At 43.6% G+C, this 115343-nt stretch carries 90 protein-coding genes and 1 tRNA gene (1 of these 91 running past the window's edge); 50 read left to right on the top strand and 41 right to left on the bottom strand.

Translation table 11 applies throughout. The annotated features are described in order from the left end of the window. Positions 1-172, top strand: partial view of a zinc-binding dehydrogenase gene (locus IOD06_RS08360; RefSeq protein WP_194620539.1) — the end only. It extends 809 nt beyond the left edge of the window; the window shows 172 of its 981 coding nt (coding positions 810-981); its start codon lies off the left edge, out of view; the stop codon is at positions 170-172. Positions 173-238: 66 nt separating this feature from the next. Further along, the gene (locus IOD06_RS08355) at positions 239-1243 is read left to right on the top strand and encodes a YhdH/YhfP family quinone oxidoreductase (protein WP_194620538.1); all 1005 of its coding nucleotides are present in this window, start codon (positions 239-241) and stop codon (positions 1241-1243) included. A 106-nt stretch (positions 1244-1349) separates the two neighbouring features. On the opposite strand, the gene IOD06_RS08350 is transcribed toward IOD06_RS08355, so the two are convergent. Next, positions 1350-5165, bottom strand: a complete 3816-nt coding sequence (locus IOD06_RS08350) for a hypothetical protein (RefSeq protein WP_194620537.1) — start codon at positions 5163-5165, stop codon at positions 1350-1352. 241 nt (positions 5166-5406) lie between these two features. Continuing rightward, positions 5407-7011: a glutamine-hydrolyzing GMP synthase gene (guaA, locus tag IOD06_RS08345; protein ID WP_189583832.1), complete on the bottom strand. Its 1605-nt coding sequence runs from the start codon at positions 7009-7011 to the stop codon at positions 5407-5409. Between the two features lie 475 nt (positions 7012-7486). On the opposite strand from guaA, the gene IOD06_RS08340 reads away from it, so the two are divergent. From IOD06_RS08340 to IOD06_RS08330, 3 genes are all read left to right on the top strand, one after another. Further along, positions 7487-9247 carry an FAD-binding oxidoreductase gene (locus IOD06_RS08340; protein ID WP_194620536.1) on the top strand — a complete coding sequence of 587 codons (1761 nt, stop codon included), beginning with the start codon at positions 7487-7489 and terminating at the stop codon, positions 9245-9247. Between the two features lie 172 nt (positions 9248-9419). Beyond that, positions 9420-11078: a glycerol-3-phosphate dehydrogenase/oxidase gene (locus tag IOD06_RS08335; RefSeq protein WP_194620535.1), complete on the top strand. Its 1659-nt coding sequence runs from the start codon at positions 9420-9422 to the stop codon at positions 11076-11078. A gap of 154 nt (positions 11079-11232) precedes the next feature. Continuing rightward, positions 11233-12798 carry an FGGY-family carbohydrate kinase gene (locus IOD06_RS08330; protein ID WP_194620534.1) on the top strand — a complete coding sequence of 522 codons (1566 nt, stop codon included), beginning with the start codon at positions 11233-11235 and terminating at the stop codon, positions 12796-12798. A gap of 68 nt (positions 12799-12866) precedes the next feature. Here IOD06_RS08330 and IOD06_RS08325 read toward each other — a convergent pair whose 3' ends face one another. Continuing rightward, positions 12867-14033, bottom strand: a complete 1167-nt coding sequence (locus IOD06_RS08325) for a MalY/PatB family protein (protein ID WP_194620533.1) — start codon at positions 14031-14033, stop codon at positions 12867-12869. Positions 14034-14522: 489 nt separating this feature from the next. Here IOD06_RS08325 and IOD06_RS08320 point away from each other — a divergent pair, with 489 nt between their 5' ends. The 3 genes from IOD06_RS08320 (at position 14523) to IOD06_RS08310 (ending at position 21144) form a co-directional block, all read left to right on the top strand. After that, the gene (locus tag IOD06_RS08320; RefSeq protein WP_194620532.1) at positions 14523-16649 is read left to right on the top strand and encodes a YadA-like family protein; all 2127 of its coding nucleotides are present in this window, start codon (positions 14523-14525) and stop codon (positions 16647-16649) included. 153 nt (positions 16650-16802) lie between these two features. Beyond that, positions 16803-17642 (top strand): hypothetical protein, encoded by an 840-nt coding sequence (locus IOD06_RS08315; protein ID WP_194620531.1) that lies wholly within the window; start codon positions 16803-16805, stop codon positions 17640-17642. 508 nt (positions 17643-18150) lie between these two features. Beyond that, entirely contained in the window at positions 18151-21144 is a 2994-nt protein-coding gene (locus tag IOD06_RS08310) for a DEAD/DEAH box helicase family protein (protein ID WP_320157430.1), read from the top strand. Positions 21145-21193: 49 nt separating this feature from the next. Here the strand turns inward: IOD06_RS08310 and IOD06_RS08305 are convergent, their stop codons facing one another. Beyond that, entirely contained in the window at positions 21194-21997 is an 804-nt protein-coding gene (locus IOD06_RS08305; RefSeq protein WP_194620530.1) for a crotonase/enoyl-CoA hydratase family protein, read from the bottom strand. Between the two features lie 215 nt (positions 21998-22212). On the opposite strand from IOD06_RS08305, the gene IOD06_RS08300 reads away from it, so the two are divergent. Both IOD06_RS08300 and rlmF read left to right on the top strand, forming a co-directional pair. Next, on the top strand, positions 22213-22911 hold the full coding sequence (locus IOD06_RS08300) for a LysE family translocator (RefSeq protein WP_194620529.1): 699 nt from the start codon (positions 22213-22215) through the stop codon (positions 22909-22911). 65 nt (positions 22912-22976) lie between these two features. After that, entirely contained in the window at positions 22977-24014 is a 1038-nt protein-coding gene (rlmF, locus tag IOD06_RS08295) for a 23S rRNA (adenine(1618)-N(6))-methyltransferase RlmF (protein WP_194620528.1), read from the top strand. 129 nt (positions 24015-24143) lie between these two features. Here rlmF and IOD06_RS08290 read toward each other — a convergent pair whose 3' ends face one another. The 5 genes from IOD06_RS08290 to dnaA all read right to left on the bottom strand — a co-directional run bounded on the left by IOD06_RS08290 (position 24144) and on the right by dnaA (position 32418). Then, positions 24144-24770 (bottom strand): manganese efflux pump, encoded by a 627-nt coding sequence (locus IOD06_RS08290; RefSeq protein WP_194620527.1) that lies wholly within the window; start codon positions 24768-24770, stop codon positions 24144-24146. A gap of 264 nt (positions 24771-25034) precedes the next feature. Then, positions 25035-27680, bottom strand: a complete 2646-nt coding sequence (gene gyrB / locus IOD06_RS08285; RefSeq protein WP_227669968.1) for a DNA topoisomerase (ATP-hydrolyzing) subunit B — start codon at positions 27678-27680, stop codon at positions 25035-25037. A gap of 500 nt (positions 27681-28180) precedes the next feature. Continuing rightward, the gene (locus IOD06_RS08280; RefSeq protein ID WP_194620526.1) at positions 28181-29395 is read right to left on the bottom strand and encodes a DNA replication/repair protein RecF; all 1215 of its coding nucleotides are present in this window, start codon (positions 29393-29395) and stop codon (positions 28181-28183) included. A gap of 196 nt (positions 29396-29591) precedes the next feature. Beyond that, positions 29592-30767, bottom strand: coding sequence for a DNA polymerase III subunit beta (gene dnaN / locus IOD06_RS08275; protein ID WP_010197155.1), 1176 nt, complete (start codon positions 30765-30767; stop codon positions 29592-29594). Between the two features lie 205 nt (positions 30768-30972). Further along, a complete protein-coding gene (dnaA, locus tag IOD06_RS08270; RefSeq protein WP_194620525.1) occupies positions 30973-32418 on the bottom strand; it encodes a chromosomal replication initiator protein DnaA in 1446 nt (481 codons plus the stop codon). A gap of 578 nt (positions 32419-32996) precedes the next feature. Here dnaA and rpmH point away from each other — a divergent pair. The 8 genes from rpmH to IOD06_RS08230 all read left to right on the top strand — a co-directional run bounded on the left by rpmH (position 32997) and on the right by IOD06_RS08230 (position 40698). After that, positions 32997-33131, top strand: a complete 135-nt coding sequence (rpmH, locus tag IOD06_RS08265) for a 50S ribosomal protein L34 (RefSeq protein ID WP_007394757.1) — start codon at positions 32997-32999, stop codon at positions 33129-33131. A gap of 186 nt (positions 33132-33317) precedes the next feature. Further along, positions 33318-33689, top strand: coding sequence for a ribonuclease P protein component (gene rnpA / locus IOD06_RS08260; RefSeq protein ID WP_194620524.1), 372 nt, complete (start codon positions 33318-33320; stop codon positions 33687-33689). A 1-nt stretch (position 33690) separates the two neighbouring features. After that, positions 33691-34065, top strand: a complete 375-nt coding sequence (yidD, locus tag IOD06_RS08255) for a membrane protein insertion efficiency factor YidD (protein ID WP_194620523.1) — start codon at positions 33691-33693, stop codon at positions 34063-34065. A gap of 219 nt (positions 34066-34284) precedes the next feature. Next, positions 34285-35982 (top strand): membrane protein insertase YidC, encoded by a 1698-nt coding sequence (gene yidC, locus IOD06_RS08250; protein WP_194620522.1) that lies wholly within the window; start codon positions 34285-34287, stop codon positions 35980-35982. A gap of 211 nt (positions 35983-36193) precedes the next feature. Beyond that, positions 36194-37633 carry a tRNA uridine-5-carboxymethylaminomethyl(34) synthesis GTPase MnmE gene (gene mnmE, locus IOD06_RS08245; protein ID WP_194620850.1) on the top strand — a complete coding sequence of 480 codons (1440 nt, stop codon included), beginning with the start codon at positions 36194-36196 and terminating at the stop codon, positions 37631-37633. A gap of 92 nt (positions 37634-37725) precedes the next feature. Then, positions 37726-38202 (top strand): transcriptional regulator NrdR, encoded by a 477-nt coding sequence (gene nrdR / locus IOD06_RS08240; protein WP_010197173.1) that lies wholly within the window; start codon positions 37726-37728, stop codon positions 38200-38202. Between the two features lie 305 nt (positions 38203-38507). Continuing rightward, positions 38508-39578 carry a bifunctional diaminohydroxyphosphoribosylaminopyrimidine deaminase/5-amino-6-(5-phosphoribosylamino)uracil reductase RibD gene (ribD, locus tag IOD06_RS08235; protein ID WP_194620521.1) on the top strand — a complete coding sequence of 357 codons (1071 nt, stop codon included), beginning with the start codon at positions 38508-38510 and terminating at the stop codon, positions 39576-39578. Between the two features lie 445 nt (positions 39579-40023). Beyond that, a complete protein-coding gene (locus IOD06_RS08230; protein WP_194620520.1) occupies positions 40024-40698 on the top strand; it encodes a riboflavin synthase in 675 nt (224 codons plus the stop codon). Between the two features lie 47 nt (positions 40699-40745). Here the strand turns inward: IOD06_RS08230 and IOD06_RS08225 are convergent, their stop codons facing one another. Further along, on the bottom strand, positions 40746-43592 hold the full coding sequence (locus IOD06_RS08225; RefSeq protein WP_194620519.1) for a response regulator: 2847 nt from the start codon (positions 43590-43592) through the stop codon (positions 40746-40748). Between the two features lie 417 nt (positions 43593-44009). Between IOD06_RS08225 and fmt the strand changes: the two genes are divergently transcribed. From fmt to IOD06_RS08150, 15 genes are all read left to right on the top strand, one after another. Further along, the gene (gene fmt, locus IOD06_RS08220; protein ID WP_194620518.1) at positions 44010-45101 is read left to right on the top strand and encodes a methionyl-tRNA formyltransferase; all 1092 of its coding nucleotides are present in this window, start codon (positions 44010-44012) and stop codon (positions 45099-45101) included. A 66-nt stretch (positions 45102-45167) separates the two neighbouring features. Then, complete coding sequence (locus tag IOD06_RS08215) at positions 45168-46757, top strand: transcription antitermination factor NusB (protein WP_194620517.1); 1590 nt, start codon at positions 45168-45170, stop codon at positions 46755-46757. Between the two features lie 46 nt (positions 46758-46803). Beyond that, positions 46804-48225: a threonine synthase gene (thrC, locus tag IOD06_RS08210; RefSeq protein WP_194620516.1), complete on the top strand. Its 1422-nt coding sequence runs from the start codon at positions 46804-46806 to the stop codon at positions 48223-48225. Positions 48226-48573: 348 nt separating this feature from the next. After that, the gene (locus IOD06_RS08205) at positions 48574-49671 is read left to right on the top strand and encodes a LysM peptidoglycan-binding domain-containing protein (protein WP_227669967.1); all 1098 of its coding nucleotides are present in this window, start codon (positions 48574-48576) and stop codon (positions 49669-49671) included. 48 nt (positions 49672-49719) lie between these two features. Continuing rightward, complete coding sequence (gene dprA / locus IOD06_RS08200) at positions 49720-50967, top strand: DNA-processing protein DprA (RefSeq protein ID WP_194620513.1); 1248 nt, start codon at positions 49720-49722, stop codon at positions 50965-50967. Positions 50968-51261: 294 nt separating this feature from the next. Then, entirely contained in the window at positions 51262-51891 is a 630-nt protein-coding gene (locus IOD06_RS08195; RefSeq protein ID WP_194620511.1) for an L-threonylcarbamoyladenylate synthase, read from the top strand. A gap of 116 nt (positions 51892-52007) precedes the next feature. Beyond that, a complete protein-coding gene (locus IOD06_RS08190; protein ID WP_194620509.1) occupies positions 52008-52526 on the top strand; it encodes a GbsR/MarR family transcriptional regulator in 519 nt (172 codons plus the stop codon). Positions 52527-52683: 157 nt separating this feature from the next. After that, the gene (locus IOD06_RS08185) at positions 52684-53637 is read left to right on the top strand and encodes a fatty acid desaturase (RefSeq protein ID WP_194620507.1); all 954 of its coding nucleotides are present in this window, start codon (positions 52684-52686) and stop codon (positions 53635-53637) included. 117 nt (positions 53638-53754) lie between these two features. Then, positions 53755-54255 (top strand): hypothetical protein, encoded by a 501-nt coding sequence (locus IOD06_RS08180; RefSeq protein WP_194620505.1) that lies wholly within the window; start codon positions 53755-53757, stop codon positions 54253-54255. Positions 54256-54278: 23 nt separating this feature from the next. Continuing rightward, positions 54279-55244: a TIGR01777 family oxidoreductase gene (locus IOD06_RS08175; RefSeq protein ID WP_194620503.1), complete on the top strand. Its 966-nt coding sequence runs from the start codon at positions 54279-54281 to the stop codon at positions 55242-55244. An 83-nt stretch (positions 55245-55327) separates the two neighbouring features. Then, a complete protein-coding gene (locus tag IOD06_RS08170) occupies positions 55328-55771 on the top strand; it encodes a hypothetical protein (RefSeq protein WP_194620501.1) in 444 nt (147 codons plus the stop codon). Positions 55772-55886: 115 nt separating this feature from the next. Then, positions 55887-56756 (top strand): fatty acid desaturase, encoded by an 870-nt coding sequence (locus tag IOD06_RS08165; RefSeq protein ID WP_194620500.1) that lies wholly within the window; start codon positions 55887-55889, stop codon positions 56754-56756. Position 56757: 1 nt separating this feature from the next. Then, positions 56758-57219 (top strand): thiol-disulfide oxidoreductase DCC family protein, encoded by a 462-nt coding sequence (locus IOD06_RS08160; protein WP_194620498.1) that lies wholly within the window; start codon positions 56758-56760, stop codon positions 57217-57219. A 187-nt stretch (positions 57220-57406) separates the two neighbouring features. After that, positions 57407-58441, top strand: a complete 1035-nt coding sequence (locus IOD06_RS08155; RefSeq protein ID WP_227669966.1) for a metallophosphoesterase — start codon at positions 57407-57409, stop codon at positions 58439-58441. Between the two features lie 157 nt (positions 58442-58598). Next, positions 58599-59726, top strand: a complete 1128-nt coding sequence (locus IOD06_RS08150) for a metallophosphoesterase (RefSeq protein ID WP_194620496.1) — start codon at positions 58599-58601, stop codon at positions 59724-59726. Here the strand turns inward: IOD06_RS08150 and IOD06_RS08145 are convergent. Next, positions 59691-60506: an alpha/beta hydrolase gene (locus tag IOD06_RS08145; RefSeq protein ID WP_194620495.1), complete on the bottom strand. Its 816-nt coding sequence runs from the start codon at positions 60504-60506 to the stop codon at positions 59691-59693. The genes IOD06_RS08150 and IOD06_RS08145 overlap by 36 nt on opposite strands. 28 nt (positions 60507-60534) lie before the next feature. Continuing rightward, positions 60535-60987, bottom strand: a complete 453-nt coding sequence (locus tag IOD06_RS08140) for a hypothetical protein (protein ID WP_194620494.1) — start codon at positions 60985-60987, stop codon at positions 60535-60537. Positions 60988-61690: 703 nt separating this feature from the next. Between IOD06_RS08140 and grpE the strand changes: the two genes are divergently transcribed. Next, the gene (gene grpE / locus IOD06_RS08135; protein WP_194620493.1) at positions 61691-62290 is read left to right on the top strand and encodes a nucleotide exchange factor GrpE; all 600 of its coding nucleotides are present in this window, start codon (positions 61691-61693) and stop codon (positions 62288-62290) included. Positions 62291-62546: 256 nt separating this feature from the next. Then, complete coding sequence (dnaK, locus tag IOD06_RS08130) at positions 62547-64487, top strand: molecular chaperone DnaK (RefSeq protein WP_194620492.1); 1941 nt, start codon at positions 62547-62549, stop codon at positions 64485-64487. A gap of 260 nt (positions 64488-64747) precedes the next feature. Here dnaK and IOD06_RS08125 read toward each other — a convergent pair whose 3' ends face one another. Together IOD06_RS08125 and IOD06_RS08120 are read right to left on the bottom strand one after the other, a co-directional pair. Continuing rightward, positions 64748-65557, bottom strand: coding sequence for a methyltransferase domain-containing protein (locus IOD06_RS08125; RefSeq protein WP_194620490.1), 810 nt, complete (start codon positions 65555-65557; stop codon positions 64748-64750). Positions 65558-65733: 176 nt separating this feature from the next. Next, a complete protein-coding gene (locus tag IOD06_RS08120; RefSeq protein ID WP_194620488.1) occupies positions 65734-66966 on the bottom strand; it encodes an 8-amino-7-oxononanoate synthase in 1233 nt (410 codons plus the stop codon). A 288-nt stretch (positions 66967-67254) separates the two neighbouring features. Between IOD06_RS08120 and IOD06_RS08115 the strand changes: the two genes are divergently transcribed. The 6 genes from IOD06_RS08115 (at position 67255) to IOD06_RS08090 (ending at position 72429) form a co-directional block, all read left to right on the top strand. Then, positions 67255-67800, top strand: coding sequence for a porin family protein (locus tag IOD06_RS08115; protein ID WP_010197225.1), 546 nt, complete (start codon positions 67255-67257; stop codon positions 67798-67800). Positions 67801-67910: 110 nt separating this feature from the next. Next, a complete protein-coding gene (locus IOD06_RS08110; protein WP_189583977.1) occupies positions 67911-68465 on the top strand; it encodes a porin family protein in 555 nt (184 codons plus the stop codon). Between the two features lie 207 nt (positions 68466-68672). Next, positions 68673-69233, top strand: coding sequence for a porin family protein (locus IOD06_RS08105; RefSeq protein ID WP_194620486.1), 561 nt, complete (start codon positions 68673-68675; stop codon positions 69231-69233). A 199-nt stretch (positions 69234-69432) separates the two neighbouring features. Continuing rightward, on the top strand, positions 69433-69930 hold the full coding sequence (locus tag IOD06_RS08100; RefSeq protein ID WP_189583980.1) for an NfeD family protein: 498 nt from the start codon (positions 69433-69435) through the stop codon (positions 69928-69930). 12 nt (positions 69931-69942) lie between these two features. After that, positions 69943-70803 (top strand): SPFH domain-containing protein, encoded by an 861-nt coding sequence (locus IOD06_RS08095; protein ID WP_189583983.1) that lies wholly within the window; start codon positions 69943-69945, stop codon positions 70801-70803. 210 nt (positions 70804-71013) lie between these two features. Beyond that, positions 71014-72429: an esterase-like activity of phytase family protein gene (locus IOD06_RS08090; RefSeq protein ID WP_194620485.1), complete on the top strand. Its 1416-nt coding sequence runs from the start codon at positions 71014-71016 to the stop codon at positions 72427-72429. Positions 72430-72663: 234 nt separating this feature from the next. Here the strand turns inward: IOD06_RS08090 and hemN are convergent, their stop codons facing one another. Both hemN and IOD06_RS08080 read right to left on the bottom strand, forming a co-directional pair. After that, entirely contained in the window at positions 72664-74205 is a 1542-nt protein-coding gene (gene hemN, locus IOD06_RS08085; RefSeq protein WP_194620483.1) for an oxygen-independent coproporphyrinogen III oxidase, read from the bottom strand. A 248-nt stretch (positions 74206-74453) separates the two neighbouring features. Then, positions 74454-76907 (bottom strand): penicillin acylase family protein, encoded by a 2454-nt coding sequence (locus IOD06_RS08080; RefSeq protein WP_194620481.1) that lies wholly within the window; start codon positions 76905-76907, stop codon positions 74454-74456. A gap of 374 nt (positions 76908-77281) precedes the next feature. On the opposite strand from IOD06_RS08080, the gene IOD06_RS08075 reads away from it, so the two are divergent. Next, complete coding sequence (locus IOD06_RS08075) at positions 77282-78859, top strand: YifB family Mg chelatase-like AAA ATPase (RefSeq protein ID WP_194620479.1); 1578 nt, start codon at positions 77282-77284, stop codon at positions 78857-78859. 27 nt (positions 78860-78886) lie between these two features. Here the strand turns inward: IOD06_RS08075 and IOD06_RS08070 are convergent, their stop codons facing one another. Both IOD06_RS08070 and IOD06_RS08065 read right to left on the bottom strand, forming a co-directional pair. Continuing rightward, positions 78887-79564 carry a phosphoglycolate phosphatase gene (locus IOD06_RS08070; RefSeq protein ID WP_194620477.1) on the bottom strand — a complete coding sequence of 226 codons (678 nt, stop codon included), beginning with the start codon at positions 79562-79564 and terminating at the stop codon, positions 78887-78889. Between the two features lie 127 nt (positions 79565-79691). Beyond that, the gene (locus IOD06_RS08065) at positions 79692-80192 is read right to left on the bottom strand and encodes a DUF4385 domain-containing protein (protein ID WP_194620475.1); all 501 of its coding nucleotides are present in this window, start codon (positions 80190-80192) and stop codon (positions 79692-79694) included. Positions 80193-80371: 179 nt separating this feature from the next. Between IOD06_RS08065 and IOD06_RS08060 the strand changes: the two genes are divergently transcribed. After that, positions 80372-80737, top strand: a complete 366-nt coding sequence (locus IOD06_RS08060; RefSeq protein ID WP_194620474.1) for a hypothetical protein — start codon at positions 80372-80374, stop codon at positions 80735-80737. A gap of 99 nt (positions 80738-80836) precedes the next feature. Here the strand turns inward: IOD06_RS08060 and IOD06_RS08055 are convergent. After that, a tRNA-Phe gene (locus IOD06_RS08055) sits at positions 80837-80912 on the bottom strand. Between the two features lie 122 nt (positions 80913-81034). Beyond that, positions 81035-81457 carry a hypothetical protein gene (locus IOD06_RS08050; protein ID WP_194620473.1) on the bottom strand — a complete coding sequence of 141 codons (423 nt, stop codon included), beginning with the start codon at positions 81455-81457 and terminating at the stop codon, positions 81035-81037. Positions 81458-81843: 386 nt separating this feature from the next. Here IOD06_RS08050 and hisB point away from each other — a divergent pair, with 386 nt between their 5' ends. From hisB to hchA, 4 genes are all read left to right on the top strand, one after another. Next, positions 81844-82509, top strand: coding sequence for an imidazoleglycerol-phosphate dehydratase HisB (hisB, locus tag IOD06_RS08045; RefSeq protein ID WP_227669965.1), 666 nt, complete (start codon positions 81844-81846; stop codon positions 82507-82509). Continuing rightward, positions 82509-83153, top strand: coding sequence for an imidazole glycerol phosphate synthase subunit HisH (gene hisH / locus IOD06_RS08040; protein WP_194620472.1), 645 nt, complete (start codon positions 82509-82511; stop codon positions 83151-83153). The genes hisB and hisH overlap by 1 nt, the downstream gene beginning before the upstream one ends. 201 nt (positions 83154-83354) lie before the next feature. Further along, the gene (locus tag IOD06_RS08035; RefSeq protein ID WP_194620471.1) at positions 83355-83744 is read left to right on the top strand and encodes a hypothetical protein; all 390 of its coding nucleotides are present in this window, start codon (positions 83355-83357) and stop codon (positions 83742-83744) included. A 374-nt stretch (positions 83745-84118) separates the two neighbouring features. Then, complete coding sequence (hchA, locus tag IOD06_RS08030) at positions 84119-85021, top strand: glyoxalase III HchA (RefSeq protein WP_194620470.1); 903 nt, start codon at positions 84119-84121, stop codon at positions 85019-85021. Between the two features lie 103 nt (positions 85022-85124). On the opposite strand, the gene IOD06_RS08025 is transcribed toward hchA, so the two are convergent. The 17 genes from IOD06_RS08025 to IOD06_RS07945 form a co-directional block, all read right to left on the bottom strand. Next, complete coding sequence (locus IOD06_RS08025; protein ID WP_194620469.1) at positions 85125-86453, bottom strand: valine--pyruvate transaminase; 1329 nt, start codon at positions 86451-86453, stop codon at positions 85125-85127. Positions 86454-86714: 261 nt separating this feature from the next. Further along, a complete protein-coding gene (locus IOD06_RS08020; protein WP_194620467.1) occupies positions 86715-87668 on the bottom strand; it encodes a hypothetical protein in 954 nt (317 codons plus the stop codon). 26 nt (positions 87669-87694) lie between these two features. Beyond that, positions 87695-87913, bottom strand: coding sequence for a hypothetical protein (locus IOD06_RS08015; protein WP_194620465.1), 219 nt, complete (start codon positions 87911-87913; stop codon positions 87695-87697). A 755-nt stretch (positions 87914-88668) separates the two neighbouring features. Then, positions 88669-91311: an ABC transporter permease gene (locus IOD06_RS08010; RefSeq protein ID WP_194620462.1), complete on the bottom strand. Its 2643-nt coding sequence runs from the start codon at positions 91309-91311 to the stop codon at positions 88669-88671. Between the two features lie 19 nt (positions 91312-91330). Then, positions 91331-92032 (bottom strand): ABC transporter ATP-binding protein, encoded by a 702-nt coding sequence (locus tag IOD06_RS08005; RefSeq protein ID WP_194620848.1) that lies wholly within the window; start codon positions 92030-92032, stop codon positions 91331-91333. Positions 92033-92213: 181 nt separating this feature from the next. Beyond that, a complete protein-coding gene (locus tag IOD06_RS08000) occupies positions 92214-93062 on the bottom strand; it encodes an arylesterase (protein ID WP_194620847.1) in 849 nt (282 codons plus the stop codon). A gap of 200 nt (positions 93063-93262) precedes the next feature. Next, on the bottom strand, positions 93263-94495 hold the full coding sequence (locus IOD06_RS07995; RefSeq protein ID WP_194620460.1) for a CynX/NimT family MFS transporter: 1233 nt from the start codon (positions 94493-94495) through the stop codon (positions 93263-93265). A 565-nt stretch (positions 94496-95060) separates the two neighbouring features. Continuing rightward, a complete protein-coding gene (gene nqrM, locus IOD06_RS07990; protein ID WP_010197291.1) occupies positions 95061-95306 on the bottom strand; it encodes a (Na+)-NQR maturation NqrM in 246 nt (81 codons plus the stop codon). Positions 95307-95464: 158 nt separating this feature from the next. After that, positions 95465-96595 (bottom strand): FAD:protein FMN transferase, encoded by a 1131-nt coding sequence (locus IOD06_RS07985; protein WP_194620458.1) that lies wholly within the window; start codon positions 96593-96595, stop codon positions 95465-95467. Between the two features lie 123 nt (positions 96596-96718). After that, positions 96719-97519 carry an SDR family NAD(P)-dependent oxidoreductase gene (locus IOD06_RS07980; protein ID WP_194620456.1) on the bottom strand — a complete coding sequence of 267 codons (801 nt, stop codon included), beginning with the start codon at positions 97517-97519 and terminating at the stop codon, positions 96719-96721. A 192-nt stretch (positions 97520-97711) separates the two neighbouring features. After that, the gene (locus tag IOD06_RS07975) at positions 97712-97951 is read right to left on the bottom strand and encodes a hypothetical protein (protein WP_194620454.1); all 240 of its coding nucleotides are present in this window, start codon (positions 97949-97951) and stop codon (positions 97712-97714) included. A 187-nt stretch (positions 97952-98138) separates the two neighbouring features. Next, positions 98139-99374 (bottom strand): NADH:ubiquinone reductase (Na(+)-transporting) subunit F, encoded by a 1236-nt coding sequence (gene nqrF / locus IOD06_RS07970; RefSeq protein WP_010197298.1) that lies wholly within the window; start codon positions 99372-99374, stop codon positions 98139-98141. Positions 99375-99497: 123 nt separating this feature from the next. After that, a complete protein-coding gene (nqrE, locus tag IOD06_RS07965) occupies positions 99498-100106 on the bottom strand; it encodes an NADH:ubiquinone reductase (Na(+)-transporting) subunit E (protein ID WP_010197300.1) in 609 nt (202 codons plus the stop codon). Then, positions 100106-100777, bottom strand: coding sequence for an NADH:ubiquinone reductase (Na(+)-transporting) subunit D (locus tag IOD06_RS07960; RefSeq protein WP_010197301.1), 672 nt, complete (start codon positions 100775-100777; stop codon positions 100106-100108). The genes nqrE and IOD06_RS07960 overlap by 1 nt, the downstream gene beginning before the upstream one ends. 1 nt (position 100778) lies before the next feature. Further along, positions 100779-101693: a Na(+)-translocating NADH-quinone reductase subunit C gene (locus IOD06_RS07955; protein ID WP_010197302.1), complete on the bottom strand. Its 915-nt coding sequence runs from the start codon at positions 101691-101693 to the stop codon at positions 100779-100781. Beyond that, complete coding sequence (locus IOD06_RS07950; protein ID WP_010197303.1) at positions 101674-102909, bottom strand: NADH:ubiquinone reductase (Na(+)-transporting) subunit B; 1236 nt, start codon at positions 102907-102909, stop codon at positions 101674-101676. The genes IOD06_RS07955 and IOD06_RS07950 overlap by 20 nt, the downstream gene beginning before the upstream one ends. A 5-nt stretch (positions 102910-102914) precedes the next feature. Then, positions 102915-104267: a Na(+)-translocating NADH-quinone reductase subunit A gene (locus IOD06_RS07945; protein WP_010197304.1), complete on the bottom strand. Its 1353-nt coding sequence runs from the start codon at positions 104265-104267 to the stop codon at positions 102915-102917. A 938-nt stretch (positions 104268-105205) separates the two neighbouring features. Here IOD06_RS07945 and hisA point away from each other — a divergent pair. The 3 genes from hisA to IOD06_RS07930 all read left to right on the top strand — a co-directional run bounded on the left by hisA (position 105206) and on the right by IOD06_RS07930 (position 108127). After that, the gene (gene hisA, locus IOD06_RS07940; protein WP_194620452.1) at positions 105206-105943 is read left to right on the top strand and encodes a 1-(5-phosphoribosyl)-5-[(5-phosphoribosylamino)methylideneamino]imidazole-4-carboxamide isomerase; all 738 of its coding nucleotides are present in this window, start codon (positions 105206-105208) and stop codon (positions 105941-105943) included. A gap of 143 nt (positions 105944-106086) precedes the next feature. Next, on the top strand, positions 106087-107733 hold the full coding sequence (locus IOD06_RS07935; protein ID WP_194620450.1) for a mechanosensitive ion channel family protein: 1647 nt from the start codon (positions 106087-106089) through the stop codon (positions 107731-107733). Between the two features lie 85 nt (positions 107734-107818). Beyond that, a complete protein-coding gene (locus IOD06_RS07930) occupies positions 107819-108127 on the top strand; it encodes a hypothetical protein (RefSeq protein WP_194620448.1) in 309 nt (102 codons plus the stop codon). An 89-nt stretch (positions 108128-108216) separates the two neighbouring features. Here the strand turns inward: IOD06_RS07930 and rnr are convergent, their stop codons facing one another. From rnr to thrS, 4 genes are all read right to left on the bottom strand, one after another. Further along, a complete protein-coding gene (gene rnr, locus IOD06_RS07925) occupies positions 108217-110484 on the bottom strand; it encodes a ribonuclease R (RefSeq protein WP_194620446.1) in 2268 nt (755 codons plus the stop codon). Between the two features lie 139 nt (positions 110485-110623). Then, positions 110624-111868, bottom strand: coding sequence for a toxic anion resistance protein (locus tag IOD06_RS07920; protein WP_010197321.1), 1245 nt, complete (start codon positions 111866-111868; stop codon positions 110624-110626). A 363-nt stretch (positions 111869-112231) separates the two neighbouring features. Continuing rightward, positions 112232-112735, bottom strand: a complete 504-nt coding sequence (infC, locus tag IOD06_RS07915; protein ID WP_010197324.1) for a translation initiation factor IF-3 — start codon at positions 112733-112735, stop codon at positions 112232-112234. Between the two features lie 23 nt (positions 112736-112758). Next, entirely contained in the window at positions 112759-114693 is a 1935-nt protein-coding gene (gene thrS, locus IOD06_RS07910) for a threonine--tRNA ligase (protein WP_194620444.1), read from the bottom strand. Positions 114694-115343: the final 650 nt, after the last annotated feature.

Below are 115343 nucleotides of genomic sequence, written 5' to 3'. Positions count from 1 at the left end.
AAAGATGGATGCAGATAATAAGAGCCGTTTAATAAAAGAGCTTATCGAGCGCGCCGCTAGCGGTAAGTTAAAGCTACCAACAGGCGGAATTTATACGCTGGACAATATTAACGAAGCGGTATCTGGTAAGGTACAATCTGGCAAAAAAGGCAAAGTATTGATTAAGCCTTAAGCTACTCGCTTAAGAGATTCGTTTAAAGTACATTTAATATAAAAGCAATAAAATAGGAATAATATAATGTCTAATAATAAAACCTTTAAAGCCTTAGTCGTCGAAGAAACCAGCGATGGCAAATTCGATAAAAGCATTCAAACTCGTAACGTCAGCGATTTACCTGAGAACGATCTGTTGATCGAAGTCCATTACTCATCGTTAAATTTTAAAGATGCGATGTCAGCATCAGGTAATAAGAGAATCACTAAAAACTATCCGCACACACCTGGTATCGATGCGGCAGGCGTCGTGGTCAGTGATAAGTCTGGCACATTTAAAGAGGGGCAAGAAGTCGTGGTCTTTGGCTATGATCTCGGCATGAATACCGATGGTGGCTTGGGGCAGATGATTTCTATCCCTGCCGATTGGGCGCTTCCCTGCCCGTCGTCGCTGACATTAAAAGAAGCGATGATTTACGGTACGGGCGGCCTAACCGCAGCATTAAGTGTGCAAAAGTTAGAAAGAATGGGTGCAAAACCAAGCGATGGCCCAGTCGCTGTCACAGGCGCAACGGGCGGCGTGGGCAGCATCAGTATCGCGATATTAAAGCAGCTCGGCTATGACGTGATTGCATTCTCAGGTAAGCCAGAGCAAAGCGAGCACTTAAAGGCATTGGGCGCAAGCGAAGTACGTCATCGTGATACCATCAATGAAATCGGTAACAAGCCTGTCGGCCGTGAGCTATGGGCAAATGCTATCGATACAATTGGTGGTGATTATCTATCTAACTTGCTCAAGCAAACCAAAGCGGGCGGCGCGGTGACTAGCTGTGGTTTGGCGGGTGGCGCTGAGTTTTCGATGACGGTCATGCCGTTTATCACTCGTGCAGTATCCCTACTCGGTATCGATTCGGTCTATATTCCACTGGCGGATAAAAAGGCTATTTGGGAGCGTGTTTCATCCGATATGAAACTGCCTGATCTCGAAAAGTATGCTGAAGAGATTACGCTTGAGCAAACACCTGAATACTTAGATCGCTTTATGGCGAGCAAGACGGTTGGGCGTTATGTGGTGAATGTGAAGGGCTAAGTCTTTAAGAATTAGTGTTATAAATAAAAGGCAGCATCTCTTTTGAGGTGCTGCCTTTTTCTTAGCCAATTAATACTCTAGTATATATTGAGTTAAAAAAACTATATTATTCAAAGCGTTGTTCACGTTGGTTATGCTCTTGTGCTTCTCTTTCTCTTTCTTTCTGTATCCATTGATTAACTAAGGCTAATTTCTCTTCAATCAATTTCTGTATCTCTACAGAAGCATGGTTGCTTAATTCGGAAAAAGCTCTGGCTCTCGATTCCAAAACGTCTGCGAGAGAATTTGACCAGCCATTTGGCATTATCTTGTCATATATGATTTCAACTATTTTGTCTTTGTCCTTAGCTGTGTAAAAAAAAGCTTTTATATGACCGCTTAATTCGACAGGTCTTTTATCCACTGTTGGGAAAAGTGGTTCTTCTATTGGAGTATATATATCAAGTAAGTTTGCCACTTGTTGAACTTTAGCTTGATCGTTATTACACCAGTCTAAAAGTCGTTGAGCAGGTACTATATTGAGTGAAACTTCATTACAGTATTTAAAAAACTGCTGATAAATCGAGTTATGTTCTAAAAACTGATCACTGTCAGATAGTATGGTTTCAAGCACTAGCTCTGGAAAATTTTTGAGTAGTACAATCATAAGTGGTTCAATATCTGTTCTAGATATACGATACTCTTCGATACCCTCTTTGATCAAATCTAATATATCGCTTATTTCATTCTGAGGTACTGATGAATCTAAGCAATAACTAGCTGTATTTTCTAAACTGTACGTATGTAAATTTCTTAAACCACCTATAGCAACCGCTTTCCTGATAACCTTACGTCCTACTGAAAAAATAGCAGCAGTTGATTGATAGGTGCTTTTCTTATCTCTAAAAAAACGCATACTAAGAATTTCTATAGCTGCATATATACCTTGTTCCATACTTATTATTCTATCTAATAACTCAGATAACTCATTGTCGCTTATTGCTTCATGAGTGCGACCATAGGCGATCATCTTGAACTGAAATGCATTAATCTCCTGCTTAGTCGCTAAATCGATAAGCTTTTGGATACTCCATTCTTCCAGTGGCGTACTACAAAGCAAGAAGACAAAATGTTCTTTTAGGTTACTTATCTCAAGAGTAGACTCTTGCATAATACGTGCGAGACTAGGATCATGTTCATATACCTGTTTAATAAATCCATGTAGAACAGAAGAGTTCAAACCTTCAACTGGTACATTTTGGATAATATTAATTAGATACTTAAATGTTTCTACTAAGTTAGAACTTCCTAAAGCAAGTCCCTCACCAAAAGGAATAAATGAATCAAATCTTTCTTGCCATAAATCAATCCCTAAGCCTTCAATAAGACTAATATCTTGAGCAGCTTCTTTTCCTAAAGATTTTACTTTCGCAATAATCTCTTTTCCATAGTCAGAAGTATTTTCGTTACTGTTATATACTATATGATCCCAAGTGTTAGAAAATATATAGGCATGAATCTCTGTGTCAATATCTTTTGGAGCAGAAATTTTTTCTAGCACTTCCAAACATCTAAGTGATTTACTATCGGAGTCACTTGTAAAGTTATCCTTAGTACTTTTAATTTCTTTCCATAGCTTAGGCCAAACGCCGTCTTTGCCATAGTTTTTAACAATATCCTCAAGCTTGCTACAACATCTAGAATTAATCCAAAGTCCGTTAAAATTGGAGACAATGAGTTTTTTTGCTATATCAATATGTATGCAATTATCTGACTGTAGTAACTCCTGTAAAATATCTATTAATCCAGAATACCAGTCCTTCCATTCTTCCTGAGTAGAAGGTTGCCATCCCATTCCTCTTTTGCGTGCCCCAAATTCAAATGATGCAAAAGAACTCCAAGAAGATGTTTGCAAGGCTTTATTGAGTAGCACCTTTGCAATCTCATAGTATCTGGGATTAGATGATTGAAAAAGATCTCTAATAAATGCTTGTCGTTTACTCGGTGTCGCTTCTGTCCCGGATAAATACAAAGAAAACAAGTTTTCCATCCAGTTAACAATGCTATTGTTTCTCTCACCATGTTTCTCAGTCTCAGCAAACTTAAGTAAAAGGTTGGCAGCACGATTGAAATACTCATCATCGTAAGCAAGTTGACGTAAGAGCCCAACAAACTGATTAAAGTTAGGGTTATTTCGAGAGGCAAACTCAGCGTTTTGGCAAGCTTGTTCGAGTAGAGAGAGTGCTGCCTGAGGAATAACGGGAGCAATATAGCTAAAACATTTTAGGTGAATAGGACTAAATATAGAGGGGTTATATAATGGCGCATCTTCTTGTATCCAACTTTCAGCTAGTGCTTGAGCTTCTAAGCTGTCATGCAAATAACTGACTCTATGAGCACAAGACATGAGTAAACGCTCATTTTCTTCTTTAAATAGCTCAGTGTTAATCTGAGATATGGGAAGGTTTTCGAATGCACGTCTAGCAAGTTTGTTAGAAATGGCATGAGGAAGGACGGCTCGCCAATTACCACGCTTTTGAGCAATATGCCGTCTAAGTAACTCTGCTTGGTGACGGTACAGGGTCTTACTTTCGATACCTGAAATACGACCTAACGCTAACAGTTCATTATTTTCATTTGAAATGTCAAAAGAGTAAATTAGAGAGAGTGTTTCTGCACTTTCTAAAAGACTAACATCTACTTGTTTTCTCTGGTGAAAAAGTCTCTTAAATAACTCTTCATCTGATAATTGACTTAAATTTTCGTTAATATCTACTTGATCAGCTAAAGCTAAAGCAACTCTTGCATTACCTCCAGAAAACTCTGCAATTTTATTGGAGTTCGTTTTGTTTAATTTAGGAAAGCGCCTTTGCAAAAGTAGTGATACCGTACCTTCACTAGCTGGTTCAATATGTATAACATGAGTTTCTTCTGGTTTGTCAGTAGAAATATCATATTCAATTGATAGCAGTTTGATCTGCGTGTTACTTGCCATTACTTTTTTCTGTAAGGTTCGATGAACTTCAGGAGGGCAGTTGTCAAGAATGATGTAAGTATCGCTATCGTTAGCAATAAGATAGTCAATCATTTCCGATGCTGAAGGGGCTAGATCATTACCTAAATCTGCATAAATCGTATTAGTATATGGAAGAGGCTCATTTCCAACTTCTGATTCAAATAAAGCTTGAGCAAACCGAGTTTTACCGACGCCTGAAAGGCCTGTAATACGAATAGCACTACCACTAGAGTGAAGCTTTTCTCTAACTACATTAATACCTTCAAGTACTGTTAACGAGTTTTGATTACCTGAACTACTATCGCTTATACAACGATGATCATCAGTAATAAAATCATCTTCTACAGCGATCGGTGTTGCAGCCCATCTACCAAATGATGTCCAACCAGATAAGGGTTTACCAATTATTTGGCGAACCCATAGAGTCACACTTGGGTAAATATGCAACCATGACAAGATGCGACTTCGACCATAGAAGTCGAGCTTTAAATCATCTTTGTTAGTTAGAGAGCCGACAGCTTTTTGCATACTGGCTAAGCGATCTTTCAGCATCTTATCGGAACAATCATCTTTACCACTAACAATGATATAAGCGCCTTTTTTATCAGCAATCTCTGACAAAATCGGTTTAGGATTACTCCCATCTAACATTTCTTTATGACAAGCTGCCTTCCCCATCGAATGCTTTTTGACTTGAAAGCCGGTACAGTTTCTTGGTATAAAGTTAGGTTGACTTAATCGGCTATTACTATCAACGCTCACATCAAGTCCGCCATCGGCTGCTTCCTGTGCGCCTCCCCAAGTTACATCAGCTAAGGGCAATTGCTGCTGCAAAAACTCAGCTTCGCACAAGCGTCCAATTAGTTCTCTTAAGTCGCCATCATTCAATGATGTAATGTCTTCAACAGTGAGTTCCAAGCTTTTCATCTTATGCTTCTCATTTTCCAATTATTTAATGGCATTCTTTTTTATTTATTATATATAGAATTTAACCTTCCTGAATTAAATTCTCTGTATAAAAAAACACCCAACCAAGTTGAGTGTTTTTTTATTGACGATAAGCTGTATATCAATTCAAAAAATTTGAGTAGCGAGGAAAACGAGTGATAGCACTACATCAAGTAGGCTGAACGAGTTTGACGACGCTAATCAGATTTTTAGTTTGATGTTATTCCCACTCAATCGTCGCAGGTGGCTTGCTCGAAACATCATAAGTCACACGCGATACTTCAGCGATTTCATTCATAATGCGGTTCGATACCGTCTCAATCAAATCATACGGCAGATGCGCAAAGCGAGCCGTCATAAAGTCCACGGTCTCAACTGCACGTAACGCAATCACCCACGCATAGCGGCGGCCATCACCGACCACACCGACCGATTTGATCGGTTGGAATACGGCAAATGCTTGTGCAGTCTTGTCATACCAGCCTGATTTTTCTAGCTCTGCCATGAATATCGCATCGGCTTGACGCAAGATATCCGCATACTCTTTGGTCACTTCACCAAGGATACGCACACCCAAACCCGGACCAGGGAACGGATGACGATAGACCATTTTGGCTGGTAGACCCAAAGTAACACCCAGTTTGCGGACTTCATCTTTGAACAAATCACGTAACGGCTCAATCAACTTAAACGCCAAGTCATCTGGCAAACCGCCAACGTTATGATGGCTCTTAATCACGTGGGCTTTGCCTTGATGCGACTTCGCAGATTCGATGACATCAGGATAAATCGTACCCTGCGCCAAGAACTCAACGACTTTACCATCGCTCTGCTCGCTCACTTGACGCGCGCTCTCAGCGAATACGTCGATGAACGTTTTACCAATGATTTTGCGTTTCTTCTCTGGATCAGACTCGCCTGCTAGGGCGTTTAAGAATAAATCTTCTGCATCAACACGGATGACTTTAACGCCCATGTTTTCTGCAAAGATTTGCATCACTTGGTCGCCTTCGTTCAGACGCAGCAAGCCGTTGTCTACAAATACACAGGTAAGCTGATCGCCAATAGCTTTGTGCAATAACGCTGCGACCACTGAGCTATCGACACCGCCTGATAGACCTAGCAATACTTGCTTGTCACCGATTTGCTCTTTTAACTGGGCGATACGCATATCAGCGATATTATCTGGCGTCCAGTCGCCTGCACAATCGCAGATTTGATGGACGAAACGACCAAGCAGCGCTTGACCTTGCAAGGTATGGGTCACTTCTGGATGAAACTGTAGACCATAATATTGCTTGTCGTCATTGGCCATAATCGCAATCGGACAGCTTGGCGTACTGGCGACGATATCGAAGCCTTCAGGGACTTCAATCACTTTATCGCCATGACTCATCCAAACATTAAGCGTACCAGCCGCATCTTCGATACCATCGATCAAGGTCGAGGTACCATTGATGTTGATCGTCGCTGCACCAAACTCATGGATATCACTGGCATGAACCTGCCCGCCAAAACGATCTGCCATCGCTTGCATACCGTAGCAAATACCCAGTACTGGTACGCCCAAGTCAAACACCGCATCGTTGATACGCGGGCTATTCTCTGCGTGTACGCTCTCAGGGCCGCCTGACAAGATAACGCCTTTGGCACCAAAATCAGTAATGCGCTGAGTGTCGATATCAAAGGGTAGCATCTCACAAAACACCCCAGAATCGCGCACACGGCGGGCGATAAGCTGGCTGTACTGCGAGCCAAAATCGAGGATAAGAATGCGGTCTTGCTTGATAGTCGGTATTGCAGAAGTGGCAGCGGCAGTGGTCATAAATCGATGTCCATCAATAAATAAATTGGTGGCCTATTTTAACAAGTTTACGCTCTCTATTGGCTATTAGATGCGTAATTGTTCGCGATTATTGATGGTTATCGATAATTATTAGTGAATATTGATGATTATTCGCCAAAGACGATAATTTTTTATTATACAAATGACGAGTACTTATAAAATTTTTGTTTATATTGTGATATGCTCGAATGATAAGCAATTTGGCTTTAATGCGATAGATTTAGTATCGTTAGCTCACGCTCATTACCAGACATTGAGCGGTCGCTAAATTGGCTCTAATAATTAACACCAGATCTCAATCCAAACCTAAATAAAAAGTGATAGTCGGTTCAAGATAATTTGGATACAAGGAAGACGAGTGAAGTGTCTACAGGATAGTAGACTGAGCGCGCCTGACCTCGCATCCGATTTATATAGGATTTGACTATATAATAAATCGAAAGGCTAACTCTCTATGAGCAAAATCAAATCCCTTATCCGTAAAAGTCCTAAATCTGACCAGTCTGAACCTATCACCGTAAATTCTGATAATAAAAATATCGATAACATCAGTGTAGATAGCGTCTCAAAAGATAATACCTCCTTAAATACCCCCATCGAGCAAACGCGCTGGAATGGTTGGGGCAATGTCAGTATCAATAAAAAAGTCTCGCCACATGGCGCAAAATTGATCAAATCGCACATCGGCAAAACCAATAAGCTAAAGTCTGTGAGCTTGCAACAAGTGCTCAAAACTGTGCCCAAATCGCGCTTGCCTACCGCCCTTACCGATCTTGATACGGTATCTATCGATCAAGAGGTCAGGCTCAGACATGCGCGTGGGCAAAGCTTCCCCGATTGGATCGCTATGCACGGTGGCGACTTTGAAGTCTTCCCTGATGGTGTCGCTTTCCCTGAATCGACTGATGATGTCGAGCAATTAGTTAAATTAGCCCAAGAGCATGATCTTATCGTCATTCCTTTTGGTGGCGGTACGTCAGTCGTCGGTCATATTAATCCGCAAAAGGGCTCGCGTGCCGTATTGACCGTTGCCATGAGCAAGATGGATCAGCTGATTGACTTAGATAATGAGAGTCAAATCGCAACCTTTGGTGCGGGTACGCAAGGGCCTGCGGTTGAGGCACAATTGGACGAGCACGGTTACCGTCTAGGACATTATCCACAGTCTTGGGAGCTGTCAACCCTTGGCGGTTGGATCGCCGCGCGCTCTAGTGGTCAGCAATCGTTGGGCTACGGGCGTATCGAGCAAATGTTTGCGGGCGGAACACTTGTCACGCCGCAAGGTGTGCTAAATATTGCTGATATTCCGGCGTCATCGGCAGGGCCTGATTTGCGTGAGATGATGATGGGCACCGAAGGTCGTGCTGGCATCTTTACGACAGTCAAAATGCGCGTACAGTCACAACCAGAAGAAGAGCTATTCAAAGTTGCTTTTTTACCCAATTGGGCAGCAGGTAAAGCCGTATTAAAACAAGCGGTGCAAAGTAATATCCGTCTGTCTATGCTACGTCTAAGTAATGCGGTTGAGACTGACGCTCACTTACATCTGGGCACTACGCCTAGTCAATTCTTGGCTATTAGCACTTATCTAAAAGCGCGCGGACTCAGCTCAGATAAAGTCATGCTGACTTATGGCGTTTCAGGTGACAAAGCACAGAATAAATTGGCACTTACCCAGTTCAAAAAACTACTAAAGCAGCACGGTAGTGTCACTGGTAAGCTAACCGATATCATGGGCAATATCTGGGCACATGGGCGTTTTAAGTTTCCTTATTTGCGTGGTACGTTGTGGGAAAAAGGCATCATGGTCGATACCTTTGAGACCGCGACCAACTGGATTAATATCGATGAGCAAATGGCGCAGATGCAGGATGCGGTGAAAACTTCGCTCGCAGATGAAGGCGAAGAAGTGATGGCCTTTACTCATATCTCGCATGTTTATAAGCAAGGTGCCAGTCTTTATACCACTTACTTCTTTAGAGCGGCAAAAGATCACGCTGCTACCTTAAAACGCTGGCAAAAAATCAAACATGCCGCCAGTGTTAGTTTGGCTAATGGTACAGCCACGATATCGCATCAGCATGGCGTTGGTCGTGATCACGCCCCTTATCTTGGCGCTGAAAAAGGCGCGCTTGGCCTACAAGTTACCAGTGATATGATCAAAAGCTTAGACCCTGAACAACGTATGAATCCGGGTGTTTTGCTCGAAAAGTGATTGCTTAAAAAGATAAACGATAAGTGCTATAGCAATATTTTTTACGCAACCTCTATCTGGCGAAGCGCACAGCATGCAAGAAAAAACTATTGCTGTCGCACACCGTAATCATCACGCTTTTTTGTTTAAAACTGCCTATGTCATATCAATGGATAACTAAGATGAATCATCTATGAACCAAACCAAACAACGTCAGCAAGCTTTAGCCGCTCTATCACGTTCAGAACCTTGGGATATGCTCATTATTGGCGGCGGTATTACCGGTGCTGGGATTGCCCGCGAAGCAGCGCGGCGCGGCTTGGCGGTATTACTTATCGAGCAAAAAGACTTTGCTTGGGGCACGTCCAGCCGCTCTAGTAAAATGGTACATGGTGGGCTGCGCTACATCGCATCAGGCGACTATAAAACGACTTTGCTTAGCGTGCGTGAACGTGAGCGCATGCTGAGTGAGGCTGGCGGCTTGGTCAACGAGATGCATTTCGTTATGCCGCATTATAAAGGCAAGTTTCCACCGCCATGGATATTTAATACTTTGCTTCGCGTCTACGATAAGCTGGCAGGCAAGCGCTATTTTACCTACTTTAAAAAGGACGCTTTTTTGCGTCTTAATCCTCATATCAAGCAAACGAATTTTTTAGGTGCCAGTCAGTTTAGTGATGCCGTGACCGATGACTCGCGGCTCGTGATGCGCGTGCTGGACGAAGCCATACATGACGGTGCGCAGGCGATTAACTACTTAAAAGCTGAGTCATTACTCACTAATGAGCAAGGCTTAGTAATAGGGGCAGCGCTAAAAGATACCGCTGATTCAAATTCTATAGCTAACAACGCTCAAACTTATAACGTTCATGCCAAAGTCGTGGTCAGTGCGACGGGCGCTTGGGCGGATAACTTACGGATGCAAGCCAGCCAACAAACCGAACAAACTTTTAATAAGCAAATTCGTCCGTCTCGCGGCAGTCACTTGGTGGTTAGCCAAGAGCGTTTACCGCTTACGCAAGCCTATACCTTTTTGCACCCTGTCGATAAAAGAGCAGTTTTTGTCTTCCCTTGGGAGAACTGCACCGTCCTTGGCACCACCGATTTAGATCATCCGCCGTTAGGCGATGAAGAGGTCGGCATCACCAGCGAAGAGGTGGATTATCTGTTGACCGCGACCAACGATCTTTTTGATGACGTCAACCTAAACCGAGAGGATGTGATCAGCACTTGGGCAGGCGTGCGGCCGCTGATATCAGAAGGCGGCGATGGTAAGCGCGTCAGTCCGAGCAAAGAAAAACGCGACCATAGCGTGTGGCTAGATAACAACCTAGTGACCGTCAGCGGTGGTAAGCTCACGACCTTTCGCCTCATTGCGCTTGATGTCCTTAAAAAGTGTCAAGAAGTGCTCGCCCTTGATGAGTCAGTTATTCAAAACAACAACCTAGACAGCGATCAAGTTTTTAGCAATCAAATCCCAACCAATCCTAAATTTGCGACTTTACCAAAACCTATGCAACAGCGCTTAAAAGGGTTTTACGGCAGGCAACTTGACAGCTTGCTTGAACTCGCCCATGACGATGATTTGGCTTATGTCACCGATAGTAATACCATTTGGGCGGAGATTCGATTTGCCGCGCATTATGAGCAAGTGATTCATTTAGATGACTTACTATTGCGGCGCACGCGCTTAGGTTTGATACTACCGCACGGCGCAATGACGCCATTGATTAGCGCCAGATTGAAGCCAATCTGCCAAGAGGAGCTGGGCTGGAATGAGCAAAGGTGGCAGCAAGAAGCAGAGCGTTATCAACAATTATGGCAGCGTTACTATCATCTGCCTGCGGCTTAATTTTTTTAAAGTTACGTTGATATTCAAGGTCAGTGCTACTGGGATACATTTTGCGCAGCCTCTGGAGTTTTGAGGTCGCACAGCAAGCAAGGAAAATGTATTTCAGTAGCACGTTTTGACGTTTATGATTATCACCACATAGTTAAGGACAACTATGACCACTCCTGATGACCCGATTTATTTCTTAGCTATCGATAACGGCACGCAAAGCGTCAGAGCGCTTATCTTTGATCAATTCGGCACTGAAATCGCCAAAGCCCGTGTGCCTATCGAGCCATATTTCTCTAATCAGCCCAACTATGCCGAGCAGCATGCCGACTATTATTGGCAAAAGCTCAGCGAGGCCTGCCAGCAATTATGGCAAAGCTGCGATGTCACCCCAGCACAAATCGCCGGTGTCAGTCTCGCGACCCAGCGCTATACGATGATATGCTTGGATAAGAATAAACAGCCGCTGCGCCCTGCTATCGTCTGGATGGATTTGCGCCGCGCTGAGACCAATGATATTGGTTTCCTAAGCCCATTGACCAAAATCATTGGCATGGGCGAGCTAGTCTCCGAGGCGCAGCAAAAAGCACGCTGTAATTGGCTCGCGCAAAACGAGCCTGAAATCTGGGCGAAGACTGCGCACTATGTCAATCTCTCCGCCTACCTCACCTATCAGCTCACAGGCGAACTCGCTGATTCGACAGGTCATTCGGTTGGCTACCTGCCTTACAACTTTAAAGCACAAAAGTGGCTAAAACCCACAGATCTAAAATGGCGCTTATTCAGTTGTACCCCTGATCAAATGCCCAAAATTATCTCGCCCGGTCAAAAGCTCGGTCAAATTAATGTTCAAGCCGCCGAGGCCACAGGTATTCTACAGGGTACACCAATGATTGCTGCCGCCAGCGATAAAGCTTGCGAAGCTCTAGGGGCAGCGGGTCTCGCTACCGACACAGCCTGCTTAAGCTTTGGTACCACTGCCACTATTAACACCATCTCTACCGATTACGTCGAAGTCCTCAAGCACATGCCCGCCTACACCGCCGCCGCGCCAAACTATTACAACCATGAGTATATGATCTATCGTGGCTTTTGGATGGTCAGCTGGTTTAAAGAGCAGTTTGCTCACTACGAGGAGCAGCTGGCGCAGACTCAAGGTATCGATACCGAAAAACTCCTTGATCAAGCGGTCAAAGACATTCCAGCAGGATCTATGGGTCTGATGATGCAGCCGTATTGGTCGCCCGGTGTTCGTCATCCGGGGCTTGAGGGCAAAGGCGCGCTCATTGGCTTCGGTGACGTGCACACGCGAGCGCACGTTTACCGTGCTATCTTAGAGGGACTGGCCTACGAGCTTAAGCTTGGTTTTGATACCATTGAGAAGCGCACCGGCAAGCCCATCAAACACTTGCGCGTCTCTGGCGGCGGCTCCCAAAGTGACTCAGCCATGCAGCTCACAGCAGATATTTTTGGCATGCCTGCCTATCGCCCGCATACTTATGAAGCCTCAGGCTTAGGCGCTGCCATCAACTGTGCGGTGGGTCTTGGCGTTTATCCTGACCATTTAACCGCGACACAAGCGATGACCCATTTGGGCGATGAATTCTTACCCATTGATGCCAATGTCCAGCTGTACAAGCGCTTGTATAATGAAGTCTATTTAAAGATGTACGAGCGCTTACAGCCCTTGTATCATAGTATTCAAGACATTACTGGCTACCCTGCCAAATAAGATAAAACGTCTGCGCCAGCCTAACCTTAATCTTGATCTTGATTAGGAGTGATGGCTTGCGTTGCTGTTTAACTGTCATCACTACTTAAGGCTGTATAAATACGATTCAAGCCTTCTATCAACACCGCTTGAGGACAGGCCACGTTAATGCGCATTTTAAGGTGTCCCTCATTACCATATTTGACACCAGAATTTAGCTCAACTTTAGCGTCTCGCAGTTTGTCATAAAGCACCTGATCGTCATTACCATACGCCGAGCAATCGAGCCAGATTAAATAAGACGCTTCTGGGCGCATCACCTTGATATCAGGCAGATGCCCTTCTAAAAAGTGAATCGTTAATTCGATATTGGACTCGATATAACCAAGCGCCTGCTCAAGCCACTCACCACCCTGTTCATAAGCACTACGCATAGCCGCATAAGCAAATAGATTCAGCTCATACTCGTCATTTAATTGCTGCCGTTGGCTGATTTTTTTGATTAGTGACTCATCTTTAGCAAATATCAGCGAGCCTTTGATACCGGCGATATTAAAAGTTTTGGTCATAGAGGTAAGGCTGACCACTTTATGTTCGTAGCCTTTTGCTAGCGTCAAAAAAGGCGTGAATTTGTGACCTTGTAAGGTTAAATCTTGATGAATCTCATCGCTGACAATCGCTACATTGTGCTTTTTGCAAACCGCAAGCAGTGCTGCTAGCTCCTCTCTCGTCCACACTCGCCCGCCCGGATTGTGCGGATTGCATAGCAAATACAGCTTAACCCTATACTCAACTATCTTGGCTTCGATATCCGCCAAATCAAGTTGATATTTACCCTCGATCTCTTTTAATGCAGAGGTCACCAGCTTGCGACCGTTTTGCTCCACCTTAGTCATAAAAGGGGTGTAAATGGGATCATTGACCAATACCGCATCCCCTACTTCAGTAAATACGCTCATCATCAGCGCCAAGCTTGGCACGACACCAGGTGAGAACAAAATATGCTGCTCATCCAACCACAAATCATAACGACTACCATGCCAGCCAATAATCGATTTATACAAAGCCGCAGTGGGTTTGGTATAGCCCAATATGCCATGCTGCGCAATTTGCTCAATCGCGTCTAATATCGGCTGGGCGGCCTTAAAATCCATATCCGCCACCCATAGTGGAATCGTGTCATCGGTATAGTGCCATTTGACTGACCCCGTATCACGCCTATCAATTATCTCATCAAAGTTGTATAGCACTGACATTCTCCTAACAGATAGTGGTCACTTATTATAGTCTAGATAATAGCGTTGTCTTTACTGTTTGAATGATTAGGACGCGCCCTAGCAGTCTTAGTCTCTTTCAACCGTACTTATCTATTCATCGGCTTAAACGACCTTTAAGCAAATAATGCTAACAATAGTTAGATTTCTATCAAACATTAATGTTACATTTATATTGCGAATTCTGAACAATATCTAGGGCGTATCATCAATTAACACATGGATACATTTAGTGGTCTTAAAATGGTTAAATTTTGCCAAACATCGTCAGAAATCTTGTCAATATGTTCATATTTACAGCAATTTCTTCCTTGTTTGGCTGCAATTTTCCTCATTTTAAGCCTCACAATCTAAATGATGACACGCCTTAGTCGTTTACGTCGGAGTACGCTGATATGACGAGCGTTAAGATAGACATTGACCTCTACCAACCAATTAGCCCCGAGGGCTTTTAAAAAAGGATATAGCATTATGAAAACGGATTTTCTACCATGCTCAGCACTAAAAATTAGTGCGCTTACCCTAGCCATTGCCGCTGCTTCTTTGAGTACTTCCGCTGTGATGGCGGCTGAATGTCAATTAGGCAGTGGGGACACAGGAGGCGCAACCAGCTTTGGGACAGATGCCCTAGCTTGTGGCCCGAACACCAGCGCCTTTGCCGACAACGCCACCGCAGTGGGTCAAAATGCGTTTGCGTCGGATGAAAACGCTGTGGCGATCGGTAACACCGCCTTTGCCTCTTTTGAAAATGCTACCGCTATTGGTGCAAACTCACAAGCTGACGGTGTCGATGCTGTAGCGCTTGGCGGTGGTGTATCTACAAATGGTTCGCGCGCAGGTGCGCAGGCGTTAGGTAACTCGACAACTGCCATTGGTGGCGAAAGCTTAGCGAACACCCCAGGTGCAACCGCTTTGGGTTGGCAGGCAGAAGCTTCTGGGGCTATGGCTACCGCAGTCGGTCATCAAACTACCGCATCAGGCGACCAAAGTTTTGCTGGCGCTGAAGATGCCGTGGCTTCAGGTACTAATGCGGTTGCGATAGGCAATACTGCCGTTGCTTCAGGCGCTGACGGCGTGGCGATCGGCGGTGACAGAAGTGGTGTACGTCAGACGACTGCTTCGGGTACTTCTTCTACTGCTGTCGGTGCGCAGGCGCAGGCCACTCAAGCGGGTACTACTGCGGTAGGTTGGCAATCAACCGCTAGTGCCGAGCGCGCTCAAGCATTCGGTCATTTAGCCAATGCTAGCGGCGTACGCTCTACGGCAGTCGGTGAAGCCGCCGCTGCTCAAGGCGAAGCGTCGGTAGCGTTAGGTAATAAATCCGTGGCAGGTGGCACCAACGACACGGTTGCCATAGGTAACGCGGCAAACGCAGGCATGAACTCAGCCACCGCAGTTGGTGGTCAAGCCAATGCTGCAGGATTAGGCTCCACCTCTATCGGTTGGCAGTCAAAAGCAACGGCTGAACGCGCGCAAGCATTCGGTCACTTAGCCAATGCCAGCGGTGTACGCTCTACTGCTGTCGGTGAAGCAGCTACCGCAGCTGGCACCAACGACACGGTTGCCATAGGTAACGCGGCGAACGCAGGCATGAACTCAGCCACTGCAGTCGGTGGTCAAGCCAATGCTGCAGGATTGGGTTCCACCTCTATCGGTTGGCAGTCAAAAGCCACGGCCGAACGCGCGCAAGCATTCGGTCACTTAGCCAATGCCAGCGGTGTACGCTCTACTGCGGTCGGTGAAGCGGCCAGCGCTGAGTCAGACAACGCCATCGCTATCGGTAACAACTCAGTCGCTTCGGGTCTTGATGGCGTTGCCATTGGCGGCGACAGAAGTGGAGTACGTCAGACGACTGCTTCTGGCACTTCTTCAACCGCCGTCGGTGCGCAAGCTCAGGCCACTCAAGCAGGGTCTACCGCAATAGGTTGGCAATCAACTGCAAGCGCCGAACGCGCACAAGCCTTTGGTCACTTAGCATCAGCAACAGGGGTACGCTCTACGGCAGTAGGCGAAGCGGCAGCAGCGCAAGGTGATTCTTCTGTAGCGGTAGGTAATAAATCTAGTGCTAGCGGCGCAAATGCTATCGCTATCGGTAATGGTGCAACAGCGGCAAGCGACAACCAAATCGTCTTAGGTAATGCCGGTCAATTACAGGCCAGTACAGGATCACAGTCAGGCGCAACCAACATAGTCACTACTGATGCCAATGGCACGTTAGGCGCTAGCGTCTCTGTCAACTCTTTGGCTACCGCAAACCAGCTAGCCAACACGGATGCTCAAGTCGCCAACTTAGGCACAGCCTCAGTTAGCAATGCGAGACAAATTAACGATTTGCGCAACGAGTACAACCGTCAAGAAGATCGCTTAGATGAAGCGGAAGACGGTATCGCAATGGCGCTAGCGCTCGAGACACCAGTCATTCCTTCAGGCAAACGCTACGCCATGACCATTGGCACAGGCTATTACAATAGTGGCTCAGCACTGAGTACCTCGTTTGCTGGACGCGTGAATGACAGCATGACGATCTCAGCGGGTGCAGGATTTGGTCTTGATACTGGAAAAGTCGGAGCACGTGGCGGGGTAACCTTCGCTTGGTAAATGGCGCAAAAGTATCGACTCAACCAATCGCTATTTAACTCAATAAAACCTCGCGATTGCGGGGTTTCTTGCGGTATGTCTATTTTACTTATTACCGCACCTACTCTCTAATCAAACCAACCAGCCTTTTGGGCTTTTAAAAAGGATTTACTCATGAAGATGGACTTTCTACTACAATCAACGCTGAAAATTAGTGCTCTTACTCTCGCCATTGCTGCCACCTCTGCATGCACTGCTATGGCAACAGGCGCTGAGGCTCAGCCCGTTACTGCAAACGCTCAAATGATGGCAAACGCTAACTCTACTGCCATTACTTTAGGCAATAGTGCTATGTCTAGCGGCACTAACGACACGGTTGCTATCGGTAATATGGCCAATGCAGGTCTGAACTCAGCAACCGCTGTCGGTGGTCAAGCCAATGCCGCAGGTCTAGGCTCGACGTCTATCGGTTGGCAATCAAAAGCCACTGCCGAACGCGCACAAGCCTTTGGTCATCTAGCCAATGCTAGCGGTGTTCGCTCTACTGCTGTTGGTGAAGCCGCTATGGCTGGTGGCAGCAATGATACCGTCGCTGTCGGTAATAAAGCCAATGCAGGTCTGAACTCAGCAACCGCTGTCGGCGGCGAAGCCAACGCTGCTGGTCTAGGCTCAACCTCTATCGGTTGGCAGTCAAAAGCCACTGCCGAACGCGCGCAAGCGTTTGGTCATATCGCCAATGCTAGTGGCGTACGCTCTACCGCAGTTGGTGAAGCGGCAGCCGCACAAGGTGCCAATTCGGTAGCCGTAGGCAATAAGTCTATGGCTGGCGGCATAAATAGCATCGCTATCGGTAACGGAGCAATGGCGGCGAAAAATAACCAAGTCGTCTTAGGTAATGCTGGACAAGTGCAATCTAGTACCGCAGCACAGTCAGGTACGGTCAGAATCGTCACTATCGATGACAATGGCACTTTGGGCACGATGATGGTTGATTACTACCAAAAAGCTCGATAATTGATCAATTACCAATGTTGATACCACTATAAATCAATAATCGTAGACAAAATAATAAGACCTCGCGATGGCGGGGTTTTTGTTGTTTAAGATTACGGTCTTAGATTTGAGGGTTTGGCGTGGGGCTTTAGATAGTTTGGGAATAGTTTAGAATTTTCGGATTAGGATGCGAAACCGTTTCAGGAATAAGGGGAGCCAATCCTGCCATCCGCTATTATCTGCTTATCTAGCCTTAAGAAACTCCCATTTAAGAGAGTTTCTCTTGCAAGCCTAAAATTGCACTGCAATTTTTTTACGGCTCTCATGTCAGGGCTAAAACGCTTTTTAGGGCATCTTTCATAAATATATTAAGATTTTGCTCAGTCATTTTATGCTAAATTAGTAAACAAATACTTATTAGTTAAGTTGGTAAGTAAATTATTTATATTATGATGAATCTACTTAACTAAAATTCAGGTCAAATTCAATTGCTTCTATCTAAGTTAGTAAATATTAAAAAGGATATTCTGTGAACACTGATGTCAAATGTAAAGAAGTTGGTGAAAACTCCATTTACTGGCAGCCAATTAATCAATCTACTCAGAGTTACAAAGACGTAATGCATTCTTGGAAAATTAATTTTTTTGCTTTTAAGGAAGAGGATCTTAGCACTGGGGTTGAAGGACTAAGACCTCCACAAATAGGAGCAATCCATGCAGGTTTAGGATATGAAAAGTCCGACCATAACGAATCTGCAACTATTGTCATGCCGACAGGTACTGGTAAAACTGAAACAATCTTATCGTTAGTAGTGGCTGGAAAGTTCCCTTTAACTTTAGTTATAGTGCCTTCAGATGCGCTACGTACTCAAATTAAAAACAAATTTTTGAACCTTGGCCTTTTGCGAAAGCTAGAGTTAGTTGATAATAAGTTTGAAAATCCCCACGTTGCTACAATAACGCATGGCGTTAAAAGGCTTGAGGAAATTGATGAATTATTAAGTTCTAACGTCATCATAGCAACGCCATCTGTATTTTCTAACTTTTCCGCTAGTTGCCTAACTACTCTATTGAATGCATGTACACATCTTATTGTTGATGAAGCACATCATATAGCAGCAAAAACATGGGTTAATATAAAAACGCATTTTTTAGATAAAAAGGTTTTTCAGTTTACGGCTACACCTTTTAGATCTGATGGTATTAGAGTAGAAGGCAGGATTATTTTCGATTATTCCCTTAAAAAAGCTCAATTAGATGGTTACTTTCAAGAAATTGATTTTCATTCAGTAAAGGAATTTACTCAGGAAAAATCCGATAAAGCCATTTCTGAAAAAGCAATCAAACTTCTTAGAGAGGATATTAGCTTAGGCTTTGACCATATGGTTATGGCTAGAGCCTCTTCTATAAAAAGAGCGAAAGAGATTTTCAAATTATATGAGAGTGAAACAGACCTATATCCTGTATTAATAAATAGTAAGACCAAAAATAGTAAGACCAAATTAGAAGCTATCAAAAATGGAAGTCACAAGATAATTGTTTGCGTAGATATGCTGGGTGAAGGCTTCGATCTTGCTAACTTAAAAATATCTGCCATGCATGATGTTCATAAAAGTATAAATATAACTCTTCAATTTATAGGTAGATTTACGAGAACAAATAACAAACTAGGCAATGCTAAGTTCATAGCTAATATCGCTAATACTGGGGTTAGTAAAGAACTTGCAAAATTGTATGTAGAAGATTCTGATTGGAATAACATTATCAGCGAGGTAAGTTTAAACAAAATTAAAGATGAAAAAATGTATCAAGAATTTAAAGAAAAGTTTTCAGAATCAACAAATATCTTTAATTTAGGCTTAGTACCTAATATGAGTACGACCATATACAGATTAGCTTCGAAATCATGGAATCCTCAAAATATTTTCTCTCTAGGAGAGAAACATTTTAAAATATTTGAACATACTGTCAATGATGAGAACGATACTATTATCTTTAGTACAAAGACCTATGTCCCTGTAGGCTGGACTAAATCTAAAGAGTTGTTTGACGAAATTTGGGATTTGTATGTCCTATATTATGACAAAGAAAATAGCCTACTATTTTTTCATACTTCTAATAAAGGCACTTTAAATAGATATATAGTCAAGTCGATTGCTAATAAAGCAATTCAAGTCAGAGGGGAACCAATATTTAGAGCACTATACGGACTTAGACGTTTGCGCCTACAAAATGTAGGCCTTAACAAAAATAAAAAAGGGGTTCGCTACACTATGCATACTGGTAGAGATATAGCTGAACAAATACCTGATATCGAAGCACAGAGAGCTGTAAAATCGAATATTTTTGGCAAAGGTTTTGAGAACGGTGAGGAAACTAGTATTGGTTGTTCATATAAAGGTAAAATTTGGGCAATGGATAGCGACTCTATAGATAAATGGTTTACATGGTGTAAGAATGTTGGTAAAAAAATTCTTGATGAAAGTATAGATCCTAATCATGTGCTTAAAACTGCTATGCGCAATGCTACTCTTTCAAGTTTCCCTCATTTACCTATAATTTCTATAGATTGGCCAGTAGAACTACTTCGAAAGAACCAAGAAACAATAATTATAGGAAATACTGATTGGAGTGAAAAATTAGTAAACTGCGAATTAAATTCAGCTTTACTACCTACTCCTGATGGTAAAGAAATCTCTATCTACCTTTGCACACCTGAGAATAGAAGCGAAATAAAGTTTTCATTAAATAATGATGAAGCGAAGTTTGAGTCTTCAGATGATCTATATATTCAGTTTGGTAAGACACCTATATTTCTTAATGATTTCTTTTCTGAACATCCACCAACATTATTATTGGTAGATACATCTTACATTGAGGGTGACCAACATTATTACCCCAATGAACAATACGCATATCTATATGATAAAAATAAGATAAAAATCTGGAATTGGGAGGGCGTAGATATATCTACAGAGTCTCAGAAAGTACAAAAGATTCGTAGCTCTATTCAATACAATACTATAGAAAAGATAAAAGGTTCTTACGACTTAGTTTTTGATGACGATGGCAGTGGTGAAATTGCAGATATCGTTGCTATTAAAAATGACAATGACAGAGTGCTTTACATTGACTTTTTTCACTTAAAATATTGTACAAAAAACAAGGAAGGTCTATCAAATCCTGGGGCCAGAGTTGATGATGTTTATCAAGTAGCAGGTCAAGCAGCGAAAAGTATCAAGTGGATTAATGATGTAGATAAGCTTATATCTAGACTAATTTATCGTGAAATTCAGAGGTTAGCAAAAGATGAACTTTCTCGAATAGATAAAGGTGATCTAGAATACTTACTTTATTTGCAGAAGGTCGCAAAGCTAGCATATTATGAATTTAATATGACAATTATCCAACCAGCAATCTCAAAAAGTAAAGTTTCAGACGAACAGCTTATAATTTTGGGCAACGCTGAGACATACATTAATGAAATTACTGGAATAAAGCTTAATGTTATTTCAAGTGCTTAATTGGCACTATAAAAATAATATATCTACTTCTCGATAAATAAAAAGTAGGTTACCGCCCCTTAAACTCAGCCGCTCGCCTTTCAACCATCGCCATCACGCCTTCTTTTGCATCTTCTGAATGAAAGAGCGGCGGCAGATAGCTATGAATATTGGCCAATGCCGTTGCTGCGCCATTGCGACTGGCATCTTGCGCGGATGATAGCGCCCCTCTCACACCCAAAGGCGCGGCTTTACAAATCTCTTGTGCCAGTGTCAATGCACGCTCGTACTCAGTCCCATTTGCCACCACTTCACTGACCAAATTCAGTCTATCTGCCGTTTGCGCATCGAATGCCTTACCCGTGAGTAGATACGGCATGGCTTTTTGCCAGCCTGCTGCTGCGACAAAACGTACCGTCGCACCGCCAAATGGCATGATGCCGCGCTGCACTTCCATTTGTGCAAAGTTGCAGTTATCACTAGCGATGACCACATCACTATTGAGCATCAGCTCGATAGCCACAGTAAAGCAAGTGCCTTTTACCGCCACTACTACGGGCTTAGTACGCAATTTTCCACTGATGCCCCACGGGTCGATTTGGTTATCGTCAAACTCAAACACACCGTCGTTTAGCTTGTCTTGCAGCTCTACCAAATCCAGACCTGCGGTAAAATGATCTCCATGAGCAAATATTAAGGCACAGCGTAAATTGTCATCTTCTTCATAGTGAGTGAGCGCTTCAGATAACTGCGCAATCATATGACTGTCAAAGGCGTTGCGTTTATCGGCGCGATTTAGCCCGATCAGGCAAATATGGCCGTCTGTTTCTTGGGTAATTCGATTGTCTGTGCGGTTATTATTTTCCATAGTCATGGTCTTGTCCTTTTTAGAATGCTAGTTTGCAGGGTTCACCCTATGCCAAATCAATGTTGCTAAAGATTTATTCGACTTACTTTTAATATAGACATACGCCCTCTGCAACGCAAGCACCGTTTTCGCGTTGATGAATAGCTGACATCAATAGTAGTTGACCTGATTTGCTATAAGTGCAACTATTATTCAAACTAAGACATGACTCAGAGTATTTTATGGAATTTTGGCACGGTTTTTTGCTGATCACTAGCGTCCATCTACTCGCTGCTGCCTCTCCAGGGCCTGATTTTGTCTTGGTATCACAGCAGACATTGGCAAAAGGCCGACGCACAGGTTTGATTTGTAGCATTGGCATTACCTTGGGTCTTGCTGTACACATTATCTATTCGGTGCTGGGACTGGCAACAGTGATCGCCCATTCGCAGCCGCTATTGACCGCTATTAAATGGTTGGGTGGTAGCTATCTGATTTATCTCGGATGGCAAGGTATTCAAGCCAAACCGAAAAAACCATTAGATTTAGCAGATTCAGAAAATGTAGGCATTGATACTTCAAACACTAAGTCTACCGAGCAAGCACAGCTGCTTTCTACCAAAAAACCTTCTATTAATAGCGACTCAACTTTCGCCATTCTGCGTCGTGGCTTTTTTTGCAATGTATTTAACCCAAAAGCGCCAGTGTATTTCGTGGCGATATTTACCCTCGTATTGTCACCAGATATCCCGCTTTGGCAGTTAGCAATCTATGGCGTATGGATGATGGTCTTGCAGATGGCATGGTTTAGCACGGTGGTGATGTTACTTTCTATCCCTGCGATTCATCGCCGCTTTCAACGCTTTGAGCATTGGATAGACCGCGTCTTGGGTACAGCGATGATTGTATTGGGATTAAATCTTATCTTACGTAGCCGATAAGACCTTCGTTACCTACGAAATCTGCTAAAATGGTGCATTATATTCAAACATCAAAGCCCGATACTATGACCAGTAAGCCTATGAACCGTCGCCCGACCGCCAACAATCACAGAAACAGATCGCCTGAGACTGCTAAAAAACTCGGTCGGCTACATCCGCGCAATCCGCACCAAGGTCGCTATGACTTTGCGGTATTGACCCGTGCCTTGCCAGAGCTTGCCAAGCATACGATTACCAATCCTAATGGCGAGCCAACGATTAACTTCTCTGATCATCAAGCGGTAAGAGTGCTTAATCAGGCGCTACTAGCCCATTATTATGGTGTCAAGTTTTGGGACATTCCTGAAGGTTACTTGTGTCCACCGATTCCGGGACGCGCAGATTACATTCACTATGTTGCCGACTTACTTGCGCAAACCAGTCATACCAATGACGATAACCTCCCGCCAACGGGCAAAGAAATCCACGCTTTAGATATCGGTACGGGTGCCAGCGCCATTTATCCGATTATCGGTAGTCAAAGCTATGGTTGGCGCTTTACCGCGAGCGATATCGACCCTATTTCGGTCAATACCGCAGCATTGATTTGTGATGCCAATCCGAAGCTAAAAGGCGCGGTGAAAGTTAAGCTGCAACCTAACTCCAAAAAGTTTTTTGCAGGCATCATCGGTCGTCAAGATTACTTCGATGTGGTCGTTTGTAACCCTCCGTTCCATGCCTCGTTAGAAGAAGCGATGGAATCCAATACCCGCAAGCAGCATAATTTGCAAAGACATCGTGGTAAGAACGAAAGCGAGCAAGTAAGCCGTAGCTCAACGAAATCTGGCAATGCGGCACAAAACCTAAACTTCGGTGGTCAGCACAAAGAGCTATGGAGTGAAGGCGGCGAGATTACCTTTTTAACCAAAATGATAAAAGAGAGCCAAGACTTTGCTGAGCATGTTGGCTGGTTTACTAGCTTAGTCTCTAAGTCTGAAAACGTAAAACCTTTACAGCTATTGCTAAAGCAGCTCGATGTCACACAAATGCGCATTATTGAGATGAGCCAAGGGCAGAAAAACACCCGTATATTGGCATGGCGTTTTAACACTGACGAAGAGTAGTAGCTACCGTTTTTAATTCTTAAAGTTTCACGTGAAACAAAAAAAGCACCGCTCTGGAACCCAGAGCGGTGCTTTTTATTGAGAATAATGAGATAGTAATACATTGATTTTATTTAGGTCTAACGATAGCTAAAAAAACATCACCTTTAGCCCAATCGCAATCAGTACAAATCCACCTAATGCCTCTGCTTTATCCTCTAACCATGTGCCAGAGCGCCAGCCTAAATAGACACCGAACAGCCCAAATACAGCAGTGACTACAGCGATAATTAAACAGGCCAACCAAGCATTCAACGCCAATAAGTTAAGCGTAAACCCTGCCGCCATGGCATCGATGCTTGTGGCAATTGCGAGCGTAAGCATAGTGCGATGATTGATATGGTTGTTGCCAGTATGAATGACTGCAACTTCATCGCCAGCCGTATCAATATCATGGGCTTTTAGATGAAGCGCACTGTCTACCGCATCTTCCCCATCGCCAGTAAACACCTCATACAGCATTTTACCACCGAGACCGATCAGTATTATGCCGCCAATCCAAGGCGCAGCAGCAGCCAACCAACCTAAAAGTGCCGCGCCTAACAAATAGCCAATAAGCGGCATAATACCCTGCGCAATACCAAAATATAAGCCCGCATAGACAGCTAAACGCAGCAAATATTGCTTGCTCTGTTTTTGCGACTTAGCACCCAACCCAATCGCAACGGCAAATGCATCCATGGCTAGAGCAACAGCAAGTAGCACGACTTCAATCATTTTATTTTTTCACTTATGCTAATAATTTATAACTGGGACAGTTTAATGAAGGTTTATAGTCGTTTCAATTTAAAAAAACGACAATGCTGCTGAAATAAATTTTGCGAAGCCTCTAGAGTGCGAAGCGCACAGCGAGCGAGAAAATTTTATATCAGCAGGATATCATTTTTTATTAAGTTTCACGTGAAACAATCTTAACATTAAAAAACCACCGCCTTGGTTGCCAAAGCGGTGGTTTTTTAGTGAGTCACAATATTATGCTATTTAAATATCTAGGTTAGAGACTGTTAACGCATTCTCTTCGATAAAGATACGACGTGGCTCGACATGATCGCCCATTAGGCAGGTAAACATATGATCCGCGGCGATGGCATCTTCAATAGTAACACGTAGCATACGACGGTTTTCAGGGTCCATCGTCGTATCCCACAGCTGATCGGCGTTCATCTCCCCTAGCCCTTTGTAGCGCTGGATGGCTAGACCACGACGCGCATCAAGCATCATCTGCTGCCAGAGATAATCAAAGTCACGGACTGGGATATCTTTGCTAGCACCCGTAGTATTCTCGCGGCGGATAAACGCGCTATCCTCAAGCAAAGTGTTCCATTCCGCCGATAAGCGTAGCAACTTGGTATATTCGCCTGAATTGATAAAGCTTGCATCTAGCAGATAATGATGGGCCAATTGATGCACATAAACCGTAATGCGAGGTAACCATTGCGCTTTAGCCGATAACGCTTCACCATCAGAAGTGTCGCCATCTTCAGCTGCTACGGCAGGTTTCATACCCAATAAGTCTGCAGCGGCTGCATCCATATTTTTCGGTTGTGGCGCATGAATATTAATCAATTCAATCTCAGGGCTCAGATCACTACCGAAGTGCTCAAGCTGAGTTTGCATAGTCTCTTGCCACCCTTGCATAGCAGACTTATCGTAAGTCATGTCAGTGCTAAGCTTCGGCGTATGCGTTAAAGCATCCAAAATCACCGCTGGAAAACGAATTTGCAAACGGGCTTTAATCAGCTGCGTTTGGTTATAATCATTCAATAGCGTCTCTAACGCTTGCCCAGTAATCGCAGGTGCATCTTCACTGATGTGTAGCTTGGTATTATCAATTGTAGATGACAGTAGATACGCTTTAAGCGCTTCATCATCTTTTAGATACAGCTCTTGACGACCTTTTTTTACTTTATATAGTGGTGGCTGAGCGATATAAATATAACCACGCTCGATCAGCTCTGGCGTTTGACGGAAGAAGAAGGTCAACAGCAAGGTACGAATGTGCGAGCCGTCAACGTCGGCATCGGTCATGATGATGATTTTATGATAGCGTACTTTATCAGGATTATATTCATCAGGGCCGATACCACAGCCAAGCGCAGTAATTAGGTTACCCACTTCCGCAGACGATAGCATTTTGTCAAAACGCGCACGCTCAACGTTTAGAATTTTACCTTTTAGTGGCAAAATCGCTTGGGTCTTACGGCTACGACCTTGCTTCGCTGAACCACCTGCAGAGTCACCCTCCACGATATATAGTTCTGAAAGCGCTGGATCTTTTTCTTGGCAATCGGCCAACTTACCAGGCAAACCTGCGATATCCAAAGTAGTCTTACGACGCGTCATTTCACGCGCTTTACGAGCTGCGTCACGCGCTCGTGCTGCATCGATGATTTTATTTGCAATGGCTTTACTAGCCGTTGGATTCTCTAACAAAAAGTCGTTGAATTTGTCGTGCATTGCCGATTCAACAGCAGATTTTACTTCGCTTGAGACCAGCTTATCTTTGGTTTGACTGGAGAATTTTGGATCAGGCACTTTGACCGAGACAATCGCCGTTAGTCCTTCACGCGCATCGTCGCCCGTCGCGGTCACTTTCTCTTTTTTAAATAAGTTTTCACGATCCATATAACTGTTTAGACAACGGGTCAATGCTGAACGAAAGCCTGATAAATGCGTACCACCATCGCGCTGCGGGATGTTGTTGGTAAAGCACAATACTTTTTCGTTATAAGTATCTGTCCATTGCAGTGCCACTTCGACACTGATGCCGTCGTCTTGCTCACTATCAAAATGGAAGACTTCGTTGACGCCATCTTTGCCCGCATTGATATAGCTGACAAACTCGGACAATCCGCCTTTATGTTCAAACTCATGACGCTTATCGATACGCTCATCGGTCAAGACGATGCGTACACCTGAGTTCAAAAACGACAGCTCACGTAAACGCTTGGCTAAAATATCATATTCGAAGATAGTGCCAGTAAATACGTCGTTACTAGGGTAAAAGCGGATTTGAGTACCGGTTTTATCAGTTGCTTCCATTTGCTGAATGTCAGCATCAGGCACGCCATCGGTATAAGTCTGATGGTAGTGATAGCCTTCACGCCAGATATTCATTTCCAGCTTTTTAGATAAGGCGTTAACGACCGAAACGCCGACACCATGCAGACCGCCTGAGACTTTATAGCTGTTATCATCGAACTTACCGCCTGCATGCAGGACAGTCATAATAACCTGCGCCGCTGACACACCCTCTTCTGGATGGATATCGACAGGGACACCGCGACCATTATCCATGACACTGACCGATTCATCTTCGTGAATGACGATATCGATCTGATCACAATGACCGGCCAACGCTTCATCGATAGAGTTATCCACTACCTCAAAGACCATATGATGCAAGCCAGTACCGTCATCGGTATCACCGATATACATCCCAGGACGCACGCGCACGGCTTCTAGACCGCGTAAGACACGGATATCTTTGGAGCTATAATCAGAAGGTAAACTCTCAGGAACGGCGGCAGGGACAATCGTGTCAACGACAGTATCTGAAACTGTAGCATCTGAAACTGTCGTATCGGCTGTCAATTGCTCGTAATCGGTAGGTAATGAATCACTCATGTGCATTCCTTAATCTAGCCATCATCAGCCCATCACGGGCGCACCATTACGGTGACGCCTCACGATGTTATCTTAGACTTAACGTTTTATGGTCAAAGTCTTTCATGCGTATTAGTAGCTAAATAGCGTTAGCTACAACTTTGTGGCGTGTCTTTAAAGACATAAAATTAGCGCTCAGTTTTTTAATACTAGCTTCTGTTTTTTTGAACATTATTGAAGCCAAGTAAAATAAATAAAACGCATGTTTATCAGCCACTTAGAATTTTATAGATAATAAAAAAACTCTATATCACGCCATAAGATAACTTGCTGAGAATAGGACAAAAATAAAGCCCCATTTTAGCATTTTTTCCCTTCTAAGTCACTGTTTACTGGCAGTTTTATCACTATTCGTCAAGTATTTTAGGATAGTGAAAATTATGTTGGAATAAGGGTGGAATTTATAGGTCAAATGCAGAGTTGACGACAAAGCAAGGAGGCAATAATGTCAAAAATAATTGCTATTGGTCAGATGAGATTTGACCTTGTTTCACATGAAACATATTAGGTTCTGACCAGAATTTATTGACTAGCGGCACGATATCCTCGGTTAAACTGGTCATAAATACCTGACAAGGCAGCTGTGCTAGCGTTGACAATAAAATCTCAATCGCCCTATCATCCAGCTCTGCGGTGATATCGTCTAACAGTACCACGGGTATCACTCGTGATTCAAAATCATTATTAGAGGTATCAGCACCTTTTTCAGTATTAAGTAGCAGCGGCAACTGTGATAAGCGCAATGCGGTGATCAATAGTTTCTTTTCACCACGCGACAACACATTTGCGGCCTGTTCTTTTAGAACGGGTAATTTCGTGTGCATATCGCCTTCTATTGTCGTGCTTTTAGCTTCCTGCCCTTCATGCATTGCTAGCGGCTCGCTAGAGCGCCAATGGACATGAATATCGGCACGGTGGTTACCGATACGGGTATAGCCCAGCTGCAAATCCTGCTCTAAGCGTTCATTAAGCTGCACATCGAGCGCAACATTGGTGTCGTAACCGGCGCTATAGCTCAAGCTTAATTGCTCCGCATAAGTAGGCAATAACTGAGCAATGCTTTGAGCAAAGTAAGGCTGCCATTCACTAAATATTCGTTCTCGATAGTGGTGGATAAGTGCGGCATGATTGCTCAGACCTTTGTCCCATGCTTTTAGCTCAGCGAGTTGAACTTGGGTCAAATGACGCGATTTTTTTAGCAAACTATTGCGCTGTTTTAACAGGCGTTGATAAGCCACCCACTGCGGATGAAAGCCTTGTTTCATGTGAAACACCAACCAATCTAACAGCTGCCGACGACTGGCACTGCCCTGCTCTAACATGTCCATCGTAGAGGGATCTATCAATAGTGTGGGGAGCTGTTCGGTTAAGATGCTTTGATTGTAGACCGTGGTTTGATTAAGACGTAGTATCGTCGTCGCATCGGCTTGCTTTTGAATCGCTAAAGTACTGCTATCACTGAGCTTAGCATGTACCGTCGCGTTGTCTTGATGATGCTGAATATAGCGTTTGGGCTGATGATGACGAAAGCTCTTACCTCTTGATAACAAGAATATCGCTTCTAATAGCGAGGTTTTGCCACTACCATTCGCGCCGATAATGACGTTGCAAGCAGTGGCAGGTAGAGTGACTTGGCTGAGGTTACGTAGGTGTGAGATTTGTAGACGTTCAATCATAATGTCGACAGCCGCCTATTTTCGCCACCTACATTTTAGCAGGCAAAAGTTTAATTAATTAAAGATTTTTCGAGATTGCAGATATTAGTTTTGAATGTAAAAATAGTCTTTAAAACAACGCTATAAAGATAGCGACACAGTCTAACAGGACAAGTGCCACGGTCTAACTGTACAGCTTTCTACAAAACTAAAAACACTATATACGCATTGGCATAATGACATATTGATGGAATTCATCATTCAGCTGATTCACTAGCACTGAGGCATTAGATTGGCTCATATGCATTTGCAGATCCCCTTGGATAACACCTAGCACATCTTGCAGATAGGCGGCATTAAAGGACAGCTCCATCGGCTCCCCTTGATACTTAGCTTGTATCATCTCAACTGCTTCATCTTGCTCAGCGTTATTAGCGCGTACTTCTACCATACCGTCGCTGGCGAAATTAAACACCACGCCACGTGATTTTTCGTTACTTAAAATCGCGACGCGGCGCAGCACATCCGTCATTTTCTCTTGATTAAACAGGGCCAATTTATCGGTATTGCTTGGCATGACACGGCGATAGTCAGGGAACTTACCGTCGATCAAACGCGCAGTAAAGGTAACCATTAGATTATCACTCACCTGCCCTGCACTATCCACCTCACCGAATGGCAAGCTTACTTGCAAAAACTCGCGACCGAAACTTAGCGTTACTGCGTTATCTTGATCACCTAGCATTTTACCAAGCTCAGAGGCCAAACGCTCAAGCTCGATCACCGCTTTGCGCGGCAGGATGGCTTGCATGTTCAAATCTGCACTCACATCAATGACACTACGCGCCAATGCCAGTCTATGTCCGTCAGTCGCAACGGTGGTTAGCTGCTGCTGTGAAACATCGAACAACATACCGGTTAAATAATAACGGACATCTTGAATCGCCATAGCAAACTGAGTTTTATGAATCAAATCAGTAAGACGGCTACGGCTGATGGTCAACGGTGTGATGTTTTCAGGATTACCCAAGCTTGGATAATCTTCGCTAGGCAATGTACCCAAGGTAAAACGGCTCTTACCACTGGTCAGCAAGCAGCGCTCGTTCTCTTGGGTGGCAAGACTGACTTGTGCTTGTGCTGGTAAAGATTTGCAGATATCTCTCAGCTTGGTCGCTGGTAAGGTGGTTGTACCTGCTTCCACACAAGCACCAGCAGGCAATTTCAACGTCGATGTCAGCTCTACCTCTAAATCAGAAGCGGTCAAAATAAGCGCTGACTCAGACAACTGTAGCTTGATATTACCCAAGATAACCATATTGTGGCGTTTGTCAGCGGCTTTGGCGATCAGGTTAATAGCTTTTAGTAACGACTCTCGATTAATCGATAATTGCATGCTTGGTTACTCTTATTTGAATGATTCTTTTTATATAAATGTAAAATAATGACTCAATAATACCTTGTCTACTGACGATAATCCATAAGGTATCTATCTGTTGACACTCGCAATATTATAAACCATATCAGCCGACTAAAATATAGTGTAACCACAGCCTAAAAATAGTGCAGCCACACCTTAAATTTAGCGACTGCATACGCCTTTAACCTGCTTGTAACATCAGCGCGAGTGTCTTGTAATCCTTATCGAACGCAGGATCGGCGGCGCGCAGCTCATTAACTTTATCACAAGCATGCATCACCGTCGTATGATCGCGACCGCCAAAAGACTGTCCAATCTCCGGAAAGCTATCGCTAGTCAATTCACGTGATAATGCCATGGCTATTTGGCGTGGTCTAGCAATACTACGCGTGCGCTTACGGCCCATCATATCTTTGATAGTCACATCATAGTACTCAGCGACCACTTTACGAATATTATCCATATTCACGGCTTGAACACGCATTGCGACGATATCTTTCAACGCATATTGCACCATTTCGAGAGTAATCTGTGCACCTGTCAAATTAGCATTGGCAAATACTTGATTTAGAGCACCTTCTAAACGGCGAACATTTGAAACCACATTTTGAGCGATGAATAATGCGCATTCTTTAGGCAGTGTCATACCATGTGATGCCGCTTTTTTCTGTAATATTTGTACTCGTGTATCAATCTCAGGCGGATCAACAGCCACCGTCAAACCCCAAGAAAAACGGGATCTAAAACGTTCATCAAACTCTGTCATTTGCGAGGGATGACGATCTGATGCCAAAATCAGTTGCTTGTCACCACTGGTAAAATCTGCAAATAACGTTAAAAACTCATTACTACTTTTAGTCTTTCCTGCTAAGACATGAATATCATCTACAATTAATAAATCTACTTTTTTTATTTTCTTTTTAAAATCTTCTATTTTATTGTTTCTTAATGAATAAACCAATTGATTAATAAATTTTTCAGAAGTGAAATAATAAAAACTTTGATTATTTTTTAAATAGCGATGTGCTACTGAATGCATTAAATGCGTTTTTCCCAATCCTGAAGGGCCATATATAAATAAAGGATTATGACGGTTTTTTGACTGGCGTTTACCAAGCTCATAACAAGCTTTATACGCCAGATTATTAGACTTACCAGTAACAAAGGTCTCAAAGGTAAAGTCAGGGTTTAGATAGCTCAAAGATTTGGCATCAGCAGAGTCTACTAGGGCAGCTTGACGCATGTTGGCATCGATATCTGCACGCGCATTATTCTGATGTATAGATTCAAATTTGTGTTCGGCAGGGGTAGGGGAGGGTTTGTCCTCTTCAAATAGCGAACCTGATTGTGACTGATTATTTGCGTCTGACTCTCGACCCGCATTGTCGACCCGCACGATCACTTCTTCGATGACACCTTGACTGTGCTTAGCCACCAGTTGCTGGATATCTTGCAGATGGTTTTTTTTGATATACGTCACAAAATAATCGTTAGGCGCAAGAATGATCAGCGTTTGTGCTTCTTGATGAGCTGACAAAGGTCTTAACCACATAGTAAATACATTATCTTTGACGTTATAACGTAGGTCGTTTAGACATTTATCCCAAATAGTTGCTGTATCTATCATGAAAAACAATAACCCCATAATCCAAAATAATAAAGGTGCCTAAACGGCATAATTGGTCGACCAGCATCCGATATTGTCGCTGAGTACTATCTCAAAAAAACCATTAGAGAATACGCCAAAATCATATATCAAGCAGGGGGCTAATCTAACACAAATACCCTGTGGATAACATCCTGTTTTTTGTGGATAAGACTGTGGATAGTTTTGTGGATAAGTCAAAAGCCCAAGTTATCCATATTTCACCCACAGGTTATCCACAGGTTTACCCATAGCCTAATATTTTGATAATAAAGGATAAATAAGACTTAACCCCAGATAATCGTGCTCCCAATAACAACAATACTTATATATATTAATCATTAATTATTATAGAGCACGACGATTTCTGTGGATAACTTTATGAAATTAAAACTGAGATTAACCAGTCAGTGACTAATAAATTAATGGAATTCTGCAGTCAGTTGAAAGAATTTAATCATCACGTTGACAACAAAAAATTAGTTTATTGACCAAAATACAATGCAATGGTATAATCCTCCGTTATTACGAATTTAGTCCATTATTTTGATAGGTGAGTTATGAAACGTACATTCCAACCAAGCGTGATCAAGCGTAAACGTACTCACGGTTTCCGTGCTCGTATGGCAACTAAAAAAGGCCGTCAGGTCTTAGCTCGTCGCCGCGCTAAAGGACGTCATCGTCTTACTGTATAATTACTAGATAACGATAAGCATGGCTAATAGTGCTTGTTGTGTTTCTATTGTTTATAGATTGCGATAGTCAATCATCACAACTGACACGTAGCCGTATATCAAAAGCGCCCAAATAGGCGCTTTTTTTGTCTCTATATTTTATGGTTATTTCTGATATTGTCACCAGCTCTTATACTAGGTTGTAATATGTCCACTACTGTTCCAGCTACATCGACTGCCCGCTTCACCAAAGCGCAACGCCTGCTAACGCCTGCGGCTTTCCGTGAAGTGTTTGACGCTCCTGAGCGTAAGCTACACCAAAGCCATCTCATGGCTTTTGTACGCACCAATACGCATGAGCAGCCGCGAGTCGGTATGGCGATTACCAAGCGTAAAGTACCTACTGCGGTCGCTCGAAATTTAATAAAACGTCAAATACGTGAGCAGTTTCGCGTAAAGTCTTCAATGTTAGAAAATAAAGATATTGTTTTTATTGTCAAAAAATCAATTAAAGAATTAGATAACAAAGAATTAAAAAATGAAATAATTAATATTTTAAAAAAAATAGAAAAAAAATAAAATGAATTTGATTCATAAAAAAATAAAATTTTTGTTATATTGTTTTTTTTATTACATTATTGTTATTTATCAAAAAATGATAAGCCCAATTATTCCTGCCCGTTGCCGATATTATCCAACGTGTTCTAATTATGGCAAACAAGCTTTAGCGTGGCATGGAGTGAGAAGAGGCAGTTGGCTGTTGTTAAAACGCATTGGGCGCTGTCACCCATTAGGTGGCCATGGTATTGATTTTGTGCCTCTGCCCTTAGCAGCTTATAATTACCAGTATTTGCCCTCTACTAAGTTGGGCAATTCTAAAAACTCTGGCTTTGGGGTGTGTCGAGACGATAAGAGTTATGTGAGCCGCTTAAACTATTTGCTGAAGACCACCTAAAATAGGTGCTCGACTGGCTGTTTTGTTAGGTCTTCAGAGTTACCCACAAGTTATCCACACTCTTGGTATCATTCGAGGTGGATTTTTAGTAAAATGATGCACATTTTATGTAAATGACTGCCAATACTGTTGTCATGGCGATAATAGATAACGGTGCTTTGTGTTCATGACACATGCCCTAATTTTTCATTCCCTAATTTTTTAATCTAGGAAAGGTTTATGCAAAAGATATTTCGGGTGATGATCATCATTGCGATGCTAATCACCGCTTATCTGCTGATTTTGGCATGGCGAGATGATTATGCCGATGCACCAGCTGTAGACACGGTACCAGAAGCTGCAACGTCAGTAGGTGCTGACATTCCATCTACGACTGGCGCAGCAGGTGATATTCCGGTACAGACACTACCTGTGGATAACGCGACTGCTGTTAACGGCGCTGTGACGGCTACTCCGGCGAAAGATGCTGGTTTGATTACAGTTACTACCGATCGCTATGATATAAAAATCAATCCAGAAGGCGGTGATATCGTTTATGCTGCTCTCAAGCAGTATGACGCGACGCTCGATAGCGAGACGCCTTTTGTACTATTGGAAAATAATAGCAATCGCGTTTACGTGGCTCAGTCTGGTCTGATTGGTCAAGACGGTATTGATACCGCAGAAGGTCGTGCCAATTATAGCCATACTGCTAATAACTATGTAATGGAAAAAGGGCAACAAACGTTGTCTGTACCGCTTACTTATAAAAAAGATGGCGTGACGATTACCAAGACCTTTACCTTTACGCAAGACAAATATCCGATTGATATCAGTTATCAAATTCAAAATGCCTCTGCCGCAGCGTGGCAAGGACAGATGTTTGCGCAGTTAAAACGTGATGATAGTAAAGATCCTGGGATGTCTGATAAAGGCGCGCTAAGCATGGCGACGTATTTGGGCGGCGCTTGGGGCACACCTGATGATCCTTATAATAAGCTGAAGTTCGGTAACTTTAGTGATGGTGAGTTAACGACAACCAGTGATAAAGGCTGGGTCGGCATCGTGCAGCATTATTTTGTCTCTGCATGGACGCCTGAAAATTTCACGGGTAAGTTCTTCAGTCGTGAAACCGCTGATGAATACTTTATCGGCTTTAACAGTCAGCCAGTTAATGTTGCACCGAACAAGCAAGTCACACTAAATGCAACGTTATATGCTGGGCCGAAAGTACAGTCTGAGCTTAAAGACGTGGCAGTTGGCTTGAACAAAACGGTCGATTATGGTCTGTTATGGCCAATATCGAAGATCTTATTTGCTATCTTGGACGGCATTCATAAGGTAATCGGCAACTGGGGTTGGTCAATTATTGTACTGACTATCTTGGTTAAAATTGCTCTCATGTGGTTCTCAAACAAGAGCTACTACTCAATGGCGAAGATGCGTGCCATTGCACCGCGACTTAAAGTGCTCAAAGAAGAGCATGGCGATGATCGCATGAAGATGTCGCAAGAAATGATGGCGATTTATAAAGAAGAGAAAGTCAATCCGATGGCGGGTTGTCTGCCTATCTTGATGCAGATGCCGATTTTCTTAGCACTCTATTGGGTACTGGTTGAAAGTGTTGAGTTGCGTCATGCCCCGTGGATCCTATGGATTCAAGATCTATCAGCGATGGATCCATGGTTTATTTTGCCATTGCTAATGGGCGCATCGATGTTTGTACAGCAACAGCTTAATCCGCAGCCCGCTGACCCAATGCAAGCAAAGGTAATGAAATTCTTACCGATTATCTTTACTGCATTCATGCTGTTCTTCCCAGCGGGTCTGGTTTTATACTGGACAGTGAACAACTTGTTTAGTATGACTCAGCAATATATCGTTAATAAGAAAGTTGACGAAGAGCAAAAGCGCCGTACGGTTAAAGTGCTCGACTAATCGACAAGTAGTTAGCTCTATAATAAAAAAACCATCGCATAAGCGGTGGTTTTTTTATGCGTCAAACCTAGTATTTGCTTATATTGGCACGCGCTAAAAAGTGCAAAATACCGCTATGTAAAGATTGCTTTGTCAGCATGCTTTTAGCCGTCTATAATGGGGTTTTTATCTATTGAGAGTAAGCGTGAATTCTGTCGAAGTGACGTTAGCACTGGGCTCATCTGAAAAGCCTGATTCCTCTAAAAATCATAAGTCATCTGGATTGGCCACCATTGCCGCAATCGCCACACCGCTTGGGCGCGGTGGTGTTGGGGTTATTCGTCTGTCAGGTGCGCGTGCTTATGACATTGCCTGTCAGCTCACTGGTAAGTCTGTTTTTGTTCCGCGTATGGCCAGCTTTTGCCGTTTTTATCAAGAGGATGGCACGACCATTGATGAAGGCTTAGTGTTGTACTTTAAGGGGCCGCACTCATTTACTGGTGAAGATGTGATTGAGCTGCAAGGGCATGGCGGCATGATTTTGCAAAATCAGCTGCTAGCACGAGTGTTTGAATTGGGCGCAAAACAAGCCAGTGCAGGGGAGTTTTCTTACCGCGCTTTTGACAACGATAAGCTGGATTTGGTACAGGCAGAGGCTATCGCTGATGCGATTGATGCGACCAGTGCTGCCGCTGCCAGTAGTGCTATACGCTCGCTAAGTGGTGAGTTTTCACAAAAGATTAATGAATTGCTTGAGCAGCTTATTCATCTGCGTTTACATGTTGAAGCCGCCATTGATTTCCCCGATGAAGAAGATGTTGATTTTTTATCTGATGGCGTTATACAAACCAATCTTGAGAACACGCAGCACAAGATACAGCAAGTACTGTCGACCGCAAAACAAGGTCAGCTATTACGTGATGGTATTCACGTGGTATTGGCAGGCAGACCAAATGCTGGTAAATCGAGCTTGCTGAACCGTCTAGCAGGACAAGAGCGCGCTATCGTCACTGATGTCGCAGGTACGACACGCGATACGCTACAAGAGACCGTGGTACTGAATGGCTTGACGCTGCACCTAACCGATACAGCTGGCCTACGTGAGACGGAAGACACCGTAGAGCGTATTGGCATTGAGCGCGCGCGTACCGCTATTACGCAGGCTGATATGCTGATGATGGTCTATGATGTGACCCGCGACCTTGAAGAAGAAAGTACGCCACTACAGCTGGCTGAGCAGTTATTTGGCAAGCTACCAGAGGCTAAGCGATTATTGATTATTGCCAATAAAAGCGATTTACTAAACGGTTTGAGTGACGAGGATGCCATGTCCGCTTCACAGATTGAAATAAAGAATCGTGGTTATGAACAAGTCAATGTTTCATGTGAAACAGGCGCTGGTATCGATACATTGGTCGAAGCGTTGTGTGCTAAAGTGGGTTTTCATCCGCCCGAAAACAGTCTCATTGCCCGTACGCGGCATTTAGATGCACTCAGACGCACAGCAGACTATTTGGCAGAAGCACACGAACAATTAACCGTCTTTCAGGCAGGTGAGTTGGTGGCTGAAAGCTTACGTCAAGCTCAGCAAAGCTTGGCTGAGATTACTGGTGAGTTCAGTGCCGATGATCTACTGGGTAAAATTTTTGGCAGCTTTTGTATTGGCAAATAGCTTTTTTAAGCCAGCATAATTAATGGCTTTGTTGAGCCGCGCGATTAAATCGTCGATGTTGCCGCCTTTAATATTAAGACAAGGAAAGTAGTATGCATTGCCCGTATTGTAATGCGTCAGAGACCAAGGTAATTGATTCACGGCTGGCGGCAGAAGGTGCGCAAGTTCGTCGCCGCCGTTCCTGTAATAGTTGCCAAGAGCGTTTTACCACGTTTGAGATGGTAGAAGTGGTAATGCCAAGAATTATCAAATCAAGCGGTAAAATTGAGCCTTACGACAATGAAAAGCTGCGCCGCTCTATACTTTTGCCGCTACAAAAGCGTCCGATCACGATTGATGAGCAAGAGGCAATGATTAGCCGGATAGAGAAGCGCGTACGGCAAATGGGTGAGCGTGAAATTAGCAGCAAGGTCTTGGGCGAGATTATCATGAGCGAGCTTAAAACGCTTGATGATGTCGCTTATGTACGCTTTGCCAGTGTTTACCGTGACTTTCAAGACATTGATGCTTTTCATCAAGAAATCGCTAACATCCGCCCCACCGAAAAAACTGACGATAACGTTAAGTAGGGTCTGTTGAACATTCAAATATTAGGACTGCTGATCGCTAAAATCGCATCAAACTAGGCGTAAACTGATGATAATGTCGAGACCTTAGCTAGGTTTACAACAACGTTTGGGGTGATTTTAGCATCAGCCTTTCAGGGCAGGGCTATTTTTTGCCAATACATGGCGAAATTGTCTACCCTAGAATGACTAGGCGTCAAAAATTTCACTGCGTATTGTCTAAAAAATAGCCACTGCCAGTTCCACATTTGAATGTTCAACAGACCCTAGTCTTTATTAGCTACTTTCTTATTAAGTGTGACCTCTTTATGACGCTCTCAAATCACCAACTTTCAAACCATGAACAAAATGCTAAAGACCAGTATTTTATGATGCTTGCTATCGAGCAGGGTAAGCGAGGTCTCTATACTACGAGGCCCAATCCAGCGGTAGGATGCGTTATTGTTCAGGCAGAGTCTATTGTCGGTCAAGGCTTTCATCCGAAAGTAGGGCAGCCTCATGCCGAGGTGTTTGCCCTGAAAGAAGCAGGTACGCGAGCAGTAGGGGCAACTGCTTATGTAACCTTGGAGCCGTGTAGTCATACAGGACGTACGCCACCTTGTGCGCTTGCGCTGATTGCTGCGGACGTTAAGCGAGTGGTGATTGCAGGTCTAGATCCCAATCCACAAGTCGCTGGACGCGGTGTACGTTTACTAGAAGAGGCAGGTATTGACGTCACTATTGGTGTATTAACGCAGCAAGCAGAGGCCTTAAACCGCGGATTTTTGAAAGCAATGCGCACTCAGATGCCTTATGTTCGCCTTAAGATTGCTACCAGTCTTGACGGTCGTACCGCGATGGCGACAGGGGAGTCAAAATGGATTACAGGCCCTGCTGCTCGAGAAGACGTGCAAAATCTGCGAGCCCGTAGTGGGGCGATTATCACGGGTAGCGAAACCGTTATCGCTGATGACCCACAGCTGAATGTACGCTCAACTCAATTGGGCGTACTATCTGAGCAAGTTCCCGCTCCCAAGGTTGTCGTGCTCGATAGACGTCAGCGCTTAGCGCACAGCTTACAGTCTGATTATCAGTTATGCCGTCGACCGGATACGATTTATTGGCACGAAGATAACTTAATGGCATTATTAAAGAATTTAGTCAGCGAGCATCAGTGTTATGAAGTATTGGTTGAAGCTGGTGCGAGCGTGGCAGGCAGCTTTCTAGCCCAGCAACTGGTCGACGAGCTTATTGTTTATCAAGCGCCTTGTTTGTTGGGAGCACAGGCTCGCCCAATGGTTGACTTTAATCCACTATCGTTGGCGCAGCAGCTGCGTTTTGATATCGATAGTTATGAACAAGTTGGCGCTGATCTTAAACTGACCTTATTGTCTTTATAACTCGGTTGTCTCTCACTGGCCTGCTCACAATATGCGTTAGATGTGTGCGGAATGTGGATAAATTAGTAAATCTATTTATGGTTTCACATGGAACTGTGTATAACTTTGTTTCACATGAAACGGAAGAGTCCGTTTCATGTGAAACAAAGTTAATATATACGTATAAAAATCAATGCTTTATGGTTTATTATGAAAGTTTTTAGGTTTTTATGCCGACTCTGATTTTCTGTGGATAACTTGGTGAAAATACAGGTTTTTAATAACATAAGGGTTGATTTACTATGACTTATCCACAACTTATCCCCTATTACGCTTAAAATAGGTGTGTTTCACTTAAAAGCTGTGTGTTTCACTTAAAAGTTAAGGCAAGCAAACGTTGCCATCAATATTGATAAATGCCAATACGTTGTCTATGACGACAATATAATAATGAGATGAGGTTGATATGTTTACCGGAATTATAGAAAGTGTCGGAAAGGTTAAATCCATGCAGCCTACGGGTGGTGATATACGCTTGACGATAGAGTCTGATGGTTTAGATTTCAGTGATGTGAAACTGGGTGACTCTATTGCTTCTAATGGTATTTGTTTGACGGTTGTGGATTTTGGCAGCAATCATTACTCGGTTGATGTCTCACGTGAAACAATTGCGCATACAGCGTTAGAAGATTTAAAGCCAGGTCATATCGTCAATTTAGAGAAAGCGATGTTGCCAACCACACGTTTTGGCGGCCACATTGTCGCAGGTCATGTGGATGGTGTTGGTGTCGTACGTAAGTTGCAAAAAGACGCGCGTTCTATCTATATTGAGATCGAGATACCGCAAGAGCTAGCGCATTATACAGCGACCAAAGGTTCTATTACCCTTGATGGCATTAGCCTCACCACGAACTTGGTACGCGATAATATCGTCTCGTTAAATATCATCCCGCACACCGCACAAGTCACCAATATTGCTCAGCATTGGCTGGTAGGTGATAAGGTTAATGTTGAAGTGGATATCGTCGCGCGCTATTTGGAGCGGCTGTTAACCAAGTCACAAACTGACAGTAAGACAGCGCAAAGTACACCAAGTAATATCACTGAGACTTTCTTGGCTAATAATGGCTTTATGAGATAGTAAGTAAAAATAGTAAGTAGGGTTTTTCAGCATATTCTTTATATTGACTAAGGCGTGTCCTCATGATTTTTAATAAGGCTCTGTAACACTATTTGCAGCTTATTTTTATTGATAGGCTTGGTCAAAAATTCATCCATCCCTACGGCAAAGCAAGCGTCACGATCTTCTGTCGAATTGTTTGCCGTCAACGCCACAATAGGAATATCATTTCCTTGTGCACGAATGGCCTGAGTCGCTTGTAAGCCGTCCATAACCGGCATTCGGCAGTCCATCAAAATAAGCGCAATCTCTTTATGCTGCGCTTGCAATTGACTTAACGCCTGCTGACCATCTTCTGCGACCACCGTACGATAGCCAAGCTTGGTTAATATCTTACAAGCTATTTTTTGATTGGTCGGACTGTCTTCTACCACTAAAATAAGCGGCGCTGCGATCGCATCGTTGACAGTATCTGTGATTGCGTTATCTGTGGTCGCGTTATCTATTTCTATTACGGGTGCGCCATTTTCTTTATTCACTTTTTGGATTGGTGCAAATGTCTGTCTGACTGGAAGAGTTAAGCGCAGCAGCTCAGATAACAATAAAGCACTGTCTAAAGGTTTGGCCAAAAAACCATTACATTGATCTAACAGTACAGAGGAGATACGGCGCTCAGGCTTCATGCTCAGCAGTATTTTAGGCATCGAGATAGTGGCCAGTAACTGGCTTAAGGCCTTACGCCGGTTATGACTGATTGTTTTATCGTCTCCTTCTGCTGGTTTAGGAAATACGATAGTGTTGCTCTCATAATATTCATAATCTAGTAGCAGAATGGGTGCCAGTGTTTGCGCATTCTCGGAGAGCTGTTTCGTTAACTGCCTAATGGTCGCACTATTGATCGAGGTATGAATAGTGGCTGGTATGGATAGATAGTCGCACAAACGTTGCAAATGTTCCGCACCCAGCGTTTGATTCATCACTGCAACCAGATGAATGTGAGTCAATTGTTCATGAAAACGATAGACTGGCTGATAGTTTGGACGATGACAAGGCAGGTATAGATCAATGCTGATACCTTCATCGGCGGTGCTATTTGACTCAATAAAGCCGCCCAATAATTGTGCAAAGCTGTTTGCCGTATTGAGTTCTAAAATTGCTTCAATAGAGGGCTGCTGTATAGGATAGTTGGTTGGGTTGTTTGCTTGATTGATATAAGTAAAATGCTGTGCTTGCTGCTGCGATGGGTTGCTCGTCCCAGTACTTTGTAGGCTAAACTTCACCCAGTTATGCGGATTTTTTGTTGTGCTGTCTTCGTGGATAGCCAGCGGCTCATTCTTGGTAGCTGATGGTAAAGGGTTGTCGGTAATGGCTTCAATCGTCAGAGAAACAGAGCCTGCAAGAGTGGATGTGATGGTACTGTCTAATAAATTTAGCAAAATTTGGCATAGGCGTTTGTGATCTGTATTGATATAACGCGGGCAGCTGGGGGCAAAAAAGTAATGCAGCTCGAGCCCTTGTCGCCGAGTATCATCTGTGACTAAGTCATTGACATGTTGTCCCAGTTTGTAGATGTCGACAGACTCAATCCTAAGACGGGTTTTCTTGACGTCGAACTCTCCTACACCCAGCATGTCATTGAGCTTCGTTAACATAGAGTCGCTCGACCTCATTAGCATCTGTAACACCGCATTCTGCTGGACAGAAAAAGTCTCGGGATTCATGGCTTCAAGAGTGTCGATTATAGTCTCTAGTGGTCTATGCAACTCATGATATATAGCGGGTTTGAGCCCATTAAATTCGTCGATTTTTCCTTGCAGCTGTTGGTTTTGTTGTTGTAGATGCGCGTTCTGATGGATGATTTCATTGACATTATTAAGCAGCACTGTAAAGCCATGCACTTGTCCGTGCTCACCAAACCAAGGGGTAATGTGTAACTGATAGGCTTGTTGATTCTCTAGACCGTGAACGTTTAGAGTACGGGTGACATACAAGTTAGAGAGTTTTTGTAGTAGTAGCTGGGTGGGTTCATCGTCAGCCGAGACAAAATCCGTCAATTGATAGTTGGTATCGCTTTGAAATGGGGTGGCAAATATCTGCTCAAAACGTTGATTAAAAAAGCTGATCTGACCGTGACGCATGATCATGACCATCGGTAGCGGTGCTTGCTCAACCAAACGCTCAAGACGATGTTGCAGCGTTTGTATACGTCGGTGGTTACTATGAAGTTGGTAACTGATACGACTGAGCGCATGACCTAGGCGCAAAAACTCAGCCGTAGAATTTTTGTTAATAAACGGTGGCGGCAGATAAGCGTCTTTCGCCTTGCTACTTAAATTATCGGTATAAGCTATCAGCTGTTGCCAGTTACTTTGGCGATTTAATGTATAGAGTAACGCCATGATGAAGAACATGATCGCCGTCATTAGCGGTAGCCAATAGCGATAGGATATCCAGTCTATCTCAAGTGGTTTGTGGCGTAATATGATATAGAGTTTGTGACCACTCTCAAGCTCAATGGTTCCTGTTAAATTACTAGAGTTGAGCTTATAGGCACTATAATTATTGCTATCAGAAGGCAGTGAAGTAAGGACATTAGGGAAGGTGACGGTGGCAAATGCACGTTCATTAGGACGGACATAGCGATGAATATGAGTCTGCCCAGATGGCATCATAGAAATAATCTGATAACTGACACCTGCAAAAGAAGGCTCAGTCAATATTTCTTGAAGGTCAGAGTTTAGAGGTTCTGCGTGTTCAGTAACGGCATGCTGCAATGACTCAAACGTGTCTATACTCTGCTGATGATTATGCGTGTTTAGGTCATCAAACTGCGCGAAGTAATACAGTGACAACATGGCCAGCAATGTCACTGTATAAAAGAGCAGCAAACGCTGTAAAGACTGAAACTGTTGCATGAAAGCCTGACCCTATATCGGAACGATAAAATACAATTATGATGAGTCTGTCACCAATCTGATAAATGCGCGACACTTGTTATGGGTCTGTTCTATGTTGATAAGTCGTTTAGCTCACTATAAATGATGACACGCCCTAGTGTTACTAGTGACAAGCGACAAACGACAAACGAGAGATCATTGAATAAAAAATTCACTACGTGTCAATAATGAGTTCCCGTAGTACAAATACAAAGACTTCCTATATATAAACCTCTTCATAAAAGGGTGTTAAAAAGAGATCGTGATGGGCTTCATTGCTATTATAAAGATAAATGGCCTTATTAGTAACGCTGGATTGACACTATTACAATCATGGCACAACGTCGTAAACTCACCTATAATGGGCACATCAATCATATATTATAATGCATGACTATGAACACAATTGCTTCCGCCTCTGATCTGTCTATGGATTCTACTAAACCTCAGCAAAATCCCATTCTTGGTGCTCAGCAGGGTACTAGCCCTTTAAGGCTAGTATTTGCGGGGACGCCTGAGTTTGCAGCGATTAGCCTAGAGGCTTTGATTCGCCAACAAGAATCTCTGAATATAGAGATTGTCGCGGTGTACACCCAGCCTGATCGCAAAGCAGGTCGCGGACAAAAACTCTCAGCTTCTGCTGTCAAGCAAGTGGCATTAGCCAATGATATCGCAGTCGAGCAACCGCTCACCTTTAAAAAATCTAGCACCGAAGGCATGGCGGCGCGGCAGACCTTGCGTACTTATCAGCCAGACGTGATGATTGTCGCCGCTTATGGCTTGATATTGCCTATTGGTGTATTGGACACGCCTACTTATGGTTGCCTAAATATTCACGCTTCATTATTACCACGCTGGCGCGGTGCTGCACCGATTCATCGTGCACTCTTGGCCGGAGATGATGAGACAGGCATTACTATTATGCAGATGGACAAAGGTCTTGATACGGGCGACATGCTTTATAAAGTCAGTGCTAGTATTGAGCCTACTGATACGGCCGCCAGTTTGCATGATAAGATGGCTGAACTTGGTTCGACTGCCATTGGCACTGTGCTACAAGACTTGGTACATTACCAAAAACAGGCTGTATCTCAGGATGACAGCCAAGCCAACTATGCTGAAAAGCTGGTCAAAACTGAAGGCGAAATCGACTGGACGCAATCCGCTACTGAGATTGAACGAAAAATTCGTGGACTGACCCCATGGCCGGGTGCCTATACTTTCTTGGCAGGGCAACGCGTCAAAGTATTGGCCAGCTTGCCTGTGAATGCATCGCAGCAAACCAATGAGCCTGTTGGCACTGTTATTAGTATCGGACGCAAAGCGATTTTAGTCGCTTGTGGCAAAGAGAGCGAAGCTGAATCATCAGCCACGACTTTAGCCATTACTCATTTACAGTTTGCGGGCAGTAAGCCGATGACCGCTGAGCAAATTTGCCATGGCAATCAGCTAAATGATGGCGATCAATTTACGACAGAATCAAAATAGCTTTTACTTATATTTAACCTACTTGCACAAGACGCTATCGACCATACGTCAAGGAAATAAAATTTAATGAGACAAACCAGCACTGCGCCAAGAAACAATAAGCTCAAACCGTCAAGCAACCTTATCATGAATGGCAGTGTGCGCGTGCGCGTGATTCGTACTTTGCTCGCTATTCAAAACGGTCAGTCGCTCTCAAGCGTCCTTGATCCATTATTGAATAGTTTGCATGATGGTGACAAAGGCTTCGCCCATGCGCTATTGCTCACGACATTGCGTCAATGGCATGCGCTGGCGCGTTTGCTCGATACTTTAGCAGACAACCCTATCGATGAAGTTGAGGTGCGTACCACCATTCAAGTAGGCTTAGTACAGTTGCTGTATTTAGAGGTGGCTGACCATGCCGCGATTCATGAAACCGTTGAAGCAGCCAAAGAGATTGAGTTCGCTCATTCAACTGGTTTGGTGAATGCTATTTTGCGCAAAGTCGCTAAGAATCCAAGCAAATTCCGTAAGAAGTGTGATAAAAAGCATAGTCTACCGAATTGGCTCGCTTATCAACTTAAGCAAGATTGGAGCGAGCAGTATGATGAGCTGACACAAGGCTTGCGCCAACCCGCACCGATGTTTTTACGAGTAAACTCGGCGGTTACTTCGGTAGAGGATTATCAGCAAGCACTCGATGGGGCAGAAATTGATGCAGACATCGTTGAGCTAACGACTGGTTTTAAGATAGCGAATTCGCCAGAGTCTGCCACTGCTACCACGCTATCAACCAAAGGTCTCCGGCTACATCAAAGCACTGCCGTTAACGCTTTGCCTGAGTTTGCTTTAGGGGTTGCCAGCGTTCAAGACATGCATGCCCAGTTAGCTGCACCAATTATTAATCAAGCATTGATGGCTAAGCTTAGCGCTGAAAATGCGAATACTGACAGCGACAGTGCTGAAAGTAATAATAATGAGCTACACATTCTAGATGCTTGCGCGGCACCTGGTGGCAAGCTGGCTCACTGGTTAGAACTTATAAGCGCTAAGAACGAGTCATCTTTGTTTCACGTGAAACAAGATGATGCTGAAACGTCACCTGCGATTACTGATATCAAGGTCACAGCTATCGATAACGAAGCACCACGTATCGAGCGTATTCGTGAGAATTTACAGCGCTTAAATTTAAGTCAGCATGATTTGCAGCAAGCAGATAACAGCATCGCATTGAACATCGTCTGTGCAGATGCGACCAGATGGCAGCATGGCAAGAATAAAAAAGCAGCGACAAATGAACCAGTATTTGATGCGATATTATTGGACTCTCCTTGTACCGCGACTGGCGTGATTCGCCGTCACCCTGATATCAGTATCCTGCGTACCGAAGAAGACATCGAGCAAACGGCGCTGCTACAAGCAGATATTTTGCATAACTTATGGCCACAACTCAAAGCTGGTGGTTATCTGCTGTACGTGACATGTTCTATCTTAAAGCAAGAAAACGTTGAGCAAATGCAGGACTTTATCACTCATCATAATGATGCGGTAGCGATTGAGTTTACCGAGGAATGCAGTTGGGGTATCGAACAAGCAATCGGTCGTCAGTGCTTACCGATTGATAGCGCGAGTGGCGATGGTTTCTATTATGCGTTGTTGCACAAAACTGCTGAATAAACCGTTTTTAACTATTGAATAACATTATTGTAGACAGGACAATCTAATGAAATATATCAGTACCCGTGGTCAGACAGCGCCGATGGATTTTAGTGATGTGCTTTTGATGGGTCTTGCCCCAGACGGTGGTTTGATGTTGCCTGAGCACTACCCAAACATTGATAGCGCTGTACTCGATGAATGGCGTATGCTTAGCTATCCGCAGCTTGCGATGGCGATTATGCAGCGTTTTGCCACGGATATTCCTGCGGCTGATTTGCAAGACCTCATTGAACGCACTTATACCACTGAGGTGTTTGGCTCTGATGAGATTGTTCCTGTCCGCAAGCTTGAAGACAATTTGTATATTCTAGGATTATCAAACGGTCCGACATTGGCGTTTAAAGATGTTGCCATGCAGTTCTTGGGCAATGCCTTTGAGTATGTGCTTAAGAAAAAAGACGCGCGTATTACTATCATCGGCGCGACTAGTGGTGACACGGGTAGTGCGGCAGAGTATGCGCTACGTGGTAAAGAAAATATCGAAGTCTTTATGCTGTCACCACATGGCAAAATGAGTGAATTCCAACGTGCGCAGATGTATAGTTTGACGGATGCTAATATCCATAATATCGCTATCGAAGGTATGTTTGATGATTGTCAGGATATCGTCAAGGCATTGCAGCAAGATGCTGAGTTTAAAGCGGCTTATAATTTAGGCACGGTAAACTCTATCAACTGGGGTCGTATCCTTGCGCAAATCGTTTATTACTTTAAAGCCTATTTTGCCGTGACTGCCAATAACGACGAAAAAGTCAGCTTTAGCGTGCCATCGGGTAACTTCGGTAATATCTGTGCCGGTCACATCGCTCGTGAAATGGGACTGCCAATTGATCGTTTGATTGTCGCTACCAATGAAAACGATGTGCTAAATGACTTCTTTAACCAAGGTGCTTATCAGCCGCGCCCGACTGAAAAAACTTACATTACCTCAAGCCCATCGATGGATATCTCCAAAGCGTCCAACTTTGAGCGTTTTGTTTATTTGCTACTAGAAAAAGACAGCGCGCGCGTTCATGAGTTGTTTGAAGGGGTAAAATCTGGTCAAGGTTTTGACTTATCTGACTTGATGGATGCGGTCAATAGCCGTTACGGTTTTGCTGCTGGCAAGTCTACCCATAACGACCGCTTGCAGACTATCAAAGCACTGTATGAGCAACACGGTGAACTGGTCGATCCACACACTGCTGACGGTATCAAGGTCGCCAAAGAGCTACAGTTGGATGGTGAAATCATTGTCTGTGCGGAGACAGCGTTACCCGTCAAATTTGCTGACACGATCGTTGAAGCGATTGGGCCAATAGACATTGCTCGCCCAGCGCATACCGAAGGCTTGGAGAGCTTACCACAGCACGTGGTGGTGCTAGATAATGACGCTGAGCAAGTCGCTGAGCAAATTCGTCAGCATGTCAGGCCAAATCCAGCCTGAATTAACGCTGGACTTGTTATTAGCTTTGTTTAACCATTAAACAAGCGTCCACATAAAAGTTACGCCATTGTAATAAAGTGTTTATGATTGTGTTATGGTAGATATAATTGTAATATTGGAAACAGCGTCGGCGACTCATCATTTTGCTAGACGCTTTTTTAGCAATCACACCAGCCAATTACACTGAACAGCTGCCCTATAGGCGTTATGATAACTGTACTGTTAGGCTCTTTTATGCTCTTAATTGCTTGTCATTGATTTTAGTAATGCTCAAGGATTAAGATTAAATCAAGGGTCTAAATAGTATTAATTGTGGCGACAACAGCGGTACATATTGTGGATATAACAATGAAGATGAGCTTAAAAACGATAGCAAAAGCCCTGTTGATCACGACATTTAGTAGTACGATGCTAATGAATGCTGCCCACGCTAACAATCCAGCACCAACTATTAAAGCGGATGCACCCAATCGCTATACGGTTAAAAAAGGCGATACATTGTGGGACATCTCAGGACGCTATCTAGACAGTCCATGGCGCTGGAAAGAAATTTGGGCGACCAATAAGCAAATCAAAAACCCCAATCTTATTTATCCTAACGACATTCTTATCTTATGTGTGATTCAAGGTAAGACTTTGATTGGTGTCGATACGGGTGAGGGCTGTGCTGGGATTGAAAAACAATTGACCGGTACGGCAGTTGCCACCTCGGTAACAGTCACGTCGACGGCGAATAGCATTCCTCCTATCCCATGGTCTGCTATCCAGCATTGGCTAGATAAAACCATCATCGTTAATCCAGCAGATTTTAATACCACACCATATATATTAGCGTCTAAAAAAGGCAACTTAATCACGGCAAGTGGTGATAAAGTCTATGCTAAAGGCGTGCCACTTATCGTTGGTCAGCGTTATGGTATCTACCGTGAAGGTGAGATGTATGTCGAGCCAAAGACTCAGCAAGTCATCGGACTTGAAGTCACACAAGTCGCGACTGGATTGGTTACGTCTACAGAAACCAATGGCGTTACCAGTTTGCAGCTTACCGACAGCTACGGCAAAGAAGTCCGTGAAGGTGATCGCGTTTTTGTTGAGTTAAACAACTCTATCCCGCCCGTATTTTACCCAACGCCTGCAACGGTTAGCCGCGGTGGTATGATTGTCCGCGTCATGGACTCAATCAGTTCAGCGGCGAAGGGCAGTGTGGTCGCGATTAATTTGGGCAGCGCAGAGGGCGCCAAACCAGGGGATGTATTGACTGTCTATCAAAAAGGGGCGTTGGTACGCGATACCAAAGATAATGATGCCTCTGTACGTCTACCTAGTGAGCCAAGCGGTATGGTGATGGTGTTCAATACTTTTGACCATATCAGCTACGCTTATGTGCTTGATTCTGAGCTACCGCTCAATGTGGGTGATCAATTATTACCTCCCCCTTATCTATAAGCCAGACTTCTTGAGTCAGTTGAATCCGTAAATGCGAGTCAGACCATTATGACGGCAGTTTCTCCAGTGTTACCCGACGAGCAGCGTGCAATATTGGCGCTGTGGACCGAGGTGAATGCGTCATTATCGGCTTATCATAAGCTTATTACCTCTTTTGGTGCGGCGGAGCTTGCTTGGCAAGCCAAAGCAGAAGCATGGCGTCAGTTGGGTATTCACCATACGCATCTTGCCCGCCATGAACAGCCAGAGCACACGCAAGCCAGTATCGATAAAATTCAGCAAGCGCTCAACGAGGGACGCTACGGTCTGCTATTTTCTGATCAGCCTGATTATCCTGCCCAACTCTTACAAATCTATGATCCACCGCCATTATTGTTTTATCGTGGTAATCATGCACGCCTGCATCAAGCACAAATAGCCGTCGTCGGCAGTCGAAAGCCCACCGCCCATGCCCAAAAAATCACTTTCGATATGGCACAGTATTTGGCGCAAGCTGGTTATATCATCACCAGTGGTCTTGCCATGGGGGTAGATAAGCGTGCGCATTTGGGTGCGCTGGCTCAGACAGATACTGAGTATCAAGGTCGAACGATTGGAGTCATGGGTACAGGGATTGATGTCAATTATCCCAATCATCATGATAAGTTATTTACTCAAATCATCGATCAAGGTGGCTGTATTATCAGCGAGCTGTTACCACACACGCAGCCGCATAAGCATACGTTTCCACGCCGGAATCGTTTGGTTGCTGGATTAAGCTTGGCGACCATAGTGACGGAAGCCACGATTCAAAGCGGCTCACTGATTACTGCGCGCCTAACCTCTGAGCAAGGCAAGCAAGTTTTTGCGATTCCCAGTCATATTGACAATAGCAATGCTGAAGGCTGTCACCATTTGATACGTGAAGGCGCGACGCTGATTTATCATCCGCAGCAAGTAATCGAGGACGTCAATGGTCAGCTGGATTATGACAATAATGGCTATCGACCAGCACAACAGACAGCCAAGGCCAATCATAAGCTATCGGATAGTCATCAACCTTCTCATGCCGCAGAGACAGCTTCTGTGCCAGCGACGAGCCAATCGATACCGTCTAACATCAAATCCCCTAAAAGCGCTATCGTCGTCCCTGAGCATTTAACGCTGGTCTATGAGCAACTTGACTGGCATGGACAGGATTTAGACGCGCTATTGGTCAGCACCAAGCTTACACCACCGCAGCTGATTGGGCAGTTAATGGAGCTTGAGTTACTGGGTGTTATCAGCGTGCAAGGTGGGCGTTATTTACGCGTTTAAAGTCGTACTTTCTCTACTTTTACGTTTTTCTACTTATTAATTTTAAGTGATTGAATACGGTACAATTTCATAAATATAGTCAGTCAAAGGTAATATCGAACCATCATGCACTGCTAATATCAATTTTTCTTGCTTGCTGTGCCTGCGCAGACAGAGGCGACAAAAAATGGATATCAGCAATACCGTCGCGTTTTTAGGATGTTTTGACTATATTTGAATTTGGCTCACTTAGTCAGCTTCTCTCCTATGTTATTATTAATGCTTAAACTCCTACCTTTTCGAAGCCTTCAAGCCATGAAAAAATCCGCATCCTTTACTACTGATTCTGTCGCTCAAGCTGCTACGTGGCTAAAAGAAGGGCAGCTGCTTGCTTATCCCACCGAAAGCGTTTGGGGTATCGGCTGTGATGCTTACGACGAGATAGCCGTTCAGCGCATTTTGGATATCAAACAACGGCCACAAGCCAAAGGCATGATTGTCGTTACTGACAGTGCCGAGCGTTTAATGCCTTTACTAGAGCCTTTAGAAGACGGTCAGCGCCAACAAATTATCAAGAGTTGGCAGACAGATAGTGACAATATAGAGCTGCAATGCAAGCAAGCGCATACTTGGTTGTTACCCATTCCGCAGGCTTTAACGACAGTGATACCTTCTTGGATTACGGGGCAGCATCAAACAGTGGCAGTTAGAGTCATTGCCCATCCTATGGTTCGTCAATTGTGTCAACAATTGGTCGACGTTCAAAACCCCTTTGGGCTATTGGTTTCTACAAGTTGTAATCCATCAGGGCAACTGCCTGCTATGACTTTCACTGATGCATATGGGTATTTTGGCGAGCAAATCAGCTACTTGCAGGCTGACACTTTAGGCTATACCTTGCCTAGTCAAATTCGTGATGCAACGACAGGATTAATTATTCGCTAGACAAATTACAGTTATTTAAAGATTGATACTTATATCTATTTCACTATTGACAGAAATAAAAGAATAGCGCAAGATAAGTTAATCTAATCGTATAAAAAATTAAGTGAATGGCTCTTATGAAACTAAATCCTGTGACCGAAAAATTTATCTTACATTGGGGTGAAATGGGCTCGCAGTGGGGCGTCAATCGCACCATGTCACAGATTCATGCATTGTTATTCATCATCGGTAAGCCGCTAAATGCTGAAGAAATTACCGACACACTTGGTGTTGCTCGCTCTAACGTCTCAAACAGTATCAAAGAGTTGCAGCATTGGGGCTTGGTACAAAAAGTCTCCATATTGGGTGACCGTCGTGACCACTTTACGACCAATACCGATGTTTGGGAGTTGGCACGTATTATTGTCGTTGAGCGTCAGAAGCGTGAGCTTGAGCCAACAGTGCAGTTTTTACAAGAGCTCATGGACAGCCCTGAATTTGAACATGAAAATAATGAGGTAAAGTCACGTATCCGTGATACCCAAGAATTCGTCAGTACCCTAACCACTTGGTCATCTGAGATGCTTAAGCTGCCCACAAGCATCCTCAAAAAAGTCCTCAAACTGGGCGCCAGTATTAAAAAGGTTTTGCGTTGACAGTAAGCTGTATGATTTAAAATAAAAAATTTGAGATGTTATTTCTGTTTTGACAGAAATATATGTAATGGACATAAAGGCCAGCTAAGTTTAAGTGACACGAGCTTGAGTAAAAGTAGCAGCAATAAGAAACAGCAACGACAAATGGATGTGTAAAATGACAGTCAATCAAACACACGCTAATAAAGAGCAAGCCATTAAAAAGGCTATCGCTGCAGTCGAGTGGCAAGACTTGCGCCAATTAACGCGCGGTCAAATCGCTTATAACGTTATTTTGCCTTATACATTTTTGTTGTTGTCTTGGTGGTTTGCCAGTCAATCATGGTATGTCTTAGCATGCGGGGCTTCTTACTTATTTTTTGCTGCCGCATTTCGACAAGCTCATGATGGCTATCATCATAGCTTAGGGACAGGTAAGCGTACGACCACCGCGATATTACTATTGCTTAGCGTGCTACTGATGACCAGCTTGCACAGCATTCGAGCCACGCACATGGCACATCATCGTGACCCATTGGGTGATAGTGATATTGAAGGCAGTCTAGCAAAAGTGTCATGGTGGCAAGCAATGCTCGGCGGGATAACTTATCGGCTTGATATTTATCGTCAAGGACTGCGTCTAAGCAGCCGTCGCAATCAAAGCTTGGCTTGGTTAGAATTTGGCTTGATTGCTTTAGTTATCTTGGTTGCCTTCGTACTGACCGTATTTACTGTCGCTGTTCCTGCTCTGACCATGTTAGCGCAAGTATTGATATACCACATATTGACCATGATGTTGGCCAATGCTAGCGTTGGCATCATTGCTGTGTGGGGTGTGCACCATGATTGTGATGAGACAATCGCTCGCACTGAGCGTAATTCTGTAGTCAATTTCCTAACTTTTAACCTGTTATATCACGTAGAGCATCATCTATTCCCTGCCGTCCCATCAAACCATTTACCTGAACTTGCCAAGCGTTTGGATACGGCTGCGCCACACCTGACTAAAGTACATGTGTTACCGAGTGTGGCTAACGTCATAGATTTCATTAATCATCGTTGGAACAAATTAAAGAATAAATCTCAAAATAGTAACGATAGTGAGTGTCCTATTCGTAAACGTTTTGCCTAATAAGTAGGCTAAATAAAATCAAGATACTTATCCATCAATTATCCACAGTAGTTTCATTGGCTTTGCCAACGCCGTATTTATACTCAATTAACGATGAATGTTAATAGGATAAATATCATGAAAACGAATAATAATGTAGGTGCTTACCCTTATCTATCAGTGATTATTTTGTTTGCAGGGCTTGGTAGCATAGTTGGTGGATTGATTGCAGAGCTGGCTTTATTATTTATTTTTAGGGATGCGGACTTTGCGCAGATTGGTTATCAGCCATTGCTATATGTCGGTCTGCTTGGTTTTATTCCTGCTTTATTAACAGGTATTATTGTCGCTACTCAACAGATATGGCGTGGTGATCATAAGAGTCTACGCACGACATTTTTAGTTGGGTTCGCAACATCCGCAGGTTATATGGGTGCAATCGTCTTATATTTAGGCATTAACTCCTTGATAGAAGTTGGCGTGCTACTGGCCTTTATGATTGGTATAGGACTATTTGGCGCTATCAACTCAGCTATCGCTGGCTGCATTGCTTTACCAAAAGTATGTAAAAGTCGTTTTGATATAAGCGCTAAAAAAGAAGACGATGACTATAACGGATTAAGTTTTACTAAACGATAAGCAAAAAATATAAGGAGTAGGACATGAATATTTTAATCAGTGGTGGCTCAGGATTTTTAGGCAGTGCCTTTAGCGATGAGATTATGGCGCGTTACCGTACTCAAAATAAAGCGCTGCATATTACTTGGCTGACGCGTGATAGCAGCCAAGCACATCCGAATGATATCGAAATGATAACTTATGATGAGCTGGCGAGCTCGGATAAAAGCTTTGAGGTTATTTTAAACCTAGCAGGTGCAGGTATTGCCGACTCGCGTTGGAGTGATGAGCGCAAAGAGCAATTGCTTGCCAGCCGTATTAAGCCTACCGAATCCTTATTGGCATTTATTAAGCGCACCAGTATTAAGCCCAAGCTAATGGTCAGCGGTTCAGCGATTGGTTGGTATGGGACTCAAGGTGACAAACCTCTTACCGAAAGCAGTGGTTTTGAAACCGATTTTGCTCATCGATTATGTGATGAATGGGAGCAGTTAGCTTTGACAGCAACCGAATATAGCGTGCCCGTGGCTATTGTGCGTACAGGTGTAGTGATTCATCCTGATGGCGGGATGCTCGGTAAGTTATTAACTCCATTTAAAATGGGCGTCGGTGGACAATTGGGTAATGGTCAGCAGATCATGAGTTGGGTCAGCCGTGAGGACTGGGTAGGGGCAGCGATATTCATCATTGAGCAGCATCTTACTGATGATGCGAGCAGTCAAACCACGCATGAAAATACCCTACAGACTACAAATGATACGACAGCGGTTGTGTATAACCTAACGGCACCCAATCCCGTGAACAATCATACTTTCACCAAAACACTGGGGTCATGGTTACACCGTCCGACATTTTTTACTTTGCCAAATTTCTTACTTAAGCTGATGTTTGGTGAGATGTCGACGCTACTCATAGATGGACAAAAGGTATTGCCGCAAGCATTACAGAATGAGGGTTATGAGTTTAAACAGCCAACGCTAAAGCAGGCGCTAGAAGGACAGAAGTCATAAATAATCATTAAGGTTGTTTCATGTGAAACGTAATTCTTTATTATAGGGTGCTTTGTTTCATGTGAAACAAAATAGAGGTTTTTATGAGTGACATTGAGTTTAGTACAGTCAAAGCACCTAGCTATCCTAAAGGTAAGGTAATAGGGATTTATGGTTTGCTAGGTGGAGCGATAGGTGGTTTTATTGTCTTCTTATATATGCTTGTAATTGACGGTAATATTTTTAGGCAAGAGTTAACAGATATTTTCAAAATGCTATTAGCTTCTATTGTAGGCGGATTCTTTTTTGGTTTACTCCCTACGTTAGTAGCTGGATTAACTATATGTAAGTTGAAGATAGTATTTGATTCCATACTAAAAATAGTACCGTTATTCTTCATTGGATTTTTTAGTACTTTTATATTTTCAGTTTGGATAATGCTAGATGAGATTGTTTCAGAAAAAATCATATCTGCTTTGCTTTTTAGCTTGATAGGTGGCGCAAGTGCAGTAGTCACAGGTCTTATCGCATTACCTAAATACAAATAAAATTTATCCAAATATTTCACTTTTGACAGAAATAAAATAAATAAAACCAGACAATTAAATTGAGTGGTCGCGCCAGCAAGACAGCTACTGCTTATCACTAAGTAAGGAGAACATCATGCGTCATCCTTCGTTAGCCAATATTGAATGGCAAGATTTGCGTGAGCTCAAGCCCACTGAGACCGTTTACAATATCTTTTTATCGTTACCATTTTTATTATTGTCATGGTGGAGCGCGTGGCAGGGGTTTTGGCTACTTGCGCTGGCTGCGACGTTTTTCTTTTTTACTGCCGCACTTAGACAAGCCCATGATTGCTATCACCGCACTTTAGGTGTGAGTAAGGTCGCCACAGAGCTCATGCTATTTATGCTGAGTATCACGATGCTCTGTAGTACGCATGCTATTCGGCACACTCATCTCAATCATCATAAAGATCCGCTTGGAGACAGCGATGTCGAAGGTAACTGGGCACGCCTGCCGTGGTATCAGGCGATATTAGGCGGTGGTATTTTTTCGATTATGATTCAGTGGTTTGGTTTGACGCATGGTAGCCGCCGCAATCGTATTCTCGTTGCCTTTGATCTGTTGCTTATTTTCTCAGTGATTGCCGCCGCTTATATCACGATGCATCCCGTATTGATGTATCACGTATTGGTGATGATATTGGCCAATACGATGGTGGGATTCTTTGCGGTATGGAGCGTGCATCATGGTTGTGATGACGTGGTATATGCCCGTAGCGAGCGCCATCCGCTGATTAATCTACTGACTTTTAACTTGCTCTATCACATCGAGCATCATCTGTTCCCAGCGGTGCCGACCAACCATTTACCGAAGCTTGCCAAGCGCTTAGATACTGCTGCACCTCAATGGACGCAGCAGCCAGTAATTCCCTTTTTAGCCCCAGTCAATAAATACCAAAAACCTAGCGTGATTAATAAAACGAATAGCCTCGATGCTGAGGTATCACTCATAAAGGAGTCATAACATGATTATCCAAAACCATATCAACAGTTATAGAGAGCAAGCAAATTTGTCCATTACCATGTACTACGATGATGCGTGCGTGATATGCAGCACCGAGGCGCATAATATGAAAAAACGTCAACCGGAAAAGATACACTTAGTTCCTGTAGAGGAGGGGCTTGATGAGTTGGTCGTCGCAGGATTCAGCCGTGAGGATGCGATGACTTATATGTGTGTGCAAGACAGCTACGGCAATTGGTATACGCACATGGATGCCGTGCGACTGCTCTACAGAACGGGCGGCGTGAAATGGTCACCGTTATTGTTTTTGCCAGTGGTCAAACAACTTGGCGACTTTGTTTATCCGTATGTCGCGCGCAATCGTTATAAAATCCCGAATTGGGTGACCAAGTTGGTCTATGGCAAAGCGCTGATGCAAGATTGCGCTAATGGCGTTTGCAAAATAGCACCCTTTAAACGTTAAAGGGCTTTTACTGTCCACTATTTGGTTTTGTGGCAACAGCATTTTAAAGGTAAAGCATATGAAGTTTTCGTGAAAAAAAAGACGCTATGTTCAGAGCATTCAGCTTTTAACGTAAGATAGCATCCTCTTTATCTGATTAGACCTTATTATGTGGTTCTTCATCATTTTCACTCAGTTGCTAGCTGTTATGACCAGCGTTCTTATTTACTGGTTAATAAAGCCAAAAACTACGTCTGCAAAAGCTGCGCTGATAGCTGCTGTCTTTACTGTTAATAATGTGGCTCTCATTTATGGTTTGACTGAGTTTTGGGGTGAGCGCTTTCATGTCTATCTGGTCGTTAGTATTTTGCAGGGGTTTATGCTTTATGCTGGTGTGATAACCGCTACGGTGGCGCTACTCATTTATCGACTCTTTAAACGAAAATCTCGTCCAATACTCTTGCGCGCCTTTGCCATTACGACTTATATAACTATTGTTAGCTTAGCCGTATTTAATGCTTACTCGCCCGTTGTACACCGTCTAACAGTCACTATAGATAAGCCGCTGGATAAGCCAATGGATATCGCGCTTGTCTCTGATACGCATCTGGGTAGATGGTTTGGCAATCGACAGATAAGGAAAATGGTGAGTCTCATCGATGCGCAACACCCTGATGTCGTGGTTATCGCTGGTGATATTATGAATGACGATACAATTGCTTACGATAATACGAATATGCATGAGCAGCTATCAAAGCTTAAGGCACCGCTTGGCGTCTATGCGACTTTAGGCAATCACGATTATTTCGGTTATGACCAGCAGATCACAGAGGCGGTGGAAGAAGCGGGCATCAAAGCCCTTGATAATGAGAGTGTGCTATTAAATGACTCGGTATGGCTGGTGGGTCGCTCAGACGATATCGATCGTACCAGACTGTCAGCTGAGGAGTTATTGACACAAGTACAGACAGACAAACCGGTGATATTTTTGGAGCATCGTCCTAGCGCGATGGATGAGGTCAGCGCCCTGCCAGTCGATTTGCATCTGTCTGGACATACCCATGGCGGGCAGATATTTCCACTAACGATATTGATGGATTGGTTGACACCGCTAAACTATGGCAGCAAAAAAATAGCCGATACGCAGTTTTTGGTGACCTCTGGTTATGGCATCGGCCCCGTACCATTTAGACTGGGTACGCGTTCTGAGATTTGGATAATTACGTTGCAGTCTGGTGTATGAGCCATTTAAATAAAAAGTGTTACCCTAATGATAAAGCCTCTACCATATCTAAATGGTAGAGGCTTTTATTTGCTGTTAGGCTGGCTAATAGCTACTTTGCTCGTCTAGTCAGCTAAAAGCATACTGCATTGACGCCATAATACTCAGGAATTTTTTCATGCGCTACGCATTTTTCATTACCATTTTTGCGCTATTGCAGCTGTTTAGTGTCGGCGCAGCTCTAAGCGTGCAATGGTGGTTACAGCCTTGGCAGACAGCAGGTTTACAAACTTCGGTATGGGTAATCATATTCATTATTACCAACGGTTTGCTGCTACTCAGTGTCAATAGAGCATTTGCCAATAGCTATCGCTGGATCAGTGGTTGGATGTTGGCCATGCACTTTATGCTATTGACGGCTTTAGTTACCAGCCTATTTTATGGTGGCTATTGGTTAATTACATCGCTAACTGGTGACGTACTCGCTACACCGGCTACCGTCGATTTTGGGTTGCGCATATTAGCATCGGCAGTATTTATCGGGTTGTTTGTTTATGCCCTATATAGCGCTTATGCGCCTGTGGTACGTGAGTTATCTATTGATATTGATAAGCCTTTGGCTAAGCCGCTACGTATTGCGGTCGCTAGCGATTTGCATATCGGGAGATTGTTTGGCATTGGTGCAATAGATAGACTGCATCGTCTGATTGTGCAGCATAAAGCAGACATATTGCTGATGCCGGGCGATATCATGGATGACAATACACAGGCATTTACCAAATATAAAATGGCAGAAAACTTGGCTGAGTTATGCAAAAGCTTGCCTTATGGGGTCTATGCGACTTTAGGCAATCATGACTTATACGGGCACGAGCAGCCGATTGTCCAAGCGTTGCGTGCTGCTGGCGTGCAGTTGTTAAATGACGAAGTCATACGCCTCACGCACCAAGGGCAAGCGCTTTGGCTGATGGGACGCTTCGACAATCATAAGCGTCAGCGCGTCCCGACGACTGATCTATTGGCGCAGGTCAATAGCGCTGAGCCGCTGATATTGTTAGACCACAGACCAAGTGATATTACTGAGCACAGCCAAATGCCGATTGATTTGCAGCTCTCTGGGCATACCCATAACGGTCAGATATTCCCCGCCAACTTCATTGTCAGTGCCATCAACCGCTTGGGCTATGGCTATGAGGTCATCAATGACAGTCACTTTGTGGTGTCATCTGGTTACGGCTTTTGGGGCATTCCGTTTCGACTGGGCTCGCGCTCAGAGATTTGGCTCATCACCCTCACTGGTCAGTAGGTTTTGCACAAAACAAGCAAACGACTTGATAATATAGTTTGTCTGATTGCCAAGACCTTGATGGACACTCATCAAGTTAATAAAACCGTGTGGTGCGCCTAGCACTGTATAGGTTTCTACCTTAACGCCTTCTTTTTGCAAAAGCTCGGCATAAGCCAGTCCTTCATCTCGCAAGATATCTAATTCCGCAACGACGACATAGCTGGGACACAGGTGTGCATTGTCACCGTGCATGACTGAGATAAGCGGATGGGACTGCGTTAGACCACTGTGCTGAGTGTAGGCGGTATTAAAGACGTTTGCATCGTTGTGATCGAGCAGCAAGCCTTCACCATAAAGCTCCCAACTCGGATATTCAGCCTCATAATCAGTGACAGGGTATAGCGGCAATTGTGCTAAAGGTCGAGGCAAATCAGCCAGTGATTTTTTAAAGGTATTATTGGCTTTTTTATCAGTCTCAGTAGCTTGATTGTTATCTTGCCATAGTGCATCGATAGGCTTGATAACCTGCTGCGCCACCAGTGCTACCAAGCAACCACCTGCACTATCACCAGACAATACGATGCGCGATGGCAATGCACCAAGTGACTGAGAATGTTCAGTCAGCCAAGCGTAAGCCGACAGACAGTCTTTAAGGGCTGTTGGCGCTGGATATTCAGGAGCCATGCGGTAGTCGACGCTCACGACTGCCCAGCCAGTTTGGGCACAGACCGTGTGACAAAACTCATGATGCGTGTCGATATCGCCGATACAAAATCCGCCCCCATGAAAAAACAGCATGGCGACTTCATCCGTGCTTTTTCCCTCGTTATTCTGCTTCCGACTGCTGGTAGCAGCGCACGGTCATGTCACCACCATCCGCATTGGCAATGGTCTTATCTTGCCAGCTGACAGCGTTCTCTGAATTTCCTGAGGCATCTGCATTTTGTTGCCAAACGCTAGGCGCTTGCAACGACACCGCATCTGTACCAAATTTCTGCCGTAGTTTGGGTAGCTTATCCAGTGCTAACGGGTGCTTGAGCTTATTACTGACAGCAAGTATCAGGCGCAGATGGGCGTCAGCAAGGGGATATTGCTCCGCTGTAGACGCTTTTAATTGGTGATTAAAACGTTCGAGTAGCGGCGTTGGCAGATTATCCAACCCTTTTAGCGTGTGGTGTAAAACATGATGCTGGTGCACATTTTTAGCGGCTGTCTTTTTTACGGTCTTAAGCGTTTTTGTCAATAAAGCATTGAGCGATGGCACCGGTAAAATAGGCATAAACCCTCTCTTGTAATCGATGTTTAAACAAAATTAGTCGGCTTTATAAGTGAACGATTAATATAGCAGTTAATCGCAAAGGTTATATTATTAGGGTCTGTTGAACATTCAAATATTAGGACTGCTGATCGCTAAAATCTTATCAAATCAGGCGTAAACCGACGATAGTGTCGAGACCTTAGCTAGGTTTACAACAACGTTTGGGGTGATTTTAGCATCAGCCCCAAGTATACAAGCAGGGGCAGGGCTATTTTTTGCCAATACATGGCGAAATTGTCTAACCTAGAATGACTAGGCGTCAAAAATTTCACTGCGTATTGTCTAAAAAATAGCCACTGCCAGTGCCACATTTGAATGTTCAACAGACCCTACATTCAAATCTATCTTAAAAGCTTGACGGTAAAGTGACGCATGGCTCGATGACAAAAACCTAATCATGTCTACCCGTTATTTATCGTAGCATTTATTACGTTATTGACAATAATCCTTATGCTCTGCAATGATTTATCTGGCTAAAGCGAAAAATTCCTCATATTAGGCTTGAAATTTATGGTCATCACCTTTATCAAGCAGCTATTGAAGCGCATTTAAAAAAGAATGAACAAAAACAGTTAGGCCATTAATAAAAGCACAATGATCAGCCCTTGGTCGGTTTGTTGTGCCTTAAAACCAACCATTATATTAATAATCCTAAGGAGCTACCATGAGCGAGCAGAATACGACCCAAGAATCTCTTGAGCAAAATGTGTCACATGACAATATTGACCACGATGAGAGTATTTTAGAAGAAACCTTGAAAGAGTTTGATCCACAGAATAACTCAGGTGAAGAGATGACGATCGAAAATGATATCAATCTTGACACTTTTAAAGCCCGTATCGCTGAGCTAGAAGGCGAAGTGAAGCAAGCTAAAGAAGGCACCGCCCGTGCCAATGCTGAAGCTTATAACGCGCAAAAACGTATGGAACAAGAAGCGGATAAAAGCAAAAAATTCGCCCTACAGAAATTTGCCAAAGAGCTATTGGACATCGTTGATAATTTAGAGCGTGCCATGGAAAACGCTGATGCCAATGACCCAGTCGCTGAAGGCGTTCAATTAACGCACAAAGCGCTATTAGCACTGCTAACCAAAAATGGCGTAGAAGTCGTTGAACCTCAAGGTGAGAAATTCAACGCTGACTTTCATGAAGCGGTAGGCATTGATCCAGACGCCGAAGCAGATACTGTCGGTACGGTACTACAAAAAGGCTATAGCTTGAATGGTCGTCTGTTGCGCCCAGCGATGGTTCGTGTCGGTCAATAATATTTGAGCTGATATCGTCAGAAGCAGGAACGCTTTAAGTCATCGGTTTATTATATAAGTGGTGAACAATCAGTTTTTAACTGTGCTAAACCTCATTATTAGTAAGGGTTTTCACAAAAAGTCACACAAAAGACAGTTTTTGCGTGGCTTTTGACTTGAAAAAATTAATAAGTAAACCGATATATAGCAACAAGTGACCAACTATGGTCTGAACATATAAGTATTTATATTTAAAACAAATTAGGAGCATTTGATTATGGGTAAAGTAATTGGTATTGATTTAGGTACAACGAACTCATGTGTAGCAGTAATGGAAGGTGACAAAGTTAAAGTCATCGAAAATGCTGAAGGTACGCGTACCACACCATCGATCGTCGCTTATAAAGACGACGAAATTTTGGTTGGTCAGTCAGCCAAGCGCCAAGCTGTCACCAACCCAAACAACACCTTGTTTGCGATTAAGCGTCTGATCGGTCGTCGTTTTGATGACAAAGTCGTGCAAAAAGACATCGGCATGGTGCCTTACAAAATCGCTAAAGCAGACAATGGCGATGCATGGGTAGAAGTCAACGGTAAAAAACTAGCACCACCACAGGTTTCTGCTGAAATCTTGAAAAAAATGAAAAAAACAGCAGAAGATTATCTTGGTGAAAGCGTGACTGAAGCAGTCGTAACTGTACCTGCTTACTTCAATGACTCACAGCGTCAAGCCACTAAAGATGCGGGTAAAATCGCTGGTCTTGATGTAAAACGTATCATCAACGAGCCAACCGCTGCTGCACTTGCCTATGGCATGGACAAAAAGCAAGGCGATAGCACTGTTGCTGTATATGACTTGGGTGGTGGTACTTTTGACGTATCAATCATCGAAATCGCTGACGTTGATGGCGAGCAGCAGTTCGAAGTACTAGCAACCAACGGTGATACATTCCTTGGTGGCGAAGACTTTGACTCAGCATTGATCGACTTCTTAGTAGACGAGTTCAAAAAAGACCAAGACGTCAACCTAAAAGGTGACTCATTGGCAATGCAGCGTCTAAAAGAAGCGGCAGAAAAAGCGAAAATTGAACTATCAAGTGCCCAAAGCACCGAAGTAAACTTGCCGTATATCACTGCCGATAGCAATGGTCCTAAGCATTTGGTTGTTACTATCAGCCGCTCAAAACTAGAGAGCTTAACGGAAGCGCTAGTACAACGTACCATGGGCCCTTGTAAAATTGCCCTTGAAGATGCTGGCATAAAAATCGGCGACATCGATGACGTTATCCTAGTTGGTGGTCAGACTCGTATGCCACTGGTACAGCAAAAAGTACAAGAATTCTTCGGTCAAGAGCCACGTAAAGACGTGAACCCTGACGAAGCAGTAGCAGCTGGTGCAGCCATTCAAGGCGCGGTATTGTCTGGTGAAAAAACGGACGTATTGCTACTTGATGTGACGCCATTGACCCTTGGTATCGAAACGATGGGCGGTGTCATGACGCCAGTTATCGAGAAAAACACCATGATTCCTACTAAGAAATCACAGGTATTCTCAACCGCTGAAGACAACCAGCCAGCTGTAACGATTCAGGTATATCAAGGTGAGCGCAAAATCGCTAACCAAAATAAACAGCTTGGTCGTTTTGATTTGACGGACATTCCACCAGCACCACGTGGTCTACCACAAATTGAAGTGTCTTTTGACATCAACGCTGACGGTATCATGAACATCTCAGCAACGGATAAAGGTACTGGTAAAGCGCAAAGTATCCAGATCAAAGCGGATTCTGGCTTGTCGGACGAAGAAGTTGAACAAATGGTTCGTGATGCAGAAGCCAATGCTGCTGAAGATGAGAAATTCGCTAACCTAGCGCAAGTACGCAACGAAGCAGATGGTCGCATCCATGCCGTACAAAAAGCGCTGAAAGAAGCCGCAGATAAAGTGACTGACGAAGAAAAATCAACAGTAGAAACGGCTATCACTGAGCTTGAAACAGCGGCTAAAGAAGATGACCATGATGACATCAAAGCCAAGCTTGAAGCATTAGACAATGCTTTCTTACCAATCAGCCAAAAAATCTACGCTGATGCAGGTGCTGGCGCTGAAGGTATGGATCCAAGCCAATTCCAAGAAGGCGCGGATGCTGCTGGTGGCAACCAAGCTGATGACGACGTGGTTGACGCTGAGTTCACTGAAGTAGACGAAGATAAGAAGTAGTACCAAATCCAAAAACGCGATTAGCTGCGTCAAACTCGCTTAGTCTACTCAATGTAGTACTTACGCTTGTTTTCCTTGCTACTCAAGTTTTTGAAAATGGTAGAGTCGATAAGCAGTTAAATTAAAAAACGCATCCTTCGGGGTGCGTTTTTTTATGGCTATAATTTCTGTTAGTAATATTAGGCATAGTCAGTGAAAAGTAATATCGATATATCCGCAATACCGTCGCATTTTTAGGATGTTTTGACTATATGGCTGATTTAGGGTTTAAACGCACTCACAGTCAGTACTTCATAAGTCAAATTAACGCAAGGCTGGCCATCTTCGTTTTGTGCAGAAAAATGCTGCCAATAATCTGACTCAAACTGTTGTAAACGCGCTTTCGTCCATCTAAAAGGTTGCGTGTTCCTTGACGATACTTGCGTTTGACTGGTTGAGACACCCGTCAGTTTCATATGCTTCAACACAGCATAAGGGCTGATAAATGGTAAGTCGAAACGCTCAATTGAAAGCTCGATATGCTCAAAATCAGCATTTGTCAATGCTGACTGCCACTCAGTGATATCTGGATAATCAAGGCCTTGACCCGTTAGCGCTTTAATTTGCAAAAAATTATTGGGCGTAAAGGTGCTGAAGAGTAGTTGACCTCCAGTCTGTAGACGGTGTGCTGATTGCGTGACAAAATTCAACGGATTATCAAACCACTGCACTGCATTGGCACTGACTATCAAGCTGTGTATTCCTTCCAAGTCCATGGTTTCAGCATCGCCAATCGCTATGTCAGCCGTTGGTAAAATTGATTGCAAGGTAGCCGCTTGTTCAGCGCACAATTCATTGATCAGCCAATGCTGGCTTTGTATATGCTCAGCCAGTAGTCGTGTCATTTGACCTGTGCCCGCACCGACTTCTAATACACTGCTTTGTTTGGTATGAGCAATATTTTCTAATAAATACTGACAGACTGTCTGCTGAATACTGGAATGCTGGTCATAGTCGCTGGCACTGGCAAAATGGCGAGCAATGGTTTGTTTTCTAGCGCTAAAACTATCAGGTGTAACGAGTATTTCCATAGATCTTATTACATCCAATTGAGCCAATTATCAATCGATATAGTCATTCCACTATAAAAATATTACTGCGTTAACCTCGCTTGAAGTATTAAATATACATCTACGTTCGGTTGCCTTGTACTACTTTTAAATTGAATCGACTATAGTAGGACCATTGTCCTTGCTAGATAGTGGAATTATAACTGTTGTATTAACCGTTCGCAGTCTTCGTTGGTTAGTTTGGCATTCATGACTAAGCGAATACGCGCGGTGTTCGCAGGAACGGTAGGTGGTCTGATGGGCAGCGCGTAAAATCCTGCGGCTTGTAACTGTTGTGCTTTACCAAGCGCACACGCATTGTCGCCTAATATATAGGGGATAATAGGTGAATCATAGCTTATATTTTGAGCAGTTGGCGATGCGCGGTGTTGTTGGTCGATGGCTCGACTAAGCTTGATAGAGATCTGCGCCAGATGTGTGCGTTGGTGGGTCAAGTTTGGCATTTTTGCTAAAATAAAGCGAGTCCAAGCGTGATTGATCGGTGGCAATGCAGTACTAAAAATCAGCGGACGCATGGCGTTGATCATCCATTGTTTGACGACCTCATCACACATGATATAAGCACCCATTGAAGCAAATGCTTTACCAAAGGTACCGACCAAATAATCAATATCAGTCAAGGTATTTGTTTCTTCCGCTAGTCCCAAGCCAGTGTCACCTAACACACCAATGGCATGAGCCTCGTCAACATATAGCTCAATGCGAGCATCTTTGGCTTTTAATTGTACCAATTGAAGTAAGTCAGCACGGTCACCATCCATACTAAAAACACTCTCGGTGACAATAATAATGCGCTCAACCGTTTCATCTGCTTGCTCGATAAATCTGGCTAAATGCTCGTAATCATTGTGACGGTAACGACGATAGGTGACCAGTTTGCTTTGGCTTAGCCGCATCCCATCGATAATACTGGCATGTACCAGCTTGTCAGCCAAAATAAGCGTTTTGACTGGTAGCGCCGTCAGAGCTGGCAGGATACCAATATTGGCATGATAGCCGCTATTGAATACCAGCACAGATTTTGGGGTAGATAGGCCTTGTTTGCCTACGGCAGCTTGATACCACGCTTGCAACTCAGACTCTAGAGCTTGCAACTGGGTATCGTTGCCGGTGAGTAACCGCGAGGAAGTCGCACTCATCTTTGGTCGTTGTGCCGCTGGTAACCGATCTATTTGCTTGAGAAACTCGCTTTGTAACTCCGTATCGCTGCCCAAGCCTAAATAGTCGTTACTGGCGATATTCAGCAGTGTCTTACCTTGGCTGACCACATAACGTCCTTGATGTTCTAAGCTTGGTAAACTACGGTATTGCTGCTGAGACTTCATATGCGTCAATGATTCTTGCAGTTGCACAACGATAGAACTTGTCATATTGATGTCTTCCTTTATCTTATTTTTGACTTTTTAGCATTCATTGACTGCCTGATAAGTAGGAAGTATTGCACAAATCGGCTACTTGTAACAAAAAATTTCATATCTCGACCTTTGTAACCCATAGGCTGACAAACGCTTGCAAATCTTAACTCTGATGCCATCAAACACAGACAGACTGTATGAAATACTTTGTTACTATATATTCATCGTTAGCAAGCAGGGCGATGAGGCTTAGAAAGCCATTAAGAATAACTTGCTTGCCCATATAAGTTAAAGGAGCTAATAATGAAAACTCTACAAAAAACTCTATTTGCACTAGCAGCTGGTTCTTTACTAACGGTCAGTGCACAAGCAGCCGTCTCTTATGGTAACGGTTATACCGGTCAGCCATACGTTGGTGTTAAAGTCGGTCAATTCGATCTAGACGTCGATAATGCTGATGATCCAACGGCCTATGGTGTATACGGTGGCTATAACTTCGATCCTAACTTCGGTGTTGAAGCAGAGTATGTCGGTTCAGATGATGCTGATTACAGAAACGGTGATCTCGATGCCAAGACTTATGGCGCTTACGGTACTTACCGTTATGCTTTCCCAAACACGGGACTATACGCTAAAGGCAAACTTGGTGTCGCCAAAACTGAAGTAGAAGGTGACTATACTGTTGGTCCAGTTAGAGTGTCAAACTCTACTAGTGACACAGGTATCGCTGGTGGTGTCGGTCTTGGATATTCAGTAAACCCTGACTTCGGTGTTGAGGCTGAATACTCAATGATGGACAGTGATGTCGATGCTAAGTTGTTAACCGTTGGCGCACATCTTAAGTTCTAAATCTCAGATAGTTTCATGATAAAAGCAAGAAATGGTCAGTCTACTGGTCGTTTCTTACCCCAATAATTCATATAAAAGCAATTAAAAAAAGACGATATTAGGAGAACACAATGAAAATTCTACAAAAAACATTACTTGCACTAGCCGCTGGTTCTTTAGTAAGCATGGGTGCACAAGCCGCCGTTTCTTATGGCAACGGTTATACTGGGCAGCCGTACATCGGTGCTAAAGTCGGTCAGTTTGACCTAGACGTAGACGGCGCTGATGATCCAACCGCTTATGGTGTATACGGTGGCTATAATTTCGATCCTAACTTCGGTGTCGAAGCAGAATATGTCGGCTCAGACGACGCGGATTATCGCGGCGGTGATATCGATGCTAAGAGCTACGGCGCATACGGTACTTACCGTTATCAGTTCCCTAATACTGGCTTATATGCCAAAGGTAAACTAGGGGTCGCTAAAACTGAGATAGAAGGTGACTTCACCCGCAATATCGGCAACACTGAAGTCAGAACTGAGACTTATTCAGAAAGTGATACCAGTCTTGCTGGTGGTGTAGGCCTTGGTTATTCAGTGAATCCTAACTTTAGCGTCGAAGCTGAATACGACAAGCTAGGTAGCGATGCTGATCTTATGACGGTTGGTGCACAGCTAAAGTTCTAAATGATTGCTAGTTAATTATAGAATAAGAAACGATCGCTTCGGCGGTCGTTTTTTTGTACGAAAAAAGCTACGGTTAAAGTCATTAAAAAAGAATGCATTAAAAATAATCTTCTGCTAGAATCTCGAATTCAACAATAGTTCAGCTAACTTATGTGCTCTGCTATGTCCACTCAGGCTACATTTTAGTTTTATTTAATAGGAAGACATATGAATACTTTACAAAAAGCTTTGATCGCATTATCAGTTAGTTCTCTAATGAGTATTAGTGCGCAAGCAGCAATTAACTACGCTGGTCAGCCATATGCTGGTGTAAAACTGGGTCAGTACAGTCCAGATGATGTGGAAGATGATGCAGTATCATACGGTGTCTATGGCGGCTATAAATTCACTCCAGAATTTGGTGTGGAAGCTGAATATTTGACGACTAATGATGCAGATGCGTTTGATGACACCTTTGAAAAGTCAGAATATAGTGCTGATGTATATGGTCTCTATGCGACTTATGATTACAATTTTCCAAATACCGGTTTATACGCCAAAGGCCGCCTAGGTGTTGCGAAAAATGAAATTGATGTAGACTATACAGATAAAGTTATTGCTAGCAACAGTGAGAGCTTTAGCGTTTCTGATACAGGTGTCGCTGGTAGCTTAGGATTGGGCTATAACCTCACTCCTATGGCTTCTGTAGAAGCTATGTATAACATCTATCCTGAAGTGGATGATCTCGAGGTAAGTGGCGTTACTTTAGGTGCTCATGTAAAATTCTAAGTTAGCCTGACTGCAAAGAGATTAATAAAAAAACGATCACGGATGTGGTCGTTTTTTTTGGTTGAGGCATTTACAAATACTCATTAGGCTTTTGCCTTTACTCGGCAAAGTCAGCAGTATATTAATGATTTTTAAGGCATTATCGCTCTAAAAATGTGCTACATTGAAAGCTAGAATGACAAAGACAGGGAATATATCAATGATTGAGATGCTCTGGATGATTGAACCGTGGCATTGGCTGGTATTAGGCTTTGTGCTACTGATTGTCGAGATGTTTGTTCCGACATTTGCCAGCCTTTGGTTTGGTGCTGCTGCTATTATCGTCGCGGCACTGTCGTGGCTATTACCTATCTCGCTCGCCATCCAAATTGTTATTTGGCTGGTACTTTCTGCGGTGTTTCTATTGGCATGGTTTAAATTTATCAAGCCTCTGTCAGTGGATCGTACCAAGGCAGGGCTAGGCGGCAGCGTCATTATCGGTGAGACTGGTATGATTATCGTACCGCCGCAGCCTGAAAGAGCGGGCATGGTACGGTTTAGTGTGCCTATCGTGGGAGCGGCTGAATGGATGTGCCGCACGCAAGGGGAACAAGTGGCGGTCGGTGATCGGGTGATCGTGACCGATATCGTTGGTAATGAATTGGTCGTCAGTAGTATGAAATCGCAGGCAGCGATAAATAAAAGTGTGCAAATATAATAGGGGTGAAATATGGGAAGTTTCAATATCGTAATGGTGGTCTTGATCGCGCTGGTGGTGTTTACCGTATTTAAAGGTGTTCGGATCGTACCGCAGGGGTATAAGTGGGTCGTGCAGCGTCTTGGTAAATATAGCCAAACACTAGAACCAGGGCTAAACCTCATTATTCCTTATGTTGACGATGTGTCTTATAAAGTGACGACCAAAGACATCGTGCTCGATATTCCTTCTCAAGAAGTCATCACGAGAGATAACGTCGTTATTATCGCGAACGCTGTCGCTTATATTAATATCGTTCGTCCTGATAAGGCGGTATATGGTATCGAAGATTATGAATACGGTATTCGTAATCTGGTACAAACATCGCTACGTTCAATCATCGGTGAGATGGATCTGGATAGCGCATTATCTAGCCGCGACGAGATCAAGGCCAAACTCAAGCATGCCATCTCAGAAGATATTTCTGATTGGGGTATCACGCTAAAAACAGTAGAAATTCAAGATATCAACCCGTCAGCGACCATGCAGACAGCGATGGAAGAGCAGGCAGCTGCTGAACGTCAACGCCGTGCAACGGTGACGCGTGCTGATGGTCAAAAGCAAGCTGCTATCTTAGAGGCAGATGGGCGTCTGGAAGCCTCACGTCGTGATGCAGAGGCACAAGTGGTGCTTGCCAAAGGGTCAGAAGAGTCTATTCGTTTGATTACCAATGCCATGGGCACTGAAGAGATGCCGATTGTTTACTTACTGGGTGAGCAATATATCAAGGCGATTCGTGAGCTGGCTGAGTCTGATAACGCAAAAATGGTGGTATTACCTGCTGATATCCTCAGTACAGTGAAAGGTATGGTGGGTGATAAACTGAAGGTTTAAGCAATGGTGCTTTGATTACATGTACTTTGATCACATGTTCTTTGATCACATAGCTACAACTTATAAAAATAGCCAGTGAGTATGCGAAGCACTGGCTATTTTTTTGACTTAAATTTGATCATACTATTTTTGCTGGTTTTTCAGGCGCGAAAAATGAAACATAAAACACCTTTTCTCAAATAATAAAAATACTGATACAAGGAAAAAACAATGACCAAGCAAAATCCAAATATTGAAATAATCTCAATAGAGAATTTCCCTCAAGGCAGCCCATTACCTTATACCGTGCTTGATGCGACACATATTAATGCCGCCTATCCTGAGCAAAAATTAGAGATTCGTAGTGGCGGATACGGCTCAGACGCAGCGGCACATCCAACCAATGCCAATCAGTTTTATGTACTTACTGATCGAGGTCCCAATGCTGATTTTGATGGGATTGCGGGTAAAGGTAAGCAGTTTTTAGTGCCGAATTATACACCGTCTATCGGGCTATTTGAGTTACATGAGGACGGCAAAATTATCAAGATAAAAGAGATAGTGCTAAAAGACAGCAATGGCAATCCTATCTCTGGGCTACCGAATCCAAAAGCATTGGGCGGGACCAATGAAGTGCCCTATGATATCGATGGTCAGCCGATGACCGTAAATCCTAACTTGCCTTTTGATGCAGTGAGTAATCCTATCAAGACTGATATCAATGGTTTAGACCCCGAAGGACTCGCTGCACTTACAGACGGAAGTTTTTGGATTAGTGATGAGTATGGTCCACATCTCGTCCACTATGACGCGGATGGGTTAGAGATTGAGCGTATCAACCCATTTGCTAGTGATGAGCGTAACAATGTGATGATTGATGACACGCCAATTTTATTGCCGATGGAGTTTACCAAGCGCCGCGCCAATCGTGGCATGGAAGCATTAACGATTACGCCAAATCAAACCACGCTGGTAGGCATTATAGAATCGTCAATGGACAATCCTGACAAATCAGGGCGCGGTTCTAGCGTGACACGGGTTATTACCATTAACCTAAAATCTGGCCAGATCGCTCAATACTTATATCGTCTTGATGTAGCGGAGCATGTGGTGTCAGGGTTAGTCGCGCTCAGCGATCATGAATTTTATCTCATTGAACATGATCGTAAATTGCCACTCCAAGATGAGTCGGCAAAAAAATATATTTATAAAATTAACCTCTCACAGGCAACAGACATAGAAACCATTAGTACTGCCAACCACCTAAAGGCGATTAAACAAGATGAGCATGTTGGTTTAACCATCGAAGGAAAAACACTTGAGCAGCTTATTGCAGCCGACGAAGATAACTGGCAGGTACTTAAAAATATCAATATTATGTCCGTTAAGAAAACCTTAGTCGTCGATGTACTTGCTACTCTAGATTATCCACATGACAAACTTGAAGGTCTGTGGCTACGCCAAGATGGCTCACTTGGGTTGCTAAACGATGATGACTTTTCTATCACAGATTCAGCGATGACAGATACGGACATAGTAGGGCGGGATAATAAGAAACCAAAAAGCACCGTTGAACATAAATATCTCGATAAAGAAAAAACCATCATAGATGCCAATAGACTGTACATCGTCATGCCTATTGAGTAGTGATAGGTGACGGATGGTAAGTCGCCGCATTTAGCAATAAAAAAGACCTCGCTTGAGGTCTTTTTTATTGCTAATAACTAACTCAAAAGCCAGTCTATAGTCAGTAAAAAGTAATATCTATACATGATGCACTGCTGATATCAATTTTCCTTGCTTGCTGTGCCTGCGCAGACAGAGGCTACAAAAAACTGATATTAGCAATACCGCCGCGTCTTTAGGATGTTTTGACTATAGTTAGATAACTTTAGAAAAGCGATTTTGATGCTTCTTTGCCAAGTACTCGTCAAATACCATGGCGACGTTGCGACCGAGTAGGCGACCTTTTGGTAAGACCCGAATCCCAGCGGCATCCATATCGATGAGCTTGTCATCTTGCATCTCGCCCAATTGCTGAATCTCATCAATGAAGTAAGTAATGGCGTCGACACCGAATTTCTGATTCACATCTTTAAAGTCGATATAGTCGTGACAGAGTAGCTTCATAATCACATATTCACGTAAGCGATCTTTAATCGACGTTTTAATTACTTTTACCGCTGGCATGATAGTAGGGTTGTTTTTCGACGCAGCGATATTGGCCTGATACGCTTGTAAATCAGTATCATTCTGCAAAATATAACGTGTATTGGCATTGGCAATTTGACTGATAGAGGAGACACCAAAGCCTAGCAAGTCGCAGTCACCCATAATGGTATAACCTTGGAAATTACGATGCAGTTTGCCCTCGCGCTGCGCCACCGCTAGCTCGTCATCAGGCTTGGCAAAGTGATCAATACCAATATATTGATAGCCCGCTTCGGTCAGTGTGTTGATGATATTGCCGAGCATGGCAAGCTTAGCCGCTGGGTCTGGCAGGTCTGCGTCTTTTATTTGACGCTGGGCTTTAAAGCGTTCTGGCAGGTGCGCGTAGTTAAATACCGACAGACGATCTGGTGACATCTCAATGATGCGGCGTACGGTTTTATCCAAGGTTGCAGGCGTTTGATGCGGCAGACCATAAATCAGGTCAATATTGATAGAACGGAAACCCAGCTCGCGTGCCTCAGTGAGCACATTCTCGATCATTTCTGCTGAATGCACACGATTGACAGCGATTTGTACTGTCTCATCCAAGTCTTGCACACCTAAGCTGACGCGGTTAAAACCAAGATTGCGTAGCGTTTTTAATGTCTCGTCACCCAGCTCACGGGGATCAATCTCAATAGAGTAGTCGCCTTCACCTTCGGGTAAAAATTCAAACTGGGTTTGCAAAAAATCCCACAGTTGACCCATCTCTTTATCGCTTAAAAACGTCGGCGTGCCTCCACCTAAATGGAGCTGCTTAACGAGTGGCTTGCTGCTGCCCTCTGGTGCAGATAATAAACGCCGCTTGTGGCTAATTTCAGTGATTAAGTACTGCAAATAATCGCCTGAGTCGCTATTTTTTTTGGTGATAATTTTATTGCAGGCACAGTAATAGCAGAGATGGCGACAGAATGGGATATGGAAATAGAGCGATAATGGCGCACGGGCTTCGCGATTTTGGAGAATGGTTGTTTCAATGCCATCAGCGATTGGTGAGAACTCTAATGCCGTTGGATAAGAGGTATAGCGTGGCCCTGAACGATTGTATTTATTGATAATCGATTCATCAAATGTAGGTAGCTGCTTGGTCATAATACTGCCGCGCGTACTGGCGTAAGGGTTGTCTGGCTGCATGACAGGGCGTACCGTGGTGGGTTGCTCTCCTGCACGATTATAAGGCTGCTGGGTGTTTGTTTCAGAGTGTTCTGTCATGTGGCATTCCTTTTTGATGCTGTTTGCGCCTATTAAAGCAACCTTATACACTAATGATAATAGATAACGTATCAGCGTCTTTTAGCGATAGTAGTGACTTGGTTTGCAAAGGATAGTATAGCAAATCCTTGCTTATAATAGGGTGATTGGCAAGTTCTCTTAGCCTATGGATTTACTTTGTTTTAAAAATAGAAAAACCCCCAGAGTCTATCTGAGGGCTTTTGCTTATATTAAAATAACGAAGAATTTTATTCTCTTAACTCAACTTTAGCACCAACTGCTTGTTTAGATACTTCACCAGCACTAAAAGGCAGACGTATCCAGTCTTTGTCTGCATAACGACGGGTTTGATCACGATGGAAAGGACGTGTGGTATCACCAGCTTGCGAGAAAGCTAACAGCGCTTCCACGACCGGACCTTTGCTATCAAACGTTACCGATTGCATATAAGTTGGACCATTGGTAATTGGACCATAAGTGCCATCGCTGTTTTGACTTGAGCTGGCAACGTTGAAGATGCCTTCACCACCGAAGCCACCATGCATAGGGATTTTTTCACCGTTTCTGTCCGCATCAATAACGAATTGTAAGCTACCTAACGGTGCGTCAAGCGCAATATTTTTACTATTGTAATAGCTAATAGAGTCGCCCAAAGCTTTACGTGTTTTATCATTGATGATTAAGTCACGAGGCGTGTTAACAGGGTCAGCCTTATCGAATGGAACACTAAATCCTGCATAACTACTAAACCCAAAATTGGTCCAGAATTTTCTAAAGACATGAGCACCTTTACTATCAAGATTGTTACGACGATCCCAGTTACTCAAGACAGTACAAGCTTGAGTGGCATCGATAGTACCACCGTCAGTCAAAGGTAATGTCGGATTAGCTTGGCAATCTGCCAAAATATCATCAAGCACTAATTCAGCGCCATAACTGCGATTTCCGTAGACGACTTGTTGCATATTATCAAGGTTAAAGGTATTTCCGCCTAAACCATCTTTATTGCTTAATCGATCAAATATTTGAGTAAAGGCCATACGAGTACGTGGAGATAATGGCGCGGCATCTTCAGAAAGCGGTAACAACCCACGTCTCAATAACGGTGAAAAACCTGTCAACGGCTGTTCTGCATTACTAAACCAATAAGAGTCATTTGAGTTTAGAGCGTAGTCATCACGAATTAAGAATGGTAAGTTTGAACCGCCAAAAATACCAGCTTGTGGTGAGTCGGCATCATTGCCCCATTCACAGGCAGCTTTACTGCCATCTAGTGCAGGCAAATCAGCTGCAATCAGAGCATTCAGGAAAATCCCCGCATTAGTGCCACAACTTTCTAGCTTTTCTCTAGTGACATTAGGCACGGTCGAGATATCAGCATAGAGCGCCTTGCCATTACGATCGGTGGCGATGGTATTAACAAAGCCGAGGCCTAAAGTAGTTTGCATTCTATCGACGAGATCCTCAACGCTAGTGGCCATGTTCATACTGCGCCACTGATTAAGTGCTCTTGGATTTTCAGAGGCCGCATCACGAATCGTATAAGCCAGATTGTTTGCACCCCACGTTGGCAAAAGACCATTGAGCAAGTTAGCCGCGAGCATAGGCCCATATTGAGACAAATAGATAGGTTGAACCAACGTTTGATTGTCTGGCAATTGAACCGTCACATCGACTTTTTCGATATCACGTTCCTCAACCACACCCGCGCTATTTGTGTATTTGTATTTCAAAGGGTTGCCATCTACTAGATTAAGCTGGTAAAGCGTAAAGCGTTTGGCAGTTGATACGGTATGACTCCAAGCCACGTCTTTATTAAAGCCAATATTGATAAAAGGTTGACCTTGTTGGGCGGCGCCCATTACGTCAAGCTCACCTGGTATCGTTGTATGAAACTCATAAAAACGCTGGACACCGTTCCATGGCTCATGTGGGTTACCATATAGGACACCACTATCTGTCCCTGTCACCTCACTACCAAAGGCATAAGCGTTACTACCGCCATTCAGTACATTGATAGTCGTCATGTCAAACTCTTCATCTGACTCTACTGTAGGCTCGACGCTACTCATTCTAGAGCTACCTTGAATGCCAGTAGTTGCAGGAGGAGCTGCCGCTACAATACGGCTGACAAAGTTAGAGAGCCCACCGCGTAGATTGGCTTTACCATAAACTGTCAGTAGGTCATCAATAGTAATCTCTCGAACCCACTCAGCGTTAGCACAAGCAGGATCAATATTCGCCACACCTTTATCTCGCAGATAACGGCTAAAGCCTGCTGCATAGCCTGTGACCGCATCGATAGTTTCAGGGTCTTGAGCCGCTAAGAATTCAGCTTTTCTCTCTGGAGAGTTGTACCAAGTATAAAATACATCGCTATCAACATTACCTTCATCGCCTAGATACAGCATGCTCTGACCGCTAGCGACGACAACTTCTTTCGCTAGTGAGCAGAAGTTATCTTCAGCAAACGCATAGCCGACACCGTAGCCCAGCCCTTTATAATCCTTTGCGGTAATATGAGGTATACCAAACTCGGTACGTTGAATGTCAGCTTCATACGTCGATGCAGGGGTAGGGGTATCAGTATCGTCATCGTTAAAGCTATTATCACTATCAGAACAGCCGAATAATGCTAAAGAAACAGCCATTGTGAGTAAGGTGAGCGTGGGCACTCGCCGATTTTTAATCAATATATTCATTGTATTTACCATCCATGGTTAATTTTTACGATTTAAAGCACTGATAATCCTCTTATCTGTCGCGCTCTAAATAGTCAATAAATTGCTATTGTTGCTTTCAGTGTACAAACACTCACCAATCATATACCTAAAAGAAATAACTTTACCAGTAATTTAATAAAATTATTTTTCTTATAAAAATAAAAGGTAGGAGCGCTTTTTATTCTTTGAAATCATAGCTCGGCATTCAAAAAACCCATAGATAATGGTTCGTTAAAATGTTGAGAAAGTGAGGTTTAACAGTAGCTAAACCATTTTTATTATAAAATACACGACATTTGCGCACTGATACATAATACTTTATGATCAAAAGCTCCCTTTATTAGGAAACGCTGATGTCGTTTGCTCAAGTCTATACCCGTTCAGTCGTCGGTTTGCATGCACCCAAGGTCATTATTGAGGTGCATTTATCGCAAGGCTTGCCAGCATTGACCATCGTCGGTCTACCAGAAGCTGCTGTGCGCGAGAGTAAAGACCGCGTGCGCTCAGCCATTCTGAATTCTGGCTTTCAGTTCCCCAATCGTCGCCTGACGATTAATTTAGCGCCAGCAGATTTGCCAAAAGATGGCGCGCGGCTAGATTTGCCCATTGCCATTGGCATCTTGGCAGCCAGCGATCAGTTAGATCCAGAGGTACTATCAGGGTTTGAGTTTATCGGTGAGTTAGCGCTCAATGGGAATTTACGGCAAGTCACTGGTAGCTTGGCAGTAGCACGAGCGATAAAGGCAGAAGTGTTGGCGTCCAAAGTATTACAGACAGCAGATAATGATGAACTAGAATTGACGGAGCAGGGTCAAGAGCCACAAACGCCGCAGTTAATCGTCCCGATCGATAACGGTGCCGAGGCTAGCCGTGTCGAGGGTGTAGAGATATTGGCGGCGGATAGTCTAAAAGCCGTTTGCGATCATTTGCAATCTTTGACCAATCCAAATGCCACTTACGAGCGCTTAAAGATTGTACCGCCCGCTGCGATAGAAAAACATACCGGTTATAAAGTAGATTTGGCTGATGTTAAAGGCCAACATCATGCTAGGCGTGCGCTAGAGATTGCCGCCGCTGGTGGTCATTCGCTGTTGTTCACAGGGCCTCCCGGCTCGGGTAAGACACTGATGGCATCGCGGCTACCGACTATCTTGCCAGATTTGAGTGCTGAGGATGCGTTAGAAGTTGCCAGTACTTATTCGGTGGCAGACAGTGATTATGATTATGGGACAAGGCCATTTCGGCAAGTTCATCACACCATATCAGCGGTGGCTTTGGTCGGTGGTGGCTCACGTCCTAAACCGGGCGAGATTACCCTTGCCAATAAAGGCGTGTTATTCCTTGATGAATTACCGGAGTTTGATCGTACCGTGTTAGAGGTACTGCGCCAACCATTAGAGGCGAAGCAAATTACCATTAGCCGTGCCAATTCACAGATGACCTTTCCAGCCAACTTTCAATTGGTGGCAGCCATGAATCCTTGTCCGTGTGGCTATGATGGTGACGGCTCGGCAAGATGTCGTTGTCGTCCCGAGCAGATTAAGCGCTATCAAGATAAGTTATCGGGCCCATTACTCGATCGCATTGATTTGCATATTACCGTGCCCGCGTTACCGATTGCCGACTTGCAAAATGCTCAAGCTGGTGAAACCTCCGAGCAAGTGCGGATTCGAGTGGCTGCCGCGCACAAGCATCAACTCAAGCGGCAAAAAAAGGTCAATAATGAGCTTAGCCCTAGTGAAATTGATAAATATATTCAGTTAGGCGCGGGCGAGCAACAGCTATTACAACTTGCTCAGCAACGTCTGAATCTATCGGCACGTGGCTATCATCGAGTCTTGCGCGTTGCTCGTACCATCGCAGACCTTGCCGACAGTGTCGATATCACGAGTGCCCACGTGTCAGAGGCATTGAGCTATCGAAGTAAGTAGCTGGCGTGATGTTCAGTTATTTATCATTTACCCTTGTAAAAGATAATCAACCAAGGCGGCAAAGTCATCAAATGCTTCGGTAGGATTCAGTTCACGAATGTCTTGCCCGTAGTTGTAGCCATAAGACAGACCAAGGGTATCCATATTGGCGTTTTGTCCGGCTAAGATATCGTTTCTAGAATCACCAATCATAACGGCTTGTGCTGGGTTAATATTCAATGCATTGCAGACATGCAATAGCGGCGCGGGGTCTGGTTTCTTAACAGGCAAGCTATCACCGCCCAGCACTTCAGCAAACAAATCCTGCCAGCCAAAGGATTGCAATATTTTAGGGACAAAGCGAATGGGCTTATTGGTCACTAACGCTAGTATATAACCTGCTGCTTGTAGCTTCTTTAGTCCGCTATCAACATCTGGATAGGCAACAGTTTTGCTACCGCTAATATTGTTGTAAGCCTCAAAAAACACCTGCTCGGCATGATCAGCTTCCTCGACCGTCAACGCGCCTTCTAATACCTCTACCTTACCCACCAATGCGCGCTCGACCAGCATTCTGGAGCCATTGCCGACCCAATTACGTATGCTTTCAATAGGGTAGGTCTCTTTGCCAAGCGTGGTCAGCATCGCATTGGTCGCATCAGCCAAATCTGGCACGCTATCGATCAGTGTGCCATCAAAATCAAAAATCAAAAGTTGCTTATCCATTGTTCCTCACTATTGGAAGTCGTTATATTTATTATGTTTGGTATATCGTGCCATACCTTAGCACAGTAGTGTTTTGAGACCAGTCAATTTAGTGTTCTACTGTTCTTAATATCATAAACATCAGCAGTCACTCGATATCTTTGTAACGTTCACGATGCTCTTTTTTCATTCTTAGATAATCTTTATTATCGCGGCAATCATCCCATTTTTGTTTAAAGATACGCGCTGACTCTACTTTGATTGGGTCTTCCTCTTGCCGTGGTAACTCTGCGCGACCATGTGCGCCGCTTTGGCCTTTTTTATCATCGGGCACTGGCCCTTTATATTTTTTACCGCCTTTGTGATTGGCATAGCGACGGGCGCGGGTATAACCCATTTGAATAAATTTGCGCGCCATATCCGCACCGACAAAGTCATCAGCTGCCAGATAATCCAAAAACATCTGATAAATTGTCTCGCTACTTTCAGTCGCAATATCAGGCGTGGCAAAGCGCCAGTGCGGCAGTATCTCAGACTTATAAGGCTCTACCAATAATACGCCTTGCTCACCGCGACCGACGCGATACAGCTCAGGCTGCGCCCGCAAGTCTAGGTTTTTATAATCCAAATCATAATCAAATTCTCTCATCGCTTATCCCTATTAGCATTTATCTGTCTTATTTATCATTATCATTGCTATCGAGTATACTGAGCACTGCCGTCTAAAAAACAGCACAGAAATGTTATGCAACCGTGACAGTAAGTGTTTAGCATAAGAAGCGTAGCGAACAGAATCAATCATTGGGCAGGTCTGAGTAGGTTAAGGTCATGACAGTTAATAAAAATATCCTAAATAAAATCAGCTTAGCTGGCGCGACTTTTGCGACGCCGTCAAAAAGTGCCTTTATGATATCAGCGCTGCTGCTCATAAGTGTGCTAAGCACCAATGCCGCCCATAGCGCATGGTTTGAGCGTTTGATTCCGCAAGGTGAGACCTATATGGTACGCGAGATAGATCGTGATTTGGCATTCGTCATTGATGGTTTTATCTATGATGCGCGTACGTCTTGTTTTTTGGCAGTGGGCGATCGGGTGGTGTTTTTTGAAGGCCGTCACGGTATTGATTACCGTGCGACCATTTATGACTTGGATTCACGCGAGCGTTGCGAGGTGTTGTTGCGTCGGCGACTTTAATAACAAATGCTATTGATAAAACAATAAATGCTATTAATGACAGGCATAAAAAAAGCCCCAAACATTGCTGTTTGGGGCTTTTTAGAATTCTTAAACGAATGGTGGCTCGAGGCAGGTTCGAACTGCCGACACACGGATTTTCAATCCGTTGCTCTACCGACTGAGCTATCGAGCCGTCTTCGTTGAGGCGCTATTAAACTAAATATAGGCGTTACTGTCAAGTAGTTTTTGCATCATAAGCGATAAAAGATTAAAAAAATGACTTATTTATCAAAATATCGCTTTTTAACGCTAAAACTAATCTTTGACACGCAGAAGCTCATACTCGCTCATGATACGGTGAATATCCGCATCAGCAGGGACAAACTCACGCACGCCTTTTTTCACTTCGGCATCATAAACCAGTTTAATAAACTTGGCATCGATAGCACGACCACGATTTTGGGTATGAACAGTAAGATACTGTAAGCGCTTGGCATTGGTCTGCCCATCATCAAAACAGGCAACGGCAGCGATAGGCTTGTCATTGAACATACCGACATATAGGTATTGCCCACGCTTAAAGCCCTGCTCAACGATATTTAATACCTCGAGACCATCAGGCTGCGCGTCATCGCTATCGTACAATGCCTGCAAGCGCTCTGCTAGCTCATTGTCGCGAGCAGGTTTTTTGATAAGTGGGGCATCCAAGCTATTAATGGCGATCGCTTCTAAAGGCATGGCAGTTCCTATAAACAAAGGGTTTTATAGTATAAAGTAGCAGTATGACACAGCACTATGCCATAGAGAGTAGGCTATAGAATATGATGTCTCACAGTCAGTGCGAGTCATGATTGATAATACTGAATACACTATTTTAGCAGAATGAGGTAATTTTGTGCGTGGTTTACCGCTTGACCGTGGCGGTAAATGTTAGGGTTTGCTATGATGAGGCTATATAATATTTAGTACGTATAAACCCTAATGCCTTGATATCTTTTGTATATATCATTTTCTAATACATTTTTCGCTAGTACTGATTCAAGTACTAGCGACAATGTAATAGGCGCTTTTTTGCCCTATTTATTGACCGCTTTTCACTGATAAAAAACTGATAGAGAGTAGCCATGACAGCCAATACAACGACGACCGCTGACACACCTGAGCAAACTGCACCAAAAAACCTAAATCTACATGGTCGCCCTGAACGTATCGCGACCGTTGAACGCATCACTGCTGAAACGCAAATCACTTGTACCGTGAATCTTGATGGCACAGGTAAAGGCACTGTGGATACTGGTGTGCCATTTTTGGACCATATGATTGATCAAATCAAGCGTCACGGCTTATTTGACTTAGATATCAAATGCAACGGTGATACATTTATTGATGATCACCATAGCGTCGAAGACACGGGTATTACGCTTGGGCAAGCGTTTAACAAAGCATTAGGCGACAAAAAAGGCATCCGTCGTTACGGGCATTTTTATGCGCCACTAGATGAAGCGTTGACGCGTGCGGTTGTCGATCTATCAGGTCGTCCAGGTTTGCATATGGACATTCCGTTTACCCGCTCGCACGTGGGTCGTTTCGATGTTGATTTATTCAGTGAGTTCTTTTATGGGTTCGTCAATCACTCATGGATGACGGTGCATTTAGACAATCTAAAAGGCAAAAACAGCCATCACCAAATCGAATCAACCTTTAAGGCTTTTGCTCGCGCCCTACGCATGGCTTGTGAATATGATGAGCGTGCTTTGAATACGCTACCATCGACCAAAGAGGCGTTTTAATGGCTAAAGTAACCAAAGTAGCGCTACTAGACTATGGTATGGGTAATTTGCATTCCGCCAGTAAAGCATTGTCGGCGGTCGGGGCAGAAGTCTCTATCACCAATGACCCCAAAGTTGTCGCTGCGGCAGACAAGATCGTCTTCCCCGGTGTCGGTGCCATGCGCGACTGTATCGCTGGTATGCACGAGGCAGGGATTGATGACGTCATACGCCATGCAGTGTTTAATAAGCCCGTTATGGCCATCTGTGTGGGCATGCAGGCATTGTTTGAGCAGTCATCTGAAAATGGCGGTACAGACTGTCTTAGTATCTTGAACGGCTCGGTAGAAGCCTTTAACCCTACGTGGAAAGATAAGCAAGGTGCTACGATTAAAGTACCACACATGGGCTGGAATACCATTAGTGGTATGGATTTTGAGCATCCATTGTGGACGGGTATCGAGGACAATGCGCACTTTTATTTTGTGCATAGCTACTACTGTGAGCCTGCCGATAGCGCTCAAGTTGCTGCTGTCTGTGATTATGGTCAGCCTTTTTGTGCCAGCGTCATCCAAGACAATCTATTTGCCACCCAATTTCACCCAGAGAAAAGCCATACCGCTGGCTTGCAGTTGTTAAAGAATTTTGTAGAATGGGATATTTAGCAAAATATGCGTCAAATATTTGATTTAGCAGTCAGGTAGGTTCGCAATGGCGTAACCTGAGCGAGGAAGGAGTAAAGCATTGCTTTTCCCTCACGCAAGAGAGTTTGCATTGTCGCAAACTCTTTTTTATTTTAAATTTATACTTAATCAGTTTTTATTTATACTCAGCTATTCTCTATCTCTTATACACGGAATAAAATCGTGGATTTTTATATCTTCAAAAATAGTGTCGTGAATGCCACAGGATTGGAAAAAGATGCTTTACATATTTATGTAGGTATCAGCGTTTATCTATTAAGTTTAATCCTGATGCGTCCAATTTTTAAGAGGTACAGCGTTAGGGCATTTATTGCTTTAATTATGGTGACAGCTATCGCCTTATTGGGTGAGTATTTGGATAATCGCCAGACGATTACCGAGCTTGGCCTCTCAGCGATAGGCAGCGCAGAGCTTAAAGCCAGCATTCATGATTTGATCAATACATGTCTGCTCTCTTACGTACTATATGGTTTTACCGTATGGACAAAGAATTTTCAGTCAGTCAGTAAAGTTAAACCCATGATTAAACGACATCAAAAAACGGACTATTAGAGTCCGTTTTTTATTTTGCTCTTTGCGCTCATAATTGCTTATTTTCTGGCTTCATCATACAACTCGCGTACCACTTCCCTCAATCGCTTCGATACCATGCTTTTGCATTTGTTCGTCAAGAACAATACTCCTATAAGAATATCCACACAAATGACTTCTAAAATAGCTTCTGCCTAAGTAGGTAGCTATTGCAGCGGTTGTAATTTGACAGATTAAACACGCTCTCTTTACAAAGCTTACGAAATATAAAAAGTCTTATCTATTTAACCCTTTCTCAGTTTGTTATTTTGTATTCAGACTATAGTTACATCGATATACCTAGTAGGTTTATCGACTCAGCTATCCATGACTATCAATAATAACTAGGAAAAACTATGAATATCCAAGATTTATTGGACAAGGCCAAAGATACTTTAGGTTTAGAGGCGCAAGAAACCGAAGCAGGGATTTTTATTCCTTCTAAATTATCACTGAAACTTGCCGCACCAAGTAAAACTAACTATGACCATACAGAGTATGACGCGCCGTACACTGGTGATAAAAAAATTCTAATGGTCTGCACCGAAGAGCAGTACATGACCATGGAAAATGGTAAAAAATTCGATACCGGCAATCATCCCGTTGAAATGATGGTGCCTTTACTGCATTTTAAGCAAGCAGGTTTTAAGGTAGACGTTTTCACCCCTACAGGTGAGTCTGTGAAAGTTGAACAGTGGGCAATGCCAGACAATGATGACGACGTCAAAAAAATCTATGCTGAATATGAATCAACGCTGAATAACCCAAAAAGTATCGCTAACTTTGTTAAAAACGATATGGCTGATAGTGAAGATTATGCAGCAATCTTTATTCCGGGTGGTCATGGCGCGATGTTAGGTCTGCCCGAAGACCAAAACCTCGGTGAATTGCTACGTTGGGGTCATAATAGAGATTTATTTACTTTAGCTATTTGCCATGGCCCTGCGGCTTTATTAGCCGCTAATCTCGACAGTCCTAATGGGTCGGATAAGTCTGAAAGCGACTTTATCTTTAAAGGCTATAAGATGGTGGCGTTCCCCACTGGTATGGATAAGCAAATGCCAAAAATTGGCTATCTGCCCGGTACGATGCCTTGGTACTTCGGTGAAAAGTTAGAAGATTTGGGTGTCACGATTGGCAATAAGCTCGCCTCAGGACAGACGCATCAAGATAGAAAGCTGATTTCAGGTGATGGGCCATTAGCCGCTAATGAATTTGGTAAGATCAGTGCTAAGGCTTTGTTAAAAGCGCTGAACTAAACTGTTCTCATACGGTCATAGCATAAAAAAACGGACTATTAATAAGTCCGTTTTTTTTCGTTTTACTATTTTATTTTCCTATTTGAATTTATGATTTTAGTATCTAATTTTGTTTTCTAGCTTCATCATACAACTCACGCACCACATCCCCAATCACTTTGATACCATCAGTCAGCGTCTGCTCATCCGCCGCGATACTCATACGAATACACTCATGTGCATGCTGATAATCGCTGACATCGACACCAGGGAAGAAATACTGACTCGGCACAATGAGCGTGCCTTTTTCTTTTAAAATCTCGTACAGCTCAACCGTGGTAATCGGCAAATCTTTAAACCACAACCATAAGAAAATCGCGCCTTCAGGCTTATGAATCATCAACGGATAATCACCCAATGCTTCTTTTAACAGCTTCACGGCAAGGGTCGCCTGCTTTTGATAAAACGGCTTAATCTCATTATCGGCTAATTGCTTGATACGGTCGTTTTCTACCAATGGCGTGGCAATCGCTGCACCAAAGCGTGTCGGGGCTAGATTCACCACCGCATTCATTGCGCTAACGGCTTCGATTACTTTTGCATCGGCAACGATAATACCGGTACGCATACCGGGCAGACCAATCTTCGACAGGCTAAAGCACAGAATCGTATTGTTATCCCACGTCAAATGCGCGTCTGAATAAATGATGTTAGGGAAGGGCATACCGTAGGCATTATCGATGATAAGCGGTATGTCATAACGTTTGGCAATTTCGGCCAAATGCGCCATTTCTTCATCAGTCAGCACGTTGCCAGTCGGGTTGGTCGGGCGTGAGCAGCAAATCGCGCCGATACGACCTTCTTTTAGCGCTGGCAAGTTTTCTAATGCGTCAAAATCGACACGATATTTAAAGAAACCTTCCTCGCCATCATGAGTCACTTCATCGATATGTGGCAATACCGCTGCGAAATGCTGACCTTCGACATGCACGTCGCTATAGCCGATATACTCAGGGGTCAATGGCAGTAGAATAGATTTATCGATAGATTCGTTCTTCTCATCTTTGAACGCACCGCCAAATAGATTAAACAGATAGAAAAATGCATTCTGTGAGCCATTGGTCAGGGCGATGTTTTCTGAGGTCAGATTCCAATCGTAATGACGGTTAAAGAAGCCAACCAAGGCATCGATAAAGGCCGAATCACCTTGCGGATTAGAGTAATTCGCCATACTGATAATAGCGCTACTATTAGCCTCACCTGTATCGTTGTCAGTGCCTAGCGCTTTATAAGTCTCCAGAAACAACTCATTGACGGCATCAATTTTGGCAGGGTTACCACCACCCAGCATGTTGACTGGCTGATCGCTTTTTAGCGCATCGCCTAGATCATCCATCAATTGTGAGATGCCAGTGGGCTGGGTAAATTTTTGACCGAACTTTGAGAATTTCATAAGACTACCATGCTGTTTTGGAGGGTTTGATAAGAAGGAATTTGCTTGATAAAAGTTAGGCTAGTATAGCAAATGAGGGCTATAAAATAAGCAAAGTGTGGGGTAGATATTGACTTATATGTCTATACAGCTTATGAAGCAAAAAAACGCCTTCTAGGTGAGTAGAAGGCGTTTTGGTTTTGTTCAAGGTGTGGGCAGGGTTAAAACTGTGTAATTCTCGTAGAGATTGAAACTAAGACACAAAACACCCTTGTATGCTTTCTAAATTAATACCACTCGCAAGATTATTCCTAGTAATACTACTATAAGACCTAAAACAGACATAATAATATAAGTATTTCTTTGTTTATCAGCATTAATTTTATTATTTAAGATAGTCTCTTTATGCCTTGAATCAGCACTCCTCTCACTATCAATTTCTTTCAATTTTTTCTCAAGAGTTTGACTTCGAAGTTCAATAAGCTGATCACTATCAAACTTATCCTGAAAAATTTGGTTTAAATTATACATTAAATCAGGACATACCTCACAAAAATCAATCAATTGAGGCAACTTATCTCCGTCTTCAATAAACTTTAAATATTCCTGAATTCTACTAGTCCCTCTAGTAAATCTAGTAGTAGCAGCTAGTTCTAAAGCCTCTCTAATCAAAGGTTGTATGTTGTCAAAGTTTTTGTAGTGAGGAGTAATTTTGATCGTATCATATCTATCTAATATAGATAAATAACACTTATTTGCATGTATAGCGATTATGTCAAGACAATCATTAATTATGTGTCTTGTAGAAGTAATAGCATCAATAAGAGCTAACTCAAAATCAGTATCATATTTTTTAGTTAGCACTGCGTAGATAATTGAGGTTTCAGCTCTAGCTAAATAACAGAATTCACTATTTATCTTATCATCGACTTCGCCTATAACATTCTGAACTTGTTTATAAGCTTTCATACTATGATTTGATAAGTGGATTAAAAGTGCTAACAGATGATCATATTTTTCATCAATATGTAAATTAGAAGCTTGGGCACCCTTCATTAGATCAGAAAGAGGAGGTAATTGACTTGTAGCGCTTTCTAGGTAATCTGAACTAGTTTGTAATCTTCTCTGTTGTTCTACTTCAACAAGATTAGAGTTTTGAGCTTCTAAAAAACTATATTGTTTTTTTAATGCATTTAGTGTTGTACTTTCTAAAGGATCGTTGTTATCTGAACTCACTGCCTAGCTCCGTACTAAGTTAACTTCTAAGCAAATACTTGATTGTACGTTTCTTTAAGCATTGAGTCATGACGTTTTTTAGTAATAACACCGTTCATTCTTCCATGAACATTACCTCGTGTATTATTGAATTTAGTATTCTTCGATAATACTCCATCCACCGTATCTTGCACCAAATAATCGATGTTACGTTCTAACGCCTTAACATAAAGGCGTTCTAGTTTTTCACTAGTGAGATTTTTCATGTTTGATAGTCCTATTTAGAACTCACGGTAAAGTATGATACAAAACAAAAGTCTGTGTTTGGATGGAGATGCACAAAATGGGGCGTATTATACACTATTTGAAAATTTTATATAATAATTTTAAATAAAAATATTATAAGTGAGCACTGTGATAAAGTTTGAAGTAAAGAAAAGCTAAGAAAATTACTCAGGATTTTTAACAATCCTTGATTTGTGTCACAAGTTATATTAACTAATACTCGTAATATATTTCGAATCACTACTACGCTAAAAAATAAGATATGATTATTTATTAAAACAAAGTTTGAAATTCTGATTCAGTATTCGTAGTATGTATATCATATACAAGGGAATATAACAACCGTATTCTTTAACGGTAAGTATGAGAAAATCAAAATTACGCATTGCATGCCAAATTAGATAATAGAGATCATCGTAAGTTACTGATATAAAAGGTAATTATTTACGAATCGGCAAAAAGAAAGTATGTCTACCGCTCAATCGGGTAGAATAAATGCAAGCATTTATTCTACCCGATTGAGCGGTAGACAATACGGAAAAAATTGTTAATTTTTGTAAAAATGTAAATTTGAATATGATTATAAACGCTGCTAGGAATGAATGGTTTTTGAAGTGCCTATGTTAGTATGAGAAATATCATACTGTAACTAAATCCTTACTCATAATGGCGAATAACAGCGAACAAAAGAACCCCTATTAAGGGGTTCTTTTTTTAAAGCCAAAATTGAATACGCCTAAACCATCGCCCTTACCCTTGCCATAATCCCACGTCCAATCACCAGTCTCACATAAATAATAGCAATAGCAAACAGCAATACGATTAATGCTGCACCGCCAATAGCCAAACTCGTCCACGGCACACTAAATTGTAGATTAAACCACTGCGTGATAGCAGCCCACGCGCCAACGCTAGCGATGACAACGGCAAAGGTCGCTGCACTAATACCAAGCACACCTAGCTCTAAAATATTGAGCATATATAGATCGCGCTTTTGCATACCGAGCAGTCTAAATGAAGCGCTGTCTTTCATACGATCTTGCGAAGTAGACAGTAGCGAGCTGATCAGCACCATGACCCCAGTGAGCAGGGCAAGCAAGGTGAACACATAGACCAAGCGGCTCATTTGTACCACCAGCTCTTGGATTTGCTTCGCGATAGCAGTGCCATCGATCGTGGTGACAGCAGGGAACTCGCGTACCAGTTTGCCTTGTAGTTCTGGAATTGCATCTTCTGGTACGTGCGCAGTAGCAAACTGAATCTGCGGTGCAGCCGATAGCACGGACGGCTCAAACAAGAAATAGAAATACGGGCTTGGGCCACGCTCATAGCGCGTACGAATACTGGTGATTTGCCCGACGATCTCGATACCCTGAATGTTAAAGCGCACCTGATCGCCCATTCCGACATTGAGCATACTGGCGGCAGTATCTAAGATAGACAAGGATTTGACCTGTTCATCTGTCGCATCGATAGGGGTGTATAACGCGTCGTCTGTGAGCGATTCAGTGATGTATTCGGTCTCCATGACCGTATCTGCGTAGCTCAAGTTAAAGACACGCGTGGGGTCATCAAACCCATCTGCAGGCACGATATCTTTTGCCACCACCTCATTGGCCGTCTCCACACGCGCACGAATGACCGGATAATAAGTGACGGGCGCCTCAATGATCGTATCAATATCGTCGTGTTGATCGCTCTGCACATCGAGCAAAAATAAGTTAGGCGCGTCTTCAGGATAGGCATTGATAAACTGCGCATTGATACTGTGATTGAGCGTCGTGATAAGCGTCAGCACTGCCACCGATAGTGATAAGGTGACAAAGAACAACGCTGATTGGTTGCCTTTACGCGCAAGGTTATGGATAGCGATACGCTGCATCCAACTGATCTTGGTTTTCGTCGCTACCTTGGCAAGTAACCACAGCCACCCACGAGCCAATAGCCAAAATATCGCCACTAGAGCAATCAAGCCGCCCAATAATTGCGCCCCTAATGACAGTGAGCCAACTTCATAAGCAAAGAAGGCATATAGCCCTGCCAGCATTAGCCCATACCATAGTAATGGCACGCGTCGATACCAAGGCAGATTTTGCGTTTGCGTGCTCGCACCTTGACTCAGGAGGGTCGCGGGCTTGGTGGTGCTCAGCGTACTCAAACCACGCTGAGCGATCAGTAGCGTCAGGACTAAGGCAATCACAATGGTCTTGATGGCGCTGATTGGATTGATGGCTAGGCCAACGTCAGCAGGCAAGATAGCCACCATATACGGTTGACCGATTTTGAGTAAGCCCAAACTAAGCGCAATCGCTGCGATACAAGCGATGGCGGTCGTGATGATGAGCAATTGATAGTAGCTACGTTTGAGTGAACCAAGCGGTTCGCCGAGCGCCAAACGAATGGCATTATTAGACTGCTGCTTGCTGACAAACGCGCTAATGACGCCATACATCGCAACCGCAGATAATAGCAACACCGCGATGACTAGCAGTTTTAAAAACATTAGGACATTGTCAGAGATACGCGAGACCGAAGTATCTGCAGACTCTGCGTCAGAGAGCTCGATATCAGGGTAATTGGTCAGGATATCTGTGAGCTTGTCACGCTGTGTGGTTATTAGCTCTGGATCGCCTGCCATCTCAATGCGGTAGTTTATGCGGCTGCGTTGACCCAATAGGTTGGTTGCTGCAAGCGAGTCTTGATGCATTAAGACACGACCACCGAACCCAAATGTGGTCAGCGGTCTATCAGGTTCTTTTGTCAGTACATCACCGATCGTGAATTGCGCATCGCCAATGGTGATACGGTCGCCGACATCGGCCTGTAAACTACTAAGCACTTCTGGCGCGACGATGACACTGTCAGATGTTAGCTGCTCCCGCAGCGGTTTTCCTGAGGCAAGCTCCGCTGTACCATATAAGGGATACGATGGCGAGACGGCTTTGACGCTGGCAAGCAAGGTTTGCTCATCATTGACCAGCATGGCGCTAAACTGATAGTCATACACCGTCTGTGTATCAGCGATAGTTTCTACCTGCGTCAACACCTCGCTTGGCCAGTCTTGCTTACTGTTTAGGATTAGATCCCCACCAACGAGCGCGCGCTGATTGTCATTGATATAGCTATCGACAGACTGCTGTACAGAGTCGAGGGTCAGGTAGGTCGCAAGCGATAGAGTTAGCGTCAGTAGAAACAACACGGGATATACCCAGCGTTGCCACCAACTGCGGCTGAGTGCTTGTGAGCCTAGTGTTTGAAAACCTAAGGTACGGGCAAATAATTGATTAAGGATGCCGCTAGGATAACTGGACTCTTGACGCATACTGGTATCAGTTTTTTTTGTATCAGTCGATTTATTGTCTGTGGGCTTACTATTCATTAAGATACAATCCAGTTATTCATGTAGGTACAATGCGGCCGTCATGCATGGTGATGACGCGATCTGCCATCTCAGCAAGCGCAGGATCATGAGTCACGACCACCAGTGCCGAACCGACTTGCTGTCTTAAGTCCAATAACAGTTGCATAACTTGATCGGCATTTTGCTCATCTAAGTTACCTGTAGGTTCATCCGCAAACACAATCTTTGGGTGTGATACCAGTGCTCGTGCCACTGCTGTACGTTGCTGTTCACCGCCTGATAATTGGTTGGGTAAGCTGTTACGTCTATGACCTAAGTCGACCGCGTCAATGAGCTCATCTACTCTCGCTTGATTTGGACGCCTGGCAATATCGAGTGGAAAGGCGATGTTTTCGGCGACGGTCAGTGTGGGCAGTAGGTGAAACGACTGAAAGACAAAGCCCATATCCTGCTGACGAATGACCGCCAGTGCATCTTCATCGAGGCTACTGAGCATTTGACCTGCCAGCGACACCGTACCGCTATCGGGATAGTCTAATGCTGCGAGTAACCCTAGCAGAGTAGATTTACCCGAGCCTGATTTGCCCATGATGACCACAAACTCGCCCGCATTGACATACATATCTACGTCTTTAATGATGGACAGCTTTTGCTCACCGACTTGCACGGTTTTATTGAGTTTATTAGCGGTGAGTAGGGCTTCTTTTTTAGAATCTGCTTGTGGCATTGATGCGGCCATCGAAGGTGATGATGTCATTACAGTGTCTCGTTAAGTAGTCTCATTTGTCGTATTTTTTGTCATAAGTCAGGTCAATATGAAAAGAGTCAGCGTGACTGATATAAATTTTTTGTCGCCTCTGTCTGCACAGCAAGCAAGAAAAATTTGTACCAGTCACGCCTCATAATGTCGTATATCTATTTTATTTCGTATCGACTATATCGTTTTGAACCGTCTCAGTTGTACTGTCTGCATTGGCTGTTTTTAGTGCTTCCAGTTTGGGCGCTAAGATAGGCAAAATATTGTCATTGACGATAATTTTGTAGCCATCTTTAGTCGGATGAATCGCATCTGCTTGATTGAGCTCAGGATCACCGCCGACACCCTCTAAAAAGAACGGAATAAGCGTCAGGTTCATATCTTTAGCAATACGAGGATAAATGGCTGAAAACGAGGCAACGTAGTCACTGCCTAGGTTGTCATAGATCGACATGCCGCCCAAGATGACGACACTGCCATTGTCTTGTAAGTGCTTAACCGCAGTACGAATGTTGGCTTCAATTGTCGCCACATCGATACCACGTATGGCGTCGTTAGCACCGATGGTCAATATCGTAATATCGGGTTTAGTTTGCGATACCCAGTCTAAACGATTGACCAACCCTGTACTGGTTTCACCGCTCAAGCCTGAATTGATAACTTTAGCGTTATCGTAACCCATCGCTTGCAGACGATCTTCTAACTGAGCAGGGTAGTTGTCATTTTTGTCCACCCCAAGACCTTCTGTCAGGGAGTCGCCAAGGGCTAAAATAGTCAGTGAGGACGAATTGACTTGTTGTGCGGCAGCACTAGCACTTGTGGTTTCTTCAACCGCTACAGGCGCATTTATAGTTGCCGTTTCAGTGGTTTGTGGCTCGTTAGTCGTTTCTGTGTCAGGAGATTTTTGACAGCCACTTAGCATCAAGCCTACTGTCAATATACCGATACTCATCTTGTAAATAGTTGTGCTATAAACAGGTCGTTTAAGTAGGTCGAAGTTGTTATTTTTCATCATAGATACATCTCTTAATCAATCGAACCAGTGTAGCAAAATAAGAAGATAATCAATATTAGCTTAAAGTTACGGCAAGTATAGTCAAGGAATTTTAGAAGCGCTACAAGGCGACCGACCGCAGATAGTACACTGAGTACATCTAGGCCGGGTAACACCGTATCGGTTTAAAAGTACTCTGACTATAGATTCATTCTATCTTAAAGTTTCTTGCCATCAACCATCGCTGGGCGACTCACCAGCCAAGCAATCACAACGTTGATAATCATCAAAATGAGCATGATAAATAGCGGCAAATCCCAGCTGCCAGTCGCCTCATGTAGCCAGCCTGTCCCTAGTGGACCAAAAAACGCAATCAAATAACCGACGAATTGCGCCATACCAGACAGCTCACTAGATTGGTTGGTCGTATAAGTACGTAACGAGAACAGCATCATACTCAACGTAAAAATAGCGGAGCAGCCAATGCCCATCAGGCCTGACCACAGCCAAGCGAGTTCAGTAGATAAATAACTAATGCCTAAAATACCAATGACATTTAACACCGCTGCAAACACCGCCAGTGCCTGAATAGGGCGACCACGGTTTACTAGCCATGTTAGGCTCAAGATGGCGATCGGTGCCATAAACTGGAACACCGAAGCCATTTGTCCTGCTTGGACTGCGGATAGCCCTTTACTCACCCAAATAGACGGCAAGAAACTGGCAACGGTGTAAAATAATAGTGATTGCAGCCCCATAAAGACCGCACTCTGCCAAGCAAAAGGGGTGCGCCACATGGATATTTCTGAATACTCGGACGTAGGTAGCACAACCGTTTGATGACTAGACGAGCCTAGACGCAAGCGTAAAAATATCCAAATAACGATGGCAAAAATACCCAATAGCGACCATCCACCCAGTGCCCATTGCCAGCCCACTTGCTCAGATAATGGCAGTACCACTCCTGCGACGATGCCCGCCGTTACTGTCATCGTTAGACTAAATAGTCCTGTTATCAATGGAATATGCTTGGGTGTGCGCTGTTTAATAACAGGAGCCGCCAAAGTATTCGCAAAACCGATAGCCAAGGTCAGCAATAATGTACCAATTAAAAACCCAGACCAAGTCGGGATAACGGTACGGACAATCATCCCTACCGTTAATAATCCAATCATCGCAATGAGCGTATTCTCAAGCCCAAATCGCTTACCAATGGATGGTGCGATCAGTGCGCCCACCGCAAAGCTCAGCATGGGCACTGCCCCTAGCCAACCAATCTGCGTCTCAGAAATATTGAGCGCTTCTTGCACCACTGGCGCAATAGAGCCAAGAGCAACGATCGGTGCACGCATATTGGTGGCGAGCAAAATCATGGCGCATAAGACGAGCCAAAAAGTGAAGCGTGACGAGGGTAGGTTGGATGAAGAGGATAGATTGGATGAGGTAGACATAGCAGCACAACGATGACAATGAAAAAGAACACGTTATAAAACAGCGCCGAAACATCGTCGCTTGTAAAATAACACCAAAGAGCATTTATCCAGACACGTACCTAGACGGCAATCGACAGCATAAATCAGAATGAGAGATCGTTGTATAGTCAGGTCAATATAAAAAAGAGACAGCGTGACTGGTATAAATTTTTCGTAGCCTCTGTCTGCGTAGGCACAGAAAGCAAGAAAAGTTTGTGCCAGTCACGCATCATAATGTCATGTACCCATTTTATTTAGTATCGACTATAGAGCGTAAACCATACGAGTTTTCTAGACTGACTTTGCTAAATCGGCAGGCAGGTTAATAAGTTGTATGTATAGTTGCTTCGAAACTTTATTTGAGACATTGTTTTGAAGCGTTATTTCGAGTTACTACTTTAGAACAGTGATAATAAGGGATGGCGATAATAAAAAATTTCATCGCACAATAAAAATAGCGCCAAGTCGCTTTTAAAGGACTTGACGCTATTATAAGAATAGAGGCGACACAAATACTACCAGCGTATGGTAACAACTATGGCTGTTAGACTGATTTGCCTAATTGAGCCGCTCTGAGCGCATTTTCTTGGTGCTCTGCGATGATTGAGTCGCATTTATTGGGATCATTGCCACAAAACGAGCAATTTTCATCACCCATCAGTTTAGCAACACCGCCGCAAGATCCTCTAAGCGGCTTTTTTTTGACCATATAACCGATGCCCATAAACAGAAAGAACAGGACGAATACGGTAAAGGTAATAGCAAGCATGGGAAGCAATTGGCTAAGCATAGAGGAGACCTCGTTTTAAAAATGGGGCAGTTATCCATAGGGATAACCTATTAACAGTATAGCAAATTTTTACGCCGCTCGTTGATGCTTATGGTGTGCTTTACAGCATCACACTAGGGCGTGTCCTCATTTAAAAAATGAGGACACGCCCTAGAAATTTACGGTTGTTTATCTGCTCGCAAGTTTTTCATTGCCGATGTCTGTACTATTTGCCAATCATCAATACTGTCCAAAGAATCACTGGGTTTGATACCATCAGCTAATATAACAAACAGTGCGGCTAGATTTTGTTCGTTAGCGACTTTCAGTGCCTTTTTATAAGGCATGGCAGTCAGTGCTGTTGCCCATGCATCTGCCAATGCGACCGAGTCTGCAGCAACCGTAACCGAAGGAGCGCCACCCACGATAGGCTCGCCAGTGGTGGGGTCGATCGTGTGACTATAGTGCTTACCATCAAAGACGATTGAGTTGCGATAGTTTCCTGAAGTCGCTAGATGCATTTGAGTGGTAGTGTTTATGGGTTGACGAATGGCGGATATCGTTTGGCGTTCGCTGACGGTGCTGCCTTCAATAGGAGCATCAATCGCAATTTGCCACGGTTGTTGCTGGTTATTCACGCCAGAGGTCGCAATTTCGCCGCCGATCTCAACCATATAGTTACGAATCTGATAATCGTCTCTAAGCACATCAGCGATGACATCGACCCCATAACCCTTGGCAACGGCAGAAAAATCTAGACCAACACCATCTTTGCTTTTATAGATCGATTTGTCTTCTTTTATGATGCTTTCAAAGTCTACCAATGCTTTTGCTTGGGCAATCTCAAGTGCTGTTGGCGGGCTTTGTAGACGCTCGACGGTCATAGTGCTGCCGAATCCCCACGTATCGACCAATGGCATGACAGTAGGATCAAAAGCACCGCCAGATTGTTCATAAACGACACGTGAGACATTGAGCACGCGACTAAAATCAGCGTCGATAATAATAGGGATATCTCTACCCAATTGATTAAACTTGGATATCGTTGAATCACTCTGGTAAGTCGACATACTGTCATTAATCTGCTGCAAACGCTTATCAATCGCTGCTTGTATGTCGGCTTCATCTGCATCATCGGGCAACTGATAGCTAATATGGTAGCTCGTACCCATCGTCTCACCACTCAGATAATTATAGTCTGGTGTTTGCTGGCAGGCACTAATACTTAAAGTGCCGATAAGACCAATGATGCCAAATAGGGCAAGATTCATAGTTTTTTTGGAAGATAAGCTGTATTCGGTATTATTCATAATATTTTCGGTATGGCGCAAAAATGAGTAGGGTGTAAAACAAGCCATGCTTATTTTACACCCCTTAAGCCCAAAAATACCAATGAAGGCACTATTCAATGACAATTCGTTCGGTTGAGCAGCTTATTTTACTTGTGACTCACGGATAAGTTTATAGAGTTTTGGCGGTGAGACCCGATTGACCCTAGTGGCCAGTTTTTCTTGTTTGCCACCAACGATGATGTATTCTTTATTATTACCAAGCGCCTTCACAACCTGTTTAGCAAACTCAGTCGCGCTCAGTCCTTTACTGGTCGCCTCATCCATCGTGCCTTGCGCGCTACCATCTCCTGTGAGCGCGTTAATAGAAACGTTGGTTTGGATAAATCCTGGAAATATCGTCGCAACTTCTATGCCTTGGTCATGCAATTCAGCACGCAAACTGTTTGCCCACATATGCAAGGCTGCTTTGGCTGCCCCATAAGCGCCGCGATATTGCGTACCGAGTAAGCCTGCCACACTTGATATCATCACTACCTTGCCGCCGCCTTGTGCGATCATGTCAGGCAACACAAGTCTTGTTAAACGCGTCTGGGCAAAATAGTCTATCTCCATAATTTGCCGTTCGACATCTTCACTGGTCTCCATAATGAGTGAGCGTTGACTGACACCAGCATTATTAATCAGCCAGTCGATTTTTCCTGTCTGTGCGATAGCAGATTCGTAGGCTTCTTTCGCTTGCTCGGCATCACTAATATCAAAAGGCACGATGATATGTTTTTTGCTGTGCTTGCAGATTTTTTTGACCGCTGCTAATTTTGCCTCATCGCGACCACTCAAAATAATCCGAGCACCGCGTTTGGCAAAATCGATGGCTAAGGCTTCGCCAATACCGCTAGAAGCACCAGTTATCCAAATGGTTAGTTCTTTCACTTTGGTTTTCATAAGAATCCTTTTTATTTTAATAAAATTTTATCTATTATTAGAAAAAAAGTAGTGAATGACAAAAGTTTTTTTCTACTTTGAACTATGTGCTAAAGCAAACCAATTAGTCAATCTAAAGAAAATAAAAAAAGGTGTCTTACGAGACACCTTAAATGATAATTTGGATTGAGTATTGGGAAAAGTATCTTATACTCAAGATAATCTTCTATTAGTATAACGATAACCTTCTGATTCCATGCAAGAACTAAGTAAACTTTTTTCTCTTTCACTCTTTACATTTGCAATCCCAATTTGATAACGGCATTTCTGTATGGCGTTATGTGTATCATGCTGAGATATACCTACTTTTTTCCAAGCTGGTTTAGGAGCACTTGAGCAAGCTGATAGTATTAAAGTAGAAGCTAAAATGCTTGTAAACACACTAGTTTTCATAATAGAACCTTTAATTGAATATATTTACCTAAAATTTAGCTGAGCACCATGTATGAATGATAACCAACAATTATTCAACAGTAACAGAAAGCAACTAAAATTGTAAGGTTTTAGAAACAAAAAAAGAGCCTCAATTGAGACTCTCTTTTATAGTATTAATTTAATCGTGTTTCTCTAACCAGTCGGCTTAACCACCAAAGTCATCAAGCATGATGTTTTCGTCTTCCACACCAAGGCTATGCAACATGTCGATTACTGCCGCGTTCATCATCGGTGGCCCGCACATGTAGTATTCACAGTCTTCTGGATTTGGATGATCTTTTAGATACTCTTCTAGCAAGACGTTATGGATAAAGCCGGTATAGCCATCCCAATTGTCTTCAGGAAGTGGATCAGATAGGGCAACATGCCACTCAAAGTTTGCAAACTCTGCTTCTAGTTGATCATAGTCTTCAACATAGAACATCTCACGAATTGAGCGCGCACCGTACCAAAAGCTAATCTTACGATCAGAGTTCAAACGTTTTAGCTGATCAAAGATGTGCGAGCGCATTGGTGCCATACCTGCACCGCCACCGACGAAAATCATCTCAGTTTCGGTATCTTTGGCAAAGAACTCGCCATAAGGACCTGAAACCGTCACTTTATCGCCAGGCTTTAAGCTAAATGTCCAAGAAGACATCTTACCTGGTGGGATACCGTCAGGACCACGTGGCGGTGGACTAGCGATACGAATATTAAACTTAATCAGGCCTTTTTCTTCTGGGTAGTTGGCCATTGAGTAAGCACGAATAACTGGCTCATCAACTTTTGAGACATAGTTGAAAATGCCGAATTTTTCCCAATCTTCGCGGTACTCTTCTGCAACATCAAAGTCTTTATAGTGCACCTCATGCGGTGGCGCTTCTAGCTGTACATAACCACCAGCGCGGAAGTTAACTTCTTCGCCTTCTGGAATTTTGAGTACCAGCTCTTTAATAAAGGTAGCAACGTTATCGTTAGAGACAACCTCGCATTCCCATTTTTGTACATCAAAGAATTCAGGATCAATCTCAATTTTCATGTCTTGCTTAACAGCTACCTGACAGGCTAAGCGCATGTGATTGCGGATTTCGCCTTGAGTAAAATAGCCTTCTTCAGTCGGCAAGATAGAACCGCCGCCTTCAATAACGCGGCAACGACACTGCGCACAAGTACCACCGCCACCACAGGCTGAAGATAAGAAAATACCTTCGCTCGCCAGTGTTTGCAGCAGTTTACCACCTGCGGGTGTCACGACGTCATTATCGGGATTATCATTGATATGGATGGTAACATCGCCTGAACTGACCAGTCTTGAGCGTGCCGCCAAAATAATGGCGACAAGGCCCATGATGATCAAGGTAAACATAGCAACGCCACCAATCGCCGTAGCGTAATCCATGGTAGGTATCCTTAATCTATGGAGTAGGGGTGCGAAAAGACGTCATTGCGTTTTTCCTGAACCCCTACCGAATAAATGAATTAAATAGGTCAAATCGCTAAATAAGGTTTTAAGCTTAGCGGTCTAAATTGACATACCGCCGAAAGACATAAAGCCAAGTGACATCAGACCAACTGTGATAAAGGTAATACCAAGACCACGCAGCGGTGCTGGAATGTCTGAGTATTTTAGCTTTTCACGGATACCGGCCAATGCGGTAATCGCCAATGCCCAACCGAAGCCTGCGCCTACGCCATATACCATCGATTCGCCAAAGTTATAGTCACGCTCAACCATAAATAGTACACCACCTAAGATGGCACAGTTGACAGTGATGAGCGGTAAGAATACCCCAAGGGCGTTATACAGACTCGGAACGAACTTATCCAAGAACATCTCTAGAATCTGTACGGTCGCAGCAATCAGACCAATATAACTGAGCAAGCCCAAAAAGCTTAAGTCAATATCTGGAAAACCTGCCCATGCCAGCGCACCGTCTTTTAGGATGAACTGAAATAGTAAGTTGTTTAATGGCACAGTGATGGCCATTACGACGACAACTGCAACACCTAAGCCGATAGCGGTTGAAACCTTCTTTGATACTGCCAAGAAAGTACACATACCTAAGAAGTAGGCAAGCGCCATATTCTCAATAAAGACTGAGGTTATAAATAAACTAACATAATGTCCCATTAGTGACCGCCTCCATGTGCCATGCCTTTAGACTGCGGCTTCATTACAAACTCGGCTTCTTCAACCTGCTCTGGTTTCCAAATACGAACAATGGCAATGAATAATCCAATGATAAAGAATGCTGACGGTGGCAACAGTAATAGACCGTTTGGAATATACCAACCGCCATCAGTGACAGGCTGTAGGATAGTGATACCAAACCATGTACCTGAGCCAAGTAGCTCACGGATAGTCGCGACAAACAACAGTACCGCAGAGTAACCAAGACCATTACCAATACCGTCTAAAAAGCTGGGTACGGGTGGGTTGCTCATCGCAAATGCTTCAGCACGGCCCATCACGATACAGTTGGTGATAATCAAACCAACGAAAACTGACAAGCCCTTGCTGACATCATAAGCGACGGCTTTTAGCACCTGATCGACCAAGATAACCAGTGAGGCAATGATGGTCATCTGTACAATAATACGAATACTTGATGGGATTTGCTTACGAATAATAGAGATAAAGAAGCTCGAAAACGCCGTTACCAGTGTCAACGCCACACACATCACCAACGCATTGGCCATGCTGGTCGTCACCGCCAATGCCGAACAGATACCTAAGATCTGTAGGGCAATGGGGTTATTATCAAAGATAGGCGAGGTTAAAATACTTTTAGTGTCAGCCATGTTATGCCTCCTTGCCGTTTGCTACTGGTAGGGTCGCTGCCAGTTCGGTTGTCGGTTGAGCGCTCTTATTGTCTGGTTGTGTCGACTGGCTCGCTTGGGCATCAACGCTATCAAGCGTTTTACCGTTCTGTTCACGTAGCAAATCTAAGTAAGGCTTATAACCTTGCTCACCCAACCAAAACTGAATCATGTTGCTCACACCGCGACTGGTTAGCGTCGCACCGCTGATACCATCAACCCAGTTATCTTTTGGATTGCCCGCTTTGGTTACGCCCGTTGCCACGTCACCGTTTTCGTCATATGAGTGGATACCAGTCCACATCGCGCGCCATTTCGGCTCTTCGATGCGAGCGCCAAGACCTGGGGTTTCTTTATGCTCATAAAAACTGATACCTTTGATGGTATTCATGTCACTTTCGAGCGTTAAGAAACCATAAATCGTACCCCATAGGCCATAGCCTTGAATCGGCAGTACAACCATCTCAGGCTTACCCGCGTCATCGTTTTTGACATAAACTTTGGCGTATTTAGGTTTACGACCAATACTGGCTGGATCGTTATCACCTAGATCATCGCTTAGTGCTTTGTTTTTGGTGGCTTGACTGGCGTCATAAGCATTACGATCAGGGATGCCTGCCGCTTTTAGTGCGGCGTCATCTACATAATTGCCTTTATTCAAATCAATGATTTTTACTTCAAAATCTTTGAATCGCTCAGCAACGTCGTCAGCAGTATCAGATTCAGCATCGTACATATCGGCTGCGACTAAAATGTTTTTGTTGCGGTCTAAGCGCGCATTTTCGACTTGCGCTGGTTTTAGACCCACCGCGACTGCTGAGACCAATACGGAACACACCAAACATAGCGTCAACGCTACGCTGATGGTTTTCGCGTTGTTACTTTTGGGCTTGGACATAGCGAACCCTCCGAGCGGTTTGGCGTTTGATGTTTGCTTGAGTCACAAAATAATCAAACAATGGAGCAAATAAGTTGGCAAATAGAATGGCCAGCATGATGCCTTCTGGGAAAGCTGGGTTGATGACACGAATCAATACCGTCATAAAACCAATCAAAATACCATAAGCCCAGCGGCCTTTATTGGTATGCGCAGCTGAGACAGGATCGGTCGCCATAAAGACTGCACCGAATGCAAAGCCACCAATGACTAGATGCCAGTAAAAAGGCAAGCTCATCATCATATTGTCTTTAGAGCCAATCATATTGAATACAAGAGACGTAGCAATCAAACCGACCACACAACCTGCCATGATGCGCCATGAGGCAATACGCGTCCATAGTAGAACTGCGGCACCCATTAATATTGCTAGCGTCGATACTTCACCGATACTGCCTTGCATGTTGCCTAAGAACGCGTCACTCCAAGTGATTGCATTACCATAGACATCGACGAAATCCTGAGGTACTACACCAAGTGCCGCTAGGCCAAGTGGTGTCGCTCCTGAGAAGCCATCAACCGCTGTCCATACTGAGTCGCCTGACATGTAAGCAGGATACGCAAAGTATAGGAACGCACGACCCGATAGGGCAGGGTTCAAGAAGTTTTTGCCCGTACCACCGAATACTTCTTTTGCCACGACCACACCAAAGATAATACCTAGGGCTACTTGCCATAAAGGAATATCTGGTGGTAGACATAGTGCAAATAGTACCGAGGTCACAAAGAAGCCTTCATTGACTTCATGCCCGCGCACGACGGCAAAGATAATCTCACAGAGAATACCAACACCAAAGGTCACAAGGTAGATTGGCAAAAACTGCATCGCACCATAGACAAAACTTGCCCAGATACTGTCTGGGTTATAGCCTGCCATGCTGGTAATGATGGTACGCCAGCCTTCAGGTTGTAAGCCAAGCTGAGTGATAGCAGTTAGTGCTTGATGACCGATGTTGTACATACCCCAAAACATTGCTGGGAAAGTACATAGCCATACGGTAATCATAATGCGTTTTAGATCAATACCGTCACGCACGTGTGAGGACGCGTATGCCGTTGAGCTTGGTTGACGCAAAAAAGTATCAAACATCTCAAAGATGGCATAGTATTTTTCATGTTTGCCACCTTTGGTGAAAGACGGCTCCATACGATCGAACATATTGTGTAAAAATTTCATCGTGGTTAGCCCTCCAGTTCAATGCGCGTCAAGTTATCACGCAAAATATCACCGAATTCATATTTGCCAGGAGAAACGAAGGTGCATAATGCTAAATCTTCTTCGTCCAATTCAAGTACGCCCAAGTCTACTGCCGTGATAATGTCTTCAACGATTAACGCGCGCAATAGTTGCGTTGGCAGATAGTCTTGTGGCATGACCTCTTCGTAAACCCCGATAGGCACCATCGCTCGCGGTGAGCCGTTACTCGTGGTGGTAAAGTTATACTTTTTGCCACCAAAAAACTGCGAAATATAGATAGGCAGTTTTGAGAAACGGTTTGCACCTGGACTAAAGAAGTGAAATGCTGGACGCTCATGACCTTCAGGTAAAACGCTGATCTGGTCATGGAAACGACCAACATAGGCACTATTCGAGAATGACTGGCGACCCGATAGCACTGAACCTGAAATAATACGGTTCTCGCCATCGATCAGCTGACCTTTCGTCAAGGCTGTGATATCAGCACCACGTTCAGTTGCGATTAGGTGCGGATTTTTGACCGCAGGGCCTGCTAGGCTAAGCATACGACGTGTATATAAGCGACCGGTGGTAAATAATTTACCAATCGCAATCACGTCTTGATAGCCAATCGTCCAGACGCTCACGCCGCGCATGATTGGATGCAAGAAGTGAATGTGTGTGCCAGCCAGACCTGCTGGATGTTTGCCAGCAAAACTATGATATTCAGTGACATTATTAGCCGCGGTTTTCGCAACTGGCGTCAACTGGGCATCACCATGATGGCAGACAAAGGTCTTTGGGCTGAGCGTCGATAGTACCGCAAGTCCGTCATTGAACGCTTGCAGTTGCTCATTAATCAGCAGCATCGGGTCAAACGCTAATGGATTGGTATCCATCGCGGTGACAAAGATGGCATGCGGACGAGCACCGATTTCGGGAGCGCGGCTATAGGGACGCGTACGAAACGCCGTCCATTCGCCAGAGGCGAGCAGTTGGGTTTCAACGGTTTCTGAGTCTAGGTCAGCCAGTTGCTGGGAGTCATAGCGCTGAAAGTCTATTTCCTCACCATTGGGATCGACCGCAATGACAAGACTCTCGAACACACGACGCTCACCGCGTTTGATCGCGATAACTTTACCCGCAGCAGGTGCCGTATAGATAACGCCAACCCGTTTTTTATCTTCAAAAACGGGCTGACCTTTTGCTACGGTGTCACCTTCTTTGACATTCATTGTGGGCTTCATACCCACATAATCATAGCCAACGAGTGCCACATGGGCAGGTCTGTGCTCAGATATCTCGCGGGAGGGTTCACCAGTGATGGGCAAATCCAAACCTTTTTTGATGGTAATCATAAGCGAAAACTTAGTCCATAGTCTAAAACGATACCAGACGTCCTGTTTGGTATATCGGTAGCATGAACATCTGCGTCATTTAATAAAGCCCTCATGTATCTCTTCCCATAGCAAGGCGAAGAAAAAGTGCTCAAATATAACGCTTGATCATAACTACTAGTAAGAGTATTAACGCTGACCTTAGACTCCTTAACAACACGTTAATGTCTTATTCGAATTACCAAAGTGGCGACTGGCTACCAAGGTGTATGGCAAAATCATCCAATCAAAGTCTATTGTCAAAGCTGGTTGCTAAAAGCAATTGCTTTAAAAAAGACAGTTTTGCCATACGATTTATTAAAATCTTAAAATTTGTACATCCAGAGTGATGGGCTTAGAAACAAGAGTGAATCAAATAAATAACCGATGAATGCAAAGTATCATTCAAGCGATATAGTCATTTAGAGCGTAATGGCGCAGATCAACCTATCGCAGATTGTCTGTTTAGAGTTCTAATATCATCCGTTCAACAATATATCAGCCAATTATCTACAAACACATTTGGCTGTTGTTCGATTCATCCTGACCGCCATGCAGCATTGGCTCACTTATGAGTGAATAAAAATGCACAGTACATGGTTGCTATCACTTAGAAACAAATACAAATTTACCTAGGATTATACGCTAAATTGACCTAAAATTGCCAGTTAGTAATTGAATTTACCTAATGTTGCTAGTACCTTCTAGTGCTCAAACTTATGGTTATGGTTGTCGATATTTTTATTTATTCATACTACACGATCATAAAGTTTTTAAGATAATCGTGAGTCGATTTTGAGAGCCAATTTCTATCAGATCATTTGTTGAATGAGGCTTGCTTATCACTGTTTAACTGATTTATTGTTTTACTTTGCCGTTTATTCTTATTTTTTAATATTACGTTTTATAAGGAATGCTATATGTGTGCTGTCCCTGTCATTATCCCCGCTATTGATTTAAAAGATGGTAAATGTGTGCGCTTAAAACAAGGCCGTATGGAAGATGATACGGTGTTTTCAGATGACCCTGTCGCTGTAGCAGCACGTTGGGTAAATGAGGGCGCGCGCCGGTTACATCTGGTCGATTTGAACGGCGCATTTGATGGGGTGCCAGTACATAAGCAAGTCGTCAACGACATCGCCAAAGCTTTTCCGCAGCTGCCTATTCAATTGGGTGGCGGTGTGCGTAATATGAACACTATTGAGCAGTACATCACTGCCGGACTGACTTATATTATTATTGGCACTAAGGCGGTTGAAGATCCTGATTTTGTGACCGAGGCTTGCCGCGAGTTTGCTGGACATATTATCGTAGGTATCGATGCCAAAGACGGCATGGTTGCGACTCATGGCTGGGCGAATGTGACAGACACCAAGGCCACCGAGCTTGCCAAACGCTTTGCCGATGTGGGCGTGTCTTCAATCGTTTATACTGATATTGCCCGTGATGGCATGATGCAGGGTGTCAATGTCGAGCAAACCGTTAATTTGGCGCGCGAAGGTGGCTTGCCAGTGATTGCTTCGGGCGGTGTGACCAATATGCAAGATATCGAATTGCTTAAACCTTATGGTGATTGTATTGAAGGCATTATTACTGGCCGCGCTATCTATGAAGGCACGTTGGACTTAGCGGAAGCACAACGTTATTTAGACAATTAATGGGTTTAAATAGTTAATAATGGGCTATATTCATTTTTAGCCCATTTAGTCGCTCCCATTAAGTTCTTCACGTTTAGATTGAGGACACTCGCTAGTTTTTAATCGTAATATTACCCAGCAAAAACACTGAGCAAAGGATGCTTATGGCCGCTTATCTTGACCGCCTAATGACACGCAAGTTTTTAACGGTATGGGGTCAGTTGCTGTTACTACTAAGCCTCGTTTTTACTTTACCCGCTTATGCTGCTGGTGAAGATATAGCCAGTGTCACGACGGCCTTGGGTATAGAGAGTACGCTAGAAGAAGTGCCTAATCCTGTTGCCACAGAAGGCGAGACCTCTGTAGAAGCCGACTCACAAAGTTTGCCACCTCCTGCCGATCCACCTGTGATTAGTGGCGAGAGTACCAACAATGCTCAAATCGAAACTACACCTACCCCTCTAAAAGACAATGACATTCGTCAACGTATCAACGGTATTTTTTCTGAAATAGAAGGGCTGCAAGCGGTCAGTGTCAGTGTTACTCAAGGCGTTGTGACGTTAGCAGGAGAAACTCCCAACGAAAAAAAGGCGCAACAAGCCATTAATTTGACCAATCGTTTAACGGATGTGGTCACCGTCGAGGACAATATCAATCGAACGCTGGATGTTCAGGATAATGTCACGACGGTTTATCAAGGTCTTAAAGCGCAAGTTAAGAACTTAGTCAAAGCCGTGCCCTTGCTGTTGGTCGGTATTGTTATCTTTGGCTTGGTCACATGGTTTGGTAGTTGGTTCTCGAATCGAAAAAAAATGTGGCAACGGCTCACGCCCAATCCTTTCGTCGCTGAGCTGTTGGCACAAACCGTCAAAGTAATCTTTATCATTTTTGGTTTAATTTTGGCGCTGAGCTTGATAGGGGCAGAGACGATCTTAGGCACGTTACTTGGCGGTGCTGGAGTCATCGGTATCGCGGTTGGTTTTGCAGTCAAAGATACCATTGAAAACTACATCGCCTCTTTGATGCTGAGTATTCGTCAGCCGTTTCGCGCTCGTGATCAGATTGTCATCAACGGGCAAGAAGGCATTGTGGTGCGTTTGACGTCACGTGCGACGATTTTGATGACTTTAGATGGCAATCAGCTACGTATCCCAAATGCCGAAGTCTTTAAAGGCACTATTCTAAATTACACCAAAAACCCTGAACGGCGCTTTACCTTTGAGTTGGGTGTCGATGCCAATGACGACCCACTTGCGGCCATTAAAGTTGGTATCGATGCGATATGTCAGCTGGATTTTGTCTTAGATGAACCCAAAGCCATTGCGGTCATTACCAATGTTGGCGACTCCAATATTATTCTAGAGTTTCAGATCTGGGTGGATCAATCAGAAACCGATTTTGCCAAAGCACGTAGTATCGCCATACGCGAAACCAAGCACGCCTTAGAAAACGAAGGATTTAGTCTCCCTGAACCCATCTATCGTCTACGCTTTAATGATGAGTTAGAAAAAGCCTTGGAGCATCTGCAAGGCAATAACCGCTCTAACCAAGCTAATGGGACTAATGCTGATATGACGATTACACCGACGACACCAGAATCTATAGATATCAATAAAGTCGATAATAGAAGTGCTGATGACAAAGACAAAAAACAAGCCAAAGCCCGTGCTAAATATATTTTGCAAGGACGTAATGCTAAAGAGGTGTTGAGCGCCCGTCCTGACGAAAAGTTAATGGAAAAAGTCGAACAAGAAATTGCTGAAAATTCAGATGAGACCGATTTGTTGAGTAATAATAGTCCGCAAGAGTAAATATCTAAGCAACCTCAAAACTAGGCATAAAAAATGCAGTGAAACGTATAAGACAGTTATCATATAAAATATACGAGACATTTTTATGCAAATGAAGCATCTGATTATATTCGCCCTAGCTGGTATTGTTCTCTTAATTGGTTTTAACATGTTTAATAGCAATCGCCACGAGAGTCGGATAGCGGCGGCGACCAGTAGCACCACATCGCCGGCTACTGCTATCAGCTCTGAAGATACCGTGAACACCAACACCAACACCAACACCAACACCGATATCGCAAGCCAGCCTCTTGGTAAGCAGCCTAAAGCCATTCTCGATAATGCCACTGCCCAAATAGAGCAAGCCGAGCAGGTCAATCAAGAGCGCGTAGAGCAGATGAGCGACGCGCAGTAGTTGACCAGTTATCACTTATTCATCGCGCACAAAAAAAAGGCTAAAGATAAACTTTAGCCTTTTTTATTACGTTCAGTTCTTATTGAGAGTTAGCTTTTTTTGCTTGCGCCTTTATTGTTTCGGCTACTGCTTTTTCTAGCGGGGCTCTTCTTTGGCTGATCTTTTTTCGTTTGATTCATCTCGCTAGATTGCAGCTTCGCTTTAAGATCAAAGTCGATTTGTAGCAGATCCATATTGACCCCAGCCACTTTTACTTTGACCAAATCGCCCAAGCCAAATAACGTACCTTTATCTTTACCAATGAGTTGCTGTTGCTGCTCATCATAGACAAAGAAGTCATCACCGACATTAGAGATATGAACCAAGCCATCGATATATAGGTCAGTTAAGGTCACAAATAGACCGAAGCTAGTAACCGTCGTTACCACACCGTCGAACTCTTCACCGACGTGATCTTTCATATAGTGACACTTGAGCCAAGACTCTACGTAGCGCGATGCTTTCTCAGCACGGCGTTCAGTATCTGACGTCTGCGTACCAGCACCTTCTAAAGAGAAGTCCATTACTGGCTGCTGACTTTTAGTCACTTTTGCTTTAATCGCGCGATGCAGCATGAGGTCAGGATAACGGCGAATCGGCGAGGTAAAGTGGCTATACTCGTCATAAGCCAAACCAAAGTGACCAATATTGTCAGGCGAATAATTCGCTTGCATCATTGAGCGCAATAGCATGCTATGGATACTAATCGCATCAGGTCTCTCTTTGGTGGCTTCGATAATCCGCTGATAATCCGCTTGCGTTGGGTTTTCTTCTGGGAAGCTTAAACCAAAGTTTTTCGCATATTCATGGACACGTAACGATTTTTCGCCATCAGGTTTATCATGGTTACGATATAAGACCGGTAGCTCATTTTTTAGCGCAAAATTGGCAGCACAGGTATTGGCGAGCAGCATACATTCTTCAATAAGCTTATGTGCATCACCACGAGTACGCGGCAAGATGGCTGCGATACCACCTTTTTCATTGAACTTGATATAAGTTTCAACCGTTTCAAACTCCATTGCATGACGCTCTTCACGCTTTTGCAGTAGTAGCTCATACAATTGATGCAGGGTATCGACAGATTTTTTGACTGCTTTATTGCCTGTTAATGAATCAGGGATACTAGGATCTTTTGGATTCTCAAGATAGGCATTCACTTGGTTATAAGTCAAGCGTGCTTGTGAATGAATCACTCCAGGATAAAAATCATAACCGGTGACCTTGCCTGCACGAGATATCTTGATATCAGCAACCATACACAAACGATCAAGGTCTGGGTTCAATGAGCATAGACCGTTAGACAATACTTCAGGAAGCATCGGGATCACACGATGTGGGAAATATACTGACGTCCCACGCTCGTAAGCATCTTGATCAAGCGGCGAGTTTGGGGTGACGTAATGACTCACATCAGCAATCGCTACCAAGACACGGTAGTTACCACCAGAGCGCTTTTCAGCGAATACCGCATCATCAAAGTCACGCGCATCTTCACCATCGATGGTAATGAGAGGTAAATCACGCAAGTCTGTACGACCTTTTATATCTTTTTCAGTCGGCTCTTTATAGTCGTTGGCCTGTTTAAGCGTCGCTTCACTAAAATCAGACGGAATGTCGTAGTTGAGCAGGGTAGTCTCGATGATTAATTCACGATCGTTATCATCAGATAAGACTTCAGTGATTTTACCTGTAGCAAACTCATGCTGATTTGGCCAGTCGATAATATCTACTTTGACTGGTGCGCCTTGCTTAACTTCGAGAGCTTGCACATTTTCTTCAGTCACTGTAATCGGCTGATGGTTATTGGGACTGCCAAGCTCGACACAGTAGCCATCTTCATCACGCGCAAGCGTACCGATGAAATTATTTTGACGACGTTCGACGACATCGACGATACGCCCTTCGGTACGACCACGGTTATCCGTTGAGGTACCAACCGCTTCAACGGTATCGCCATTAAAGACCCAGCGCATTTGCTTTTCATGCAAGAATAGGTCTGGCATGTCGCTTAGTAACACGAAACCAAAACCTTTTGGATGCGCGGATACTGTACCCGTTACGATATCTTGCTTGGTCACTGTGCGGTAGCGATAAGGACGACCTTCGCGGTTTACTTGTCCATCGCGTGCCATTGCTTTTAGACGATTGCCTAAAGCGTCAAACTGATCAGGATCATCAATATTAAAGGCTTTTGCCAATTGTTGATGCGTGACTTCGCCATGCTCATTAATCGTGCCGAGTATCAGCTCACGACTAGGAATGGGATTGTCATATTTTTTTGCCTCACTTGAGGCGTTTGGATCGTTCCAACTCATAAATTACCGTATCTATTTTTAAAATTATTAATAATGGCTATCTTAACACGAACGACATGGCAATATCTTGCGTCAATTGTCTTAAGTGTATTCGGTAGCAGGAAGTTGTCATCTTTAATCGGCAACAACTATCAAAAAATCAAATGTCGATATCGACTGTACCTGATTTATTGGTTATTTTTTTACTGTCTATCTCTTTCGATACTTCTAATACTGTCGTTTGATTAGACTTATCCAAATATTTTTGTGCTTTATCGACTTCAGTGGTCAAGGTATTGACCGTCTGCTTCATATTTTCTAGCGCTTCAATTTTGTAATTACTGATCATATCCATCGTATCATAGACATTATTAAAGGCATTTTGTAGTTTATCAAGCTCAATAGTGCTACTGGTTGCTTGCTCATGAATTTCACCAGACTGGCGTTTGAGCATGGCTGAGGTTGACTCAATTAAGCTGCTTGTCGTTTTGTTTAAAGCAGTAATTTGATCAAGTACTAGTTTTTGATTGGTCATCGCTTGTGCAACGACGACAGCCGTCCGTAGCGCAGATACGGTGGTTGTGGTTGCCCGATCTACACCTTTAATCAACTCTAGATTGTTTCTACGAATGGTATCAAGCGCCAGATAACCTTGGACATTAACCGCCAACTGGGTTAAAAAGTCCGTATTTTTTTGACGGACATAAAACAGCATTTCTTCTTTAATAATACGAGCTTTTTCAGGATCAGTTGCCTCTATGGCATATACTTTTTGCTCTAATTGCTCATCGATTTTTTTGCCGACGTAGACATACTGGCGAATAGATTGCATCAATTCCCACATATTGACTTTTTCTTGCTCAATCATTGCATTGTCTTTGAGCAGTTCATCTTTACCATTATAGAGGCTGGTAACAACCGCATTGATATGCGATTGCGCCGATTCATATTGGCGGAAGTAATCTTGTACTTTATTGCCAAATGGAATGAGACCAAACAGCTTGCGCGAGCTGGTCAGCTCTTTTTTGCTCGGATCCAAATCTTCGACGATACCGCGTAACTCAGTCAATGATTTTGCAATAGGGGAGTTATCGAACAAGCTGTCATTGAGGCTTTTCGCAGGCAACGCTAACATACGATTGGATATTTGTGCTGATTCGCGGATTTCTTTATTGCCTAAATTATGAATAGATTGCACGTTTTGTTGAAACTCAGCGCTACGTACAGAGTTATTCAGTACATGATCAACGAACGCATCGACCTTGGCATCAAGTTCTGGGATTTGGTTTTCATCCAACTTGACCATCTGATCAGCTTCACTTTTTTGTATTTCTTTGACCGGTTCAGGTGGTGTTAGAGAGATACTTGGCGTAGAGGCGTTTTCGGGTGGGGTCAATTCTTGCATGAAGTTTCCTATAATATCTGAGAGAGGCAGTGTTTTTTGCCAACAACGTTAATAGTCGTGGTACACGGTATCTTTATACATTTAATAATTTTTATTTGCACAAGGTTTCTTGCATAGGAAGAAATGGATATACAACAGACCTTTAGACTACCTTGTAATTAAAAGACTGAGAAGACAGATTTTGTAAATCACGGTCAGTTTAATATATCTATGAAACCATCTATGACACTATTATTTGTAAGGTTAAATAATAAAAAACCACCAATATCCCGCAGCATATTGATGGTTAAGATTATAAATATCTACGTCGACTTACAACTATGTCAACTCACAGCCACCACTAACAGTCATCTAACGAATAGATTACTTTTTCTTAGTTGGTCCAAGCAGCATACCCATTTGACGACCTTCCATCTTAGGGTACTGCTCGACGTTTGAGATATCAGCGGTATCTTCAATGATACGATCAAGTTGTTTGCGACCAATATCTTGGTGCGCCATTTCACGTCCGCGGAAACGGATGCTAATTTTAACTTTGTCTTGATCTTCCAAAAAGCTAACGATTTTTCTCAGTTTAACCTGATAATCGGCCTCTTCGGTACTTGGACGTAGCTTCATCTCTTTGAGCTGAGTCTGCTTCTGGTTTTTCTTGGCTTCTTTTGCCTTTTGCTTTTGATCATAGAGGAAATGCTTATAATCCATGATTTTACATACTGGCGGCTTAGCTTCAGGAACCAATTCAACCAAATCTAGACTGTCTTCACGTGCCGCTTTCATCGCGGTGTCGATATCGACCACGCCCATTTGTTCACCGTCTTCTTTGACCAGACGGACTTCTTTGGCACTGATATCTTCGTTGATGTTCAAACGGTTGGACTGTTTAATAGGTATTACTCCTCATCTGTTTTTGGGTTCTGTCGGCCTTTCTCAGCGACAGCTGTCTGTACTAATGCAATAAATTCAGGAACGCTCATCACGCCAAGGTTTTCACCTTCGCGAGTACGGACATTAACACTGCCCGATTCGACTTCTTTATCCCCTAATACTAGCATATAGGGAATACGTTCTAATGTTTTCTCTCGTATCTTAAATCCAATCTTTTCGTTACGCAAGTCACTAATAGCGCGCAAACCTGCATTTTTTAGCTCGCTGACCACATTTTCGCAGGCATCAGCTTGTTTATCTGTGATATTCATGACCACAACTTGCTGTGGTGCCAACCATACTGGCATCCAACCAGCATAATTCTCAATCAAGATACCGATAAAACGCTCGAACGAACCCAAGATTGCACGGTGTAGCATAATAGGTACTTCGCGCTCATTTTGCTCGTTAACGAATTCCGCATCGAGGCGCTCTGGCATATTCGGATCAACCTGAATGGTACCGCACTGCCACACGCGACCTAAGGAATCCTTGAGACTGAATTCAATCTTCGGACCATAAAACGCGCCTTCACCTGGCAGATAATCCCAATCAAGCCCTGAATTATCAAGTGCATCGGCCAAAGCTTTTTCTGCAAAGTCCCAAGACTCATCGCTACCGACGCGTTTTTCAGGACGTGTCGAGAGTTTCATAATAATGTTATCGAAGCCGAAATCTTCATAGACAGCAAGTGTTAGCTTAATGAAATCAGCGACTTCTTGCTGAATCTGCGCTTGCGTACAGAAGATATGCGCGTCATCTTGGGTAAAACCACGAACACGCATCAAACCATGCAATGAGCCTGATGGCTCGTTGCGGTGACATGAGCCAAACTCTGCCATACGTAAAGGCAAGTCACGGTAAGACTTCAGACCTTGGTTAAAGACTTGTACGTGGCAAGGGCAATTCATCGGTTTTACGGCATAATCACGGTTTTCACTCGAGGTTGTAAACATGTTGGTTGCATAGTTGCCCCAATGTCCAGAACGCTCCCACAAGCTACGATCAACAATTTGTGGCGTTTTGATTTCTTCGTAGCCATTATCATATTGTACTTTGCGCATATATTGCTCAAGTACTTGATAGATCGTCCAGCCATTGGCATGCCAGAACACCATGCCGGGTGCTTGCTCTTGCATATGAAACAAATTAAGCGCTTTACCAATCTTACGATGGTCGCGTTTTTCAGCTTCTTCAATACGCTGGATATACGCTTTTAGATCTTTCTTATCCGCCCATGCTGTACCATAGATACGTTGCAGCTGCTCATTCTTAGCATCGCCGCGCCAATAAGCACCAGACATTTTCGTCAATTTAAATACTTTCAAGAATCGCGTGTTTGGCACATGCGGGCCACGGCACATATCGACGTATTCTTGATGATGATATAGACCGAAAGCTTCTTCACCGGGCATATCATTAATCAGCTTGAGCTTATAATCTTCGCCGCGCTCTTCAAAAATTTTAATCACTTCAGCACGTGGCGTTATCTTCTTTATGACGTCATAGTCCTGCTTTATCAACTGCACCATACGTTTTTCTATGGCTTCCATATTCTCAGGTGTGAATGGCGTCTCACTATAAATGTCATAGTAAAAACCATCCTCAATCACCGGACCGATGACCATTTTTACATCAGGATAGAGCTGCTTGACTGCGTGCCCTAATAGATGGGCCGCTGAGTGACGAATGATATCGACACCATCAGCATCTTTTGGGGTAACGATTTCCACCTTGGCATCACGGGTGATTGGATCAGAGGCATCAACCAACTGACCATCTACACGTCCCGCAACCGTCGCTTTGGCAAGTCCTGCACCAATACTTTGCGCCACTTCCATGACAGTCGTGTTGCCTTCAAACTGTTTTACGCTACCATCGGGTAAAGTAATCGCTACCATAATCTATTCACCTTTTTGCGTCCGTTGGCAGTGATGATTGCAACAATCAATCATGTAACCGTAAGACTGCGTCAATTATATCCAACCACTGTGATATGTTGTAAGAGATAGGCATTACTTAAAAGCGCAGACATATAATCGCGTCACGATAATAGAAAACAAGCTGCCTTCTATATTAAGGTTAAGCAGAACTGCTCTTAAGCAATGTTATAAAAGCGGCTATTATAGCAAAAACCGTCTATAAACACTAGATAGCAAGGGATTAGGTCAGCTTCTATATATAGGTGCGCTATGATCAATATCAAGAGTGATGAATATAGGCGTGATCCGTAGCTACAGATGAACTGTATATTTCATAGCGTAATAAAATGATTCACAGTTTTTGAGGGGCAGACTGAGCTTATTTATAAGTAGGCTGAGCTTATCTATAATAGATAGGAGCTAAACGCCAAAGACTATGTTTAGAATCTAACTTCAACTTTTAATAATTTGTAGCTAAATAATTGAAATATATAAAGTATTATAAGTATCGCAAAATTAATTTAAAAACCTTCAGTAAAATGGTTGACACAGGATTTAAAGCGTCTATAATACGCCCTCATCAAGACGAGCTGGAAGTAACTAGTGTGTAGATTACACATTAATAACCC

The organism is Psychrobacter sp. N25K4-3-2 (assembly GCF_015351755.1).
Taxonomy (GTDB): domain Bacteria; phylum Pseudomonadota; class Gammaproteobacteria; order Pseudomonadales; family Moraxellaceae; genus Psychrobacter; species Psychrobacter glaciei.
This window is presented reverse-complemented; position numbering and strand designations above follow the sequence as displayed.

What these genes read in the sequence shown, in the direction of transcription:
- IOD06_RS08355 (WP_194620538.1), top strand. Translation starts at nt 239, where the DNA reads ATGTCTAATAATAAAACCTTTAAAGCCTTAGTCGTCGAAGAAACCAGC.
- IOD06_RS08350 (WP_194620537.1), bottom strand. Translation starts at nt 5,165, where the DNA reads ATGAAAAGCTTGGAACTCACTGTTGAAGACATTACATCATTGAATGAT.
- guaA (WP_189583832.1), bottom strand. Translation starts at nt 7,011, where the DNA reads ATGACCACTGCCGCTGCCACTTCTGCAATACCGACTATCAAGCAAGAC.
- IOD06_RS08340 (WP_194620536.1), top strand. Translation starts at nt 7,487, where the DNA reads ATGAGCAAAATCAAATCCCTTATCCGTAAAAGTCCTAAATCTGACCAG.
- IOD06_RS08335 (WP_194620535.1), top strand. Translation starts at nt 9,420, where the DNA reads ATGAACCAAACCAAACAACGTCAGCAAGCTTTAGCCGCTCTATCACGT.
- IOD06_RS08330 (WP_194620534.1), top strand. Translation starts at nt 11,233, where the DNA reads ATGACCACTCCTGATGACCCGATTTATTTCTTAGCTATCGATAACGGC.
- IOD06_RS08325 (WP_194620533.1), bottom strand. Translation starts at nt 14,033, where the DNA reads ATGTCAGTGCTATACAACTTTGATGAGATAATTGATAGGCGTGATACG.
- IOD06_RS08320 (WP_194620532.1), top strand. Translation starts at nt 14,523, where the DNA reads ATGAAAACGGATTTTCTACCATGCTCAGCACTAAAAATTAGTGCGCTT.
- IOD06_RS08315 (WP_194620531.1), top strand. Translation starts at nt 16,803, where the DNA reads ATGAAGATGGACTTTCTACTACAATCAACGCTGAAAATTAGTGCTCTT.
- IOD06_RS08305 (WP_194620530.1), bottom strand. Translation starts at nt 21,997, where the DNA reads ATGACTATGGAAAATAATAACCGCACAGACAATCGAATTACCCAAGAA.
- IOD06_RS08300 (WP_194620529.1), top strand. Translation starts at nt 22,213, where the DNA reads ATGGAATTTTGGCACGGTTTTTTGCTGATCACTAGCGTCCATCTACTC.
- rlmF (WP_194620528.1), top strand. Translation starts at nt 22,977, where the DNA reads ATGACCAGTAAGCCTATGAACCGTCGCCCGACCGCCAACAATCACAGA.
- IOD06_RS08290 (WP_194620527.1), bottom strand. Translation starts at nt 24,770, where the DNA reads ATGATTGAAGTCGTGCTACTTGCTGTTGCTCTAGCCATGGATGCATTT.
- gyrB (WP_227669968.1), bottom strand. Translation starts at nt 27,680, where the DNA reads ATGAGTGATTCATTACCTACCGATTACGAGCAATTGACAGCCGATACG.
- IOD06_RS08280 (WP_194620526.1), bottom strand. Translation starts at nt 29,395, where the DNA reads ATGATTGAACGTCTACAAATCTCACACCTACGTAACCTCAGCCAAGTC.
- dnaN (WP_010197155.1), bottom strand. Translation starts at nt 30,767, where the DNA reads ATGCAATTATCGATTAATCGAGAGTCGTTACTAAAAGCTATTAACCTG.
- dnaA (WP_194620525.1), bottom strand. Translation starts at nt 32,418, where the DNA reads ATGATAGATACAGCAACTATTTGGGATAAATGTCTAAACGACCTACGT.
- rpmH (WP_007394757.1), top strand. Translation starts at nt 32,997, where the DNA reads ATGAAACGTACATTCCAACCAAGCGTGATCAAGCGTAAACGTACTCAC.
- rnpA (WP_194620524.1), top strand. Translation starts at nt 33,318, where the DNA reads ATGTCCACTACTGTTCCAGCTACATCGACTGCCCGCTTCACCAAAGCG.
- yidD (WP_194620523.1), top strand. Translation starts at nt 33,691, where the DNA reads ATGAATTTGATTCATAAAAAAATAAAATTTTTGTTATATTGTTTTTTT.
- yidC (WP_194620522.1), top strand. Translation starts at nt 34,285, where the DNA reads ATGCAAAAGATATTTCGGGTGATGATCATCATTGCGATGCTAATCACC.
- nrdR (WP_010197173.1), top strand. Translation starts at nt 37,726, where the DNA reads ATGCATTGCCCGTATTGTAATGCGTCAGAGACCAAGGTAATTGATTCA.
- ribD (WP_194620521.1), top strand. Translation starts at nt 38,508, where the DNA reads ATGACGCTCTCAAATCACCAACTTTCAAACCATGAACAAAATGCTAAA.
- IOD06_RS08230 (WP_194620520.1), top strand. Translation starts at nt 40,024, where the DNA reads ATGTTTACCGGAATTATAGAAAGTGTCGGAAAGGTTAAATCCATGCAG.
- IOD06_RS08225 (WP_194620519.1), bottom strand. Translation starts at nt 43,592, where the DNA reads ATGCAACAGTTTCAGTCTTTACAGCGTTTGCTGCTCTTTTATACAGTG.
- fmt (WP_194620518.1), top strand. Translation starts at nt 44,010, where the DNA reads ATGAACACAATTGCTTCCGCCTCTGATCTGTCTATGGATTCTACTAAA.
- IOD06_RS08215 (WP_194620517.1), top strand. Translation starts at nt 45,168, where the DNA reads ATGAGACAAACCAGCACTGCGCCAAGAAACAATAAGCTCAAACCGTCA.
- thrC (WP_194620516.1), top strand. Translation starts at nt 46,804, where the DNA reads ATGAAATATATCAGTACCCGTGGTCAGACAGCGCCGATGGATTTTAGT.
- IOD06_RS08205 (WP_227669967.1), top strand. Translation starts at nt 48,574, where the DNA reads ATGAAGATGAGCTTAAAAACGATAGCAAAAGCCCTGTTGATCACGACA.
- dprA (WP_194620513.1), top strand. Translation starts at nt 49,720, where the DNA reads ATGACGGCAGTTTCTCCAGTGTTACCCGACGAGCAGCGTGCAATATTG.
- IOD06_RS08195 (WP_194620511.1), top strand. Translation starts at nt 51,262, where the DNA reads ATGAAAAAATCCGCATCCTTTACTACTGATTCTGTCGCTCAAGCTGCT.
- IOD06_RS08190 (WP_194620509.1), top strand. Translation starts at nt 52,008, where the DNA reads ATGAAACTAAATCCTGTGACCGAAAAATTTATCTTACATTGGGGTGAA.
- IOD06_RS08185 (WP_194620507.1), top strand. Translation starts at nt 52,684, where the DNA reads ATGACAGTCAATCAAACACACGCTAATAAAGAGCAAGCCATTAAAAAG.
- IOD06_RS08180 (WP_194620505.1), top strand. Translation starts at nt 53,755, where the DNA reads ATGAAAACGAATAATAATGTAGGTGCTTACCCTTATCTATCAGTGATT.
- IOD06_RS08175 (WP_194620503.1), top strand. Translation starts at nt 54,279, where the DNA reads ATGAATATTTTAATCAGTGGTGGCTCAGGATTTTTAGGCAGTGCCTTT.
- IOD06_RS08170 (WP_194620501.1), top strand. Translation starts at nt 55,328, where the DNA reads ATGAGTGACATTGAGTTTAGTACAGTCAAAGCACCTAGCTATCCTAAA.
- IOD06_RS08165 (WP_194620500.1), top strand. Translation starts at nt 55,887, where the DNA reads ATGCGTCATCCTTCGTTAGCCAATATTGAATGGCAAGATTTGCGTGAG.
- IOD06_RS08160 (WP_194620498.1), top strand. Translation starts at nt 56,758, where the DNA reads ATGATTATCCAAAACCATATCAACAGTTATAGAGAGCAAGCAAATTTG.
- IOD06_RS08155 (WP_227669966.1), top strand. Translation starts at nt 57,407, where the DNA reads ATGACCAGCGTTCTTATTTACTGGTTAATAAAGCCAAAAACTACGTCT.
- IOD06_RS08150 (WP_194620496.1), top strand. Translation starts at nt 58,599, where the DNA reads ATGCGCTACGCATTTTTCATTACCATTTTTGCGCTATTGCAGCTGTTT.
- IOD06_RS08145 (WP_194620495.1), bottom strand. Translation starts at nt 60,506, where the DNA reads ATGCTGTTTTTTCATGGGGGCGGATTTTGTATCGGCGATATCGACACG.
- IOD06_RS08140 (WP_194620494.1), bottom strand. Translation starts at nt 60,987, where the DNA reads ATGCCTATTTTACCGGTGCCATCGCTCAATGCTTTATTGACAAAAACG.
- grpE (WP_194620493.1), top strand. Translation starts at nt 61,691, where the DNA reads ATGAGCGAGCAGAATACGACCCAAGAATCTCTTGAGCAAAATGTGTCA.
- dnaK (WP_194620492.1), top strand. Translation starts at nt 62,547, where the DNA reads ATGGGTAAAGTAATTGGTATTGATTTAGGTACAACGAACTCATGTGTA.
- IOD06_RS08125 (WP_194620490.1), bottom strand. Translation starts at nt 65,557, where the DNA reads ATGGAAATACTCGTTACACCTGATAGTTTTAGCGCTAGAAAACAAACC.
- IOD06_RS08120 (WP_194620488.1), bottom strand. Translation starts at nt 66,966, where the DNA reads ATGACAAGTTCTATCGTTGTGCAACTGCAAGAATCATTGACGCATATG.
- IOD06_RS08115 (WP_010197225.1), top strand. Translation starts at nt 67,255, where the DNA reads ATGAAAACTCTACAAAAAACTCTATTTGCACTAGCAGCTGGTTCTTTA.
- IOD06_RS08110 (WP_189583977.1), top strand. Translation starts at nt 67,911, where the DNA reads ATGAAAATTCTACAAAAAACATTACTTGCACTAGCCGCTGGTTCTTTA.
- IOD06_RS08105 (WP_194620486.1), top strand. Translation starts at nt 68,673, where the DNA reads ATGAATACTTTACAAAAAGCTTTGATCGCATTATCAGTTAGTTCTCTA.
- IOD06_RS08100 (WP_189583980.1), top strand. Translation starts at nt 69,433, where the DNA reads ATGATTGAGATGCTCTGGATGATTGAACCGTGGCATTGGCTGGTATTA.
- IOD06_RS08095 (WP_189583983.1), top strand. Translation starts at nt 69,943, where the DNA reads ATGGGAAGTTTCAATATCGTAATGGTGGTCTTGATCGCGCTGGTGGTG.
- IOD06_RS08090 (WP_194620485.1), top strand. Translation starts at nt 71,014, where the DNA reads ATGACCAAGCAAAATCCAAATATTGAAATAATCTCAATAGAGAATTTC.
- hemN (WP_194620483.1), bottom strand. Translation starts at nt 74,205, where the DNA reads ATGACAGAACACTCTGAAACAAACACCCAGCAGCCTTATAATCGTGCA.
- IOD06_RS08080 (WP_194620481.1), bottom strand. Translation starts at nt 76,907, where the DNA reads ATGAATATATTGATTAAAAATCGGCGAGTGCCCACGCTCACCTTACTC.
- IOD06_RS08075 (WP_194620479.1), top strand. Translation starts at nt 77,282, where the DNA reads ATGTCGTTTGCTCAAGTCTATACCCGTTCAGTCGTCGGTTTGCATGCA.
- IOD06_RS08070 (WP_194620477.1), bottom strand. Translation starts at nt 79,564, where the DNA reads ATGGATAAGCAACTTTTGATTTTTGATTTTGATGGCACACTGATCGAT.
- IOD06_RS08065 (WP_194620475.1), bottom strand. Translation starts at nt 80,192, where the DNA reads ATGAGAGAATTTGATTATGATTTGGATTATAAAAACCTAGACTTGCGG.
- IOD06_RS08060 (WP_194620474.1), top strand. Translation starts at nt 80,372, where the DNA reads ATGACAGTTAATAAAAATATCCTAAATAAAATCAGCTTAGCTGGCGCG.
- IOD06_RS08050 (WP_194620473.1), bottom strand. Translation starts at nt 81,457, where the DNA reads ATGCCTTTAGAAGCGATCGCCATTAATAGCTTGGATGCCCCACTTATC.
- hisB (WP_227669965.1), top strand. Translation starts at nt 81,844, where the DNA reads ATGACAGCCAATACAACGACGACCGCTGACACACCTGAGCAAACTGCA.
- hisH (WP_194620472.1), top strand. Translation starts at nt 82,509, where the DNA reads ATGGCTAAAGTAACCAAAGTAGCGCTACTAGACTATGGTATGGGTAAT.
- hchA (WP_194620470.1), top strand. Translation starts at nt 84,119, where the DNA reads ATGAATATCCAAGATTTATTGGACAAGGCCAAAGATACTTTAGGTTTA.
- IOD06_RS08025 (WP_194620469.1), bottom strand. Translation starts at nt 86,453, where the DNA reads ATGAAATTCTCAAAGTTCGGTCAAAAATTTACCCAGCCCACTGGCATC.
- IOD06_RS08015 (WP_194620465.1), bottom strand. Translation starts at nt 87,913, where the DNA reads ATGAAAAATCTCACTAGTGAAAAACTAGAACGCCTTTATGTTAAGGCG.
- IOD06_RS08010 (WP_194620462.1), bottom strand. Translation starts at nt 91,311, where the DNA reads ATGAATAGTAAGCCCACAGACAATAAATCGACTGATACAAAAAAAACT.
- IOD06_RS08005 (WP_194620848.1), bottom strand. Translation starts at nt 92,032, where the DNA reads ATGGCCGCATCAATGCCACAAGCAGATTCTAAAAAAGAAGCCCTACTC.
- IOD06_RS08000 (WP_194620847.1), bottom strand. Translation starts at nt 93,062, where the DNA reads ATGAAAAATAACAACTTCGACCTACTTAAACGACCTGTTTATAGCACA.
- IOD06_RS07995 (WP_194620460.1), bottom strand. Translation starts at nt 94,495, where the DNA reads ATGTCTACCTCATCCAATCTATCCTCTTCATCCAACCTACCCTCGTCA.
- nqrM (WP_010197291.1), bottom strand. Translation starts at nt 95,306, where the DNA reads ATGCTTAGCCAATTGCTTCCCATGCTTGCTATTACCTTTACCGTATTC.
- IOD06_RS07985 (WP_194620458.1), bottom strand. Translation starts at nt 96,595, where the DNA reads ATGAATAATACCGAATACAGCTTATCTTCCAAAAAAACTATGAATCTT.
- IOD06_RS07980 (WP_194620456.1), bottom strand. Translation starts at nt 97,519, where the DNA reads ATGAAAACCAAAGTGAAAGAACTAACCATTTGGATAACTGGTGCTTCT.
- IOD06_RS07975 (WP_194620454.1), bottom strand. Translation starts at nt 97,951, where the DNA reads ATGAAAACTAGTGTGTTTACAAGCATTTTAGCTTCTACTTTAATACTA.
- nqrF (WP_010197298.1), bottom strand. Translation starts at nt 99,374, where the DNA reads ATGGATTACGCTACGGCGATTGGTGGCGTTGCTATGTTTACCTTGATC.
- nqrE (WP_010197300.1), bottom strand. Translation starts at nt 100,106, where the DNA reads ATGGGACATTATGTTAGTTTATTTATAACCTCAGTCTTTATTGAGAAT.
- IOD06_RS07960 (WP_010197301.1), bottom strand. Translation starts at nt 100,777, where the DNA reads ATGGCTGACACTAAAAGTATTTTAACCTCGCCTATCTTTGATAATAAC.
- IOD06_RS07955 (WP_010197302.1), bottom strand. Translation starts at nt 101,693, where the DNA reads ATGTCCAAGCCCAAAAGTAACAACGCGAAAACCATCAGCGTAGCGTTG.
- IOD06_RS07950 (WP_010197303.1), bottom strand. Translation starts at nt 102,909, where the DNA reads ATGAAATTTTTACACAATATGTTCGATCGTATGGAGCCGTCTTTCACC.
- IOD06_RS07945 (WP_010197304.1), bottom strand. Translation starts at nt 104,267, where the DNA reads ATGATTACCATCAAAAAAGGTTTGGATTTGCCCATCACTGGTGAACCC.
- hisA (WP_194620452.1), top strand. Translation starts at nt 105,206, where the DNA reads ATGTGTGCTGTCCCTGTCATTATCCCCGCTATTGATTTAAAAGATGGT.
- IOD06_RS07935 (WP_194620450.1), top strand. Translation starts at nt 106,087, where the DNA reads ATGGCCGCTTATCTTGACCGCCTAATGACACGCAAGTTTTTAACGGTA.
- IOD06_RS07930 (WP_194620448.1), top strand. Translation starts at nt 107,819, where the DNA reads ATGCAAATGAAGCATCTGATTATATTCGCCCTAGCTGGTATTGTTCTC.
- rnr (WP_194620446.1), bottom strand. Translation starts at nt 110,484, where the DNA reads ATGAGTTGGAACGATCCAAACGCCTCAAGTGAGGCAAAAAAATATGAC.
- IOD06_RS07920 (WP_010197321.1), bottom strand. Translation starts at nt 111,868, where the DNA reads ATGCAAGAATTGACCCCACCCGAAAACGCCTCTACGCCAAGTATCTCT.
- thrS (WP_194620444.1), bottom strand. Translation starts at nt 114,693, where the DNA reads ATGGTAGCGATTACTTTACCCGATGGTAGCGTAAAACAGTTTGAAGGC.